This window comes from Microbispora bryophytorum, from assembly GCF_006874465.1.
Lineage (GTDB): Bacteria > Actinomycetota > Actinomycetes > Streptosporangiales > Streptosporangiaceae > Microbispora > Microbispora bryophytorum.
Genome location: NZ_VIRL01000017.1, coordinates 1 through 112876, shown reverse-complemented (window position 1 = coordinate 112876; position 112876 = coordinate 1). Strand labels below are relative to the sequence as shown.

Sequence of the window (112876 nt, the reverse complement as noted above, 5' to 3'; positions counted from 1 at the left end):
AGGTGCATGGTGCCCTCCGTGTGGTCTCGGTGACCGACCGCACGACCGGATGGAAGCCTCCCCGGGGCTGGGAACGGACCATGACCCGACATGCCCTTCGAGGGGTTCGATACCGTACGGGTGGCGATCATCGGGCTGGGCAACCGCGGATCAGGGCAGCTCCCGCTGTTCTTCCCGATCCCCGGGGCACGGATCACCGCGCTCTGCGACATCCGTCCTGAGAAGGTAGATCACACTGACGGGATGCAACATCGTGATCCCCAGTAGTCCCATGTAGGCCCGTGCAGGACTGAGGCGAACTCATCGGTCCGGCCTGCCGCTTGCGGTATTGACTGATCGCCGTAGCGCCGCTACGGACCGCAGGCCTCTGACCGGGCCGGTCAGCGGCGCTAACGGCTGGTGCAGACGCCGTTCTCCCAGGCCCAGGCGGCGATCTCGACGCGATTGCGGGCGGCGAGTTTGCGCTGCACGTTGGCGAGGTGGGTCTTCACGGTGGACAGCGTGACGTGCAACTCCGTGGCGAGCTCCTCGTTGGTCCGTCCGCGGGCGGCGAGGCGGACGACGTCGAGCTCCCGCTCGGTGAGCGGTTCGATCAACCCGCCCTGGCCGGCGCTCGCGGATGCCGCCGGTGTGTGCCCGGCCCGGCCGGTCGTGACGCGTGCGGGCGGGTTCATGTGCTGCAGGAGGCGGACCGTGATCGACGGAGAGATCAGGGAGTTTCCCGCCGCCGCCGCGCGTACGGCCTCGGCGAGCAGGACCGGAGAGCCGTCCTTGAGGAGGAAGCCGCAGGCGCCGTTGCGCAGGGCGCGGTAAACGTACTCGTCGAGGTCGAAGGTGGTGGCGATGAGGACGTGCAGGGGGTCGAGGACGTCGGGGCCAGCCAGCAGCCGGGTTGCCTCAAGCCCGTCGAGTACGGGCATGCGGATATCGAGCAGACAGACGTCGGGGCGCAGGGCGCGTGCCGTGCCGACGGCGGCGCCGCCGTCGGCCGCCTCGGCGATGACCTGGATGTCGGGTTGCGAGTCGAGGATCATACGGAACGCCGAGCGGATCATCTCCTGGTCATCGGCGATGAGCACCCGGATGGTCATATGTCCATGATGCCAGGCGGTGATTTGGGCGGATCCGCCCGGCGGGGAAGGGGAAGGTCGGCGACGACCTGCCAACCGGTCAGCTCATGTGGCCCGGCGGTGAGTCGGCCGCCGGCCGCTTCGATGCGCTCGGTGAGACCGGCCAGGCCGTAGCCGCTGGTCGTGGTCCTGCGGCGGCCGCGTCCGTCGTCGGTCACCGTGACTCGGAGCGTGTTCTGATCGCCGGTCTGGACGTCGACGGTGACGTACCGGACGGCGGTGGCGTGTTTGCGGATGTTGGTGAGGGACTCCTGGACCACCCGGTGCACCGTGGTGGTGATCTCGGGCGGCAGGCGGCGACCGGTGAGCCGAGGGTCGAGTGTCAGCTCGGCAGGCGGACCGGTGCGGGAGAACGTCGCGACCAGGTCGTGCAGCCGGGTGAGGTCCGCGCAGGGACTGGTGGCCGCCGGTGCGGCGGGATTGCGCAGGACGGAGACCATGGCCCGCATGGAGTCCATCGCCTGGGCTCCGACTTCCTCGATCCGGGCGAGCATCTGGTCCAGCTCCGCGGGGCTGGGCGGGTGCCCCGCGGAGGTGGCGAAGCGGATGGCCTTGGTCTGCGCGATCATCGCGGTGACGTGGTGCGCCACGAAGTCGTGGAGCTCCCGGGCGTACTCCATGCGCTGAGCCTGCCGATCGCCTTGAAGCCGGCGATCGCGGGCGTCGTCGAGCAGACGCAGGTACAGGCCGAGAACGACCGCGGGCACCACTGCCAGCAGGACGGCCGGCTCGGCGTACGTGATCACGTTCGGCCATTGGGACGGCTCGATCCGCAGGGGCAGCACGACGGCTGAGACGGCGGCCGCGGTCCCCAACGCCGCCGCCGTGATGAGCGGCTGGGTGCGGACGGCGCGTGCGATGAGCAGCAGGAGGGCGATCAGTTCTGTGACCCCGAACGTGTTCTCCGGCCGATGCGTCAGGTTCACGCTGACCGTGGTGAAGACACAGGAGGCGGCGATGGCGACGGCCGCCGCCAGGACGTATCGCCTCCTCGGCACGACGAGGGCGGTAACGCACAGCCCTCCGGTCAGGAAGGTGGCCACCGCGGTCGGCGGGTAGCCAGTGGCCTCGCCTTCGAGGACGAGCGCGGCGATCACCACGACGGCGGCCAGGACGAACAGCGTCTGATGGGCGAGGGGCCGGGCCCGGAACGCGGATAACACGTCGTCCCACGTTACGGCGTCGCCGCGGCCCACCACCTCAGCCTTTCGGCCGATGCGGGCAGTGGCGGGCCGGCGCCGTTTCGGCCGTCCGGTGGATCCGCCGCACCCGCCCTCACGTGGAGGATCGACCCTGCCCTCTGGCATCCGCTTTCCTGGAGTGATCCGCGATGAACCCCAGCCGTACGACGGCCTCCCACGCCTCTTCCGTGACGATGACGACCCGGCCAGCGGCCGTGGCCGACAAATTGACCAAGGTCTACGGGCAGGGCGAGACCCGGGTGGTCGCCCTGGACGGCGTCAGCGTCGAGTTCCGGCGCGGCGAGTTCACCGCCATCATGGGGCCCTCCGGCTCCGGCAAGTCCACCCTCATGCACTGCATGGCCGGCCTGGACGCGATCTCCGGTGGCTCGGCGCGGATCGGTGACCTCGAGCTGACCGGGCTGAGCGACAAGCAGCTCACCCGGCTGCGCCGGGACAGGATCGGGTTCGTCTTTCAGGCGTTCAATTTGCTGCCCACGCTGACCGCGGCCGAGAACATCACCCTCCCCCTGACCATCGCCGGCCGCAGGCCCGACAAGGCCTGGCTGGACGAGGTGATCGCCGCCGTCGGCCTCGCGGACCGTCTCGAGCACCGGCCCGCGCAGCTGTCCGGCGGGCAGCAGCAGCGGGTCGCGGTCGCCCGCGCGCTGGCCGGACGGCCGGAGATCATCTTCGCCGACGAGCCCACCGGCAACCTCGACTCCCGATCCGGCGCAGAGGTGCTGGGCTTCCTGCGCGATTCGGTGCGCGAGCTCGGCCAGACGGTCGCCATGGTCACCCACGACCCGGTCGCCGCCTCCTACGCGGATCGGGTCGTCTTCCTGGCCGACGGCCACGTCGTCGACGAGCTGCGCGAGCCGACCGCCGCGACCGTGCTCGACCGGATGAAGCGCCTCGACACCGGCGACCGCGCCGGCTGAACCGCGTCCCGAACCCGCCCCCGATCACTTCTCTCCAGGACCGATCTCGCATGTTCCGCACGACGCTGCGCAATGTCACCGCCCACAAGGGCCGGCTGCTGATGACCATGCTCGCCGTACTGCTCGGCGTGGCCTTCCTCTCCGCGACCCTCGTCTTCACCGACACCTTCGCCGAGGCGTACCGCAAGAGCTCCGAGCAGAGCTTCGCGTACGTCGACGTGGCAATCAGGCCCGGCCGGGCGCCCGAGGGCGGCCCTCCGGGAGCCCGGCCCGCCCTCACTCAGGATCTTCTTCACGACGTGGCCCGCCTGCCCGAGGCCCGCACGGTGATCGGTTCGGTCACCGGCTTCACCGCCATCGCCGGCAAGGACGGCGCCCTGGCGGGGCAAGGCTGGTCGACGCGCGGCGCCAACTACTACCCGGGCCCGGGCGGCGCGGACCCCCGCTACGCCGTGGCGCGGGGACGGGCGCCCCAGAACGCGGGCGAGATCATGCTCGACGCCAGGTCGGCGGAACGTACGGGTTACCAGGTGGGCGACACGGTGCGCCTCTCCGTCGACGGGCCGGTTCTGAAGGAGAAGCTGGTCGGCGTCTTCACCACCGACGACGGGGAGGTCGCCGCCGGCGGCACGCTCACCCTTTTCGACACCGCCACCGCGCAGCGGCTGTTCGCCGAGCCGGGCATATTCAGCGAGATCACCGCCAAGGCCTCACCCGGCGCGTCCCAGGTGGCGCTGCGGGCGGCCGTCGAGAAGGTCCTGCCCGAAGGCGCCGTCACCTTCACCGGCGACTCCCTCGCCCGCGACCAGGCCGTGCGGGTGGAGGGCACGATCAACGACCTGCGCTCCACTCTCCTGGTCTTCGCCGGCATCGCGCTGTTCGTCGGCGTCTTCCTGATCGCCAACACCTTCACGATGCTCACCGCCCAGCGCACCAGGGAGCTCGCGCTGCTGCGTGCCATCGGCGCGTCGCGCCGCCAGATCACCCGCTCCGTTCTCGTCGAGGCCCTCCTCATCGGGGCCGTCGCGGGCTGCGCCGGCATGGTGGCCGGGATCGGCGTCGCCGCCTGCCTACGCGGCCTGATCGGCTCGTTCGGCTCCGGCGGCCAGGTCCTCCCCGACGGACCGCTGGTGGTATCCCCGGCCGCCGTCGTGGTGTCCCTGGCCGTCGGCGTCCTGGTGACGATGGCCGCCGCCTGGCCGCCCGCGCGCCGTGCGGGGAGGATCCCGCCCGTCGCCGCGATGAGCGCCGTGCACGCGCCGGCCACCAGCAGGTCCCTGGTCGTGCGCAACACCGTCGGCGCCATCCTGGCCGCCGCCGGCGCCGCCACCGTGCTCGCCGGCACCGGCATGGACTTCGACGAGGGCCAGTACGTCATTGGGCTGGGCGCGAGCACGCTGCTCACCGGGGTGTTCGTCCTCACCCCGCTGCTGTCCCGCCCGTTCATCGCCGCCGTCACGCCGCTGCTGCGCCGCATGGGCGCCCCCGGGAAACTGGCGCGCGAGAACGCCCTGCGCAACCCCCGCCGTACAGCCGCCACGGCGTCCGCCCTGACCATCGGCCTGGCCGTCATCACCGGCCTCACCGTCATCGCCACCAGCAGCCGGGAGGCCACCGACGCCCGGGCGACCGCGACCCTGAGCGCCGACTACGTCGTCAGGATGGGCAACTACGACGACCTGTCCGTACAGGTCGAGGACGCGATCAAAGCGACCGACAGGGTCACCGGCGGGGTCACCGCCGTGAGCCCGCTGCGTGAGGTCCCGGCGCGCGTCGCCGGCTCCAACATGTTCCTGACCGGCGTGGACGCCGGCGTCATCGGTGACCTGCTCCGGCCTGAGTTCACCCGCGGATCGCTCTCCGGCCTCGGCACGGGCGGCGCCCTCGTCGACGCGGGCACGGCCGCCGAGCACGGCTGGACCACCGGCACCGCCCTCCCGGTCACCTTCCCCGACGGCGGCCACGGCCGGGTGACGATCAGCGGCGTCTACCAGGACACCGACCTGCTCCACGGCCTCGTGATCGACACTCACCTCCTCGACCCGCACCTGCGCACCCGCACCGCCGGGTCCGTCCTGGTCAAGACCGCGCACGGCCCGAGCCGGGCGGCCAAGGACGCGATCATCGATGCCCTCGGTGACAGCCCCGCGATCCTCGTGCAGAGCAAGCAGGACGTCTCCACCTCCATCGCCCACAGCATCACCGTGATGCTGAATCTGCTGTACGGGCTGCTCGCCATGGCCGTGATCGTCGCCGTCCTCGGCGTCGTCAACACCCTCGTCATGTCCGTCGTCGAACGCTCGGCCGAGATCGGCATGCTCCGCGCCATCGGCCTGGACCGTGGCGGCGTCAGGCGGATGGTGCGCCTGGAGTCGCTGGTCATCTCGTTGTTCGGCGCGACGCTGGGCGCCGGTCTCGGCGTCTTCTTCGGCTGGGCGGGCGTCCGCCTCCTGGCCGCCGACACGCCCGCCTACCGGCTCATCCTGCCCTGGGGTCAGATCGCGCTCGTCCTCGCCCTGGCCACGGTCATCGGCGTCGTGGCCGCCGTGTGGCCCGCCCGCAACGCGGCACGGCTCGACATGCTCACCGCGATCCAGTCCGGTTGACCTTCGCCGGTCAGCGGGCGCGGGAGAAGAATCCAGCGGCCTTCAAGGGGGGCTCGACCAGGCCGCCGGCTTCGCCGAGCCGACCGCCGCCGTCTGGTCCTGAGGCGACACGGTCATGAGAGGCGTCCGGCGCGGGAACGCCTCCCGCACCGGCCGCCCGATCCGCTCACGCCATCAAGCATGGCGCTCTGTCGACCACGTCCCGAAACGGCGTCGTGTCAACGTCGGGGCAGCACGGACGGCTCAGTCAGTTTCCGTAGCCGCCGACCGTTGTGGCGAGGACAGGGCCGCTGTGCGCTTCTGCCGAAGACAGTGCCTTCTCATCGGCGGCGGTTTTGGGCTGTAGGCGTGGTTTTCACCCTTGTGGCAGGCGACGTGCGCCCGGGCCTTCGCGGCCCAGCACATCGCGTGGATTGGTCAGATGACAGGACCGCAGCGACAGGCAGCCGCATCCGATGCACTCAGTGAGGTCGTCGCGGAGTGCCTGCAAGTGCGCGATGCGTGCGTCGAGCTCGGTTCGCCAGCTCGCGGACAGGCGAGCCCAGTCATCCGGGGTTGGGGTGCGCTCACTCGGTAGTTGATCCAAGGCCTCCCGGATCGCCGCGAGCGAGATGCCGACGTGTTGGGATGCCCGGATGAAGGCGACCCGGCGCAGCGTGTCGCGGCTGTATCGCCGCTGGTTGCTCAACGTCCGGGTACTGCGGATGAGGCCCTGGCGTTCGTAGAAGTGCAGCGCGGAGATCGCGACGCCGCTGCGGTGGGCGACCTGTCCGACGGTGAGTTCATGGAACGTGGTGCGAGCCCGAGGCATGGGCCGACTTTAGCAGTTGACCTCAACAGAGGTTGAGGTCAAAGGATAGGCGCGTCCGCGAGTCGCGATAAAGGAGCCCTTTCATGGCCACTGTTCTCGTCATCGGCGCCACCGGGAAGCAGGGCGGTGCCGTCGCCGAACTGCTGCTCGACCACGGCCACGACGTCACCGCCTACGTCCGATCACCCGAGGCGCCGTCCGCGCGGGCATTGTCCGCTGCTGGAGCCCGGCTCCTCCCCGGCGACCTGGCCGACCTGGAGGCCCTCGCCAGCGCCGCCCGGGGCGTCGATGCGATTTTCGGCCTCTCGATACCGTTCGGATCGGGCGGGAAGGACGAGGAGGTGGCCCAGGGCCGCCTCCTTATCGATGTCGCGATGCGCGCCGGCGCGCACCTGGTGTACTCCTCGCTCCGGGGCGCCGACCGGCTCTCGGCAACCGACATCGACCATGCCGACAGCAAGCAGCTTGTCGAAGCGTATCTGCGAGAGCAGGAGATCCGGGCGACCGTCCTGGGGCCCGTGTACTTCATGGAGAACGTCCTCAACGTCGGCTTCAGCCGCCTTGGCGATGGCGTCCTGGCCAACCCGCTGTCCGCCGCCAAGCCGCTGGACCAAGTGACCGTCCGAGACATCGCTGGCCTCGCCGTACACGCCATCGAGCACCCGGACCGGTTCGTCGGCGAGCGGATCGACGTCGCTTCCGACCGGGTGACCGGCGAGGAGGCGGCCCGGATCCTCAGTGACATCCTCGGCCGCGAGATCCCGTACTACCAACTGCCATTGGACCAGGTCCGCCAGTGGGCCGGCGACGAGATCGCGGACATGTTCCAACGGTTCGAGGAGAACACCGACTTCCTCGACGTCGATGGGCTACACGCCACGTACCCGGACGTGGCCTGGCACAGCTATGCCGATTGGGCCCGGACAGTCGACTGGGACGCCGTCCTACCAAGCCGGACGATGGCGAGATAACCCGCGATGACCAGACGACGCTCGCTCGAGCGCGGCATGACCCGAGCGGCGTCGTCTGTAAGTCGCCCAGCGTGGGTGTGCTGTTCAACGCCACCGCGCCGGAGCTGTGGCGGCGGTTCACCCTGGCGCTTCGCCGGCACCTGGCCAAGCTCGCCGGGCTTACCCAAGGTGAACATCACCGCCGCCCAGGTGAACACCTGGCCGACACCGGGGCCTTTTCTGATCGCAAGCTCTCAGCCAGACGCTCCCGTACGATCAGCTGATGTTCGAGAAGGCAGGGCGAGAGGGGGCCGGTCGCCGAGTGTGGGCGTAGATGGTCCTGGCGGTGCTTGCCTCGGCGGTGCCGTTCAAGTTGATGATCACGACCGTGAGTATCGGCATGGACCACCTGCCGATCGTCTCCTGGCGCTTCATCGGAGTCGACGCGCGATTCGGGCTCGATTTCCTCGTGGCGGGTGGTCTGCCGCTGCTCGCCCTTGCCGCAGCCGGCGCCTCCTCGCAATGGTGGCCTGCGGGGATGGCGGGCGCCACGCTCCTCGGCGCCCTGGCGACGGTCAACCTGGTGGTCTTCCTCGGAGAGTCCTTGCGGCCATCGACGCCTGCCGACATCAGCGCGGGTAGCCAGCCGGATTTCGCTACGGGCTTCGACGGTTCAAATGTGCCACCGCTGCTCGCGGCTGTCGCGTGCGCAGTCGGCGCCGCAGCCCTGTCCAGGCTCCCGGCGCCTGCGGGCGAACCGTCACCGATGAGGAACGGATGACCCCAGCGCCTGTGGCCTCCTGGCGTCGGCGGCATCAAGATGTCTACGAGGTGCGGAAACGGCGCCACGACTGGTTTGCCTATCGTTCGCGATCAATGGCCTAGAAGTGCATATCGCTGCTCTCGGCTTCCTCTGGCCTGCCGCCTGCTCCCGTCGATGAGGTTCCGCAACGATCGAAGTCAATGGGTGATATCGGTAGATAACGGGCACATGCGCCTTGGGCGCCGTTTCCAGATCAACTGACCCCGGCCGGTGGCTTGGCCGGGTGAGCAGAGAGTGAACCGACATGACCAGGTACACGGTGGGTTACATCGTCGGTAGCCTTGCGACCGCCTCCATCAACCGCACCCTGGCCAAGGCATTGGTCCGCATTGCCCCGCCGGACCTGGACTTCGTGGAGATCCCGATCAAGGACCTCCCGCTGTACAGCTACGACTACGACGTCGACTACCCGGCCGAGGGCAGGGCGCTCAAGGACGCCATCGCCGCCGTGGACGCAGTGTTGTTCGTGACCCCGGAGTACAACCGCTCCATTCCCGGCGCACTGAAGAACGCCATCGACTGGGCCAGTCGCCCTTGGGGGGACAACTCATTCGCGCACAAGCCCGCTGCCGTCATCGGCGCATCCCCGGGCGCTATCGGAACCGCCGTCGCTCAGCAGAACCTGCGCAGCGTTCTCAGCTACTGCAACTCCCCGCAGATGAACGCCCCGGAGGCGTACATCCAGTTCAAACCGGGCCTGATCACCGACGCCGGCGAAGTGACCGACGCCGGCACGGCGCGTTTCCTGCATAACTTCATGGAGGAATTCCGGGCGTTCATCGTCCGCGTGCTCACGGTGCTGCCACGGTCGGCAACGGTCGAAACGGAGCCGTCCCCGTCTGGAGCGGTCAAGCCGGACGCACTGGTCGTCGGTGCCGGGCCGGTCGGATTGATGGCCGCCCACGAGCTGCTGCGCCGAGGGGTCTCGGTGAGGCTGATCGACGCCGCGACCGGTCCGGCGACGACGAGTCGGGCCGCCGTCATCCATCCTCGAACGATGGAGACCCTCGACCAGGCAGGGCTCTACGAGGAGGTCAACGCTCGCGCGGTGCAAGGCAGGGGAACCGCCTTCCACGCCGACGGGAAGCAACTGGCTTCGATGGACTCCTACTTCACCGCCTACCCGACTCGATTCAACAAGCTGCTGCTGCTCGACCAGGTGATCACGGAGCAGTTGCTGCGCACGGCGGTCGAACGGCTCGGTGGCCGGGTGGAGTGGGGTGTGCGGCTTACCGCCGTCGAGCAGGACGCCGGGACGGTGCGTGCGACCCTGGATCGAAATGGCACTACGGAGATTGTCTCGATGCCGTGGCTGGTCGGCTGCGACGGCGGCCACAGCACCGTGCGCCACCAGATCGGGTTGGAGATGAAGGGGGAATCCACGGAAACGTGGTTGATCGCCGACGCCGACATCACCTTCGCCCAGCTGGTCGAGCACGACCGGATCCGGTGGATTCGGGCCGACGGCACGTCCATGATGCTTTTTCCGCTGGTCGGCGACCGGCGGTGGCGGCTGCTGGACACCGTGGACGTCGACTACGCCGGCGATGACGCCGCCGTCGCCGAGCGTTTCGGGCGCAAGCTCAGCCGCGGCCTGGGGATCCGATCGCATGTCGAACGCCCCACCTGGGTGTCGGTGTTCAACATCCAGCAGCGTGCGGCGCCCGTCATGCAGTCCGGGCACTGCTTCCTGGCCGGCGACGCCGCCCACGTGCACAGCCCGGCCAGCGGGCAGGGCCTGAACACCGGTGTCCAGGACGCCTTCAATCTGGCCTGGAAACTTGCCGCGGTGATCAACGGCCAGGCCTCCGCCGAGCTGCTCGACACCTACAGCGTCGAGCGGGAACCGGTCGCGAAGGCCCTGCTGAAGTCGACCCGGATGGCCACACAGCTTGTCGAGCTGCGCAGCGCGGTCGTCGACGAGTACCTCCCTGCCGTGTTCGAGATAGTCAACGCCTGGCCCCCGATCTTCGAGGCCCTCAACCAGGCTCTGTTCGGCTCGATGTCCGGCCTCGGCATCGCCTATCCGACCAGCCCGCTCACGGTCCCAGACACCGACACCCTGCGACCCGGACCCGCTCCCGGGCAGCGCCTGGTACAGGTCCGCCACCCCGAAGCCGACACCGCCGGCTGGAAGAAGCTGTTCGACGCATTGCGCGATCCCACCTGGCTGGTGATCACCTCGACCACAGGCCCGGCAACCGGCGGCTCGACACCATCCCTGCCGAGCCTGGCCCGCGGCTGCCAGGTCGAAAAACCTGCCGCTGACACCCTCGGATTGGACAACGACGGGTGGGTACTCGTGCGACCCGACGGCTACCTGGCCGCCCGCGGGTACGGCCAGGACCAACTCGACCACGCCTACCATCGCCTGCCGCTGTGAACACGATCTGCCGGAGGCCGAGACTCTCGGGAATTAACTGACATCGCGCAGGGCATCGGCGGCATTGCCCATGGGCAGGACGGGGTGGAGGAAGCGGAAAAAGCCAGGGAGCAGGTCGACGGGGACGCTGCAGCCACTGGAAGACACGCCGAGCAGGATGAACAGCGTGACGGCGGCCCCTGGGAAGAACGGGCCGAGAAAGGGCACGAACCCGTACGAGGTCGGTGCCACAGCCTGCGTCAGTAGGAACAGGTACAGCAGAGCGAGCGGATGCGGCGGGATCGCGTCCATCCCGTAAGCACTCGTGAAGTAACAGGCGAGGGCGGCGCCTCCGACCATTGTGGCCATATGTGCCCGACGGCTGAAGCCCACCGCGCGCTGCATGGCGATCACCAGGAAATAGACGGGGAGGGTGCAGCCCATCAGGAGGTACAGCGGGCTGATGCCCAGGCTGTCTCCCGGCCTGGTCGAGACCCGCTCGTTGAAGGCGACGGTGGCGCCGGGTTTCTGGGCCGCGGAGGTGAAGGCCTGGCGGATGATCGTCTCCATGGCGGCGCCGTCGGCCTTGGCGCCGTACAGCTGCGGATGGTGCGGGGACGGCACGAAGGCCGCCACCGCGTCCTGGTTCAGGACGGTCGAGCGCGCCTTCGGCCGGTCGACCGATCAGTCAGGCATCCTAAGGTTCACTTACTGACCGGCCCCAACTCGCAAGTTGGGGCCGAGCCATTCGACGTACCTTCATCGGAAGGAGGTACGGACTCCGCCCTGCGCTGCTTGAACTCCTCGTACTGCCTCGTGAACACGTACATGTAGTTCAGGACCGCCTCCGCGAGGGTCAGAGCGTCTTCGGCATCCTGGCGTGTGATCGGTTTGCCTCCGAAGTGGGCGCCGTCATTACCGAGAGCCCGCAATCCGTGTGCCCACTCCAGTAGTCGCTTGTCGATCAAGCCTCGCTCATAAAGATCATCAAGTGCCTTGAAGGGCGTCCCCGTCGCGTTATGGCTTCGGCATACTCCCTCTATCACTCGCCTGACCATCACCGCAGTAGCGGTGTACTGACCAGCCTTGAAGCACTGCGTCGCTTCAGACAATTCCTTCCGGATCTTAAAGGGGATCGCCTGGTTAAGAGCTTTGGTGGCGCTCGGCCACATCAGTTCCGGCTGTCCCCAGTGCTGTCCAGCGTAGAGTTCTTGTAGGACCACGAAGGCCTGCGGGCATGCGCTACAGCACATGAGCTTGAAGCGACAAGGCAGCCCCTCCCCGTCGTAGTACGACACCGAGCGATCTTCCATCGCGGCTACCGGCCGCTGACAGGTCGGACAGACGGCCATGAGGAACGGGAGGCTCACCGTGTTTCCTCTCCTGGATACGGCAAAGCCTTCCAGGGTAGATCCTCTCCAAGAGGGCCTACCACCGACTCCTCGACATCGTGGAGAGGTGACCGCTGTTAGCAGGACCGTTAGCAAGAGAGGCCCTCTCCGAAGCGGAGAGGGCCTCTGAGCTGGAGCCGCCTTGGGGAATCGAACCCCAGACCTTCTGTTTACAAGACAGATGCTCTGCCGATTGAGCTAAGGCGGCCTGCCACCCAGACGAGTTTAGTGGGCCGAGGGCCGTACCGTCACGGTGAAATCACCGGCGACGGTGCCGGGCGACCTCGTAGAGGGCGATCCCGGCGGCCACACCCGCGTTCAGCGACTCGGCGGCGGCGTTCATGGGGATGCGGGCGATCTGGTCGCACGCCTCCCTGACCAGGCGCGACAGGCCCCTGCCCTCCGAACCGACGACCACGACGAGCGGTTCTGACGCGAGTCCGACGTCGGCGATGTCCACCGTGGCGGCGCCGTCGAGGCCGACCACGAACAGGCCTTCCTCCCGGTACGCCTGGAGGGTCTGGGTGAGGTTCGACGCACGGGCGACGGGGAGGGTCGCGAGAGTGCCGGCCGAGGTCTTCCAGGCGCCGGCGGTGACGCCCGCCGAGCGGCGGGACGGGACGAGCAGCCCGTGCGCGCCGAAGGCCGCCGCCGAACGCGCGATGGCACCGAGGTTGCGCGGGTCGGTCACGCCGTCCAGGGCGACGATCAACGGCACCTCGGCGGTGTCCCTGGCCAGCTCCACGAGCTGCTCGGGATGCGCGTAGTCGTACGGCGGGACCTGCAGGCCGATGCCCTGGTGGACGGTGCTCTCGGTCAGCCGGTCGAGCTTGTCCCTGCTGACCTCCAGCAGCGCGATGCCACGATCAGCAGCGATCTTGATGGCCTCGCGGACGCGGTCGTCGTTCTCGACCCGCTGCGCCACGTACAGCGCGGTGGCGGGCACGTGGGCACGCAGCGCCTCGATCACGGGATTGCGGCCACCGATGACCTCCGGTGCGTCCTCCCGGCGCGTACGGCTCGGCGTACGCGAGGATGAACCCGCGCCGCCCCGGCCCTCGCGCTCGATCCGCTCGGCGCGGGCCTTGTCCTTGTACCAGTGCCGCATGTGCGCGGGTGGCGTCGCTCCCTTGCCCTCCAGGGAACGCCTGACCTTGCCACCCGAGCCCTTCGCCGGCCCCTGCCTCTTCGACGGCTTCCCTGAAGCCTTACCCGCCATGGTCTCTAGCGTAGGGCCACGCCTACTGTGCCAGCTCCCACCGCGGGCCCTGCGGGGTGTCCTCCACGACGATCCCGGCCGCAGCGAGCTGGTCGCGGATCGCATCGGCCGCCGCGTAGTCCTTGCGGGCGCGCGCGGCCTGCCGCTGCTCCAGCGCCACGGCCACGAGCGCGTCCACGACCTCGCGGAGCCCCGAGTCGCCGGTCGTACGCCACTGCGGCGACCTGGGGTCGAGGCCGAGCACGTCGAGCATGTTCTGCGTCTCGGCGAGCAGCCGGGCGACCTGCTCCTTGTTGCCCTGCGCCAGCGCGACGTTGCCCTCGCGGACCACCTCGTGGACCACGGCGAGCGCCTGTGAGACGTTCAGGTCGTCTTCCATCGCGTCGACGAACGCCTGGGGCAGCGGCGCGGCGGCGTCCACGTCGTGGATCACCTCGGCGGCCCGCGTGACGAACCCCTCGATCCGGCGGTATCCGGCCGCCGCCTCCTGGAGCGCCTCGTCGGAGTAGTCGATCGCCGAACGGTAGTGCGCCGCGACCAGGTAGTAGCGCAGCTCGACCGCGCGCACCTTGCGCAGCATGTCGGGGATCAGCAGCGAGTTGCCGAGCGACTTGCTCATCTTCTCGCCGCCGAGCTTGAGCATGCCGTTGTGCAGCCAGTAACGCGCGAAGCCGTCGCCCGCCGCCTGCGACTGGGCGATCTCGTTCTCGTGGTGCGGGAAGATCAGGTCGACGCCGCCGCCGTGGATGTCGAAGGTTCCGCCGAGATACTTGGTCGCCATGGCCGAGCACTCCAGGTGCCAGCCGGGGCGGCCTCGGCCCCACGGCGTCGGCCAGGTGGGCTCACCCGGCTTGGCGCCCTTCCACATCGCGAAGTCGCGCGGGTCGTGCTTGAGCGAGTCGGTGTCCGTGTCGGCGGCCGCCCGCATGTTCTCCAGCTTCTGGTTGGAGAGCTTGCCGTAACGATCCGCGTAGGACACCACGTCGAAGTAGACGTCGCCGCCCGACGCGTACGCGTGCCCCTTGTCGATCAGCCGCCGCATCAGCTCGACCATCTCGGGCACGTGCCCCATCGCACGCGGCTCGACGGTCGGCGGCAGGCAGCCGAGCTGGTCGTAAGCCCAGGTGAAGGCGCGCTGGTTGCGCTCGGACACGACGAACCAGGGAACGTCCTCCTGGGCGGCGACCCTGATGATCTTGTCGTCGAGATCGGTGACGTTGCGGCAGAAGGTGACGTCGTAGCCCTGTCGCATCAGCCACCGGCGGAGAACGTCGAAGTTCACCCCGGACCTGATGTGCCCGATATGCGGCGGAGCCTGAACGGTCGCACCACACAGATACATCGAAACCCGGCCGGGCTCGACCGGTACGAATTCACGGACCGTACGCGTGCTGGTGTCGTAGAGGTGCAGGCTCACGAAGGCAAGGCTAACGCCTGACGGCATGGCACAGGGCTACTTGGGCGCCTGTGAACGGCATAGTGTGGCCGATCATGGAAACTTTTGACACATAAGTCCCGATACAACCTGAAACAAAACCCGTAACGATCCGTACGGCAAACCGTGCGGGCTGCACCATGCCTCGCCAGGCGTGGGCGGACACGCAGCGTCGCCGGCCACCGTGGGCGCCGCGACTCACCGGGCCGGCCCGGACGGGGCCGGAGATTCCCGGCGGACTCCCCGGTTCCGACACGAAACAGGTGATCACGCGGGTAGTGATCGACCGTCACTCCGATTCTGTAGGCTCGAAACGCCATGGACGTGACTCCCCCCGGCGCGGCAGGCACGGCCTCCCGCCCGTCCCGAAACACCCCCTCCGGAATCCCGCTGGTGCTGCGCCGCCTGGCCATCGGCCTCGCGGGCGCCGCCCTCGCAGTGCTCGCGGGGGTCGCCTGCGCGCTGTCCTTCGACGACCTGCGGGCTCTGGCCGTCTTCGGGCGCGCCGAGCCGCGGCTCGACTACCTGTATCCCGCGGCGTTCGACATTCTGCTGGTCGTCGCCCTGGTCAGCGTGCCGTTGCTGCGGGCCGCGCGATTCCTGGTCCGGTTACAGGCGGGCTTCGTCCTGCTCCTGCTCCTGGCGTCGGCCGCCGCCGCGAACGCCGCGACCGCCGTCGGCCTCTCCTTCGACCCCGACGCCTCCGCTCTCGTCGTCGCGTTGTCGCCCTGGGTGATGCTCACCATGGGGCTGTGGTTGCTGCTGCTCCTGTTGAAGCACGTGCGCACCAATCGGGCCGACCTGGACGACGACTCCGATGATGGCTCCGGCGACGACCTGGTGCCCTTCGACGGCTCGCGCGAACCCCGGACCAGCGTCACCGCCCCCTATCCGGTGGCCGTGCGGGAGCGCCCCACGCCCGCGCACACCGTCATCGAGGAGCACGGCGCGCCGCCCCTGCAGCCGGTTCCCGAAGCCGTGGCACCCCCCGGCTACGTCCCCCCGCTGCCGGTCAGCCCGGTCTCCGAGACCGTCGCGCCACCCGAGTACGCCCCGCCGCTGCCCGTCACCCCTCTGCAGGCCGAGGGCGAGGCCGGACCGCGCGCCGTCACCCCCGACACCGACGAGGACGGCGTACGGCTATCGCCCGAGGCGATCCCGGAAATCGTCCCCGGGCCCGAGACCGAACCCGAGACCGAATCCGGGGCGAATCCGGACCAGGCGCCGGACGAGCCCGAGGCCCTGCCCGTCGTGACTCCCACGGCGGCGCCCGGCACCCCGCCCCTCGCGGAGCAGGCCGATCCGGTCGTGACGGAACCGGTCGTGACGGAACCGGCCGCTGAGACGGCCACGGACGAGCGCGCCCCCGACGCGGAGCCCGTCGCCGCCGCGACGCCCGCCGAGCCCGCTCCGCAGGCGCCTTCTCCCGCCGAAACGGGTGACCGCCCGCCGCAGCCCCGCCGCAACCGTCCCGTGCGCTGGGGCGACCTGGTACGGCCGCACACCGGTGACGTCCTCGTGCACCCCCGCCCCCAACCGGACGAACCCGCCGCGGCAGAGCCGGAGCGGCCCGATGACGAGGCGGGCATCGACACCCAGCCCCTCCGTCAGATCAGGGATGTGCCGGACCCCGCCCACACGCCGGACCCCGTCCACACGCCGGACCCCGTCCACGTGCCGGACCCCGCCCACGTGCCGGACCCCGCCCACCCTTCGGACTGCGCCGACCCGGTCGAGCAGGACGGAAGGCACGGGCCGCACGCCGCGGAAGACGGCCGTCACGGCGCGCCGGAAGCCGGTGCCACCGACGAGGGCACCGGGGAGGGCACCCGGGAGGCCGGCGGGGAGGGAACGGTGCCGATGGCGCCTCCGTCGGGCCGGATGCGCAGCACACCGCGCCCGCCCGCCTGAGCCGGGCCGTCCGTACACGCGCAAGCCCGCCCGGCTGGGAAGCCGGACGGGCCTGCGCGCTATTGGGGGGTGAGAGCGGGGGGCCGCCCCACCGAGCGAGTGCCTTACACCCGCGACCCTCGCCTGAGGCCGGCAACGATGCCGACACCCACGACGGCCAGTACGACCTGCATGACCAGTTCGATCCAGTCGATGCCATCCGTCGTGGACACGCCCATGACCTGGGCGATCGCGGTACCGATGAGCGCCGCCACGATACCGACGACGATCGTCAGGATCCAGCCGATCGGCTGCCGACCGGGCAGGAACAGACGGCCCAGAGCGCCGATGACCGCACCGATGACGATGGCGCCGAGAATGGACTCGATTGTCATATCGACCTCCCGATGAGGGTGACCCTTTCATCCTCGGACTGTGGGATACCCCACGGAAGGGAAATATGCGCCCCATGAAAGAAAAAAGAGGGCGGCGGCTCGATTCCGCGCCTTGGTTCGAGCCGCCGCCCACGTGCTAGTGAGACGCTCCGGGCCTCATCCAGGTTGGCATGTCCGATTGGAACGGAACATTCATGCCGGAAGGATCACGGCGGTCGCGATGGCCGCCACGCCCTCGCCCCGGCCGGTGAGCCCGAGACCGTCGGTCGTGGTGGCGCTGACGCTCACCGGCGCCCCAGCGGCGGCCCCGAGGGCCTTCTCCGCCTCCGCGCGGCGAGGTGCGACCTTCGGACGGTTCCCGATGATCTGGACGGCCAGGTTGCCAATCTCGAATCCGGCCGCCCGCACCTGGCGGGCCGCCTCCTCCAGGAGAGTGACGCCCGCGGCGCCCGCCCAGCGGGGATCGGAGGTGCCGAAGAGGGCGCCCACGTCACCGAGCCCGGCGGCCGACAGCAGCGCGTCACAGCACGCGTGCGCCGCCGCGTCGCCGTCGGAGTGACCGGCCAGCCCGGTCTCGTCCGGCCAGAACAGTCCGGCGAGGTGGAGCTCCCTACCGGACGCGAAAGGGTGGACATCGACCCCGATGCCCACCCTTGGCGATGTGATGTTCAGGAGTTCAGCACCTCGTCGAGCAAGGCCTCCGCCTTGTCCTCATTGGTCTTCTCGGCCAGCGCGAGCTCGCTGACGAGGATCTGGCGCGCCTTGGCGAGCATGCGCTTCTCACCGGCGGACAGGCCGCGCTCCTTGTCGCGCCGCCACAGGTCGCGCACCACCTCGGCCACCTTGTTGACGTCCCCCGACGCCAGCTTCTCAAGGTTGGCCTTGTAGCGGCGGGACCAGTTGGTGGGCTCCTCCGTGTGCGGCATGCGCAGAACGTCGAACACCCGCTCGAGTCCCTCTTGGCCGACGACGTCGCGCACCCCGACGAGCTCGGCATTTTCCGCTGGTACCTGTACGGTCAGGTCGCCCTTGTCGACCTTCAGCACCAGGTAGGTCTTTTCCTCACCCTTGATGGTTCGGGTCGTGATGGCCTCGATCCGAGCAGCCCCATGGTGGGGGTAGACGACAGTGTCGCCGACCTGGAAAGTCATGTGACGAGTACCCCTTCCGCTGTACTCCAGGGTACCACGCGGTTACCGCCTCCCGGAACAGTGAAAGAAACATAACTGCAGGTCAAAGCCCCGTTTTGGGGCTTGACAAGCCACTCACTCTGTGAATCGGCAGAGGAGACATGCGGGATGACCTGCGCTGCTGCGGCGCGTGGACCGGGAGCCGACGCCGGACCGGTGACCGGCGCGGATAAGGTGATTGCTGCCCATACACGTGCGTACCAAGGAGACCTCGAACCGTGACCAGCAGCAGCCGTCGCAGGGCGATCGCCGTTGCCGCGCTCCTCGCCGCCGCCATCCCTGCGCTGGCCGCGTGTGGCGCCGGTTTCGACGCCAACACCAATGTGCCGTACGCCCCGAACGAAGCGGGCGTCCTCTACGACGGCGACGGCCCCGGCAAGGCCTACGGCAAGAACGGCATCATGATCCCGCAGGCGTTCGTCCTCGGGCCGGACTCCGGCCAGCAGCTCGCCACCGGCGGGTCGGCGCCGGTCTACCTGACTCTCCTGAACAGCACGGGGACCGCCGACCAGCTCATCAGCATCGTCCCCGAGGAGCAGCTGGCCACGTCGGTCAAGGTGCAGAGCCCCATCAACCTTCAGCCGGGCACGCTCGCCGGCACCCCCGGTGTCACGATCGACGGTCTGAAGACGGCGCTGCGCGGCGGCGAGAGCATCAAGCTCACGCTCCAGTTCCAGAACGCCGGCGACGTCGCGCTCACCGTGCCGGTCGTCGCCCGCAGCCGCGAGTTCGCGACGCTGCCGCCCGCGCCGACGGCCCTTCCCGTGGCCTCGCCGCTCGCCACCGGCAGCCCGGCTCCGTCGGATGCCGCCAGCCCGGAGACCACCGAGGCCACTCCCTCCGAGTCGCCCGCCACGAACGCCGGTTGACGGCCGTGTAGACGCGTAGAAGCCCCTGTCCTGCCGGACAGGGGCTTCCTCGTTCGGGACGGGGCCCGCGGGCCGTACGGGCCCGTACGGGCTCACTCGTCGGCGGGGTCGAACTTGTAGCCGAGGCCGCGCACCGTGAGGATGCAGCGGGGGTTGGAGGGGTCGGCCTCGACCTTGGCCCGCAGCCGCTTCACGTGCACGTCGAGCGTCTTGGTGTCGCCCACATAGTCGGCGCCCCAGACCCGGTCGATGAGCTGGCCTCGGGTGAGCACCCGTCCGGCGTTTCGCAGCAGCACCTCGAGCAGCTCGAACTCCTTCAACGGGAGCTGCACCTGCTGGCCGCGTACGGCCACGATGTGCCGGTCGACGTCCATGCGGACCGGTCCCCCGGCCAGGACGGCCGACTCCATCTCCTCGATGTCGCCCTGCCTGCGCAGCACCGCGCGGATGCGCGCCACCAGCTCGCGGGACGAGAACGGCTTGGTCACATAGTCGTCGGCGCCCAGCTCCAGGCCGACGACCTTGTCGATCTCGCTGTCCTTCGCGGTCAGCATGATCACAGGCACCTTGGAACGCTGCCGCAGCGAGCGGCACACCTCGGTTCCGGGCAGGCCCGGGAGCATCAGGTCGAGCAGGACGAGGTCGGCGCCGTTGCGGTCGAACGCGTCCAGCGCGTCGGGGCCGGTGGTCGCCACCGCGACCTCATACCCCTCTTTCCTGAGCATGTACGACAAGGCATCCGAGAACGACTCCTCGTCCTCGACGACGAGTACCCGAGTCACTTAGCGGCCTCCTGGGGAATGGTCGTGCTTGGTACGGGGACCGCCTGACCGCCGAACGCGGGAAGGCGAAGAGTGAAGGTCGAACCGGAGCCCTCTTTGCTCCACACCGCGACCTCTCCGCCATGGGCGACGGCCACGTGTTTGACTATCGCGAGGCCGAGCCCGGTGCCGCCGGTGGCCCGGGACCTGGCCGGGTCGACGCGGAAGAACCGCTCGAAGATGCGCTCCTGGGCGCCTTCCGGGATGCCGATGCCCTGGTCGCTGACGCTCAGCTCGACGGCGTCCCCGGCCGGTCTGGCGCTGATCACGACGCGGGTGTGCTCGGGGCTGTAGGCCACGGCGTTGTCGATGAGGTTGCGCAACGCGGTGACGAGAAGCTCCTCGTCGCCCCAGACCTTCAGGCCCTCCGCGCCGCCCGCGACGAGCGTGATGTCCTTCGCCGACGCCTTCGTGTTGCACCGGTCGATCGCCTCGTGGACGGTCTCGTCCACGGGCACCTGCTCGGGCGCCGGGATGGGCTCACCACCCTGGATCCGCGACAGCGTGATCAGGTCCTGCACCAGGTAGGTCAGGCGCGCGGCCTCGTGCTGCATCCGGCCGGAGAACCGCTTCACGGCCTCGGGGTCGTCGGCCGCGTCCTGGACGGTCTCGGCGAGCAGGCTCAGCGCGCCGACCGGCGTCTTGAGCTCGTGGCTCACGTTGGCGACGAAGTCCCTGCGCACGGCCTCGACCCGCTGCCGCTCGGTCTGGTCCTCGGCGAGCACGAGCACCTGTCCGTGGGAGCCGAGCGGAGCGACCCGCACCGCGAACGACGTGGACTCCTGCCCGAACTTGCGGCCGGCGGTCTCGATCTCGCTCTCGCGGATCTCGCCGTCCCTGCGGACCTTCCTGGCCAGCGCGAGCAGTTCGGCGGCCATGAGGCTCTCCCCGCGTACGAGACCGAAGGCGCGTGCGGCCGAACTGGCACGCAGCACCCGGTCCTCGCGGTCGAGGACGACCGCCGAGGAGGGCAGCACGGCGAGCACCGACGCCACCCCCGGGGGAAGGCCGTCGTCCACCGATTCCTGTGCACGGGGCTTGTCCGCCTGCCGTCGGATCGCGAGCATGACGAAGGAGCCGAGGACGAATCCGCCCATCGCCGCCAGGCTCGCCAGCAACTCGTTCACGTTCAGCAGCCTAGGCGGCATTTCCGGTTCTTCCACCTGCCCGACCTGGCACGACGCCCTGTTTCCGGAAAAGTTCATCCGGCGGTCGGGATTCGTTCACGGACGCGCGCGTAGCGTGGCGGCCATGCGCGACGCCTATCACGAAGAGCTTGCGGCCCTGACCGACCGCCTGGTGGAGATGACCCGCCTGGTGCGGTCGGCCATGTCGAGGGGCACGACCGCCCTGCTCGACGCCGACCTGCAGCTGGCGGAGAGCGTCATCTCGCAGGACAACGAGGTCGACCGGCTGCACCAGGAGCTCGAGGCCTCGATCTTCGAGCTGATGGCCCTGCAGCAGCCGGTGGCGGTCGACCTGCGTGCCGTCATCACCGCCCTGCGGATGGCCGCCGACCTGGAGCGGATGGGCGACCTGGCCGAGCACATCGCCAAGCTCGCCCGGATGCGCCACCCCGAGTCCGCCATCCCGGCAGCGCTGCGGGACACGTTCGTCGAGATGGGCGCCATCGCCGAGAACCTGATCACCAAGGCGGGCAGCTGCATCGCCTCCCGCGACATCGAGCTCGCCAAGGAGCTTGAGGAGGACGACGACGCGATGGACCGCCGTCACCGCCGGCTGTTCCGCATCCTGCTCTCCAAGGACTGGGAACACGGCATCGAGGCCGCCATCGACATCACGCTGGCCGGCCGCTACTACGAGCGGTACGCCGACCACGCCGTACGCGTCGCCCGCGACGTCGTGTACCTCGTCACGGGTACGCGCGACGTGGACGCCATCCCCGGCTGACGCGGCGGCGTACAGGGGCGCGAAAGCCCCGGTCCTCGGGGGGCCGGGGCTTTCGTTTGCCCCTCGAGTCGCCGGACTGTGAGTTGTTTGTCGCACGTGCCGAATAGTCTTCGCTCCCGTGCCGAGACGATCATGGATGCTCTGGGTGGCGGCGACGCTGACCGCCGCGGCTCCTTCCCTCTTCTTCTGGGTCATATGGACCCTGACCGGCGACTACGGCAGCCGGAGCTACCTGTCGATGTCCTCGGGCTCCTGCCTCGGGTGGGACATCTACGTTCAGGTCTCCCCCTGGGCCTATCCCGTCAAGGCCTTTCCCCTCTTCTCGTACGGCGGTGCACCGCTGATCGTCCTGGGCTTCGCGGGCTGGTGTCTGAGCCTGCGAAGCGGGCGGACGGGACTGGGCAGGATGATCGGCCGTTGCGTGGCCGTCGTCCTGCTCGTCCTCAACCTCCCCGACCTCCTGCTTCCCACGCTGGACGCGGCGCTCGGCCCCGCGTGCACGCAGATCTGGGGGCCGCCCGAGCTGTTGTCCCAGCAGTTCGCGTGGGGGCTCTACGACTGCGTTCCGCCGATCCTCGTCCTGCTCGCCGTACGCGCTCCCCGGCGCGCGTTCGTGCGCCGGGGACCGGTCGTCCGTACGGCGGCGGGCGTCCTGGCGGTGACCGCGGTCGTCCTGCTCCCGGCGGCGTCGGCCCCGCCCGGGAAGGTGAGCGCGCAGTGGGAACTCGGTTGTCCCGGATTCGGCGACGACTCGGCCACGAGGTTGAACGCGGCGGAGAAGCGTTTCCTCTGCACGGTCCGCGGCTACGACCGCCCGTACGACTCGGGCGTGGAGGGGTGGGACGAGGTCTCCGACCAGGACGTCCTGGCCCAGGGACGCCACCTGTGCGCGCTGGCGACCCGGCATGGAGGCGATATCGCCGCACGCGCCGTCAGCGAGGCGCCACAGGCGTCCCTGGCGGGTGCGCTGCCGAGCCTGTGCCCGGCCGTGGCCCGCGCGCAGCAGGCGGAGGCCGACCGGCGGCAGGCGGAGTCGGAGGCGTACGTCGCCCAGAAGGAGCGGGCCTGCGCGGCGCATCCCCGGCACCGCCCGAAGATCGAGCCCGTACGGCAGCGCCGGGCCACGCTGTGGACGGAGTTCTGGACCATCGACGGGTGGGAGGACGGCTACGAGGGCAATCCTCCGGACCTGGTGGAAGAGCTGGTGGGAAGCGGCCGGGGCACGCTGGCGATCTGGGCCGCCGACGAGATCGGACACGCGTGTGTGACCGTCGAGTCCTACACGCGGCGCCCGCCACAGGAGACGAGAGGCTGGGAGGAGGTGGTCGAGGTGGGCTACGAGAGCCCGACCGGGTCCCTGGAACTGGTGGACGGCGAAGGCACGAGCCTGAAGGGGCTCACCACGCGCGGCCCGGGTTCCTACCGGGTCCGGGTCCACCTGCGCGGGCGCAAGCTCGTGACCCAGACGGTCGACGCTCCGGACGGCGCCGTCGAACTCCTGGTCCAGGTGTTCCCCGGCACCGCGAAGAAGCCGGTCGTCTACAAATGACCGAAGGCCGCGCCCCCGCAGCGGGACGCGGCCTTCGTGAGAAACGTGAGAAGTTACTTCTTGCCCTGGTTGGCGACGGCCTCGATGGCGGCCTTGGCGGCCTCCGGGTCGAGGTACTCGCCCTTGCCGACCGGGCGGAAGTCGGCGTCCAGCTCGTAGCGCAGCGGGATGCCGGTCGGGATGTTCAGGCCCGCGATGTCCGCGTCGCTGATGCCCTCCAGGTGCTTGACCAGCGCGCGCAGGGAGTTGCCGTGCGCCACCACCAGCACGTCGCGACCGGCCGCCAGGTCGGGGACGATCTCGTCGTACCAGTACGGCAGCATGCGCCCGACGACGTCCTTGAGGCACTCGGTGCGCGGCACCAGCTCCGAGGGCAGCAGGGAGTAGCGGCCGTCGCCGACCTGGGAGTACTCGTCGTCGTCGGCGATCGGCGGCGGCGGCACGTCGTAGGACCGGCGCCACAGCATGAACTGCTCGTCGCCGAACTCCGCGCGGGTCTGGGCCTTGTCCTTGCCCTGGAGCGCGCCGTAGTGGCGCTCGTTCAGCCGCCAGGAGCGCTTGACCGGGAGCCACAGCAGGCCGGCCGCCTCAAGCGCGATGTTGGCGGTCCTGATGGCCCGGGTGAGCACCGAGGTGTGCACCACGCCGGGCCGGATGCCGGCCTCCAGGAGCAGCTCACCGCCGCGCCGCGCCTCCTCCTCGCCGGTCGGCGAGAGGGTGACGTCCACCCAGCCGGTGAACAGGCCTTTGACATTCCATTCGCTCTCGCCGTGCCGCAGCAGCACCAAAGTCGCCATGCGGCCAATCCTATCGGCGTGCGGCAGACGTCCCGTTGGTCAGGACTCGACCACCCGCGCGAAGGCCTGGAGGTTGGCCAACGACTCGCCGCGCTTGACCCGCCACTCCCACTCGCGCCTGATGGACGTCGCGAAGCCCAGCTCGAGGGCGCGGTCGAACGACTCGTCCGAGTAGGTGAGGACGCAGCCGAGGACACGGTCGATCTCCTCCTCGGTCACCGCGTCCAGCGGCAGCCGGCCGACCAGGTGCACGTCGCCCGTGTCGTCGACGGCGAAGTGGACGCCGTACATGGAGCCGTTCTTGTGGAGCAGCCAGCGGTAGAACTCGGCGTGGTTCTCGTCGGGCTGCCGGCAGAAGAACGCCTCGACATTGAGCGCCTGGTCGCCGATGACGAGCCAGGTCAGCGTGGCGAGCTTGTGCTGGCCCGGCAGCCTGACCAGGAACGCGCCCGGCTTCGGCCGTTCGTAGGACAGCTCGGCGGACTCCAGCGCCGACGCGATGACGGCTTCCAGATCCGGTCTCATACCGCCCACCCTACGAGTTGACCGCGATGGGGGTCTGGTGGAGCTGGGCCATGGCGCCGGCGTACACGTCGGCCAGCCGGGCGGCGGTCGCCGACCAGCCGAACGCGGTGGCGTGCTGCACGGCGTTGGCGGCCAGCTCGGCGAGCCGGTCCGGGCGCCGGGCCAGCACGGCGAGCTCGCGCGCCCAGTCGTGCGGGTCGTGCCCCGCCACCAGCACGCCGGACACGCCGTCCTTGACGGCCGTGCGCAGACCGCCGACCGCCGCCGCGACGACGGGCGTGCCGCACGCCTGCGACTCCAGCGCGACCAGCCCGAACGACTCGTTGTAGGAGGGCACAACGGTCACGTCGGCGGCGCGATACCAGTCGGCCAGCTCCGGCTGCGGCGCGGGCGGCGCGAGCCGTACGACGTCGGCGATGCCCAGCTCGGCCGCGAGGTCGCTGAGCAGGGAGGGACGGGCGAGACCGTTGCCGCTGGGCCCGCCCACGCAGGCCACGACGAGCCGCGACCGCAGCGAGGGGTCCTCCACGAGCATCCGGGCGGCGGCCCTGAGCAGGACGTCGGGGGCCTTGAGCGGCTGGATGCGGCCCACGAACAGCAGCACGTGGGCGTCCTGCGGCAGGCCGAGGCGGCGGCGCGCGGCGCCCTTGGACCCGGGCTGGAAGACGGCGAGGTTCACGCCGGGGTTGACGACCGCCACCCGCTCGCGCGGCGCGCCGTACAGGCTGATCAGCTCCTCGGCCTCGGCGGCGGTGTTGGCGACCAGGCGGTCGGCGACCTCCACGACCTGCTCCTCGCCGAGCACGCGCATCGCCGGCTCGGGCTTGTCGCCCTCGGCGAGCAGCGCGTTCTTCACCTTGGCCATGGTGTGCATGGTGTGCACGAGTGGCACGCCCCAGCGTTCCTTGGCCAGCCAGCCCACCTGGCCCGACAGCCAGTAGTGCGAGTGGATGACGTCGTACCGGCCGGGGTCGTACATCGCCTCCGTGCGCAGCACACCGGACAGGAAGCCGCACAGCTGCCCCGGGAGATCGGCCCGGTCGAGCTCCTCGTACGGCCCCGCGGTCACGTGGCGCACGAGCACGCCCGGACTCAGCTCGGCGACCGGAGGCAGGTCGCGGGCGGTACGACGGGTGAAGATCTCCACCTCGATGCCCAGCGCCGCGAGACGTTTGGCCACCTCGAGGATGTAGACGTTCATGCCGCCCGCGTCCCCGGTGCCCGGTTGGTCCATCGGGGACGTGTGCACGCTGATGGTCGCGACGCGGTTGACCCGACGCCGTAACACCGACACCCGAACCACCTCCGAGAGGGTTATAACTACGGAAATCATCACTGGATTCCCCGACATAGGTGAGACCGGGGGCCCCTGAGAGGATGTCGCCTGCCGATCGAGGCGATGTGGAAGGACGATGGCGGTGACGATGACCAATCCCGCGGCGACCAATCCCGCGGCGACCAGCCCCGCGGTCAGGATCGCGGTGGTGACCGGCGCGAGCAGCGGCATCGGCGAGGCGACGGCCCGCCGGCTCGCCGCGGAGGGATACCGGGTCGTGGCGGCGGCGCGACGGCGGGACCGGCTCGACAAGCTCGCGGCCGAGGTGCCCGGCGTGCGCCCGGTGACGCTGGACGTGACCGACCAGGCGTCGGTGGACGCCCTGGCCGCCTCGCTGGAACGCTGCGACGTCCTGGTGAACAACGCGGGCGGCGCGTTCGGGCTCGAGTCGGTGGCCGAGGGCCGGGTGGACGACTGGCAGCGGATGTACGACGTGAACGTGCTCGGCTCCCTGCGCATGACCCGGGCCCTGCTGCCGAAGCTCATCGAGTCGGGAGACGGCGTGCTGGTGATGCTCACCTCGACGGCCGGGCTCGTGTCGTACGAGGGAGGCGGCGGCTACTGCGCGGCCAAGCACGCCCAGACCTCGATGACCGAGACCCTCCGCCTGGAGCTGTGCGGCGACCCGGTGAGGGTCGTCGAGATCGCGCCGGGCATGGTGCGGACCGAGGAGTTCGCCATCACCCGCTTCCGCGGCGACGCCGAGCGTGCCGCCAAGGTCTACGAGGGCGTCCCCGACCCGCTGAGCGCCGACGACGTCGCCGACGTGATCGCCTTCGCCGTGACCCGCCCCTCGCACGTGAACATCGACAGGCTGGTCGTCCGGCCGCGCGCGCAGGCCGCCCAGCACAAGGTGCACCGGGTCGCTCCGGCCACATGAGCGCCGGCCACATGAGCGCCGCGTGCGAGAACGCCGTGTGCATGAACGCGGGGACATGAGACCGGTCCGGCCCGGCCGTCCCGTGGGGACGGTCACGCGCGGCACCACCGGGCACAACCGGCTGCGCCGCTGCGACCGCTGGATCGCCGCCGTGCACGGCCCGCTGCTGCGCTCGGCCCCGGCGGGCGCGGCGCCGCTGGTGGTGGACCTCGGCTACGGCGCGTCCCACACCACGACGACCGAGCTGTTCACGCGGCTGCGCCGGGTCTGCCCCACGGTCGAGGTGGTGGGCCTGGAGATCGCCCCCGAGCGGGTCGCGGCGGCCAAGCCGTACGAGCGGGAGGGCCTGTCGTTCGTCAGGGGCGGCTTCGAGCTGCCGATCCCCCGCCCGCCGATGATCGTGCGGGCCTTCAACGTGCTGCGGCAGTACGGCGAGGCCGAGGCGTGGGAGCACTGGGACCGGCTACGGGCCGGTCTGCACCCCTCGGGCGTGCTCGTCGAGGGCACCTGCTCAGAGGTCGGCCACCGGGCGACCTGGGTGGCGCTCGGCGCCGAAGGGCCGCGCACGCTCACCTTCGCGGCCCGGTTCACCGGCTTCGAACGCCCTTCCGATCTGGCCGAGCGCCTGCCCAAGACGCTGATCCACCGCAACGTCCCGGGCGAGCGCGTCCACGCGTTGCTGGCGGACTGGGACCGCGCCTGGGCGACCTGCGCCTCCTTCGGCGCGTACGGCACGCGGCAGCGTTGGATCAGGGCGGCGGAGCTGCTGGCGCGCGACTGGCCGGTGGTGGTGACGCCGCCGACCGGCGGCCACGGCCGCTGGCGGCTCGGCGAGCTGACCCTGCCCTGGAGCAGCGTCTCCCCCCGCGATTGACGGCGGGGGCGGTTGATAGCGTCCCGGCATGCGCTTCGTCCTCGACCCGCAGATGACCCCCGAGCTCTTCGAGGAGCTCCTGAGCTGCTGGGCGGAGGTGACCAACGCGAACGGAGCGGTGGGTTTCGTGCCGCCCGTGACGCCGGACGACGTCAGGCCGACGGCCGACAGGGCGTTCGCCCGCACCCGCTCCGCCGCGGGGCCGCAGGCCCCCGACAGTCTCCTCGCCGGGTTCGGTGACGACGGCACCGTGGGCGCCTGGCTCATCCTGGGCGACAACGGCTCGGGCCTGCGGGCGCACTGGCGATGGCTGCTGCGGGTCATGGTCCACCCCAAGCACCAGGGCAAGGGGCTCGGCAGGGCGCTGCTGCTCGCCGCCGACGACGCCGCCAGGTCGCTCGGCCTGGAGGCGTTGCAGCTCACGTGCCGCGGCGGCACCGGGGTCGACCGCTTCTACGCGAGCGTGGGCTACCGGGAGGTCGGCCGGGTGCCCCGCTCGATCCGGGTGGCCCCCGGTGACGACCGCGACGAGATCTACATGCTCAAGTGGCTGTGAAAGTTTTGGCCTAATGCTTATCCGATGTCCTGTAGGGCCGATTCGAACACCGCATAGGCTGCGGTACTGAACAGCACGAAGCGCACCTCTTCCACCACGGTCGGGGCGGCCTGCCGTATCGCGCCGATCGCGATGCGGGCGGCGTCCTCGACCGGCCACCGGTAGATCCCCGTGGAGATCGCGGGGAACGCCACCGTGCCGGCGCCCAGCGTGTCGGCGACGACGAGCGACTCCCGATAGCAGGAGGCGAGCAGATGGGATCGGTCCTCGCTCCGCGAGTACACGGGCCCGACCGTATGGATCACCCATCGCGCGGGCAGGCGCCCCGCGGTGGTGGCGACGGCCTGACCGGTCGGCAGTCCCCTGCCGTACCGGGACGCGCGCAGCGCCCGGCACTCCTCAAGGATCTCCGGGCCGCCGCGCCGGTGGATGGCGCCGTCCACCCCTCCGCCGCCCATCAGGGACGAGTTGGCCGCGTTGACGATCGCGTCCACCCGCTGCTCGGTGATGTCGCCCTCGACCAGAACGATTTTCATGTCTCCTACCTCTCTACAGGACGTAGTACTACCCCGGGTAGGCTTAAAGACGTGAAGGGACTGGGAGAGCTCGAACGTAGCATCATGGACATCCTCTGGGCGGAGAACACCCCGCTGACGGCCCGCGAGGTGGGACGCCTCATCGAGGATCGCGACCTCGCGCCGACGACCGTGATGACCGTGCTCGACCGCCTGGCCCGCAAGGGCTTCCTCAACCGCACCCGCGACGGCCGCGCCTGGCGCTACCAGCCCGCCGCGAGCCGCGACGCGTACGTCGCCGAGCTCATGCTCGAAGCCCTGGACCTCACCGGCGACCGCGACGCGGCGCTGACCCGCTTCGCCCGCGCCGTCTCCGGGTCGGAGGCCGAGATCCTGCTGAAAGCCCTCACGGAGCTGGAGGAAGAGTGATCGCGGCGGCGGTCTTAGCGGCGCTCGCCATGATCTGCGCGGTGGCCGCGTGGCGGCTGACGTTCGCGCGCTGGACCTGGCGCGCCCCGCGCACGGCGATCCTGCTGTGGCAGTCGCTCGGGCTGACCTGGGGGCTCGCCTCCATCGGCGCCCTGCTCGCCTTCGCGCTCGACCCCTACCGTAAGGGCGTCGTGCACGGGCTCGCGGAGTTCCTGCTGAGCGTGGAGTTCGGCGCGCGCCAGCCGTACGACTACCTCCGGCTGGGCGCGCTGGTCGCGGGTCTGTCGCTGCTCGCGGTGCTGGTGGCCCTGCCCCTCGCGGCCGGGGCGCAGACGCTGCGTGCCCGCCGCCGGCACCGGCTCCTGCTCGCGCTGGTCGCCAGGGACGAGCCGGCCGTGCCGGGCGTGCGGGTGGTCGACTTCCCCGGGGCCGCCGCCTACTGCCTGCCGGGGCTCAAGTCGCAGGTCGTCATCAGCGATGGGACGCTGCACCTGCTGTCGTCCGCCGAGCTGGATGCCGTGCTGGCGCACGAGGCCGCCCACGTACGGGAGCGCCACGACCTGGTGCTGCTGCCGTTCGCCGCGCTGCGCCGCGCGCTGCCGTGGTCGAAGCTGGTCCGCGACGCGCAGGCGTCGGTCGAGCTGCTGGTCGAGATGGCCGCCGACGACCGTGCCCGGCAGCAGTGCTGCCCGCGCAGGCTGGCCACCGCTCTGCTGCGCTTCGGCACCTCGGCCGCGCTGCCCACGCCACAGGGCGCGCTCGGCGTGTCCGCGCCGTCCAGCGTGATGGCCCGGGTCGACCGGCTCGTACGGCCCGAGGTCGCGCTTCCCGCCACCCACCGCTTCCTCATCCTGGCCGGATCGGTGGCGCTCGCCATCAGCGCCCCGCTGCTTTGGCTGCTTCCTGGATAAGCCTTGGGTGCTAGCTGGAATTAACCACCGAGTTTGCAATTGCAAGCAGCGCGATGCAGACTGGGGACATGGAACTGCCCAAGGTCGCCTCGCTCGGTGAGTACATCCGCCAGCAGCGGCAGCAGGCGAAGATCTCGCTTCGTCAGCTCGCCGCGCAGGCCGGTGTGTCCAACCCTTACCTGAGCCAGGTGGAACGGGGCCTGCGCAAGCCGAGCGCGGAGATCCTGAACCAGATCGCGAAGGGTCTGCACATCTCCGCCCAGGCGCTCTACGTCCAGGCCGGTCTCATCGAGGACCGCGAGCCGCACAGTGACGTGCTGGCCGCCATCCGGGCCGACGTCACACTCACCGGTCGGCAACGTCAGGTGCTGATCGACATCTACGAGTCGTTCTGTAAGGAGAACCGGGCCGACACCGCCCAGCCGCCGCAATCGGCTGAGCATCTCGGGGACGGCCCGGTTAACCCACTGAACGGCATCACACCGGATTCGAGGGAAGGATAGCCCATGACCATCACGACCCAGGCCAAGAAGATCACGGAGTCCAAGCCGTTCTACGCGCTCACGGGCGCCGGCGACTTCGCCGTGGAGAAGGCCCGCTCCTACGCCTCCACCGTGCAGGACAAGGCGGAGGTCGTCGCGCGCGAGCTGCCGGAGAAGGCGAAGGGCTACGCCGACGCCGCGGCCACCCGGTTCAACCGGCTCTACGACGACCTGGCCAGCCGCGGCCGCAAGGTCGTCAGCCGGGTGAGCGGCGAGGCCGCGCTGGAGCTGACCGAGGTCTCGGAGACCGCCGAGCCGGCGATCGCCGCCGAGACCACGTCCAGGCGGACCGGTCGCGCCCGCGCCACCACGAGCCAGAGCTGATCGCGGCCCACGCGAGCGACACGGCGGCCCGCCTTCCCTCGGGGGAGGCGGGCCGCCGCCGTTCACGAGCTCCCGGGGTGATCCGAGGCGCGGCGCCCCGGGAAGTTCGCGGAGACCGGCCTTCCCGCCCGCGCCATCTGTCGGCGCCGCCCACTAGTGTGGGGGCGTCAGTGACTGTGACCGTGTGGGAGAGTCCATGTTCGGGCTGTACGGCATCCTCGACATCATCTTCTGGCTGCTTTCCGTCGGGGCCTTCGTTTTGTCCGGCTGGGCGCTGGTGCACGCCCTGCGGATCCCCGCACACGCCTTCCCGGCGGCCGGCAAGCAGACCAAGCGGCTCTGGCTGATCATCCTCGGCCTGGCGACGCTGTTCACCTTCGCCGCCGCGATCAACTACCTGGGCATGGGCATGGGGCTGCCCAACATCTTCACGATCGCCGCCGTCATCGGGGCGGGCATCTACCTCGCCGACGTGAAGCCCGCGGTCAACGGCTACCGGGGCGGCGGCAACCAGGGGCCGTACGGGCCATGGTGACCTGCCGTCAGAGCCAGTCGCGGGCCCGGAACACCCGGTAGAGCGCGGCCGAGGCGACGACGATCAGCACACTGGACGCCCAGAAGCCCCACGAGTGCCCGAAGCCGGGAAACGGGATGTTCTGGCCGTAGAAGCCGGTGATCAGCGTGGGCACCGCGATGATCGCGGCCCAGCTCGTCACCCGCTTCATGATGAGGTTCATCCGGTTGCTCTGCATGGTCAGGTGCGTCTCGCGGATGTTGCTGACCAGCTCGCGCAGCGACTCCGTCCACTCCGTGGCCCGCAGCACCTGGTCGTACACGTCCTGGAAGTACGGCGTCATCTCACCGTCGTCGCTCAGGCCGTTGCGGCGCAGCAGCGTGTTCACGGCCTCCCGCATGGGCATCACGATCCGGCGCAGCGTCACCAGGCTCTTGCGCAACTCGAACGTGCGCCGCTGGTCAGCAGGGCTGACCGGCCGGTCGCCGAACACCGTCCCCTCCAGGTCCTCGACCTGCTCGTCCATCCCCTCGACGGTCTCGAAGTGGCTGTCCACCACGTAGTCGAGCAGGCCGTGCAGCAGGAACGCGACGCCGTGCCGCGCCAGGGCCGCCCCCTCGTCCCAGCGCCGGACCACCTCCTCGATGGAGAAGTCGTCCGACTGGCGCACGGTGACCAGCGCGTTCTTCGTGATGAAGGCGGTGGCGGGGGCGGTCCGCACCTGCCCGGACGCGCTGTCGAAGGCCGCCGCGTAGACGCTGAGGAACATGTGGCTGTCGTAGACGTCGAGCTTGGGCCGCTGCCGGTGCTGCAGCGCGTCCTCCACCGCCAGGACGTGCAGCCCCAGCTCGTCGCTGATGGCGCGGAGGTCCTCCTCGGTGGGGGCGCACATGTCGAACCACACCACCGCTGACGGGTCCTTGACGTGCTCGGAGACGTCGGCGACGGGAAAGCCCTCGGCCTCCAGGGTTCCGTTCCGGTACAACCGGGTGAGTCCCATGGACGGTTACCCTACCCACCCGGCAGACCCGGCCACAGGGGGCGCTCTCCCGGAGTCACGCGGGAGGACGCCCCCGTCTCGCCCGGCGCCGACGCGTCAGCCCTTGCCGAGCTGCTGGAAGCGGATCATGTTGCCCGCCGGGTCGCGGAAGGCGCAGTCCCGGACGCCGTACGGCTGGTCGATCGGCTCCTGCAGGACCTCGGCGCCGGACTCGCGGATCTTCTCGAAGGTCGCGTCGCAGTCCGGGGTGGCGAAGACGACGGCGCGCAGCCTGCCCTTCGCGAGCAGGTCGCCGAGCGCGGCGCGGTCCTCCGGGGAGGCGGTCGGGTCGGCGTTGACGGTCTCCAGGACGATGTTGACGTCCGGCTGCGACGACGGGCCCATGGTCAGCCAGCGGGCTCCCTCGTAGCCGACGTCGTTGCGCAGTTCGAGGCCGAGCACGTCCCGGTAGAAGGCGAGCGCCGCGTCGCCGTCGTCGACCGTGATGTAGCAGTAGTGAAGAGTGAGTTCCATACCGATGACGCTACGGCCGGTGGTGTTCCCCATGCTTCTCGATTCCTGACCGGTCCGGCTGACCGCATTCGATCCCCAGTTGGAGCACCGGGACCGATAGGGTTGCGGCTCATGGTGGATCTCGCGCGCCGGCTCGGACTGGCGGCACTGCTCGCCGTCCTCGCCGCCTCCCCCGCGCATGCCGTCACCGCGTACGCCGACACCGCGTACGCCGACACCGCGGCTTCCGCGCCTCCGGCGAAGGACGAGGTGACGATGGAGCTGCGCGCGAACGGCGTGCTCCATGTGAAGGAGACGGTCACCCCGGCCGGCGAGACGGTCAGGCGCACGCCGCTCACCCGGACCCGCTTCGACGACGGCCACGACCGCGTCTACCGCATCTCAGGCGTCAAGGGCGGCTCGTACGACGGGGAGACCCTGACGTTCAAGGGCACGGTGGAATACGACGTGACCGGCGCCGTGACGCCCACGGCGTCGGGCGAGGAACTGCGGTGGTTCGCGGTCTCCGGCCCCGTGAAGGACGCGGTCGTCACCGTGACCGGCCCGGGCCGGGTGCAGAACCTGTCCTGCTTCGCCGGCGAGCTGAGCGCGGCCATCGCCTGCACCAGTGCCTCCGTCGAGGAGACCGGCACCACCTCCACCTTCGAACAGCAGGGCCTCGGGGAGGGCCAGACGCTCACGGTCGTGGTCGGCTACCCCAAGGGCGCGACGGGGGCCCGGCCGATCCTGGAGCGCAGGTTCGAGCTGTCCACCGCGTTCACTCTGAACACGGTGACCGGTGGCTCGCTGGCGGCGCTGCTGGTGCTGCTGCTGGGCGGCGTCGGGCTGCTCTACTGGACGCGGGGCCGCGACGCCCGCGTGGTCTGCAGCGAGTCCGGCCCGGTCAGCGGCCATCTCAACGGGCACTTCAGCCCGCCGGACGGCGTGCGCCCCGGGCAGATCGGCACGCTGTTCGACGAGCAGGCCGATGTGGTCGACGTGACCGCGACCATCGTGGACCTCGCCGTGCGCAACTACCTGCGGATCGACGAGCGGCCGCGCCAGACCTACGACACCCCCGACTGGTGCCTGGTCAAGCTGCCCGGCGCCCCGGTCGGCCAGCTGCTGCCGTACGAGCGCGCCCTCTACGACGCGATCTTCGACGGTCGCGACAGGGTGCTGCTGTCGGAGCTGCACGGGTCGTTCGCCGCACGCCTGTCCTCGGTGCGCGACGCGCTGTATCAGGACGTCGTGGCGCAGGGCTGGTTCGCACGGCGGCCCGACTCCATCCGGTCGCGCTGGACCACCATCGGCCTCGTCGTGGTCGCGCTCGGGGTGGTCGCCACCGTCCTGCTCGCGTGGTTCACGTCTTACGGCCTGCTGGGACTGGCCCTGATCATCGCCGGAGCCGCGCTGGCCTTCGGCGCCCAGTACATGCCGGCCAAGACGGCCCAGGGCGCCGCGGCCCTGGCGCACACGCTCGGGTTCCGGGAGTACCTCGCGGGGGCGAGCGTCGACGACGTCCCCACCGGCCGGCGCGTGGAACTGTTCTCCCGCTACCTGCCGTACGCGGTGATCTTCGACAGTGTGGACCGGTGGGCGCGGGTGGTCAGCGCGTTCGACGGCGACGGGCGGCAGACCGACCACCTGTACTGGTACCAGGGCCCGGCGGAGTGGGACCTGTCCAGGTTCGCCGACTCGATGCGGACGTTCGTCATGACCACCTCCGGGGCGATCTCGACCTCACGCCAGTTCCGCTCCCTATAAGCCGGATAAGCCGGAGCCGGCGGCGCGGTGACGCCGGTAGCGCCGGGCGACGCGAGCCCGGTTGCCGCACCGCGCCGCCTGTGACCCGCGACCGGTCAGGCGGGACGGACGCGGACCTCGCCGACCGGGACCCCGCCGCCGAACAGGGGGGCGGTGGCCAGCCCGGCCAGCTCCGGGGCGTCGATCCCGGCGGCGCGCAGGGCGGCGACGGTGACCGGCACGCGGGCCCGGCCGCCGCCGTCCACGATCTTCACCGTGCCGGCCCGGCCCTCGGCGTCGGCGAAGGCGTCGAACGCCTCCGCGCCCGACTTCACCAGCAGCCCGGGAACGGCCCGCATCAGCAGGTTCTCCGCCCGGGTCGTGCCGCTCGTCCACTCGGGATGCGCGCGCATCGCGTCGGCGACGCGCCGCTCCGGCGTGCCGGCCGGGGCGAGCGTGAGGGCGCGGAAGGCACGCGTCACCCCCGCCATCGAGACGAAGAACAGCGGCGCGCCGCAGCCGTCCACGCCGGTCGCCGCGACCCGCTCGCCGGTGAGCTCCTCCACCGTCGCGCGGATGGCCCGCTGCAGCGGGTGGCCGGGATGGCGGTAGTCGTCGACCGGCCAGCCGTTGACCGCGCAGGTCGCGAGCATCGCGGCGTGCTTGCCCGAGCAGTTCATCAGGATCCGGCGGGCGTCGCCGTGCTCCCGCAGGACCCGGCGGCGCTCCTCCTCGTCGAGGGGCAGGTCCTCCGGGCAGCGCAGCGACGTCTCGTCCAGCCCCGCGCCCGCGAGGATCTTCCGTACGCCGTCGATGTGGAAGGGCTCGCCGCTGTGGCTCGCGGCGGCGAGCGCGAGCAGTTCGTCTTCGAGCGGCAGGCCCGCCCGCACCATCGCGAGCGCCTGCAGCGGCTTCACAGCCGAACGCGGCGACGCCAGGCTCGACGTGTCCCCGCACACCAGGACCGGCGCGCCGTCCGCCCCGATCACGTGCACACGCGCACGGTGCACCGACTCGACGAACCCCGACCGGACCACCTCGACGACCATCTCCGACATGACGGGCAGTCTACGAAGCCCCAGGACGTGGCAGAATTCGGGGCCATGCGTGCGGTCGTACAGCGGGTCAGCTCCGCGTCCGTTGTGGTGGAGGGTCAGGTCGTCGGCGCCGTCGACGAACCCGGCCTGCTCGTGCTCGTGGGCGTCACCCACACCGACGGGCGCGCCGAGGCGGCCCGGCTCGCCGCCAAGCTGTGGGGACTGCGCATCCTGCACGGCGAGAAGTCCTGCTCCGACATCGGCGCGCCGCTGCTGGTGATCAGCCAGTTCACGCTGTACGGCGACGCCCGCAGGGGCCGCAGGCCCACCTGGCAGGCCGCCGCGCCCGGCCCGGTGGCCGAGCCTCTCGTGGAGGCCGTGGTGGCCGAGCTCCGGGCACTCGGCGCGCAGGTGGAGACGGGCGTCTTCGGCGCCGACATGAAGGTCACCCTCACCAACGACGGCCCGATCACCCTCGTCCTGGACGTCTGACCGTCCCGGTCTCCCCCGGCCTGCCATCATGATCGGATGCGGGAGGCGTGGAGCACCTGGTTATATGTCATCGTCACGACCGTCTGCGCCGTTCCCGTGGCCGCTCTCGCCGTCGTGCTCCTCACCCCCCACCGCGCCCGCCGTGGACATCCCGCTCCCCTCCGCACCGCCGTCGCCGACGTGGTCATGGTGACCGGGACCGCACCCTGGATCTGGATGATCCTCACGCCGGGAACGGAGGAGGGCGTGCACGTCGTTCCCCTGGTGGACCTGGCGGGCCAGGTCGCACGGTTGTCAACGGGAGCGGCGGTCGTGCAGATCGGCGGCAACCTCCTGGTCTTCGCCGCGCTCGGCGCGATGCTCCCGGTCCGCTCCGCGCGCTTCGCCTCGCCCGCGGCGGTGGCCGCCGTCGCGGCCACCGCCTCGCTCGCCGTCGAAATTCTCCAGTACGGCCTGCGGCTCGGGCGGGTGAGCTCCGTGGACGACGTGATCCTCAACACGGCGGGCGCCGTGCTCGCGGCCCTGTGCACCCGTAGGTGGTGGGCGAGCCCACCACCTGTGCACCCGTAGGTGGCGGGCCCGCCGCTGACAGATCCCTAGCGGATGCGGCGGCGGAGGGCGGGGTCGATCTTCACGTTGCGCCCGGCGTCCGGCGGCACCACGATCTCCTGGGTCGCCGCCACACCGCCGGCCAGCAGATCGATGTCCACCGGCACCGTACGCTTCACGATCGCGAGGGCGATCGGGCCCAGCTCGTAGTGACGGGCCGACGAGCCCACGAAGCCGATCTGCCCGGGCTGGGCGGAGCCCTCCACGGCGGCCTCCGGCTCGGCCTCGACCGGCGTGCCGACACCGAGGGTCACCGGCGCGCCGTGCGGGGGCAGCTCGTCCACGCTGCCGTCGAGGTGCAGGAAGACCAGGCGGCGGGGTGGGTGGCCGAGGTTGTGCACCCGGGCGACCGTCTCCTGGCCCCGGTAGCATCCCTTGGTCATGTGCACGGCCACGTCGATCCAGCCGATCTCGTGAGGGATCGCCTTGTGGTCGGTCTCGAACCCGAGCCTGGGCACGTGCGCGGCGATGCGCAGCGCCTCGTAGGCCCACAGACCGGCGGGGCGCAGGCCCAGCGCGTCCGGAAGGCCGCCCAGCCGCTCGCGCGGCACGAGCAGGTCGCCGCCGACCGCGACGGCTCCTTCCACGGTCGCGCCGAGCGCCTCGGCGCCCCCGTCCGGAGAAGGAGGGGCGAGGGAGACCACCGCGTAGTCCGAGGTGACGTCGGCGACCTCGACACGCAGCATGAACCGCATCTTCTCCAGGAAGGCGACCAGCTCGGCCGAGGTGCCCGGCTCCACGTGGGCCCACACGGCCTCGCCGTCGTCCACGAGCGCGAGGTGGTGCTCGACGCGGCCCTGCGGGTCGAGCAGCAGGGTCTGGGTGGGCGTGCCCGGCTGGAGCGTGTCGAGCTTCTGCGAGCTGAGGTCGTTGAGCCAGCTCAGCCGGTCGGGCCCGGTGATCCGCACGACCTCGCGGTTGCTCCGGTCGACCAGCGCCCGCCCGCCGGCCAGCGCACGCTGCTCGGCATAGGGATCGCCGTAGTGGGCCGCGACCGTCTCGTCCGGCGCCTGCGCGGCTACCGCGCCGGATGTGTCAAGCAAAGGGCTCCGCATGCCGTCAAGGCTATTCGGTCCCGCACGGCCGGCGTGGCGGCGGCAGGCGTACCTAAACAACGCCCGGCCTGTGGACAACGCCGGCCTGTGGACGATGCCCGGCCTGTGGACGACCTCAGAACGGCACGCGACGGACGGCGACCACCGCCACGTCGTCCTCGCGGGCGCCGAAGGTGGCGATCAGCCGGTCGCAGAAGCCCTCCAGGTCGTCGGTCACGTCCTCGGCCTGCTGCCGGGCGATCTCCAGACTCTCGTCGAGCAGTTTGTCGCGGTCCTCGATCAACCCGTCGGTGAACATCAGCACGGTGGCGTCCTCGGGCAGCCGGACCCGGTCCACCCGATAGACCTCGTGGGCCACCCCGAGCAGCAGGTTGCCGAACCGGTGGTAGGCCGCCCCCTTCCCGGCCAGCAGCGGCGGGATGTGCCCGGCGTTGACGATCTCGCTCTCCCCCGTCGCGGGATTTATCAGCATCAGGCAGACGGTCGCCGTCATGCCGGGGTGGTAGCGCCGCAGGACGGCGTTGAGCAGGCTCATCGAGCCGGCGGGGTCGACGACGTCGATCACCGACGCCCGCAGCGCGTAGCGCAGCTCCGCCATCACGGTGGCGGCGTAGAGCGAGTGGCCCTGCACGTCGCCGAGCGCGACCAGGACCCGATCGCCGAGGGGCAGGACCTCGTAGAAGTCGCCGCCCACCTCCACGTTGTCCACCGCCGGCTGGTAGCGCACACTGATCAGCAGGCCGGGAATCCGGGGAATCTCGGCGGGCAGCAGGCTGCGCTGCAACGTGAGCGCGATCGTGTGCTCCTCGGCGTAGGCGCGGGCCGCGTCGACCGCCAGCGCCAGCGCCTGGCCGAGCTGCCGCAGCAGGCTCACCTCCGCGCCGTCGAGCGGCGAGCCCGTCTCCACCCCGAGGAACACCGGCGGCCGGCCCGCCTTCGTACGGCACAGCATGCCGGACACGTGCGCGACGACGTCGCTGTCGGGGACCACACGGGCCCAGGTCGCGTTGTCGATCTCGAACGTCCTCACTCCGGGGGACTCCCCGATGGAGATGGTGCTCAGCCGCTCCAGGGTGTCGGGATGGACCGGCCGTGCCACCGCGTGCTCCCCCGGCCGGGCGGAGAACCTGCGCAGCCGTCCGTCCGGCGGGATCGCCAGCACCCGCGAGTAGCGCTCCAGCAGGCGGGAGCAGCCCTCGGCGGCCGCCGACAGGAGCCGTTCGAAGTCCTCCGCCTGGTTCATCTCCAGCGTGATCTCGGCCAGCTCGCTCAGCCTGGCCGCCATCCGCTCGGCACGCTGCCGCGCCCGGTAGTACCGCAGGGTCGCCCGCACCGTCGCGGCGAACTCGTCGGGCTGGATCGGCTCCGACAGGTATGCGTCGGCTCCGCGTTCCAGCCCCTCGGCGCGGTCGGCCGGGGTGACGGCGTTTCCGGACACCTGGATCACCGGAATCGAGGCGGTCTCCGGATTCGCCTTGATCTTCTCGCACACCTCGATGCCGCCCACGTCGGGCATCCGTACGTCGAGGATGACGAGGTCGGGTTTGAGCACGCCGACGACGGCCAGCGCCTCCTCGCCTCCTCCGGCCTCGACGACCCGATGCCCGCTACGGCGCAACCAGCTCGCCAGGACGTAGCGCTTGGTGGGGATGTCGTCCACGACCAGGACCGTCGCCGCGTCGTCAATCATGAGCCCCACCCCTGTCACCCTCCACGCTCCGTGCACACCGTACGGCCTTGTCGCGTCCGGCCCTGTCGCGTACGGCCTCCCTGAGCGCCTCCAGAAGCTGGTCCCTGCGCAGCCCGTGCTTCGGCAGCACCGGATGAGGCTCTCCCGGCTGCTCGGACACCACCGACACGACGACCGCCGGGATCCCGCACAGGACGTCGTCCTCGGCCATCCGGTGCAGCAGCGCCGTGCCGTCCAGGCGCGGCATGAGGAGGTCGACCAGGACCACCTCCGGCGGTCGCTCGCGCATCAGGTTGAGGGCCTCGACTCCGTCGGCCGCCTCGTCCACCGCGGCCGCGAACCCGAAGAGCATCCGCCGGGCCACCGCACGGAAGCCCGCGTCGTCGTCGGCCACGAGCACCCGGCCCACCTCTGGACTGACCATCCGGTGCGGCACCCGCAGCGTCGCCGTGGTGCCCTCGCCCGGCCTGCTCGCCAGTTCCAGCGTGCCGCCGATCGCCTCCGTCAGCCTCCGGGCGTACGGCAGGCCGAGGCCGGTGCCCTTCGTCTTGAGCTGGAGCGGCCCGGGCACCTGGAAGAACTCCTCGAAGACGCGCTCCAGGTGCTCGGGGGGAATGCCCACGCCGGTGTCGGCGACGGTGAAGACGACCTCGGCCATCGCGGGGTCCACGGCGGCCGTCAGGCGCACCTCCCCCTGCTCGGTGAACTTCAGCGCGTTCGACAGCAGGTTGCGCAGGATGGTGGTCAGCATGGTCTCGTCGACGAACATCTCGCCGATCTCGTCCGACACGTCGGCCGACACGTGGGCCGACAGCGTGACCCCGTCGGCCCGGCCGGCGGGCTGGAGCGTCATGCGCAGCCCCTCGGCCAGGGCGACCACGTCCACCATCGACGGCTGCGGGTCCAGCCGCCCGGACTCGGCCTTGGCCAGGTCGAGCAGCTCTCCCACGAGCGCCAGCAGGGTCTCCGCGGAAGCGCCGATGAGGGTGACCTGGTGGTGCTGCTCCCCGGTGAGCGGTTCCGCGCCCGAGCCGAGCAGCAGCCGGACCAGGCCGATGATCGAGTTCAGCGGCAGCCGCAGCTCGTGGCTCACGTTGGCCCAGAACCGCTGCCTGGCCTCGGCGGCCTGCCGGAGCTGGGACGACTTCTCGTCCAGCTCGGCGTAGAGCGCCACGACACCGCGGTTGGTCTCCTCCAGCTCGGCCGACAGCTGGTTGTACAGCGCCAGCACGCCCTGGTTGGTCTCGGTCAACTCCGCGTTGAGCCGGAGCACCTCCTCCAGGGTGCCGGCCAGCTCCCTGTTCTGCTCACGCAGCACGTCCAGGGCCGCCGTGGGAGGCGAGAGATGGGCCAGCTCCGCGCGGATGCCGTCGAGCGACCGCCGCCTGCGGTGCTCGGGCACCCGCTTCACCAGCGTGACGCGTCTGTCCCCGGCCGACAGCGCGATCTCGTCGACCAGACGACCGGCCAGCTTCACGCCCTCGCTCTCCCGCAGGTCGGCGCCGTCGAGACAGTCCACCGTGATGACCAGCCGATCCTCACGCAGGTCGAAGACGACGGTGCTCCCGGCGCCCCGCCCCAGCGCCTCACGGCCGATCTCGCTCAGCGCCGTCGCCACCCGGATCTGATCCTGGGATTCAAGCCCGACGATTTCGGCGATCCGGCGGCCCAGTTGCCGTACGGCGAAGACGTCCTGGTCGCTGCAGATCTCCGCGCGGGTGAGCACCTCGCCCATCACTGCCCCTGTTTGACGGTTACGACGCAGGCATCGTCCCTGCGGCTGCCCACGTCGCGCAGCAGGGTCGCGCCCACCACGGCCGGGGAATGGGCGAACAGCCCGGGGAAGGAGGCGGGGTGCCAGCGGTCGGTGAGACCGTCGGAGTGGAGCACCACCGTGGCATGCGGCGGCAGCGCGTACTCGTACTGCCGGGGACGCCTGCCCTTGTGCCCGGCGATGCCGGGCAGCGAGATCATTCCCTGGCGGCCTTCGGCGTGCGCGATCCAGCCCGAGATGTTGCCCAGCCCGGCGAACGTGACGCTCTCACGGCCGACCCGCACCACCGCGACCGCCCCGCCCCGCGTGTGGCCCAGCCCCCGGTGCACGCGTTCGAGAGCGGAGGCCGGAAGGGCGTGCGGATCCTCCATGAAGATCCGCACGGCCTCGCGGGAGGCGTGCGCGGCGAGGTCGCCGTGGCCGAGCCCGTCGCAGACCAGGACGCTGACCGCGTCGCCGTCGTCGGAGAAGGCGAAGGCGTCGCCGCACACGCTCTCCTCGCCGATGGGACGGCGCAGCCCGCTCACCCGCAGCGGCGGGCCGGGCAGGCCGTCCGCGGTGAAGTGCAGGACCAGCACGGTTCCCCTGCCGGGCACCGAGTAGACGTCCCAGCCCGTGGCCATGCGGGCGATCGCGCCGAGGCCGATGCCGAGCGTGCCCGAGGTGGAGTAGCCGTCCCGCAGGGCGCGGCCGAGGTCGGCGATTCCGGGGCCCCTGTCGACGGCCACGAGTTCGACCGTGCCCGGGCGCTCCAGGTGGTGGCGTACGAGCACGGCACCCCCCACCGCGTGCTTGACCAGGTTCGAGACCGCCTCGGTCACCGCCACCGCGACCTGACCGGTGCGGTTCTGGTCGAACCCGGAGGCCGTGGCCAGCGCGACCGCCGCCCTGCGCAGCGCGCCGATCACGCTCGGGTCGGCGGTGGAAACCCACACGTCCTCGTACCGGTGCGTCATCGTCATGTCACCGCGCCCACTCGATCACAGCTCTCACTCGATCACCGGGCCCATTTGGTCACCGTCACGCGGGTGCCCTCGCCGGGCGCGGAGACGAGGTCGAACTCGTCCACGAGCCGCCGCGATCCCGTCAGCCCGAGTCCCAGCCCTCCGGCGGTGCTCCAGCCCTCGGTCAGCGCCTGCTCGACGTCCGGGATGCCCGGCCCCTCGTCCGTGAAGACGAGCCGCAGGCCCGGCCGCCGCCCGCCCTCCAGCACCTCGATCAGCACCCGGCCTCCACCGGCGTGCACGAGGGCGTTCCTGGCGAGTTCGCTGGCGGCGGTCACGATCTTCGTCTGGTCGACCAGAGAGAGCCCCATCTCGGCCGCGAGCCCTCTGACCTGCTGACGTACGACCACGACGTCGCCGTTGGTGGCGATGGGCAGCTCCCGGGGCGCGCTCACCCCGCGGTGCCCCTGACGTGCTGCAGCATCGCGACGCCCTTCTCCAGGTTGAGGGCCGTGCGCACGCCGCCGAGCGACAGTCCCAGCTCGACCAGCGTGATCGCCACCGCGGGGCGCATGCCGACCACCACGGTCTCGGCGTCGAGCATGCGGGTCATCGCGGCGATCGTGGAGAACATGCGGCCGATGAACGAGTCGACGATCTCGACGGCCGTGATGTCGATGATGACGCCTCGCGCACCCGAGGAGACCACCGTGTCCGCCAGGTCCTCCTGCAGGGCCAGCACGCTCTGGTCGTCCAGGTCGACCTGGATCGAGACGATCAGGATGTCGCCGAGCTTGAGAATCGGCACACGTTCCATCAGGCGCGCTCCGCCCTGACCGCGACCCGCGTCGGCGCGCCGCGCGTGATCTCCACACCGCTCCGTCCGAGGGCGTACGCGAGGGCGTCGGCCAGCGATGCCTTGGTGACGATGTCGCCGAATTCGATGCCCAGCGTGACGATCGTGTGCGCGATCTGCGGGCGGATGCCGGAGATGACGCATTCCGCACCCATCAGGCGGGCCGCCACGACGGTCTTGAGCAGATGCTGGGCGACCTGCGTGTCCACGGCCGGCACACCGGTGATGTCGATGACCGCCTGCTCCGAGCCCGTGTCCACCAGGGTCTGGAGCAGCTTCTCCATGACGACCTGGGCGCGGGCCGAGTCGAGCGTGCCGACGAGCGGCACGGCGACGATGCCCTCCCACAGCTTCACCACCGGCGTCGACAACTCGAGCAGCTGCTCGGTTTGGTCGAAGATGATCCGCTCGCGGGCGGAGGTGTAGGTCTCGAAGGTGTACAGGCCGAGGTCGTCGACGAGCCGGGAGAACCATACGAACCCGCGCAACGCGTCCGGGCCGCCGTCGGCCTCGACCACCTCGTACAACGCCTCCTTGAGCGAGAACACGAGCCGTGCGGTGTCGGACGGCGTGTGCCCCTGCCGGACGCGGCCGCGGGAAAGCTCGGCGAGCAGCCCGCGTGCGTCGGCGAAGTCCGCTTCCTCGCCGCTGAGCGCGGCGTGCAACGCCTGATAGAGATCACGTAGTTCGTCGGAAGACGCTCCGGACAATTGCGTCCACCGCTGGAGCAGCCGCTCCTCGCTGGACAGAAAAAGGTCAACTATGCGCCGCCTGGCGGCCTCCGCGGGAACGGTCACCCTCATCTCCTGACGAATCGGCGTGGTGCGCCACTCGTCACGCTACCGGCCCCGAAGCACAAAACGAGCAATGATACTCAAACTCTGCATTTGTGACAATGCCCGAAGACGGTTAGATGGCGGACATCGGTGGCGAAACCCAGTTCCGCGTCGAGGGCCGAGACGAGGCCGTCCACCATTTGGGGGGCCACCTCGGTGACCTCGCCGCACCCCCGGCAGACGAGATGGACGTGGTCGGCCTCGGAGGCGAGGTGATAGGTGGGAGCGCCGTGGCCGAGATGGGTGTGCGTGACCAGCCCAAGCTCCTCCAGGAGCTCAAGGGTCCGGTAGACGGTCGAGATGTTGACTCCCCTGGCCGTCCGCTGCACGCGGGAGCAGATGTCCTCGGGCGTGGCATGCCCCAGCTCGGTGACCGCTTCCAGCACGAGCTGCCGCTGGGGAGTGATCCGGTAGCCGCGGGCCCGCAGCTCCTCGTGCCAAGTCTCGGCCATGCCCCCGAGTGTAAGTCGTGCCCGCCGGAACACGCCCTTAGTCGGCCCTTCCCCGTCGCCGCCGGGAGGCTCCCCGGCTGTCGCGGGAGGGGCGCGAAGTTCATCGCATTAATCGTTTGCCCGCGCGCGGGGTGCTCGCATAGCGTGAAGGCACGCAGAAGGGAGGTGGTCCAGACAATGGTTGATCATTCTTGGACTAGCGAGGTGGCTGTCCGCTAGGACTCGTCCATCTGGACCTTCCGTCTGGATGTCGTACGACGTCCCGGCGAATCCTCGACAGACACCGGAACCCCGGGCAGCCGGCGGCCGCGACTTGCGTCACGGCCATGGTCCAGCCGGCCCACCTCACAGGAGGCGGAGCGAGCCCGGGGTTCTTTCTTTTCTCCTACTCGTCGAAGTCGCCGGCCCGCTTGAGCTCCGCCGAGGCGTGCGACTGCAGCGGGTGCCCCATCGCCGCCATGTCGTAGGCGTACATGAGGTTGCCGTTGACCAGGCCGTAGAGCCGGTGACCCGCGTTGTAGTCCTTGGCCGTCGTGGTCCGCGCGACCACGTCCGTACGCAGCTCGATCTTGTGGAAGACGACCTCTCCCACGTAGATCTCCACGATGCCGGTCGGATGCGCGAGGCACACCTCGATCTGGCGCTCGGGCTGAATCCGCCAGAACCCCGTCTCCGTGGACAGAGGCCGGACCTTGGCGCCCTCGGCGTCGAGCAGCCACGTGCGGCTCTGATAGGTCAGGAACGGCTTCCCGTTGTGCCCGAAGACGATCTCCTGGCCGAAGTTGGCGCTCTCCATGGTCGGATAGCCGATCACCCCGGCCCCCTCCCAGCGGCCCAGGAGGAAGGCGATCGGCTCGAGGTCGGGATGTACGTCCATGGAGACGAGCTTAGAGGCGCGCGAGCGGCCCCTCGCACCATGCGCGGCATGCCCCGATTGTCCAACTTGTACGGCATGCGGCGGCACACCGGCGACCCCGGCGGACTAGGCTCGCAGCATGGCACGATCACTGGTCATCAAGGTCACGGCCGGGGCGGACGCCCCGGAGCGTTGCAACCAGGCCTTCACGGTCGCGGCGTCCGCACTGGCGAGCGGTGTCCCGGTCTCCCTGTGGCTGACCGGCGAATCCTCGTGGTTCGCGCTGCCGGGACGGGCCAAGGAGTTCGCCTTGGCCGAGGCCGCCCCGCTGGAGGACCTGCTCGACGCCGTGCTCGTCGCGGGCAGGGTCACGCTGTGCACCCAGTGCGCCGCCCGCCGGGGCATCACCGTGGACGACGTGATCGACGGCGTGCGCATCGCCGGGGCCCCCACGTTCGTCGAGGAGGCCCTGGGCGAGGGCGTGCAGGCGTTGATCTACTGACCGGCCGGGACCTACCGCCTGGTCAGCTCGGCAGCACCGCCCGCAGGCGCTCGTCGCGCAGCGCCTGATACCAGCCGTCGTCGATCGGGGGCAGCGGTCCGGTCACCCAGCTCAGCAGCAGGTCGGCCAGCGCGGGGTTGCGGGCGAGCGCCGGCCCGTGCAGGTAGGTGCCGATGACACGGCCCGCGTAGCAGCCCTCCGTGCCGTCGCCGTTGCCGATGCCGGTCAGGGTCCGCGACAGCGGGCGCACGCCGGGGCCGAGCCTGGTCACGCCCATGTGGTTCTCGAAGCCCGTCAGCGTGGGCAGCCCCAGCGCGGGGTCCACGTCGGCGGCCAGCTCGCCGACCGCGCGCCGCTCGCCCCGCCCCGAGCTGATGTCCAGCAGCCCGATGCCGGGCACCGGCTGCCCTTCCTCGCCGCCGAACACCGTGCCCATGATCTGGTAGCCGGCGCAGACCGCCAGAAGGGCCGCACCGCGCTGGATCGCGGCCTGCAGGCCGCCGTCCCGGCGCAGCCGCTCGGCCCCGAGGATCTGCGGCCGGTCCTCGCCGCCGCCGATCAGGTAGACGTCGCCCTGCTGCGGCACGGGGTCGGACGACCGTACGTGGACGGTCCTGGTCTGGATGCCCCGGGCCTGGGCCCGCTGCTCCAGCACCAGGACGTTGCCCTGGTCCCCGTACGTGCTGAGGAGGTCGGGATAGATCCAGACGATGGACAATTCAGACTGCACGGCCGAACTCCGCTCGGATCTGCTGGAACGCGGTGTAGTTGGCGATCACGTCGATCTTGCCGGGCGCGAGGAGGCCCACCGCCTGCTCGAACGAGTCGCAGAGCTGGAAGGGGACCCCGGCCACGGTCAGCCGCAGCGCGAGGTCGAGGCGGCGCTCGCCGGTGACGAGCACGGGCCTGCCCCGCAGGATGCGGTAGTCGACGTCCCACAGCCAGGAGGTGTCGCGGCCGTCCGGCCCCTGCGCGTTCACCGACAGGATGATCGGCAGCGCCGGGTCGGCGACGTCGAACGCCTCCAGCCAGCCGGCCGGGTTCTTGGCCAGCAGCAGCCGCAGCGACCGGCCGTCCCGCTCGACGGTCGTGTAGCGCCCGGCGACGGAGGTGACCGTACGCAGTCTGGGCAGCGCCCGGGCGGGGTCGAGGCCGAGGGTCTCGGCGACCGCCAGCGCCATGGCGGCGTTCGCCCGGTTGGCCTGGCCGGGAAGCTGGATGTCCAGGCGCCAGTGCTGGCCCCGGGGATCGGTCACGTACTCGCCGTCGAGCACCCAGTTGGGCTCGGGCCGGCGGAAGGTGCACTCGCGGCACGCCCAGTTGGTGTCGGCCATCTGGGCCGCGGTGAGGCCCTGACCGCCGTTGCCGAACCCGGAGCGGTCGAGCGGGCCGCCGCACTCGGGGCAGCACCAGGAGTCCTCGCGCCAGCGCTGGCCCGCCGCCACCCAGGTGACCCGGGCGGCGGTGGACGCGCCCCAGGTGACCAGCGGGTCGTCGCAGTTGGCGATCACGTGCACGGGCCGGCCGGCGAGGGCGCGGCGCCACTTCTGGGCTAGCAGCCAGATCTCGGCCGCCCGGTCCATCTGGTCGCGGCTCAGGTTCATGAGGCAGAGGATGCCGGCGTCGGTCGTGTCGAGGACCTCGGGGAGGTACTTCTCGTCGACCTCCAGCACGCCGTACGGCGCGTCCTTGTTGGAGGCGAGCGCCGACACGTGCCCGGCGGGCATGTTGGCGCCGAAGGCGTTCGTCGCCACGTCGCCGAACTCCTGCAGCGCCGAGGTGATCAGACGCGTCGTCGTGGTCTTGCCGTTCGTGGCGCTGACCAGGACGAGCTTGCGGTCGGCCGCGAGCTTGCGCAGCAGGTCGGGCTCCAACATGAGGCCGACCCTGCCGCCGATCACCGAGCCGTCGCCACGCCCGGTGGCCCTGGACAGCGTCGCGGCCGTGCGGCCCAGGGCGCTGGCGAGCTGCGCCCGCAACGGAAGCTGACTCATGCCGAGATCCTAACCGCGCCCGGAGCCTGCGCCGACGTAGCGGTGCCCGCCGTGGCCCCGCGCCGGTCGTCTCGCCGGCGACTTCCGGCCGCCCTATGCCGTTGCGTGAGAACCGGGCCGCTGGGCGCGGTAGAGGTCGCGGAGCAGCGCGACCTCGGCCCCGTGGTGGATGATTTCCCGGTTCACATGCAAGATCACGTCGGCGAAGGGGAAGCGGCCGTCGAGCGTCCCCGGTGGACCGTCGCTGCGCCGCCCCAGCATGCTGTCGTCCGCCGCGGCGAGGCCGTCCGTCCAGTCGGCGTACGCGCTGTCCAACCAGGCCAGCCCCTCGGCCGCGGTCGGCCCCGGCCACCGGATCCGATCCATCGTCAGCGTGCCGTCTCCGAAGTGGAAGTCGGCCCGCTGCGCCAGCGTCTGGCCGACGTGCGCCAGCCGCCAGGCGATGGTGGTCAGCGGCGCCGGGTCGGGCGCCGGAAACGCCCAGTCCAGTGCGAAGGCGCCGTCGGGCCGCGCGCGAATCGACCAGCATCCCTCCGCCGGCTCCCACAGGTATTCGGCGTCGGTGAGGCCGGACAGGCGTGGCCGTAGCTGGTGCTCCCAGTGCCAGGTGAGTTGGGAAGTGAGTCGCCGCAGACGGCTGTTCGGCATCGGCTCTCGGGCTCCCTTCCGGGGGGTGAGGGGGTGGGATCACGATCCGAAGGACAGCTCCGCGGGAGTGTCGCCGTCGAACGGCAGGACGAACCGGCGCGGCCAGGACAGCACGGTCTCCAGCCAGCCCGCGCTCATCGTCTGGGCCACGTATTTGACCCGTTCGCGCGGCTCGACCCCGATGGCGACCGTCGTCACGTCGCGCTGGATGCCCTCGTGCTCGTCGTCGCCCAGGATGACCCGCCAGGCCAGGGCCCGGTTGCGGTCCACCTCCATCGACAGCGGATGGTGGCGCAGCGCCTTGGCGCGGTGGCCGAGCAGCTCGGTGCGCACGCCGACCGCGACCCCGCCCTCGGCCGGCTCGGCGCCGTTGACCCCCTGATGCGGGTACGGCCGGCCGGCCGGGTCGGTGCCGAACAGCGGATACTCCATCGCCGGGGCCGGGCTGCGCAGGTTGGGCGCGGGATGGCCGAACGGGAACAGCCGGTCCACCTCGTGCAGCCAGCGGACCTGCGGGATCACCCAGGCCGCGCCCGGCCGCTCGCCCGCCCGCATCGGCGGCTCAGTCTCCCCGCCGTCCGCCTGGCCCGCCGCGAGCAGCCCGGCGGCGACCTCGGCGGCCTTCTCGGTGAGCAGCGCGGGGTCGAACCACGTCCGCAGCGACCAGGCGCGGCGCGCGACCGACCGCTCGGCCAGCGTGGCCAGCAGGCACTCGCGCCGCTTGGCCGGCAGCTCCGCCCAGATGTCGGCGAGCACGCGCGGCACGCCCGGCAGCGACCGGTTCGTCACGAACGCCAGGACGACCGTGTCGGTCCAGATCCGCAGCCACGCCCACTCCGGGGCCACCGCGAGCAGGTCGGCCTCGCGCAGCTCGACCAGCGTGCACGCCTTCCCCGTACGGCACTCGCGCCCGCAGGCGGCCGAACGGCGCCCGCAGATCGGCGGCACCGGGCCGAGCGTCTCGCGTTCGCGGTCCTCGCCCAGCGGCACCTGGACGCGCAACGGGCGGTCCATGCCGTCGGCGAACACCGCGGCGAAGCCCGGCTGGAGGGACACCACCTGGCGCGACTGGTCCTCGCTCAGGTTCATCGCCGCGCCGACGAGCGCGCGGTCGTCCTCGGCCGGAAGCCGGTGCACGACCTTCAGCGCGGTGTTCTTCACCACGTCGGAGACGAGCTTGGTGGGGATCTGCTCGGCCACGATGATGCCCTCGCCGTACGCCCTGATCTCGGCGAGCATCCCGGCCAGCAGCTCGACGGCGTGCGTGGAGGCCCGCTGGGAGCCCCTGTCGCGCAGCAGCCGGTGGGCCTCCTCGATGACGATGACGTGCCGCAGGCCGCCCGCGCCGTCCTCGCCCCGCGGTTCCGAGCGGGCGCGCATCCGCAGGTGCTCCACGATGCGGATGATGAGCGTGCCCATGAGGAACGCCTTGTCCTCGTCGTTGGCCACGTCCTCGATCGCGAGCACGACGTTGCGCTGGAGCAGGCCGCCGATGTCGGCCGGGTGGCCGCCCTCGAAGAACCGGCCCGCGCTGCCGACGCGCAGGCTGCGCAGGCGCAGGCTGATGAAGCCCTCGACGTCGGCCTGGACCTCGTTGCCGTACCCGATCTCCTGGATGACCTCCAGCGCGTGCTGCTGGAGCTGCTCCAGGGTCGGCACGGCCGGCTGCACGGCGGCCCCCGGGATGCCGCCCCCGGTGACCACGTCCCAGCCGTTGGCCTCGTAGACGCGCTGCAACGCCAGCGACATGATCTGCGGGAACGGTTCCTCGGCGTCGAACGCCGCCATGAACAGCGCCCTGACCATGTCGATGTGGGCCTGCACGGGGTAGCCGGGCTCGGGCGCGAGCGGGTTGATGCTGATCGGCACGTTGTCGGGCGCCGAGGGGTTGATGACGGTCAGCGGCGCCAGGTGCTCGACCCGGCCGGCCATCGCGGCGTACTCCGACTTGGCCGGCTCGATCGCCAGCCACGGGATGCCCGCCTTGGTGAGCTGCTCAAGCAGGTGACGCACGGTCTGCGACTTGCCCGAGCCGGTGGCGCCGGTGACGAAGGCGTGGCGGTTCAGCGTGGCCAGCGGCACCCGGAACATTCCGACGGCGCGGTCCTGCCCGTCTACGATCGCGCCGAGGTCGACGGTCTCCGCCGAGCCCTCGACCTCGGTCTCGCTCGTCACGTCGAAGAAGCCCGCGTCGAGCACCCGGACACCCGGCACCTCACGGCGCGGCAGCCCGGCGAGCGCGGCGAGCGCCCCGGCCGTCGCCGCGAACGGCGCCGCCGCGCCGTCAGCCGAATCCTGCAGGTTGACGGCCAGCGCCTCGTTGAAGCCGTACACCGACTCGCAGGTGCCGTCGCCGGTCAGGGCGGGCAGCGACATCGCGCTGCGCAGCCGGTAGGGGTGGTGGCTCATCTCCACCGAGCCGACCAGCACCGGAGCGATCTGGCGCAGCTCGTCGGGGCCGGCCGCGCCGGCGAGCACCCGGACGTTCCACAGGCCGGCCTCGCGGAAGGCGTCCAGCTCCTGCATCCTGCGCTCGGCCCGCTCGGCGTCGAAGCGCGAGCGCTCCGAGGCGTCGCCATACTGGCGCAGCACGTTGAGCTGGGTGCGCAGGTGGGCCACCTCGGCGTCGAGCAGGTCGGTCGGCTCGGCGACCACCACCCACGCGAACGGCCGGGACATGAGCGTGACCAGCGTCGACTCGAACAGCGTGGGCCGTTTGGTCTCGTCGGGCTCCGGCTCGCGCCTGCCGTAGAGCGGCGGGGCCTGCCGGCCGGGGCACGGCGTCCAGACGAGGTCGGCGAGGTCGGCCAGCCACTCGTCGCCGATCTCCACGCCGCGCGCGCCGCCGGGGAACAGCAGCGGCTGCGGGCCGGTGACCGGCGGCTCCGGCGTGGTGGCCGCGCGCTTCGGCGGCTTGGGCGGCGTGAGCGGTCCCGCGTTGGTGATGAGCTCCAGCGGCGCACCCGAACCCCGCGACAGCCAGCCGATGACGAACGGCCGGTTGCGCTGGGCGGCGGACAGGACCGCGGGCAGCACCGTGACGAAGTCCCACTCCGCGGACGAACTACGCGATGGGGCGGTGATCGCCTGGATCCGGTACCACGGCCCGCTCAGGGGAAACGGCTGCATCAGACCCCTCAGGTGACGACGAACAGGGGAGAGACTCCTTGAACGATCACGCTCGCACACCCCGGTTGACGATGCTCTTACCGACAGCGGACCGTGTCATGGTCGCATGTGACGTTTCGTGAGTGGTCATGACCGCTTGCGCCAGTCGAGCCGAGGCGGCGGCGGGCCCAGATTGGGGGGCAGGTTCGGCGGCACATCGGGCAGCACGGGCTCCTCCGGCTCCGGCTCCGGCTCGGGCTCCGGGGGCGCGAGGGCGGCCCTCCGGATCTCCTCGAACTCCCCCAGCGTCGTCTTGGGGAAGGTGAGTATCGCCGGATTCGCATCCGCGAGGCGCACCTGGCGTCCCTCCGCGGTCGAGTAGGTGACGATCACGGAGGTCGTGGGGAGCTGCTGGAGCTGGTGCGGCTCGACCAGGAACTCCCGCGACCGCTGCAGGACCCCGTCGGCGACCGTGGGGGCGCGCCGTCCCCACTCGGTCGACTCGGTGATGTCCTCCCGCAGGTCGCCGTCGCCCTTCTCCTCCCCCTCCGTACGGCTCTCGCCGACGGTGGAGGTGTAGAAGCCGCTCGGGCCGTTGACCGCCGAGCTGAACGTCTCGGTGAGCTGGGCGAGCTCCAGGCGGTGCTCGGTGCCGACGTGCTCGCTGGCCACCCGGGCGTCCTCGGCGTTGCCCAGGCGCATGAACGCGACCGCCGCGTGTCCGCGGCCGAGCCGCTCCCGCACGGTCGGGGTGAGGCTGCGGTAGGTCAGCACGAGCCCGGTGCGCGAGGTCTCGCAGGCGTCCATGAGCCGGTCGAGCACGTCGCCGCGCAGCTTGTCCGCGCCCGCCACGATGATCGTGTGATACCAGGGCCGCTCGCTGGCCGGCGACTGGCGCAGGATGTGCGTGAGCGCGGTCGCGACGTAGGTCCCGAGGACCCGGTTGCCGAAGACCCCCGCCTGCCGGTCCATGCTGACGACCCGCAGCCGCGCGGGCGGCAGCCGTACGGCCTGGGAGCCCAGCGTCTCCAGCTTGCGCAGCTGCGATTCCAGCGCCCAGGCACGCTCGATGACCACCCGGTCGGCCACGCCCCGGCCGAACAGCATGCCGATGCGTTCGAGCTGCGACGCCGTGAGCAGGCCGCCCTTCATGTCGTCGCGCGGGTCGCCCACCTGTGCGAGCGCCCGCAGGGCGGCGGTGACCTGGCTGATCGTCGCGTTCTCGCCCAGGACCTCGAGCACGCGCTCCAGGATCGCGTTGTCGAAGCCGATGTCCCTGCTGGTCTCCTCGCTGACGCTCACCACGTGGGCGAGCACGTCGGCGAACGCCTCGGGCTTGAGGGTCGCGCCGAGGTCGAGCCGGGGCAGGTCCACCGGGAGCACCCAGACGAGCGGGTCGTCCCCGCCCCTGCGCGCCAGCTCGATCAGGTCCTTGGCGATCGCGCCCTCCGACAGGTCGAGCACGGTCAGGTGGCCGCCGCTGTAGAGCCGGGTCGCGCCGATCAGCGTGAGCAGCGCCGACCAGCCGGTCAGCGTGCCCCCGGCCACGTCGACCCGGTCGATGTCGTCGGGCACCGCCACGGCGTACCAGTTGATCTGCTGGTCGAAGCGGTTCTTCTTCTCGGCCCAGTCGCGGTATTTCGCGGCGTGCTCCTCCTGGGCCGTGACGATCTCCTGCCGGCGGCGCTCCTGCTCCCGCAGCGCCTTACGGCGGCGCGCGTCGAGCCGCTCGTTGACCGTACGGTCGCCCTGTCTGATGGCGTAGGTGCAGATGGCGGCCACGCCGCCCGCGGCGACCAGGCCCAGCATCACGAACGACCAGTTCAGCAGGCCGGTCACGCCGAGGACGAGGATCCCCGCGGCCACCACGGCCATGAACGTACGGAAGATCTTGACCGGGCGGTTGAGCAGGTCCTTCTGGAGCCGCTCCCGGTGGATCCACTCGGTGTCGGCGTCCGCCGGAGGCTCGGTGACATCCTCCCTGGCCGGTCGCTTCGGCGGCGGCCCGGGATCCGGGTACAGCAGCGCATACTGCCAGCCCAGGTAGATCCGATCCGCCTGCAACTGGGCATGCTCGGGGTGCGGGTCGCCCACGGGCCCTCCATGTCCGCCTCGGTCACAGCGTAGGAGCTGGAAGCCCTGTCAGGGCGCGCTTCTCGCCATTCGGACGTATTTCCGCGCGGGGGGTCGAACCATTGCGGCCAATGGGGCAACTGTGGTCGTACTACCATCGCTTGCCATGACGTCATCCCCCAATGGCGCCCGCCGACGACGCCCGGTCATCGTCCCGGTCGCCCTCGCGCTGGCCGTGGTGGGCGTCGGCGTCACCGCCGCCTTCGGCGGCTTCAAGGACGCCCCGGACAAGCCCCCGGCGACGGTCTCGCCCGGAGACATGATCGACCAGGGGCTGTTCCACACCCAGTTCATCAAGGCGATCGACATCACCGAAAAGGGCGACTTCGGTACCGACAAGCGCTACCTGGAGCTCGTCCTCAAGGTCACCAACGTGGGCGACAGGACCGCCTCGGTCGGGGTCATGCCCGAGGCCGGGAGGTACTCGCCGTTCGGCTCCTTCGCCGGTTCCCTCCTGCGGACCCGTCCGGAGATCAAGACCGAGTACGGCCCCGAGGTCTCCGTGCTCAGTCTCGGCGTCGAGAGCCACCAACTGCATCCCGGCATCACCACCACAGTCGTGGTGAAGTACGAACTCGAGCCCACCGCGACCGCGCCCCCGGAGATCAGCCTCGACGTGGGCTCGTTCGCCTACGAGCAACTCGGACTGCTGAACCAGGGTTATGACTGGATGCTCGCAGGCGCGTACACGGACGAGAAGGGCACCTTCGAACCCGAGGTGGCCACGCGGATCACCCTTCCCGTACGGAAGGAGACCAGCTGATGGCGGCCACGCAGACGGACAACCGTGTCTCCCGCCGCGCGGTCCGCGCCAAGCCGCCGAGGCGCGGTGCGGGGCGGCGGATCGCCGCGGGAGTGGCCGGGATCGTGCTCGCGGCGGCCGCGGTCTACGCACAGCAGCACTTCTCGATGTCCTTCGAACAGCGCACCTCCTATCTGACCTACAACGGCCGGATCGGCGAGACGGTGGAGACCAAGCGCTTCACCGTCAAGGTCCTGTCGGTCACGGCCGCCCGCGCCGTGGACACCACGGACTACTCGAACAAGGTGACCAAGGTGGCCACGAGCAATCTGTTCCTCCTGGTCGACATCTCGGCGACGAGCGCGCGTGAGCCCTTCAGGCTGAGCAGACTCGGTCCCCCCGTCCTGCTGACCGCGGACGGCCGGCGCTACCAGCCGACGGACAAGGTCAACGACACGCTGACACTGTTCAACAAGTACATCCAGCCCGGGTTCTGGACCAGCGGGCTGCTCGTCTTCGAGGTGCCGGAAGACGCGGTGCCGGGCGCCGACCTCGTCTTCGTCCCTCCCGTCAGCCCGTTGGTGAGCGACAACTACGCGCCAGAGGCGCAGATCGATCTGAAGCTGTCCGGCGCCGCCGCCGCCCGGCTGATCTCCCAGGCGGAGGACAACCACTCTCTCGTGAGCGAGAGCCGATGACCGAGACGCCCATGGACGGAACCCCACCGAGGAACGGCCCGGACGCCCGCGACTGGTTCGCGCCCCCGGCCGAGCAGACCTCCGACATCACCTACAGCGGCGCGCTTCCCGCGCCGCGGCCGACGGCGCCGCTCTCCGTGCCCATCCCCGGCACGCTGAAGCCGCCGACGGACCTGCGGGTGTGGCCGCCTCTGGAGCCCGAAGCGGAGGACAGCTCCACACAGCCTTTTCCCGCGCTGCGGACGAACCGGCAGCCGCCGCCCATGGCGCTCGCTCCCGCTCTCCCGTCCGCGGAGGCGCCCGGGGAGACGCTCGGGGAGGCGCCCACGGGGCCGCCCGCCGAAGTGTCCGCACAGGAGCCCTCAGCCCCCGCACGGCGTACGGGCCTGCTCGTGGGGGGAGCCGTGCTGTCCGTCGTGCTCGCCGTCGGCGGCCCCACGGTGTTCGGCTACCAGACGTACAAGTACGCCCGCCCCGACTACACCGTCCATGTCGTGCCACCCGGCCAGGCGGGAGTCTGGCAGCACGTGTCGTGGCGGGTGACCGTGGAGAAGGTCAAGGACCCCACCGGCAAGCCGGAGCGGTCCGACCGCCAGTGGATGAAGGTCCTGGTGACCAGGACCGCGCTCGACGCCGAGGGCGCCATTCGCCACGGGGAGCCGGCGGAGATCACGTTCACCGACCGAGCCGGGCGCACGTGGCAGGTGGAGATGGTGAACAACGAGACGCCACCCGACACCAAGGACAACGTGATCGGCACGCCGTACCGGCTGGAGATGATGGCGGTGGTCCCGCCGCCCGTGGCCGACGAAGTCGAGGTCGCGCTGCGGCCGAGCACCTACCGTAGTGTGCCCGGTCAGTCCGCCGAGGATTTCGTGAAGGACGCCTTCAGTGCGACGGAGAAGGACGATCAGGTTCTGCGGTTCCGCCGGTGACGGACGCCGCGCCCTCCGCCCGCGCCCGTGTCGCGGCCAGGTCGAAGGTGGCGGCGATCAGGCACATCGACACCAGGGTGACGACCAGGTCCACGACATAGGAGAGCGGCTCGCCGGTCGCCATCCACTGGTACGGCTCCCCGCTCGCGGTGAGATAGCGGCCCGCTCTGAGGAGATAGTCGCCGCCGATGTGCAGGCCGACGTAGCAGAGGGCGAACAGCCCGAACAGCGCAGGGCCCCCGCGCGCCGTCAGGCGCAGGGAGTTGAGCAGCGGGATCCACCGCGAGGTCCAGCCGTCGCTCAGCTTCGCCAGGGCCAGACGCGTCCAGTCGTGCGTGCGCTCCAGGTGCACCGCCGCCTGCTCCAGGCGGGTCCCCCTGATCGTGGTCCGGGTGTCCTCCGCGTAGGCGCCGTAGACGAGGATGCCGACCGTCAGCCACGTGAGCGGGATGGCAAGGGCGTCGACGGCGTACGGCCAGACGCCGCCCAGCCACTCCGAGACCGACTTCCACCCCGGGACGCTCTCCTCGGCCCTGGCCGCGAGATCGTGCCAGGCCGCGACGGCGGACCGCTGGCCGATCCAGTCGGAGCGCGCCCCCACGGCTGCGGCGACCGCGTTGAGCCCGTAGAAGGCGAACGCGAGCTCCCCGAAGGTGGCGAGCATGCCGGAGATACGGCCCTCGCCCGCCTCGTGGCGGCGGCCGAAATACCACTTGACCGCGTAGGCGACGACCATCGTGGCCAGGGAGATCCTCGGGTCGAGGCTGATGAGCCCGCCCATCACTCCGCTGTCGTCGCCGCTGCCGGCATCGAGCACATACCGGTCCGGCTGCCGCATCACGTCGATGCTTGAGAACTCGCGGGCGTCGTCGGCGACGAACCCCCAGGTCGTGTAGAGGCCGGCGAAGACGAGCGCGGTCCGGTTGAGCGCGTTGAGCAGGCTCTCCTTGGCCTCGCCGGCCACACGCCGGGCCTGGGTCTCGAGCAGCGCCTCGCGGACGACGTACAGCATGCCGACGGTCGTGGCGAGCGACGTCATCACGACGAGCGTGAACAGGAACATCACCAGCACCAGCCGGGCCTGATACCACGAGCCGTGCGAGACGGTCGCGGCCAGAAGGAGCAGCGCCCAGCGCACGAGCCGTCCGGCCGAGAACCAGAAGATCAGCGGGAGGGCGCATTTCGCGATGATCCGCAGGGCGTTCAGCGGCAACGCGTACGGTGACAGCGTCCAGGAGGCCCGGCGCGGCGCGGCATCCTGGAGGGGGGCGGCAAGTGCGGACGTTCCGGACACCTGCCGCATGCTATCGGCTCTCGCTCCTCCCTACGGAGCGATGAGCTCGACTGTGGGGAAGTAGGTCCGATATCGGGTGGTGTCGCGGGTGAGTAACCGGTATTTCCGCACCGCAGCGTGCGCGCCGATGAAGAAGTCGGGCAGTGGTGACCTCTTCTCACCCCCACGCCTGCGATAGGCGAGGAATGCCTTGCCGGCGAGGAAAGCCGCCTCGAAGGGCACGTCCTCACGCTCGTAGTCCTCGGGCGGCAACGCCTCGTCGAGGCTCTCGATGCTCGAGAAGCCGACCGACACCTCGGAGTAGACGACCGGATTGAGGATCAGCCGTCCCTCGTCCAGCGTCCGGGCCAGGGCGTCGGCGGACCAGGCCCCCCATTTGGGGTCGTCGGTGGCGACGTCGAGCAGAACGCAGGAATCCACAAGGGTGACCTGCTCGCGGACGACGCGCAGAGTACTACTCGTCACGCAGCAGTCCCATGATCTCGTCAGTGGTCATGGACGTCGTCGCACTGCCACGGAGTCGCTGCGCGGCCCGCCGGCCCCGCGTGCTGCTGCTCTCCCGGCGCATGATCCGCAGGGTGTTGCCCACTTCGACGACGTCGACCTCGTCGCCGGGGTGCAGGCCGTACTTCTCGCGGATCTCGGCGGGAATGGTCACCTGTCCCTTGCTGTTCAGTCGCATCGCGCTCGTCCCCATTACGTATTACAAGTAGCACGTAATACTAGCCGTCCACAGGAAAACGCAGAAGGCCGGTGCGTTCGCGGGAACGCACCGGCCTTCTCGTCGAGCAGTGGATCAGACGGTGACCGCGAGCTGGGCGACCTCGCCGAGCTTGGCCTCGACGGGGACGTCCTTGGTGACGCCGCCGCCGGCGATGATGCGGACGGTCCACTGGCCGGGCGCGGCGAAGAACCGGAAGATGCCCTCGTCGGAGACGACGACCTCGCCGGTGAACTCGCCGCTGTGGTCCAGCAGACGGGCGTACGCCGTGCCGGCGCCGGTGACGACGCCCTGGATCACGGCCTGGTTGGACAGGTCGATGCCGGCCGGCAGCGCGACGGTCTGCTCAGGAGCAGCGCAACCCTGGATGGTCATCAGCGGGCCTCCCCCAGCTCGATCGGCACGCCCACGAGCGAGCCGTACTCGGTCCACGAACCGTCGTAGTTCTTGACGTTGGGCTGGTCGAGCAGCTCGTGCAGCACGAACCAGGTGTGCGCGGAGCGCTCGCCGATGCGGCAGTAGGCGATGGTGTCCTTGGAGAGGTCCACGCCGGCGCCCGAGTAGAGCTCGCGGAGCTCGTCGTCGGAGCGGAAGGTGCCGTCGTCGTTGGCCGCCTTCGACCACGGGATGTTGCGGGCGGTGGGCACGTGGCCGCCGCGCTGCGCCTGCTCCTGCGGCAGGTGGGCCGGGGCGAGCAGCTTGCCGGTGAACTCGTCGGGCGAGCGGACGTCGACCAGGTTCTGCTTGCCGATCGCGGAGACGACGTCGTCGCGGAAGGCGCGGATGTCGTTGTCGGGCTCCGAGGCCGCGTACTGCGTGGCCGGCCGCTCGACGACGTCCTTGACCAGCTCGCGGGACTCCAGCTCCCACTTCTTGCGCCCGCCGTCGAGCAGCTTGACGTTCCCGTGGCCGTAGACCTTGAAGTACCAGTAGGCGTAGGAGGCGAACCAGTTGTTGTTGCCGCCGTACAGGACGACGGTGTCGTCGTTGGCGATGCCGCGCGACGACAGCAGCGCCTCGAAGCCGGCCTTGTCGACGAAGTCGCGGCGGACCGGGTCCTGCAGGTCCGTCCTCCAGTCGATCTTCACGGCACCGCGGATGTGACCCTTGTCGTAGGCGCTGGTGTCCTCGTCGACCTCGACGAGCACGACACCGGGCGTGTCGAGGTTGGCCTCGACCCAGTCGGCGTCCACCAGAACGGCGGAGCGGCTCATTGGATTCTCCCAGGTTGTAGACGGCGAATGAGCAGGTACGTTTCGCAGCCCAGGCAGAAGCCGAACGCTGCGTTGAGGATGGCGGCCAGCAGTGCCGCTGCTGTCGCACCCAAGGCCAGTGGGGTGATCCCCGCCGCGAATCCGATCAGTCCCACCAGCGCGAACCCCAGCCCGACGGCCTGCGCGAACCGCGGCGGCGCCGCGTCCTCCATCTCGGCCGGCGGCCCCAGCCTCGGCCGTACGAACCGGCGGAAAACCAGCCCGTACGGCGACGCGCCGACGGCGCCGAGCGCGAAGACGACCGCCTGTGCGGCGAGCAGCCAGGGATTCTGCGCGACCAGTACGACCGCGAGTACCACGCTGGTTACGGCCGCTCCGAAACGCGGGCCACGAGGGTCGATCTGCATCGTGGGGATGCTCCTGAAGGATTCATGGAAAGCGACACGAAGTCGCAGGAATCACCCTCAGGCCATGCGACAGAGCGAGGTCGCGACGCGGCAGAAGTCCACCGCGCGGCGCTTCGTGAGCAGCTCTGTCGTGGGAGTCATGACCACGACAGTACCTTCCGTCTCGGCATCTGTCACACCTTGTCCGATGCTTGAGACGGTCCGTGAGACGTGCCGTCCACGGCCGCGCCGAGCGCGCCGATGACATCGGCCTTACGCGGCAGGCCGGACGCCCTCTTCACCACGTTGCCCGCCCCGTCGAGGACGAGCACGGTCGGGGTGCGCAGGACGCCGAATCGCCTGACCAGATCGAGGCGCGACTCCGCGTCGATCTCCACGTGGCGGACCCCGGGCACCATGGCGGCCACCTCGTCCAGGATCCGGCGCGTCGCCCGGCAGGGCTGGCAGAACGCGGTCGAGAACTGCACCAGCGTGGCACGCTCGCCGAGGTCGGCGGCGAGATCCGCGCTCGTCACCGGGGCGTGTTCCACGACCCGCATCCTTCCGTCGCGCCGTTTCAGGACCAGCCCGATGACCACGCCCAGCACGAGCGTGGTCACGACGGTCGCGATCCCTGCCATCACCGTCTGCAACCGTACGCCGGGTGCGGCTGATTCCCGCGCCGGATCACGGTGAAGTCACAGTGAGAGGTCACGGCTAGGGTCACGGCCTGGCGGCCACCAGGACGCGGCCACCCGTGTCGACGAGCTCGATCCGGTCGATCTGGCCGGGCCGCAACGCCGTCGAGCCTTCGAGGACCATCTTCTGACCGCGATATTCGCCTCTGCCCACGGTCCAGCTGCCGAGGGTCGAGACCGTGCCGTCCTTGGCGACCGCGCGCCACGTACCGACCGTGCCCGCGGGGACTCCGGCGACCCTGGCGACGACCTGCGTCCCGCCGTCGTGCGGCGCAAACCGCACGACGATGCGCGCGTCGCCGCTGCTTCCGCGCGCCTCGGACGGTGTGGCCGGCGCGGTGGCGGTCGCCTCAGCGCGCGACGGATCGGCCTTCCTCGCCATGACTCCGTCGGATGGCGCGGCCGAGGGCGCGGAGGAGGACACGGGCCCGGACGATGACAAGGGCGCGGGCGACTCCTGGGCGGCGAAGGGCTCTCCGAATGCCTCCGCCGACTTGTCGGCCCGGCCCGCCAGGTCCTGCGCCGTCTGGTCCTGGGCCGCACGGTCCTGGGCTGCCCGGTCCTGCGCTGCCTGATCCGGTGCAGCCTGGCCTTTCGCCGCACGGCTCGCCTGGTCCGGGGCCGCGGCGACCGACCCCGCTGCAGTGCCCTCCGAGCCCCTCTGCGCCGCCGACACCCACGCCGTGCCTCCCACGGCCGCGACGACGACGGACGCGGCGAGCGCCAGCAGCACGCGGGACCGGCGCCCGCGCCGGGCGGACGCCGCGACCGCCGGCGCCGTGCCGGGACCTGCGCCCGCACGCGGATTGGAACCCGCATCCGCGAGAGCATTTGCCAGAACATCAGCGAAGACACCGTCGAGCACGCTGCGCGGCGGCGCGGCGGCGCGCTCGATGTCCTCGGCCGACACGCGGGCGAGCAACGGCGGCAGCCCGGACAGCTCGGCCAGCTCCGCCCGGCAGGCCGCGCAGGTGTCCAGGTGGGCCTCGACCTCGGCGGTCTCCTCGGCGTCGAGCGCCCCCAGCACGTACGCGCCGAGCGAGATCCGCACCTCCTCGCAGGTCATGGTGCCAGCCCCCGTTCCTCCAGGGCGAGCTTCAGCGCCCGGAGGGCGTAGTAGGTCCGCGACTTCACCGTTCCCGGTGGGATGCCGAGGACCTCCGACGCCTCCTTCACCGATCTCCCCCGGTAGTACGTCTCCAGGAGCACCTCGCGGTGCTCCGCTCTGAGAGAGGCCAGCGCCTCCGCCACTCCCCACGACTCGACGGCCCGTTCCAGCTCGTCGGCGGCGGGCAGCACGGCGAGCGCCTCGTCCCCCGTCTCCTGCGGCCTGGACTTGCGGGCCCGGTGCTGGTCGACGACGAGATTGCGGGCGACGGTGAACAGCCACGCGCGAACCGGGCGTCCCTGGAGCCCGGAGGGATGCCGCCAGGCCCGAAGCAGCGTCTCCTGCACCACGTCCTCCGCCCTGCCCCGATCACCGGTCAACCGCAGCACGTAGCCGTACAGCGGCCCTCCGTGATCTTCCCAAAGTGCGCGTATGAGCTCCTCGTCGGCCGTTCCGGCTGGACTCACACCCTCATCACGTACGCCGGGGCGCGATGGTTCGGCGGTGTGACGACCGTCACGCGAGCCTTCATCGGAGGGGGACATCGGACGCGGTGCCCTGCACCGCGAGCCCTTCGCTGGTCGACTTCACGCGGGTGATCCTGAGGTTGAGCGGCAGATTCTTCACGGGCACGGTGAACGAGATGTACCGCTCGGGGTTCGGCACGGGGATACCGCCGGCGATCTTCACGTTCGTGGGCGTGAGCCGTATCCCGCCCTGGACCACCTGGATCTTCATGTCGGCGGTGACCGGCACCTGGTTCCCGAACGCGGTCACGTTGCCGGAGACGCGGAGCTCGTCACCGTCGGTGCCCTCGACCTTCATGCCGCGCGGCGCGCGGGCCGAGAGGGTCTGCCGGGAGATGACCACGGTCCCCGTCACGCGGTCGGCCCTGATCTCGGCGGCCGAGGCGTTCTGGATCAGGTCGGAGAGCGGGGCGGTGACGCCGTAGAGCGTGGCGTCGATGCGTTCGAGCTGCACGCCCTCCCGCTCCGTCTTCCCGATGCCGATGCTGATCTCCTCGTACCGGCCCGATATGGCCTGGGTGAGGAACGGTATGCCCTTGACCTGCACCGACGGGGTCTCCGTCAGGTCGTACTTCGCCTCGATCTGGCGGGCGATCTCACGCTGCACCCCGACCACGGCGACCCGGTCGAGCACGACGAGCACGATGGCCAGCAGGGCCACGGCAACGACCAACTTGCGCATCCGACCCCTCCGAAGGCGCCATTGTGATCAGAGTAGTCGCTCATCCCCCGGCGAAGGGGGGTAAAACCTCGACCACGGCACCGTCGGGAAGGTCGATCGTCGCCGGATCGCGCGTGCCCGCGGGTGCGCCGTCGACGAGGAAGGAGCACCGGCGCAGCACGCGCTCGACGGCCGGATCGCGGGAGATCCCCGCGAGCAGGTCTCCCAGCGTCTCGGCGTCGAACGGCTCCTCCGGCACGCCTGCGGCCTCCTTGGCCGCCGCCCAGTAGCGGATCGTTCCCCTGGCCATAGCGTGCCGCTCCCCTCACTCTCACGTCACCTCGTGGAAGCTCACCGTCACCGTCACGTTACGGCGCTAAACCACGTGACGTGTTGTTCACACGGGTGACGCACATTGGACCCAAACTTCGTGTGAGCTACCCTACGAATTAATGGACTCGGGCGATGTGGCCCCCGGGTCCTTACGTGTTTGTACGGCTGTCGCGGTTTCCAGTGCTGCAAACGGCGCCGAGCCGACATGGTGCGAGGAGGCTCATGTGAGCAATCTGCTCCTGCTGACCAACGCTCTGGAGCCATCGGCGGAGACACTCCCGGCACTCGGACTACTGCTGCACTCGGTGCGGGTCGCACCCGCCGAGGCCTCCGCACTGATCGACACGCCCCCGGCGGACGCCATCCTGGTGGACGCGCGCCGCGAGCTCGTGCAGGCCAAAAGCCTGTGCCGGCTGCTGCGCACGACCGGCGTCACCTGCCCGCTGATGGCGATCGTGACCGAGGGCGGCCTCGCGGCGATGACGGCGGAGTGGGGCGTGGACGACGTGATCCTCGACACCGCGGGCCCGGCGGAGGTCGAGGCCCGGCTGCGGATGGCGGTCGGGCGGCTGTCGCTGGCATCCGCCGACGAGGTCCCCGACGAGATCCGCAGCGGTGACCTGTCGATCGACGAGGCCACCTACACGGCCCGGCTGCGCGGGCGCGCGCTGGACCTCACCTTCAAGGAGTTCGAGCTGCTGAAGTACCTCGCCCAGCACCCGGGCCGGGTCTTCACCCGCGCCCAGCTGCTGCAGGAGGTCTGGGGCTACGACTACTTCGGCGGCACCCGCACCGTGGACGTGCACGTACGGCGCCTGCGCGCCAAGCTGGGCGCCGAATACGAGGCGCTCATCGGAACCGTCCGCAACGTGGGCTACCGCTTCGTCCCCGATCGCGGCGAACAGAACGAGGCCGAACCCGCCAGACGCTGATGGCCCACCCCTGACGGGGGCGGGCCATCGCTTTTCAACCGATCATTACTTTTCGGCGATCATCGCCTTTCGGCCGATCACCGGATGAGGTTGATCCGGCCGGTGGCCGGCGGGGCGATCGGCGAGTGCGCGCCCATGTAGGCGACGAACGCGTCGATGTCCAGCGGGCCGCTCCACAGGTTCGTGCCCTGGGTGAAGACGCCGAAGCCGTCGCCGCCGCCGACGAGGAAGTTGTTGGCGGCCACCCGGATCTGCTGGGTGTCGGTCACCGCAGTGCCGTTGATCTTGATGTCGGAGACCCGCGAGCCCACAGGCTTCGTCGTGTCGAAGGTGTAGGTCAGCGACGAGGACGGCTGGAGGATCCGCTGGGTGATCCCGCCCGTCGCGGGGTCGACCGTCCAGATCTGCTGCTCCAGCAGCGCCTTGAGCTGGGCCCCGGTGAGCGTGACGACCTGCATGAGGTTGTTGAACGGCTGCACCTGGAAGGCCTCGCCGTACGTCACGACGCCGTCGCCCTCGGAGCCGCTCTGGGCGTAGGTCAGGTCGGTGCGGACGCCGCCCGGGTTCATCAGCGCGATCTCCGCGTCGCCGCCGTCCTTGGTCGCCTCAAGCTGCGCGTCGGCGATGAGGTCGCCGAGCGGTGTCTCGCCCACGTTGCTGCCGCGCCCGATGTTGGCCGTGATCTTGCCGATCGGCTTGTCTGCGACGGTCGAGACCCGCTCCTGCCAGGTCTTGATGTACGCCTCGGTGTCGGCGTCCGGGGTGACGGTGCGGGTCACCACGTTGTTCTTGGCGACGACGCTGGAGCGGATGACGTCCTTGGTCTTGTGGTCGACGCGGAAGTCGATCTGCGTGATCGCGCGGCCGAACGACGAGCCCTGGGTGTAGACGCGGTCCTGACCGGCCGGGTCCTTCACCTTGCAGACGTACGCCTGGTGGCTGTGGCCGCTGATGACCATGTCGATCTGCGGGTCGAGGCCCGTGGCGATCCGCGAGCCGTTGCCGGGGACGACCGGACACGAGCTGGGGTCCTGGTTCGGGTTGATGTTGTCACCCTCGTGGACCAGCACGACCTGCGCCTTGACCCCGTGCTGGGCGAGGTACTTCGACGCCTTGTTGGCCGCCGCGACCTCCTCGGTGAACTGCAGGCCCTTGATGCCGGCGGCGGTGACGATGTTCGGAGTGGTCTGGGTCACCAGGCCGATGAAGCCGATGTCCACCCCCTTGATCTTCTTGACGTAGAAGGGCGGCAGGGCGTAGTCGCCGTTGCCCTCCTTGAGCACGTTCGCCCCGAGATAGTCGAACTTCGTGCCCTTCCACTCACCCGCCGGGGAGCAGCCGTCGACCGGGTGGCAGCCGCCGTTCGTGATGCGGTTGAGCTCGTCGATGCCCTCGTCGAACTCGTGGTTGCCGGCCGAGGAGGTGACCAGGCCGAGCTTGTCGAGCAGGGCGACGGTCGGCTCGTCGTGGTAGGCGGCCGACAGCAGCGGCGACGCGCCGATGAGGTCGCCCGCGGCCACCAGGAGGGTGTTGGGGTCGCGTAGCTGCTTGAGGTGGGCGGCCAGGTAGGACGCGCCGCCCGCGATCGAGTATTTCGCACCGGCGATGCCGGTGAGCGAGCCGTCGGTGTCGGTGTTCGCGCCGTTCGGGTCGAGGATCCGGGAGCTGGACCCGGTCGGGGGCTCCAGGTTGCCGTGGAGGTCGTTGATGGTCAGCAACCGGATGGGAACGGAGGGGCCGGGCTTGTCAGGCTTGGGGGGCTTGGGACCGGGAGATGCGGCTGCCGTGCCCATCGTGAGGGCCGCGACGCCGACCATAGCGGCGCCGGCGATGGCCAGTCGCGTCAGGGATGCTCGGGTCATGACCTCCGACAGTAGGGCCGGGATCTAAGCAGGAAATGGCGCAAAGATAACGATTCAGGGGGTAAACCCATGGCGTCTATTGCCGAAGCCCGGTAGGGAGATCGCCGGGCCTTCACTTATCGTGCCAGACATGGACGTACGCGTGGAGATCACGGAACGGCTCGATGACGAGCAGGTGGCGGCGGTGCTCGCCCTGGTGGAGGCGGCCGCCGAGGCCGATGGTGTCGGTCCGCTCAACGAGCACGTGATGCTCCAGGTGCGCCACGGCGCCGAGCCGGGCGCGAGAGCCGTGCTGCTGTACGAGGACGGAAAGGTCGCGGGCTTCGCCCACCTGGATCCGGCGGACCCGGCGGAGGGGCCGAGCGGCGAACTCGTGGTGCATCCCGCCTTCCGCGGGCGCGGTCTGGGCCGGCGACTGCTGGGCGACGCGCTGGAGGCGAGCGGGGGCAGGCTGCGCCTGTGGGCGCACGGCGACCTGCCCGGCGCCGCCCGTCTCGCCGCGAGCGCGGGCCTGGCCCGGGCGCGCTCCCTGTGGCAGATGCGCCGCCCGCTGTCCGAACCCCTGCCCGCCGCCGCCCTCCCCGAGGGCGTACGGCTGCGCACGTTCGAGCCGGGACGCGACGAGAAGGCATGGCTGACGCTCAACGCGCTGGCCTTCGCCACCCACCCCGAGCAGGGCTCCTGGACGCCTGCCGACCTCGAACTACGGGAGCGGGAGTCGTGGTTCGACCCCGCCGGCTTCTTTCTCGCCGTACGGGGGGAGGCATTGGCGGGCTTCCACTGGACCAAGGTGCACGGCGGCGACGAGCCGATCGGGGAGGTCTACGTGGTGGGGGTCGCGCCCGGCGAGCGCGGCACGGGTCTCGGCCGGGCGCTGACGCTCGCCGGGCTCGCGCACCTGCGCGCGCTCGGCCTCGCCCAGGTCATGCTCTACGTGGACGAGGAGAACGCCGCGGCGGTCCGGTTGTACGAGTCGCTCGGGTTCACGCGGTGGAATACCGATGTGATGTACCGGCGCTGAACGCGGACGGGCCGGTCCCCTTCGGGGGCCGGCCCGTTTCCTGTGCGATCTATCCGAGGATGAGGTTGAGGAGGAAGTAGCCGAGCGCCGCGACGACGGCCGCGGCGGGGATCGTCAGGATCCACCCGGTCACGATGTTGCCGGCTATGCCCCACCGTACGGCCGACAGCCGCCGTGTGGCGCCCACACCCATGATCGCGGAGGTCATGGTGTGCGTGGTCGAGATCGGGGCGCCGAACCCGATGGCGGCGGTGTAGAGGACCGACGACGCCGCCGTCTCGGCCGCGAAACCGCTCGGCGGGTCCAGGTGGATGATCCGCCTGCCCATCGTCCGCATGATGCGCCAGCCACCGGAGTACGTGCCGAGAGAGATCGCCGTGGCCGAGGCCGTGATGACCCACTCGGGAATGCCGCTCTGCGGGGAGGCGTATCCGCCGACGACGAGCGCCAGGAAGATCACGCCCATCGTCTTCTGCGCGTCCTGCAGTCCGTGGCCGAGCGCGATGGCGGCCGCCGACACGGGCTGCACGTACCGGAATCCCCGGCTGGTGCGGTGGGGGTTGGACTTGCGGAAGATCCAGAGAAGAATGGTCATGATGATGCCGCCCAGGACGAACCCGATGACAGGCGACAAGATCATGGGGATGACGACCTTCTCCAGCACCCCGGACCAGTGCACGGTCGCGCTGGCGGCGATGGCGGAGCCGCACAGTCCGCCGATCAGGGCGTGGCTGCTCGACGAGGGCAGGCCGAAGTACCAGGTGATGAGGTTCCAGACGATCGCCCCGATGAGTGCGCCGCCCACGATGAGCAGCCCATGGGTGCCGTCCGGAGCATCGATGATCCCCTTGCCCACGGTCTGGGCCACCTCGGTGCCGAGATGGGCGCCGATGAAGTTCATGACCGCGGCGAGGAGGAGTGCGATGCGCGGCGTCAGCGCGCGGGTGGAGACAGAGGTGGCGATGGCGTTCGCCGCGTCATGGAAACCGTTCGTGTAGTCGAACGCCAGCGCGATGACGATCACGCCGATGACAAGCGCAAGCTCCACTTAGCTTTCCTTGACTGCGATCGTCTCGATCGTGTTCGCGACGTGCTCGAAGGCGTCCGCGGCGAGCTCAAGCTGCTCGATGACCTCACGCATCTTCATGACGGTGAGGGCGTCGTACTCGCCGCTGAACAACTTCGCCAGCAGCCTGCGGTAGACCTGGTCGGCCTGGTTCTCGAGCCGGTTGATCTCGATCCAGTATTCGTTGAGGTGCTGCATCGACCGCAGACGCGGCATCGCGTCCGCCGTCAGCTCGGCGGCCCGTTCGAGGACCTCCACCTGGCGTACGACCTCCTTGGGCAGGTGGTCGATCTGGTAGAGGACGATCAGGTCGGCCGCAGCCTCCATGTAGTCCATCACGTCGTCGAGATTCGACGCGAGGCGGTAGATGTCCTCGCGGTCGAAGGGCGTGATGAAGCTCTCGTTGAGCCGGTTCATGATCGCGTGAGTGCGCTCGTCGCCTGCGTGTTCGCAGGCGCGCATCTTCTCGGCCAGACCCTCCCGGTCCGAACCGTCGCTGATGATCTCGACCAGCAGACGCGATGCGGTGACGAGGTTGTTCGCCGAGTCGGCGAACAAGTCGTAGTAGCTGTCCTCACGGGGCGTGAGACGCAGGCGCACGTCGTTTCTCCAGATGTGCGGGGACGGTCCGCAGAGAAGAGTACGGGTTACCAGTGGAAATGCGAAGTTCAGGCCATACAAGCCCGCTTGTAACCTACTCTTCCCCTTCCCGCTGCCCAGAACGTCCCCCGTAACACACTTGTTGCCTGAGCCACTTCAGATCTTGGTGCGGTGGAAGTTCAGGAACGACCTGCTCGGGGTCGGGCCCCGCTGCCCCTGGTAGCGCGAGCCGTACCGGTCCGAGCCGTAGGGGAACTCCGCGGGCGAGCTGAGCCGGAACATGCAGAGCTGACCGATCTTCATACCCGGCCACAGCTTGATCGGCAGCGTGGCGACGTTGGACAGTTCGAGCGTGACATGCCCGTCGAAGCCGGGGTCGATGAAGCCGGCCGTCGAGTGCGTCAGCAGGCCCAGCCGGCCCAGGCTCGACTTGCCCTCCAGCCGTGAGGCGACGTCGTCGGGCAGACTGATCACTTCGTACGTACTGGCCAGCACGAACTCCCCCGGGTGCAGGATGAACGGCTCGTCGCCGTCCGGCTCCACCCGCCGGGTGAGGTCCGGCTGCTCCATCGCGGGGTCGATATGCGGATAGCGATGGTTCTCGAACACCCGGAAGTAGCGGTCCAACCGCACATCGATACTGGACGGCTGAATCATCGCCGGGTCGTACGGGTCGAGCTTCACCCTGCCCGACTCGATCTCGGCGCGGAGGTCACGATCGGAAAGCAGCACGGGTGCAAGGCTAGTGGGCCCCCTGACCGGGGGGTATCGGGGATCTTCGCGTCGGGACTGCAGGAGCACGCCCCGAATCCGCTACAGTAGGGGCAGCGGCGGGCTTAGCAGCCGGTCACGCGGGTGTAGTTCAATGGCAGAACATCAGCTTCCCAAGCTGACAGCGCGGGTTCGATTCCCGTCACCCGCTCCACGAGCGAAGGCCCAGGTCAGGACAGGAACCCAGACCCGGGCCTTGATTGTTTCTGAGGTCATCTCGATCTTCCGTGCAATTAGCGTGCAATTAGCCCACGGGGACCGGGACGCCTGCCGAGCCATCCCCGCCCTCGTCACCGGCCCCGCCGATGTGCTTGTCGATCGCGTCCGTGATCGTTCTGTCGGCACCTCGTACAGCGTGCTGATGGATCATGGCCGCCCGGACGTTGTCGTGCCCCATCCGGGCCATCAGGTCCTTGAGGCCGGGTGATCGCCAAGGGCATGCTCACCGTCACTCGGCCGTAGGTGGTTGAGGTAGGGCCTGATCACCCCGCCCGCCATCGACCCGGGACGAGCCGAGCAGACCAAGACCGCCGGGTCCAGGTCGTTCGTCCGCGGGGCGCTCCACCTGGACCCGGCGGTCTTGGCCCGCTTCCCCTTCGGGCGGGTCGACGGCATACGGGGTGATCAGGGTGGCGAGGCGTGCGCGCCACGCAGGAGACGTCACGAGCTGATCGTTGTCTAATGAGGCTGCGCTGCCAGTCTTCCGCCACTCCGTTCCTGCTTCTCCAGCGGTTGGTCAGTGGTGGATCTGGATCTCAACACGGTGGCGGATGTACTCGTCGGGATGCGATCGGGCGATCGCCACCGCGGTGTCGATGAGGGTGTGAAGTTCCGGCGGGTACGCCTTTGGAAAGAGCGGCAGACCAGGAAGGATGCAACGCCGGACGTCCACGTGCTCATTGCGGATGAACTCGCGCAGCGCGGACTCGTGCCAGATGGCCTCGGCCGTCTCTTCGGCGTTGGCCGGCATCTCTGCGCTCAAGTGCAGAAGCCGAAGAGGGAGGGCCGACCAGTACCACGCCCGTGCCGAGCCCGCGCGCTCCTGGTCGGTGCCTGTTCGCAGATAGTCGAGCAGCGCCAACTGGACACGGCGACGCCCGAAGGCATTCAGAGCCGACTCGACGAACACGCGGTTGAAACTCGGGTTCGGGTCGTAGACCGCCGCCTCGATCAGCGCGTCGAAGCACTCCCCCGGCAGTCCCGATCGCGTGGCGAATCCTTGCGAATCGCTACTCGCGCCTGCGATACCCACGTGCGCGCACCCGGCACGGGAGTGACCTCGATCCCGAACAGCCGGATCAATTCGGCCACGCACCTGTGGAAGGGCTCCGATCCGTCCTCCGTCTGCTTCGGCAGCGCAGAGAAGGTCCGCGTTTCACTCGCAGAGTCCTTGCCCGCAGCCGTTCCGTTCTCAGGCATATGGCCTCCCCTTGCTCGTGTTCCCTGCAATTCCCAAGCTGACCGCATGGGCCTGATTCCCGTCACGCGCTCACTCGGGGATCAGGCGAGCCAGGTCCTGTTCCTAGAGGGCAGCGATGGCCACCTCCATGTGATCACGCGTTACCTTCTCGATCACGATGAGGTTGGGTTCCCGGAAGTAGGAGCCGCCGGCGAGCTCATCCGAGATCTCTTGGTTCAGCCGTACCGGATCGTAGAACACAGGTCGGATACGCGCCCCGTTCCACTCCACCGTGACGCCTTCGAACCAGCCCTTGGCCTCAACCTCCCAGGCATAGTCACCGAAGTCATCGGGCCACTGCACGGTCAACACGACAGGAGCGTACTGGCTGCACCACAGCAAGATCACCGTGCAACTAGCGTGCAATTAGACAGGGTGACGAAGGGTCAACCACGGTCACTCACGACCGGCCCGAATCCCAGCTCAGCGGCCCTACGAGCCCTGATCCATACACTTCCCAAGCTGACAGCGCAGGTTCGATTCCATCGCCAGATTCCGGCTGCTCATGAGGTCATGCCCACCTCGTGCATGCTACTGACCGTGATTCCACTCCGATCGGCGTAAGCGGACACTACGCTCAAGCGTATGGGTCGCATCCCTTATGAAGTTACAGGCGTGAGCCTGCCGGGCTTCGGCATTCAATGGCAGAAGACAAGCACAGACCGAAAGATCGCTAACGAGGTGATCGTCTTCCTGGAAGACCGTAGGCTCCTCTTCGGCGATCGGCATGTTGACGACGAAGGCGACTGCGTTCACTCGGCCCTCCAGATCAGGACCTTCCTCACGGAACAGCTCAGACGGGACGGAGTAGGTCGAGAACTCCGCCACATCCTCAAGGCCATGCGGGCCACATGCCGCAACTTTGTTGATGCCGCTGGACCGGGAGGCAGGAACTTCGGATTCCAGATGGGTCCGACTGGAGCCAACCGGTTCGGCCTTGCACTGGGTGATCTGCGGTCTCGCATGGGCTTTTACATTGCCGCGATAGCTACGCAATACAAGATCGAAATAGATGAGGATCTGTCTACGATCCTCCCACCGCCCCCTGAGGAGAGGGATGATGATGTTTCCTGGTTTCCCGGCTTCGAGGAGCAGGCGGGCTCTTGATTAGGGACCTTCCACGGCACTCCTGTCGACCGCCCGTGCCCGTTGCGTGCCCGTTCGGCTGGCGACCAGCGGGAACTATCGGGAACTCACGGTGACTCGACCGCCGTAGGCGCAGGTCAGCGTTTACCCAGCTCAGGGCGCGTGATCTCGGAAGGCTTCCCAAGCTGACAGCGCGGGTTCGATTCCCGTCACCCGCTCCAACCTCAAAGGCCCAGCTCAAGAATGCGGTCTAGAGCTGAGCCTTCCTCGCTTCCCTGATGCTGACCGCTCCCGAGTAAGCCTGTCGCGGCTGAAGACCGCTACCGCGGAAGGCGCAGCGGAAGCCTACGAACGCAGCCTCGAAGTGGTCATCTGCAACTTATGCGGTCGCGAGCTGCCGGTGATGCAACCTCAGAGGCTCGACTTCGGTGGTGTCGTCATCGACGACGAGCTCGACGCGGAACCGAACCCCCATTGCCGCACCGAGGCGCAGCAGTGTCGCTATATCCGGAATGCCGCCACCGCCCTCGATGCGAGACAGGGCGGGTTGAGACATGCCAGAGCGCTCCGCTACGACCTTCTGAGACAAGCCTCGGCGCTTACGGATCTCACGCAACTGGTCTCCGAGCTCCAAGTCACGGCCCGCCTGCTCGTATTCGGAGTGGGGCTGCGCATCCGCTTCCATCGCGCGCAGACGCTTCGCCTTGTAGGTCTCCCAACGGCTGTGACTCATCATGCGCTCCTCTCGAACACGTGCGTGGTGGTTAGGTCGTGCTCTGCCTCACACCGCTTCTTAGCAGTGATCGCTCGGTCGATGTCGGCGGTCTGCGTCCCATCCTGTGTCTTGCGAAAGACGGTCAGGATCACGATCACCTTGTTGGACGGCTTCCAGAAGGTCAACCGCCAGGTCGTGCGGTCGAGAGCAACACGCAGCTCGTGCACACCTTCGGCATCCTTCAGCTTCTTTACGTGATCCCCATCAGGGATGCCACCAGTGACGAGGTAGTCGTCTACGTTCCGCATGACCCGCTGGTAGAGCGGAAAGGAAAGTCCGTCCAGCCAAGACTCCACCTCCGGCTCTAGGTCAATCTCCCACTGCGGCATACCGTCAATGGTATATGCACTCCATGGTAACCCGCGGCGGGAACGGATGCCAGTCCTACCCCCGCGCCCACTTCTCGATCGTGCTTGCTCGCCAAGATCGCCCCGGCGACGTTAATCACGTGCCAGATGCGTGCCAGAACGGACGGCGATCAGCAGTCAACCACGGGGACTCGCGGTGACTCGACCGCCATAGGCCCAGGTCAACGGTTTCCCAGCTGGGACGGCTTGATCTTGAAAGACTTCCCAAGCTGACAGCGCGGGTTCGATTCCCGCCATTCGGCCAGAGCTGAGATGCGGTGGTGGACACCTCCGGGGAGCAGCCGAGCGACGTACTGCTCTCCGCCGGGCTCCTACGCGAGCGCGCCGGCCACTACACGTTCGTCTCCTCCATCCACGCGTTCTCGGACTGGGGTGAGCGCCCCATGAACGAGGACTCCCTCACGTGCCCCTGTCCTGCCGACACCCCGCCCGGCCAGCCCGCAGGCAACCACTTGAAGGCCGGGTGCGAACGCGCGGTGCTGGAGCGGTTCGGCGCGGACCGCTCGCTGATCCTCAACTGCGGCCTGCTCGTCGGCCCGTACGAGAACGTGGGCCGCCTGCTGTGGTGGCTGGACCGGATGGCGCGGGGCGGCAAAGTGCTGGCCCCCGGCGACCCGGACCGCGCCCTCCAGATGATCGACGCGCGCGACTTCGCCGCCGGCCGCACCCCCCGCGCACATGCAGGTGATCAGGAAGGCCCTGCGGAAGATCGTGCGCGCTCTCGGAGCCGTCCCCTGTTTCGCATACGACAGGAGACGTAGTCGCGGGACCGCCGACGAGACGACGCGGAACAACCCGGAAGCCGAAAGTCTGGCCGCATGCGTAGAAAGCCGCTGTTGCTTGTCCTCGCCGCCGTCCTGATGGTTCCGCTGGGCGGAGGCGTGGCCCACGCACGGGTGGCAGGCGATCACGATCCGGCCCTCGTGCGAACCGCCCAGGGCGCCGTGCACGGTCTTCCCGGCTCCGACCACCGGACGTTCTCTGGGATCCCGTACGCGGCGCCGCCGACCGGCGATCGGCGGTGGCGGGCGCCGGGCCCCGCGCCGACGTGGGCAGGCGTGCGTGACGCCACCAAACCCGGCAGTCCCTGCCCCCAGCTTGACGGAGGCGGCCCCGATCGGCCACCGCAGCCGCTCGGCGATGAGGACTGCCTGTTCCTCAACGTCACCACGCCTGCCTCCCGGCCGGCCGAGCGGCTTCCCGTCATGGTCTGGATCCACGGCGGCGGGTTCGTGGCGGGCGCGGGCAGCGAGTACGACCTGAGCCGGATGGCCACCCAGGGGAAGGTCGTCACGGTGACACTCAACTACCGGCTGGGAGCCCTGGGCTACCTGGACCATCCGGCCATGAGCGACCCGTACGAGGGCAACTACGCGCTCGCCGACCAGCAGGCGGCACTGCGCTGGGTGCGGCGCAACATCGCGGCCTTCGGGGGCGATCCCGCCAACGTGACGATCTTCGGCCAATCGGCGGGCGGTTTCAGCGTGTGCGCCCATCTGGCAGCGCCTGGATCGCGCGGCCTGTTCCAGAAGGCGATCGTGGAGAGCGGCCCCTGCGGCGACGCCTTCGTCACCCGGGCGGCGGCGCGGGCGCGGGCCACGAAGATCGCCGCCGACCTCGGGTGCGCCACCCGGACTGCGGCGTGCCTGCGGGCCAAGCCCGTGGCCGAACTGCTCCCCATCGGCTCCGATCAGGTCTTCACCGCGACCGCCCGCATCGGTGACATGCCCTGGATCTTCACGGCGGGCACGCCTGCGCTGCCGACGCAGCCGCTGGAGGCGTTGCGCCGCGGCCTGGCCGCGCCGGTCCCCCTCCTCCAAGGGGCTACCCATGACGAGATGCGGCCTTTCGTGGCAGTGCAGTTCGACGCGCAGGGCCGACCCGTGACGGCACAGCAGTATCCGGAGATACTCGCCGACCTCTTCGGGGACGACGCCGACGCCGTGCTCGATCGTTATCCGGTCGCCGGCTTCCCCACACCGAGCCTCGCACTGGCCACCGTGCTGACCGACTGGGGCGCGAAACTGGGCGCCTGCTCGCAACTTCCGGCGGACGACGCGGCGGCCTGGCGTGCCCCCGTCTATGCCTTCGAGTTCGCCGAGAGCTCGGGGCAGGAAATCGTCGGCCTCCCGCTCGGAGCCGGGCACGCGGCCGAGCTGCCGTACCTCATGGAGGGCCCTAACCCGCCTCTGGCGCTCTCTCCCGCACAGGAGAGGCTGTCGCGCGACATGATCGCTTACTGGACGCGTTTCGCCGCGACCGGCGATCCCAACCTGCCGGGGCTACCCCACTGGGCGGCCTACCACTCCGGCGGTACGGTCCTCTCGCTCGCGTCCGGTCCGCAAGGTGTGCATCCGGTGAACTTCGTGAGCAGTCACCAGTGCGCCTTCTGGCGCCACCCGCAGCACGCGTCGTAACCGACCAGGAAGGGACCTCCAGTGAACAGCACCGCCGACCCCCGGTTCCCAGAGCGGGCGGGAGGACGGCCGGCAGGCAGGCGTGAGCCCCACGGCCGGCCCAGGATGCGGTTGTCACCGCCTTGGCGCAAGGCACTGCGGATCGTGCATGTGGTCGCCTCGCTGGGACTGCTGGGTGCCGACGCCGCCGTACTCGCTCTGGCCGTCGCGGGGTGGCAGGGGTCGAACCCGCTGACCGTCTATCCGGCCGGATACATGCTCGGCGAGTTCCTCGTCCTGCCCCTGGCGCTGCTCGCCCTCTCCACCGGCGTCGCCTTGGGGTTGCTCACCCCGTGGGGGCTGCTGCGCTACTGGTGGGTGCTCATCTCGCTGGTCCTCACCGCGGGCGGCACGCTGCTGGCCGTGTTCGTTCTCGTGCCCACGCTCTCCGCGGCCGCCGGTGTGGCACTGGCCGGAGGAGTTCCCTCAGACACGTACGGGCTGGTCAAGGACTCCGGGGGAGCTTCCGGGGTGCTGCTCGTGACCATCCTGCTCAGCTACTACAAGCCCCTCGGCCGGACGGTGCCATCGTCCTGGCGCCGCGGCGGGCCGGAGCGGTGAGAACCTACCGTGGTTGCTTTTTGACAAGTCGACCGACAGACCTCAGGCACCGGGACCGCTGACGAGGGGTCGGCCACGATTACTCACGACCGGCCCCACCCAGGTCAGCGCACGTAGATCCTGCGCGCGGCCCCCCGCGTCTCCACGATGGCCAGGATCGGGGGCGCTGACGGTCAACAGTTCAGCGAGCAGGCCCGAACTGGACCTCAGTTCCGTCTCTGTTCCGGCGGTGAATCGCGGGGACTCACGGTCGCTCGGCCGGCCTTGACCTGCACCGCCGTAGCCCGGCGGCTTAATCGACCAGGCGGTGTTCCCACGCCCAGGCCGCGATCTCCACCCGGTTGCGGGCGCCCAGCTTCATATGCACGCTGCCCAGATGCGTCTTGACGGTGCCGACGGCGATGAACAGGTGCTCGGCGATTTCCGCGTTGGTCAGGCCTCGGGCGATCAACTTCACCACGTCGAGTTCCCGCGGCGACAGGCCCGCGTCGTCGTGCGCCCGGGCCGGGGGACTGAGGTGCTTCAGCAGCCGCACCGTGATCGAAGGGCTGATCATGGCATCGCCCGACACCGCCGCCCGGACCGCCTCCACCAGCAGTGCCGGCCCCGAGTCCTTGAGCAGGAACCCGCACGCGCCGGTGCTCAGCGCCGTGTGCACGTATTCGTCGAGATCGAAGGTGGTCACCACGACCACTTTGATCGGGTCGGCGACACCCTTGCCCGCCAGCAGCCGGAGCGCCTCCAGGCCGTCCATCCGGGGCATCCGGATGTCCAGCAACACCACATCGGGCCGGAGCCGCCGGGCCAGGTCGACCGCGGCCACGCCGTCCGCCGCCTCGCCCACCACTTCCATGTCCGGCTGGCTGTCGATGATCATGCTGAAGCCGGTCCGGACCATGGCCTGGTCGTCGGCGATCACCACTCGAATCACCGCGCCGCCTCGTGATCGAGCGGCAGCGCCGCGTCGACCACCCAGCCACCGACGGCACCCGGCCCGGCGGAGAACCGTCCGCCGAGGGCATGGACCCGCTCGGTGAGGCCCATGAGACCGTACCGGTGCTGTCGCCGGGGCCCGGCGGCGCGCGGGGTGGCGCCATCGTCTGTCACCCGGACGAAGAGCGACTCCGGGTCGCGGAAGATCTGCACGTCGACCGATCGGGCGCCGGCCGCGTGTCTGCGGATGTTCGTCAACGCCTCCATCACCACCCGGTAGGCCGTGGTGGAGACCTCGACGGGGATCCCGTCCAGATCTCCGTCAACGTGCAGGTGGGCCACCGGCGCACCTGAACCGTTGAAGCCCGCCAGCAACGGGTTGAGCTCCGTCAGCCCGGCCAGCGGCGTCAACGGCGCGTCCGGTGCGGCGTGCGGGTCGCGCAGCACGCCCACCATCCGCCGCATCGAGTTCATCGTCTCCGCGCCGGCCTGCTCGATCTGTTCCAGGGCGAGGATCACCCGCTGCGGATCCTGTTCGGCGATGAACCGCGCGCCCTGCGCCTGAACCACGATTCCCGTGACGTGGTGGGCGATGAAGTCATGCAGTTCCCGGGCGAACTCGGCGCGCTGCTCGGCCCGCATCGTGACGAGAACCTGCTCCCGCCCACGGTCCAGGAACCGCAGGTAGGCCCCACCCGCGGTCGCGCCGGCCACGCCGAGGGCGACGAGGAGCGCGGCTATGACGTACGTGTCGTCGGCGGCACCGCGCAACGGCAGCAGGATGCCGGCCAGCCCGAGGGCCAGAACCGCGGCGACCGACGACCTGGGCGCCCCCCGGCGCGCCACCACGTAAATGCTCGCGAGCAGGCCGCACGTCTCGGCGAGACCCCACACGCCCGTCAGGCCGAACCCGGCGGTCAGCGTGGCGACGGTGACGGCGATCGACGCGGCGGCGAGCAGCAGAGCCAGCGACGGCAGGCGCCGGGAGTTCTGCGGGTGTTCGGGAAGCCAGACCCTCACGGTGGCCACGGCCAGCCCCACCCGTACCAGGGACAGCACAAGGCCATCTAGGGAGAGCTGGAGCATGCCGTAGCGGACGTCGATGATCCCGAGGATCGCCATCACGGTCAGCCCGGCCACCTGGCCCAGGCGTAACCACAAGCGTCGGATCTGCGGCGTCGTCATCGTGACCAGCGTAGTCAGAGTGCGGGATGCCGATATCGGCCGAAAGGCAGAGCCGGTGCCGGGCAGATCCCTGCCCAGGGGCCGATGCGCCGTCCCGGGCCCGGCAGCGAAGCTTCTCCAGAGCCGACAGCCGCCTTCGGGAGGCCCCCCGGTCCGCTCAGCGGAACCTCCCACCCCCGCGCGCCCTGGCCCTGACAGGCCGCTGCCCCCTGAAACAGGAAACCCGGCCGGAAACCGAATCAGCCGCCCGGGGGCTCCGGCGCGCCCTTCCTCACGCTGACCAAGGAGAATCGTGACGACCGTTCGGATTCACGCCGGGAACGCCCCGACCGCGCCCGGCGCCGATGCGTCCCGGCAACGGGCACAGTGGGCGGACGTCGCCAAGGGCGCATGCATCATCCTCGTGGTGTTGTGGCACGTCATCGTCAAGGACTATCTGCAGATCAGCTGGCACGCCGGCTCTCCCGTCCCCAGTGCCTGGGGAACCCTGGGCGAGCAGTTCCTGCCGCTCCGGATGCCGCTGTTCTTCACCATCTCAGGGGTTTTCGCAGCAAACGCCGTAAATCGCCCGTGGCGCGTGCTGGGCAGATCCCGGGTCGCCAAATTCCTGTACTTGTACGCCGTCTGGCTGCTCATCCACACCGCGATCCTGGCCGCGGTCCCGGATTTCCCCACCGCCCACGCCGATTCCGTGCTCGGGCTGGTGGAACAGCTCACCATCACCCCCTCCAACCTCTGGTACCTGTACGCCCTCGCGCTCTATTTCGCGTTCGCGAAAGCCGTACGACGGGCGCCGCGGCCGGTGATCCTCGCAGCCGCCGCGGCCCTGTCCGTCATCACGGCCGCCGGCGTGCTCGCCACCCCGGGCGACCGCGGCGGCGTCTACCAGAACCTGGTGTTCTTCCTCGGCGGTCTGTACTTCAAGCCGTACGTCGAACGGTGGGCGGCGACCGCCACGAACCGCCGCCTGGCCCTGACCTTCGCCGTGTACGCCGCGGCGCTGACGGTCATGGCCGTGGCCGGCAGTCAGCGCTGGGTGGGGGTGTGGCCGGCGGTGTCCGTCGCGGCGGTGGCCTTCGGCGTCACCGCAGCTGAGCGAGTGAGCAGGTGGCGGCCGGTGGGTGACGCGCTCGCCGCCCTTGGACGACGAACGCTGCCGATCTACGTCATCCACATGCCCCTGCTCGCCCTGCTGCACGGGTTCCTCGTCGGTCCGATGTCCGGGCTGGGCGGCGGCGGACAGGCGCTTACGGTGGCGGAGTATCCGATTCTGCTGACCGCCGTGGTGATCGGCCTGAGCCTGGCGATCCACCGCGGGCTGCTCGCAGTGCGCGCGACGTGGCTGTTCGAAGTTCCCCGACGGTGGCGACCGGCCGCACCACGGCGGACATGAGCGCGCGTCCACGCCCGCGCGCCGACCGGCCCCAAGGGCTCGACCGGCCTTGACCTGCACCCTTGTTTCCCAGCTCAGCACAGTAAGATCAGTAGCCTGTTCCCAAGCTGACAGCGCGGGTTCGATTCCCGTCACCCGCTCCAACACTCACGGTCCAGGCCCGGCACCGTGTGTACGTCCGGAACTCAAACGCAGGCAGCGACAGTGCCGCGAGGATTTTCTATTCCGTGGAGGTCACTCGGGTCACGTACTTGCCGTTGCCGCGGCCGTCGGCGAGCAGCTGGTGCACGGCGGGCACGTCGGCGAGTGAGTCGACCTTGGTGACGGCAACGTCGAGCCGACCGGTCGCGATCATGTCCAGGACGCGGCGCAGGGCTGCGGCGACACGCTCGGGAGCGGAAGCGCCCAGACTGCTGATGCTGAACCCGCCGATCGCGACGTTGCCACCAATGAGTTTGCCCGCGGGCGGAAGCGGAGCGGGCTGCCCTCCGCCGGCATTGCCGAACAGCACGATCCGTCCGCCGGGCGCCGTGACCGCCAGATCGACATCGAGCATGCTGGTGCCCAGCGGGTCCAGGACGACATCGACGCCGCCCCCTCCGGTGGCCGCACGTACCGCCTCGATCAGACCATCGCCACGAGCAATCACGACGTCGTAGCCGCTCTTCTGCGCCGAGGCGACCTTGTCAGGGCGACCGACGGTGCCGATGAGCAGTCCCCCGCCTATCGCGGGCACCAACTGCGCGAGAGCACTGCCCACACCACCGCTGGCCGAATGCACCAGCACATTGTCACCGGGGCCGAGCCTGGCGGAGTCGGTCAGCAGTAGCAAGGCGGTTGAGAACATCATCGGGGTGCCTGCTGCCGTGAGCAACGAGATCTGGTCTGGTATCGGTACGGTGAGCACCGCACGCGTGAGTGCGACCTCGGACAGGCCACCTCCTGGAGTGAACGCGGCCACCCGCTGTCCAGCGGTGAGATCGCTGACGCCCGCGCCAACCTCGCGTACAGTGCCGGCTACCTCAAGTCCCGGAACATACGGCCAGGCAGGCACGTATCCAACGTCGCCGCGGCGCGCCATCACGTCGAGGAAGTTCACCCCTGCGTAGGCGACATCGATGGTCACTTCTCCTGGGCCCGGACGGGGTGTGTCGATCTCTTGGATCTGTGTGCGGTCCGATCCCTGTGACGGTGCTGTCATCACCAAAGCGCGCATCCCGAACTCCTATTTCGACGTTCGTAGTACTACGAAAGTCTTATCACCCTGTACGATGTTTGTCGAAAGAGAGGTGCGAGATGCCCCGATCACACAGCCGTCGCGCGACGCTGATCCACCCGGACGTCGACGAGTTCGACGTGCTAGACGTGCTGCACGCCCTCGCCGACCCCACCCGCATGACCATCGTGCGGACCCTGCGCGCCGATCCCGAACGAGCCTGCGGCACCTTCCCGGTCGACGTCGCGCCTTCCACACTCACTCACCACTTCCGGGTGCTCCGAGAGGCCGGCATCATCCGCCAGCGCGAGGACGGCAACCGTCGCTGGACCGCACTTCGCTTTGAAGATCTCGAGGACCGCTTCCCAGGTCTCCTGGACACCATCGTCAGCGCGTACGGCCAGCAGACCGACTCAGTCACCACCTGACGCAAGAATCTGAGCCAGCCCAGGAGCTCACGAACAAAAGTGAAGCGCCCGGCTTCGATGGAGAGCTCAGGGGTTGATGCCGACGATCTCACCATTCCGTCTGCCTAGCTCCGCACCAGCGGGCCAGGTCGCCGGTGTCGGCTCCCCCTCGAGCGTGCCTGCTGCCGGTGCCTGCCAAGGACTCCAGTCTCAACTCCGCCCTCCGCGTACTGGCAACGTCGAGCTCCATCCCGCTCTCCATCCTTCGGTGGTGCCGCTCCACCCCACCCTCTCCCTACCTTCCAGGCATGGACAAACGCTTCGGACGGTCGGGCATCTGGCTCGACCTGTTGCACCGGCTCCTGGACGCCAACGGGGGAAAGATGAACGGCAAGCTCCTGCTCGCGATCGTGGTCGTGGCCCTGCTGGTGATCGCCGGCTTCGTGGCCTTCCGGGTTATCTTGGTGGACATGATTCTGACCTTGAAGGACTCGCGCTAGGCGATGCGGGAGGTGCGGGAGCGGGTCGTGCGGCTACTGGCGGCCGACGACCCCGAAACCGGCCGCCTGGTCAGGCTGCTGATGAGCCTGGTCTTCGCCTGGTCGCTCGCGACCGCCTCGCCCGATCGCGCTCCCGCGCTGGTGTGGTCGGCGCTCGGCGCATCTATGGCGTGCTGGCTGACTTTCGTCCTGCTCGACGGCCGATTTCCGCGCGTAGCCATGGCCTTGCTCGCGGCCGGTTCGGCGATCGCCGCGTCGGTCTCAGGATCGGCCGAGGCGGCGCCCACGGTCCTGCTGTTCGCGACACTGCTGCTGTTCGTGGCGCACGTGACGCCGAGCATGGGAGCGATCGTCGCGGTTACCGCGGGCGACCTGGCTCTCATGGTCGGCAGCATGCTGTGGTGGGAGCAGCCGCGATCGGCGATCGTGGTTCGCGGGGCGGTCATGATGTGCGCCGTGCTCTTCGCGTTGCATCGGCGCCACTACCGCCGTGCCCAGCAGGACCGGGTCAGGGCCATGGCGCTCGACGAGCGGGCTCGCATCGCCAGGGAGCTCCACGACGTGCTCGCGCACTCCCTCGGCGCCTTGGGGGTGCAGCTGGAGGTCGCCGAGGCCCTGCTCTCCGAGCGAGGCGATGTGGAAGGAGCGCTGACGCGCATCCACAGGGCACGGGCTCTGGCTAGGGAGGGGCTGGTCGAGGCACGCTCGGCGGTGGCGGCCCTGCGCGAGGACGTACCGCCGCTGCCCGACGCGCTCAATCTGCTGGTCGCCGAGCACCGCAGGGACCATGACGTGCCCGCCGAGCTGCGCACGACGGGCACGCGGCGGCCGATCCCCCCGGCGGCGGAGGTCTGCCTACTGCGTACGGCACGCGAGGCGCTGACCAACGCCGCCAAGCATGCCCCGGGCGAGCCGATCACGATCAAGCTCGGCTACGGCGAGGACGCCGTTCGGCTGGTGGTGCGCAACCCGTGCGCGGCCGGACGCGCGGCGGCCTCATCCGGGCACGGCCTGCAAGGCATGGGTGAGCGGCTGGCGCTCGCGGGCGGGACCTTGATCGCTGGACCGGCGGGTGGCCTGTGGGAAGTGCGAGCGGAGGTGCCAGAGTGAGGGTTGTGGTCGTAGACGACCAGCAGCTCATGCGCGAGGGCCTGGTGGCGTTGCTGGACCTGGTTGACGACGTGGAGGTGGTGGGCGACGCCAGGGACGGCGAAAAGGCCCTGAGGCTGGTGGCCGAGCTGCGTCCCGACATCGTGCTCATGGACCTGCGCATGCCCGTGATGGACGGCGTCGAGGCCACACGGCGGATCACCCGCGAGTACCCAGAGGTGGTCGTCGTGGTGTTGACCACCTACGACGATGACCAGTCCGTGGACTCCGCCCTGCTGGCCGGGGCCTGCGGCTATCTCACCAAGGATGCCGGACGCGTTGAAATCGCCGCCGCCCTCCGCTCCGCCGCCACTGGGCAGTCGACGTTCTCGGCCGCGGTGTCCCGCCGGCTGGTCGACGCGCTGTCTCGCGCCACACCACCGCCGGTCACGGCCTGTCCCGACGGGCTGACGGTGCGGGAGGTCGAGGTGCTGAGGCTCGTCGCCAGGGGCCTGAGCAACGCGGAGATCGGTTCGGCCCTCTTCATCGCGGAGACGACCGTCAAGACGCACATCAACAACGCCTTCGCCAAGATCGGCGTTCGCAACCGCACGGAAGCCGCCGCCTACGCGCGCGACAAACTACTTTAGGTGTCGGGGGGTTCACGGACGTGCCCCGGCTTGATCTCGCTCATGGGGCAGTCGCCGAAAGCCGGAACAGCCCGATGACCAGTTCACCCGTGGAGCGCTCGCCGAAGGCCGCCCGAGTCCGGAAGACCTCGAAGTGCGTACGCGTCTCCCCGTGCCGCTGGAAACGGAGCCGGTACGCCCCGTTCTTGAGCGTGCGGACCTTGCCGACACGACGACGGCCCACGAGGTCGGCCGGCTCGAAGATCAGAGCCACGGTGAGGACCGGCCATTCCTACACGTGCTCGTCGCCGGCCCTGCGGATCCGGCATGGGTTGCGCGGAATATGTGGTCCTCTTCGACCGCCGTCATCAGCACCGCCCGCAGCAGCCCGTACGCCGCTGCCCGTACGCCGCTGCCCGTCCGGCCCCAGCCATCGACCCGGGACAAGCCGAGCAGACCAAGGCCGCCGGGTCCGCTCCCTTTTCGGGCGGGCGACGGCATACGGGGTGGCTGGCGCCCAGGGCTGAGTCCGCAACTCACACTCCCTATCCCGACCAAAGATCGGGTGGACCGCGGTAGGAGCCCGGGCGGTCTACCGGGTGGTCGGCGAGGCTGCGACGTCTTGATATGTCAGGATGCCGACATGCAGCTTGATCAAAACCTTGTCGACGCGGCCATCGCACAGATGGATCGGCGATGGCCCCCTGGTGAGCAGGGCGGTGCCGCGGCCCTTTACTTGAACGACGGGCAGATCCTCACCAGCGTCGGCCTGGACAACCTCAACGGCGGAGTGTCCCTATGCCACGAGACCGGCGCCATCTGCCAGGCCTACACACTCGATAAGAAGATCACCGCCTCCGTGTGCGTATATCGGGACCCCGAACGTGAACGCGTCCTCGTCCTGCCTCCGTGTGGCATCTGCCAGGAGCGCCTGGCCCTGTGGGGACCTGACGTCCAGGTCGGCGTGCCCGACGACTCCAGCGCGACGGGATGGAGGGCTCGCACTCTTCGCGAGGTGAACCCGTTTTACTGGGGATCGCAGTTCACCGAAGACGGGACCTGGCCGGCCCCTGAAGTCCACTTCTCCTGACCGACGCAAGTACGCGCAACTCGGGCCTCGACCGTTTCCACGGCCCTTTGCTCGTCACGGACAACCAGCCTTCGGCCATGGTTCTGTCCGGCGGCGCTTACTGGCCGACGCGGCCGTCGATGCGCTCGCGAAGGACCACATCGTGTAGCACTCGGCCTCCGGACGCCACCGAATATTCAGCGGCGGTCATCCGAAGAAGTGCACGGTGGATGATGCTGAAACACGTGCCTGACGCGTGCCAGAACGAACGGTAATCAGCGGTGTTTCACGAGAACTCACGGTCACTCGGCCACCGCTGAGCCAAATCCTCGTTTCCGATCACAAGGGGCAGTTCCCCAACCGATCGCCAGGCTGACAGCGCGGATTGATTCCCGTCACCGCGCTCCGCGCCGCCTCGCAGCACTCGCCCGCTCGACGGCCGGGCATGCGGTCTGGGGCCGGTCCCGGCCACCGGCGGCTCGGGCCGCAAGACCGAGCACTGGCACCGCCTTGTCTAAAGGAACCCGCCGGTGGATCACGAGCACTACGCGCTGAGCCTCTGGCGCGCATACCGCCGATCAGGGTCTTTGAACTCCATGCCGTTCTCATCGAGAGCGTTGTAAATCGTCACTCTGCCGTGCGGGAAGAGGAATCCGACAGCCACCATTCCTTGGGCCATGTCCTCCCCCATCCACGTCAGAAGCTCCACTGCCTGCAGCCTCTGCCCCTGCAATCGCGCCAGATCGTCAGGCACGCCCCCTCGCCACGCCAGGCGGAATCCCTCCCCCGCCCAATCCAGCGGCCGAGCCGGATCGACCATGTTCCACGTGATCGAGATCTCATCGAACTTCTGATGGACGATCTCGACCTGCTCGCCCTCGAAGTCCAACAGGACCAGGCCATCGGAGAACCAAACGTCCTCGTCGGGATCCCACACCAGCAGAGCGCGCGTCAGCCTCCGCCCCTCCAGCATGGCCAGCCTCCGACCATGCGCGGCAGCGATCGCCGAACTCCCGCTCAACCATGCGGGCCTGTATCCACTGATCCCGAAGTCGAACATCTGATGATCATGGCGGGAGTGGACGTGAGGACGTCAAGTCCATTACGAGCACGCTGTGACACCGACAGCGCGGGTTCGATTCCCGTCACCCGCTTCACTGCTAAGGCCCGGGTCGGGAAAGTGGCCCCGACTCGGGCCTTGATCTTTTTCTGAGCCTGCTGCAAGGGCTCAGCGGAGAGTAGCCGCGGACGCGCGTACCCGTGAGGTCAGTCCGGCCAGGTCTCCTCGGAGCAGAGCACCCGGGCGGCCTCATGAGGTTCGGCGTCGCGGACGAGGCAACGCCCGTCGTCCATACCGAGCATCGTCACGATGCCCGAGGCGAAGACCCGGCGGCTGAGGGAGTCACGGACGTGCACGATCCTGCCTGTCAGAAGGTTGCCGTCCTCCGGATTACCGTCCGCGGTCTGCCTCTCCCAGCGCCACATCCGGTAGGTGCCGCCCGGCTCCTTGGTGCGGAGGTCAGGCACATGCTGCTCCTGATAGGGGATCAGGAAGGTGGGCGCATTATCGGGGTTCAACGCGTCGGCGACCGGATCCGCCCAGGGAAGTCCCGGCGGCATGGCCACCCACCGCACGCCGCCTTCCGAACGTCGGAACTTGTCCGGCCGCATGGCCGCCCACTGTCCGGCTGTCGTGACGGGGACGGGAACCGGGCGGGGTTCCAGCGGTGAAGTGGATCCGATCGGCTCCCTCGGCTTCATATGGACGAGCGGGTCGAAGACATCGCGGATCGGCCAGAATCGGAACAACCACCGGCCATCGTCCGGGACGTCTACGTGCACGGTCAGGCCGTACTCGAAGAGAGGAGGGCCGATCAGGAATTCACGGCCGCTGTCCTCCACCACGCCAATCTGGATCACCCCCGTCTCGGCCGTGAAGTTTCGCTGCTCGATCAGCCTCCAGGAGGTCCCCGGGGCCGGCGGTTCGGCGTCCCATGCCTGCAGGTGGAGGGCGGCGGTGTAGTGGAGAGCCTCTGACTCCTCGTCACGTAATTCTGGGACGTCGGGAGTGCCGTAGATGCAGAGCGCGCCGTATTGCACGTAGAGCTCGTCGTCGAGGTGGCGGAGCAGGCGGGCCAACGGTGTCCTTCGCGTCGTCGGGGTACCAGGGGCAGCATGCCCTACGGCACCGACAGAACTCCGTCCACGCAGGGTCTGCAGCCGCTCCGTCGCAGAGGACCGCCGATGGCGCGGCGTCCATGTACTTCACAAGAAACTTCGGCAGGTCGGTCCTTCCGGGCACGGGACGCGCTCATCCCCGAGAAGACCCACTTGTCATCACAAATAGTTATCCCCGGCCGACGGGAACGATGTCCTTGCCCAGCGGCATCAGCGAGATCGGGATCATTTTGAGGTTCGCGATCCCCAGCGGAATGCCAATGATCGAGATGAACAGCGGGATCGCGGTGACGACGTGCCCGATCGCCAGCCAGATCCCGGCGACGAGCAGCCAGATGACGTTGCCGAGCACCGACCACACGCCGGCGGACGGCTTGTCGGCGACGGTACGGCCGAACGGCCACAGCGCGTACCCCGCGATCCGGAACGACGCGATACCGAACGGGATGGTGACGATGAGGACGCAGCAGATGATCCCCGCCGCGACGTAACCTAATGCGAGCCACAGGCCGGCGAAGATCAGCCAGATGACATTAAGGACGGTGTTCATAGTGCTCACTGTCCCACCCGGCCGAGTGGGCCGCGATCAACGTCGTCGCCGCCAGGCACACACGGAGGTGTCCCGGACGGTGACGACCGGTCCGATGTGACCGTCGCACCACCCGGGACAGCTCCCCCAGTGGTCAGTGTGAGTGGCGGGGCGGGGGGCTGCCGCTGCCGCCGACGAGGAAGTCCAGATCCGCGCCCTCGTCGGCCTGCAGGACGTGCTCGCTGTACAGCCGTGCCCAGCCCCGGGTGGCGGCCGGCTGCGGGGGCTTCCAGGCGGCGCGGCGGCGCTCGAGCTCCGCGTCGTCGACCAGCAGGTCCAAAGACCGCGCCGGAACGTCGACCCGGACCAGATCGCCGGTACGCACGAATGCGAGGGGGCCGCCCACCGACGCCTCCGGCGCCACGTGCAGGACGCAGGTGCCGTACCCCGTGCCGCTCATGCGGGCGTCGGAGATCCGGACCATGTCGGTAACCCCCTCGGTGAGCAGCCGCCGCGGCATGGGCATGTTGCCCACCTCCGGGAAGCCCGGGTAGCCGCGTGGTCCGGCGTTCTGCACCACGATGACCGTGTCGGCGGTGACGTCCATGTCCGGGTCGTCGGCCGCGGCGACGTAGTCCTCGATCCGGTCGAACACGAGCGCCGGTCCGGTGTGCTGGAGCAGATGGGGCGAAGCGGCGGAGACCTTCAGCACGGCCCCGGACGGCGCGAGCGACCCCCGCAGCACGACGGTTCCCGAGCCGGCGGCCTGGAACGGCTTCTCCATGGTGCCGATGACCTCGCGGTTCCAGCACTGGACGCCGCTGATGTTGTCGGCCACGCTCTTTCCGCTGACGGTGACATGGTCCATGTGCAGCAGGGAGGCGATCTCCTGCATCACCGCCGGGAGTCCGCCCGCGTACGCGAAGTCCTCCATCAGGTACGTGCCTGAGGGCATCAGGTTGACCAGCATGGGCACCTCGGCGGTGAGCGTGTCGAAGTCCTCCAGCGACAGGGGAACGCCGAGGCGCCCGGCGATGGCGAGCAGGTGCACGACGGCGTTGGTGGAGCCGCCGATCGCGGCGTTGACCCGGATGGCGTTCTCGAAGGCGTCGCGGGTGAGCACGGTGGACAGCCGCTGGTCCTCCTCGACCATGGCCACGATCCGGCGCCCGGCGGCCTGCGCGAGCGCGTACCGCCGGGAGTCGACGGCCGGTATGGCGGCGGCCCCGGGCAGCTGCACGCCCAGCGCCTCCGCCACGCAGGCCATCGTGGAGGCGGTCCCCATGGTCATACAGTGCCCCCGGCTGCGGGACATGCAGACTTCCGCCTCGGCGCAGTCGGCCGCCGTCATCCGGCCGGCCCGCATTTCCTCGGTGAAACGCCACACGTCGGTGCCCGACCCGATGTCCCGGCCGCGGAACTTGCCGTTGAGCATCGGACCACCGGTGACCATGAGACTCGGCAGGTCGACGCTGGCCGCGCCCATCAGCAGGCCGGGTGTGGTCTTGTCGCAACCCGACAGCAGCACCACCCCGTCGAGCGGGTTGGCCCGGATCAGTTCCTCCGCCTCCATCGCCAGCAGATTCCGGTAGAGCATGGTCGTCGGCCGCATCAGCGGCTCCCCCAGGCTCATCGCCGGAAACTCCAGCGGCAGGCCGCCGCTCTCCCACACGCCACGCTTCACCGACTCGGCCAGGTCGCGCAGGTGGGCGTTGCACGGCGTCAGCTCCGACCATGTCGTGGCGATGCCGATCACGGGCCGGCCGTCGAAGACGTCGTCCGCGAACCCCTGGTTGCGCATCCACGACCGATGGATGAACCCGTTACGGCCCTCCGCCCCGAACCACTCCTGGCTGCGCAGGGGGCGATCACTCATCGACATCGGCACACCTCTTCCTGTCATTTCTATCGACTGCTGAACGACCGGCCGCGACTATCTCAGACCTCCGACGGACAGTCCGCCGCGCCAGTGCCGCTGGAGGGTGAAGAAGGCGATGACGAGCGGGATCACCGACACGAGCGCGCCCAGGATGATGAGGCTCCAGAGGGAGGTACTACCCGAGTTGTTCGCCGAGGCGATGCCCTGCCAGAGGCCGAGCCCGACGGTGACGGGGAAAAGGCGGTTGTCGGAGAGCATGGCGAGCGGCAGGAAGTAGTTGTTCCAGGACGCCACGGCGGACAGGAGCAGCACCGTGACCACCGCCGGCCGCATCAGCGGGAAGGCGACCTGGAGGAACGTCCGCAGTTCACCCGCGCCGTCGACCCGCGCCGCGTCCAGGATCTCGTCGGGAACCGCGTCGCGCGCGTACACGTGCATCAGATAGACGCCGAACGGGTTGAGCAGCGACGGGAGGATCACCGCCCAGATCGTGTTCGTCAGGCCGAGCCCGGAGAACATCATGAAGGTGGGGATCACCAGGGCGGTCGCGGGCACCATCAACGCGCCGAGCAGGATCGAGAAACTGAAGCGCCTGCCGGCGAACCGGTATTTGGCGAATCCGTAGCCGGCCATCACGGCCAGGATCGTGGCGCCGATCCCGCCCGCGAACGCGTACAGCGTGGAGTTGAGGATCCACCTGCCGTAGATGCCGCCGTCGTAGGTGAACAGTCGCTGGATGTTGCCGAAGTAGTCGACCTGGTCGGCGAACCACAGGGTGTTGCTGCCGCCGAACAGGCCGGGGGCGTCCTTGGAGCTGTTGACGATGACCCACCAGAACGGCACCAGGAAATACACGACCAGGAAGCCGAGGAAGATCTGCAAAGGGAGGTGGCGCTGGGGACGGCGGCGTGCGCCGGCGCTGGAGCTGCCGGTCATCAGAAGAAGCTCCTCCGCTTACGGGTGAAGAACAGGAAGGCGTAGACGCAGACGAACACGATCCCGCCGAGGGCGAAGGAGATCGCCGACCCGTAGTTGAAGTTCGCGAGCCCGAACGCCTGCTGGTACGCGTACATGTTGGGAGTGAATCCCGGTGCGATCGTGCCGGCCGCCAGGTAACGCAGAATCTGTGGTTCGTTGAAGAACTGCAGGGTGCCGATGAGCGAGAAGACCAGGATCAGGAGCAGCGCGGGGGCGATCAGCGGGATTTTGATCCGAAGCGCGATCTGCCATTTCCCGGCGCCGTCCATGCGGGCGGCCTCGTAGAGCGACGGGTCGATGCCCTGGAGCGCCGCGTACAGAATGATCATGTAGTAACCGGCCCACTGCCAGGTGACCACGTTGATCAGGCCGTAGAAGATCAGGTTCTTGCTGAAGAAGTCGGGCGCGGGGGCGCCGAACAGTCCGAAGATGTCGGTGAGCGGCCCGAAGCTCTTGCTGTACAGGAATCCCCACATGACCGCCCCGATGACCGTGGGAATGGCATAGGGGAGGAAGACCATGAGGCGGGAGAACCGGGTGAACAGCGAGGTCACGGCGTCCACGATGAGGGCCATCGCGAGCGCGATGAGGATCTGCAGCGGGATGGCGACCAGGGAGAAGCGGACGACGAACCACACCCCCGAGAGGAAGGTCGGGTCGGTGAACGCCTTCACGTAGTTGCCGAGGAAGACGAAACTGGTGCCGCCGATCAGCTTCTTCTGCCAGAGGCTGAGATACAGCGCGTACCCGAGCGGCGCGATGAGCATCGCCAGGAAGACGATCCCGAATGGCCCGACGAAGAGCCACCCCATCAGGTGCTCACGGAGGCGCACCTTTCCGCGGGCCTTGTGCGCTTTCTCTTGAGTGCTCGATGCACTCTCCTCGATCAGCAGGGTCATTGTGGGCTCCGAGGGGTCGATGCTGGGGAGGGGCGGGTGGGCCGGCCGGTCGAGGACGGCGTGGCCCACCCGTGATGCCTACTGGACGGTGAAGCCTTGCTCCTTGGCGTAGTTCGCCACGTCCTCCTGGACGCGGTCGGCCGCCTGCGCACCGGTGACGGAGCCGTCGATGACCGCACTGATCTGCTTCGTCATGGAGTCGAAGTAGTACTGGCCGAACGGGCTGTAGGTCATGCCCGTGTAGGCGTTCGCCGCGGGGACGTAGACCTCCTTGTTCGCCTGCTGACCGTCGAAGAAGTTCACCTTCAGGTCCACGAACTCGGGACTGTTGAGCGCCTTGAGGTTCAGCGGGAAGATGATCTGGTTGGTCCAGCCGTCCTTGAGCGACTCGTCGTCGGCGTAGAGGCCGTACGCCGCCTTCGCCGCCAGTTCGGGGTTCTTCGCCTGGCTCGTCACCGAGAAGGCCGACCCGCCCCAGTTCACCTGCACCGGATTGCCGGCATCCCACTGCGGGAGCGGCGCCACCGCCCACTTGCCGGTGTCCTTGCCCTTGCCGACGCCCGCGCCGGTGAGGTATCCGGGCGCCCACGCCGCCGAGATGTACGTCGCGTACTTACCGTTGACGACACCGGAGATGTACTCCGGCGTGAACTGGTCCTGCGTCCCGACCAGGCCCTTCTTGGCGAGGCTCCCCCAGTAGTCCAGCACGTCCTTGGACGCCTGGTCGTTCAGCGCGATGCCGATCGACTCGGGCTGCGCCGGGTCGTAGGTGTACGGAGTGGCGCCCTTCTGGATCTGCAGCGCCATCATGACGGCCGGCACGTTCGCGCCCAGGTCGCCGAACAGCGGGCCCCCGGCGTCCTTCACCTTCTGCGCCGCCTGCTCGTACTCGGCCCACGTCTTCGGCGGCGTGATCTTGTACTTGTCGAAGACGTCCTTGCGGTAGATCATCGCCATCGGGCCGCCGTCGACCGGCACGCCGTAGACCGCACCGCCGATCGAGACGTCCTTCCACGCGCCGTCGCTGTAGTTCGCCTTCACCGCGTCGAAGCCGTAGTTCTTGATGTCGACGAGCGCCTTCTGGATCTGGAAGGTCGGGATCCGGTCCGCCTCGATCATGATGACGTCTGGCGCGCCGGTGCCCGCCGAGATCGCGGTCTGGAACTTGTCGTACTCGTCACCGCCCTGGCCGACATTGGTCCAGCAGACCTGTACCTCGTTGTTCTGCTTGTTGAAGTTGTCGACGACGAGTTGCATGTTGGGGTACCAGCCCCAGAACGTCACAACCGGCAGGTCCTTCTTGGTGATCGTGTTCGTGCAGTTGCTCGCCTTGTTTCCGGTCGTGTCGTTTCCGCCGTTGCTCGCACTCGCGTTGCTTTGGCTACCCGCATCGGGGGAGCAGGCGGCAAGCACGCCCGCGGCGGCGAGCATGGCTGCGGTGGCAAACAGTCTTTTCGTCTTCATTGACATAATTTCCCCTCCGGGATCACTGCGCACAAGGGTCATGCGCCGCCGCTGTGGCCGAATGTCTCGGCCGGGACGGGGCGCGGAGAGCTGATCCGCGCCCTGTCCTTCGTGCCGGCCCCGATATGGTGCGGCCACCGCCGGGGCAGGAACGCCCTTGCCCCGGCGGTGTCGCATCGACGGGCTTACCTAGCGCTTGAACAGGCGCGGCGCCAGGTCGATGAGGTTCTTCTGCCACACGTCCCAGCCGTGCGGCCCAGGGGTGACCCCGTCGAACTCGTAGTGGACTCCGAGGTCGTTCATCGTGGTCAGTCCCGCCATGAACGACGGGTACACGAAGTCGGTCACGTCGCCGACGTACACACGGAACAGCTTGGTCCCGCTGTTGATCGCCGCCACGTCGACACCGGTGCCGCCGCCGAACCCTGCCGAGAACGCCGCGATGTAGGCGAACCGGCCCGGGTAGGCCTTGAGCACCCCGATCGTCTGTCCACCGCCCATCGAAAGACCCGCGAGGGCCTGCTGCGACGGGTCGCTGGAGACGTTGTAGTGAGCGCGGGCCGCCGGAACGATGTTGTCCAGCAACTCCTTGTTGAAGTTGGACACGTTGCCGTTGCCCATCACGACCACCATCGGCACCAGGTCGCCGTCGAGGAACTGGTGGTCGAGGATCTGCTTGGCACGGCCCATCTCCACCCAGTCCGTGTAGCTCTGACCGCTGCCGTGCTGGAGGTAGAAGACGGGATACGGCTCCGCGCGATCGGGGTCGTAACCGGGCGGGGTCCACACCAGCGCGGTCCGGTCCTGGTTGGCCACATCGCTGTGGTAGGTCAGGCTCTCGACCTTTCCGCCCTTGCCCTCGGGAACGTCCGAGAGCAGACGCGACCTCTCACCGGGGACGAGGAAGGTGCTCCAGGTCGGCTCGGAGGTCACCTTCGTCGGGTTCGAGGCATCCTTGACCGCGACCCGATCGACGATCACCCGGTAGTAGTAGAACCACGGGTCCAGCGGACCCACGGTCACCCGCCACCGGTCGCCGTCACGGGACATCGGAAGGCGCAGCCAGCTTCCGCCGGGAGCCACGTTGGCCCACACGGTGACGTGCTTGGCGTCCTTGAAGTCGGTCGTGGTCTCGAAGGTGACGAAGCCGCCCTCGGACACGAACGGCGTCGGAGTCGTGCCCGCCGGCGGCGGGGTGAACTCGCCCTTCAGCGGCCCGTGACCGGCACTCGGACCGTGATCCGACACGTTGCGGAACAGCCGCGGCACGAAATCGATCAGGTTCTCCTGCCAGGCGTTCCAGTTCGCCCCGCCGTCGGGGTTGACCCCGTCGAACTCGTACCTGATACCGGCCTGCTTGAGCGCCTTGGTCAGGCGGTTGGTCGCGTTGTACGCCGGGTCGGTCACGTTCCCGGTGTACAGACGCACCAGCTTGAGATCGCGGTTGATCGCCTTCGCGTCCACCCGGCCGGCGCTCTCCTCCAGAAGCCCGGAGAACGAGCCGGCGTAGGCGAACTGCCCCGGCGTGGTCAGCGCGGCACGCAGCGCCTGCGACCCGCCCTCGGACACCCCGGCGATCGCCTGGTGCGCCGGATCGCGCAGGACGTTGTAGGTGTCCCCGACCGCCTTGCGCAGGTCCTTCAGATCCTTGTCGCCGGCCGGCCCGTCACCATCGCTGATCACGACCACCATCGGCTCCACGGAGCCCTGGATCGACAGGTTGTCGAGGATCTGCTTGGCACGACCGAGGTCGAGCCAGTCGGTGGCGCTCCTGTCGTCGCCGGACTGCAGGAACAGCACCGGATAACCCTTCGGCCCCGGGCCCTCGGAACCCGGGCCCTGGGGACCCGGACCCTTGGGACCGGGAGCCTTGGCCTGGTAGCCCGGCGGCGTCCACACCAGCGCCGACCGCTCCTGCTTCTTCACCTCATAGGTCAGGGTCTCGACCTTGCCGCCCTGTCCCTCCGGCGCGTCCGCCAGCAGACGCGCCGAATCGCCCGCGACGAGGAATGTGCTCCGCAGGGGCGTGGACGCCACGCCGGCGGCATTCGTCGGATCCTTGAGACTCTTGGTGTCGTCGCCCGTGACCTGGTAGGAGTACAGCCCCGGTTTGAGCGGGCCGAGGACTCCGGACCAGACGTCGCCCCGGCGGGTCAACCCGAACTCCGCCCAACCGAAGGAGGGACCGAAGTTCCCCTCGATGACCACCTGCGACACCTGGCCCGCGTTGGCCTGAACGTAGGCCGCCGGCACGCTGAACGACGCGTAGCCGTCCTCGGAGACGTCCAGCCACGGGGTGTCCGCCGCCGCCGGACGCGGTGCGAGCGACACCGCCGCGATCGCCATGGCCCCGGCGACGACAACCGCCGAGAGCCGGCGCACGCCCATGGGGCGCACGCTGCCGTGATACGATAAACTCATACTGAGCACTCCTAAGATGACTGGCAGCGGATGGGGTCCGCTAGCCAGTCTGAATCGTCTTGTGGATGTGCAGTGGTTTAAGTAGTGGTGTGTGTTTCTCTACCTCCGTTCATGGGGGTGCCTTTTCATCTGCCACGTCAGCTGCAACTGGCGTCGCAGATGAGGGTCTGTGTCATGCTCTCGCCGTCATGATCTTGTCGTCACGATCCCGTCGTCATGATCTCGTCGTGACGCTCACCGGCGCGGTGGAGTCGCGGACCAGCAGGCGGGTCGGGAGCATTATCTGACGACGGCCCTCCCAATCACCGGTCACCAGCGACTTGAGCATGTGCGCCGCCTCGTGTCCGAGCCGGTACATCGACTGGTCCACAGTGGTCAGCCTCGGCTCCGCCAACGCCGACTCCGGGATGTTGTCGAATCCGACCACCGACAGGTCGCCGGGAACGTCGAGCCCCATCTCCTTCGCGACCTCCAGAACCTTCAGCGCCATCCCGTCGCTGGCCGCGAAGATCGCCGTCGGCCGGTCCGGCCTTTCCAGCAAGGCGCGCGCCAGCGGGACCGCGGACTCGGGGTTGAAGTCGCCTCTTCCGATCAACGCCGGATCGACCGGAACGCCGGCCTCGGCAAGCGCCTTGCGGTAGCCCTCCTCACGCGACCACGCCGCCGCCAGGCTGGAACGGCCCGCGATGAACCCGATACGCCGATGGCCCAGGCCAAGCAGGTGCTCGACCACCGTGGTGGCGCCCGTGAGGTTGTCCGCCGTCACCGACGGCACGGCCGAGTCCCTCACCGGATCGATGACCACGACGGGAGTGCTGCTCCGCACCTCGCCCCAGGGCGTGACCACGATGCAGCCATCCGTGAGGGTGCCCGACAGGCGACTCAGATGCCGCCGCTCCCAGCCCTCCGAGTAGGTGCCGTAGAGATCGCTGTTGGCATAGACGATCAGGTCGAAGCCCGACTGGGTCAGCGCGTCCATCACGCCCTTGAGCACCTCAGCCGTGTAGGACTGGAAGCTGTGGGTCACCAATCCCAGAACGTTGGTGCGGGTGCGCCGCAGGCTCGCCGCCACGAGGCTCGACTCGTAGCCCAGTCGCTCGATGGCCGAACGGACCTGCGCGGTGGTGCTGGCGCTGACGCCGTAACGTCCGTTGACCACCCGCGACACGGTCGCAGTGGAGACGCCCGCCAGGCGCGCGACATCACTCATCGTCACCGGCGCACCGCCCTCGACCATGCCGCTCTCTCCGCATTGCAATCGTTATCGGTTACGTTTCCGGCCTTTAACGTAAGCGACACCGATAGCAAACACAAGGCCTTTCGGCTTCTCGTTACGACGACCGTACTCCCTTTAGGGCGTGCCCCAAATAGGCATGACAGTGGGGCAGCCGCGGAGCCGCGGCTGCCCGTCTCGCCTCACGCCGTCGTCTCACTCGGCCGGTGACGTGACCGCGCCCGTGTAGGCCTTGCGGACCTCCGACCGGTCCGCGTCGCCCGTGATGGTGAACGTGCCCGCGTGGGTGTGGGCGTCAGCGGAGAATCCGACATACACCTCGATATTGCCGGTTTCTACCGCATAGTTCATGTTCCGGTCGTAGAAGCCGAGCTGGCCCGTGGGCAGGTGGAAGCGGATGACCGTTCGCTCCCCGGCGCCGGCGGACACGCGGGCGAAGCTCTTCAGTTCGAGCACCGGCCGGGTGACCGTCGCCTGCGGGTCCCGTATGTAGAGCTGGACGACCTCCTCGCCGGCCCGGTCGCCGGTGTTGGCCACCGCGACCTCCACCGCGACGCCGTCCCCGGCGATCACCTCGGTGCGGTCCAGCGTGGCCCGTTCGATGACGAACGGGGCGTATCCGAGTCCGTGACCGAAGCGGTAGCGCGGGCTGACGGGCGAGTCGACGTAGTCACCGTGCCAGTGCGAGCGCCCCCCGGACACCTTGTGCCCGTAGAAGACGGGTATCTGGCCCACGGTGCGCGGATAGGAGATGGGCAGCTTCCCGCTGGGGTTCACCTCGCCGAGCAGAACCTCGGCGATCGCCCTCGCCCCGGTCTGCCCCGGCAACCAGGCCATCAGCACCGCGGCGCAACTGTCGTGCAGGAAGTCGCCGCCGACGGGCCGGCCGGCGACGAGCACCGCCACCACCGGGGTGCCGGTGGCGACGACGGCGCGAACCAGATCCTCCTGGACACCGGGCAGTTCCAAGCTGGACCGATCACGCGACTCCCCCGTGGTCGCCCTGGTGGTCAACCCCGAACGATCTCCCAGGACCAGCACCGCGACGTCGGCCGCCGCGGCCGCCGCGACCGCCTCGTCGAAACCGTCCCTCGACGTGTCGATCACATCGCACCCACGCGCGTAGCGCAGCCGGTCGCCCAGGCGGGCCGCGAGCTCGTCGCGCACCGTCGGCATCCCGTCCGTGCTCTCCTCGATCTCGAGGTCGTCCGGGATCGTCATCATCTGGCCGAGCAGGCCCTGCCGCTCGCGCGCCTGCATCAACGACTCGACATGCGCCGCGAAGGAGTAGTCGCCGAGCAGGTGGCGGGCGTCGTCGGCGTTCGGCCCGATGAGCGCCACCGTTCCCGCGTCCGGCCGCAACGGCAGCATGCCGTCGTTCTTGAGCAGGACGAGGCTGTGGCGAGCGATCTCGAGCGCCACCTCGCGGTGCCCCTCGGCGTTCACCGCCACCCCGACCGCGGCCTCGTCGACGTAGGGGTTCTCGAACAGGCCCAGCTCGAACTTGTGCCGCAGAACCCGTGCGACCGCCTCGTCCAGTTCCGCTTCGCCGACCTCGCCGGCGTCCAGGGCCTGTGCCAGCGCGCCCGCGTACGCGTCCGTCGCCGGAAGCTCGACGTCGGTGCCCGCGGTGAGCGCCAGAGCCGCCGCCTGCGGCTTGTCCCCGGCGAAGTGGTGATACGAGTGGAGATCGTCCACGGCGAAGTAGTCCGACACGACGGTCCCCTCGAAGCCCCACTCCTCGCGGAGGACGTCGCCGAGGAGCTCACGGTTGGCGTGGCAGGGAATGCCGTCCAGCTCGTGGTAACCGGCCATCACCGACTGGAGGCCCGCCTCACGGACCGCCGCCTCGAACGGGTACAGATACACCTCCCGCAGCAGACGAGGCGGCAGGTGCGCCGGCGCCCAGTTCAACCCGCCCTCGGACGCCCCGTAACCGACGAAGTGCTTGGCCGTCGCGATGACGCCCTCCGTCAGCGAGGCGCCCTGGAGGCCCCGGATGAAGGCCACGCCCATGCGGGCCACCAGGTATGGATCCTCCCCGTAGGTCTCCTCGGTCCGGCCCCACCGCGGGTCCCGCACCACGTCCAGCACCGGTGAGAGCCCCTGGTGGCTTCCCGTCGCGCGCATCTGCGCGCGGACGGCGTCCGCCAGCCGCCGGTTGAGCTCCGGTTCCCAGGTGCTCGCGACACCGATCGCCTGGGGGAAGACGGTCGCCTCCCGCGCCATCAATCCGGAGCACACCTCCTCGTGCACGATCGCCGGGATCCCCAGCCGGGTCTCCGTCGCCAGAAATCGCTGGATCTCGTTGGCGACCCGCGCGACCTGCGCCGCCTTGAGATTGGTGGCTCCCGCGACCCGGGTCACGTGCCCCAGCCCGTGCCGGAGGACCGCACGCGCCCGCTCCGGTGAGTATCGGCCCGCCTCGATCAGGGAGAACGCCCAGACGCTCCCCAGTTGCGCGAGCTTCTCCGCCCGGGTCATCCGGCCCATCAGATCCGCCACGCGCTCGCCCACCGGCACGCCCGGATCGGTGTACGCCGCTCCCGATTCCCGCCTCACAGTGGTCACCCGGTCACTCCAATCACTGCTCGATCCCATTCCCTCGCAAACGTAATCGATAACGTTTACAATGCCACCGTTACCGATCTTGTGCGTTTTGTCCAGATCTCGAACCGCGGATTCCGCCATCCGCCGGCCCTGACGTCAGCCATTCACGGCAGAAGGGAAAGACCCGAATGCACATCGTTCGATACAGGAGTGACAGCGACCCCCGCCCACGCATCGCCGTAATCGATGAGGGCGTGCTGTCCACCCTCCCGGTCGCCGGCATGTTCGAGCTTCTGAACCACCGGATCGAGGACATCGAGCGGATGTGCGCCGACGCCGTCCCCGACCGCGTGCTCGGCGAGGTACGTCTGCTCGCCCCCGTGGACGGCGCCACGGAGGTGTGGGCCGCGGGCGTGACCTACCTGCGCTCCCGGGACGCGCGGGTGGAGGAAAGCGACCTCAAATCGGTCTACGAGCTGGTCTATGACGCCGAGCGTCCCGAACTGTTCTTCAAGTCGCCCGCCTGGCGCGTGGTCGTCGACGGCGAACCCGTCGGCATCCGCTCCGACTCCGAGCTCAACGTTCCCGAGCCCGAGCTGGCTCTCGTGGTGAACCGCTTCGAGGAGATCGTCGGCTACCTCGTCTGCAACGACATGAGCTCGCGATCGGTGGAGGGCGAAAACCCGCTCTACCTACCGCAGGCCAAGATGTACGCCGGAGCATGCGCCCTGTCCTCCGGCATCAGACCCGCGTGGGAGGTCGACCCCTCCGACCTCGCCATCCGCCTGACGGTCACTCGCGAGGGCGCTGTCATCTGGGACGGCACGACCTCCACAAGGCAGATCCGGCGCCCGCTCACCGAGCTGACCGCCTATCTCTTCCACTCCGAGAACCATCCCCACGGGGCCGTTCTCTCCACGGGGACCGGCATCGTGCCCGAGCTCGACTTCCTGTTGCATGTGGGCGACCTGATCACCGTGTCGATCGACGAGGTCGGCGAACTCCGTAATCCGGTTGTCGCGGGCAAGGATCATTTCCGCTTTCTGTCGACCCCGTGACGCCAGCCTAGACTTGCGCCATGCCGATCGATCTGACCCTGCTCGACCGTGTGCGGTGGCGGGGGCAGCCGGTGGTCGGCGAGAGGGCCCAGGCACTGCTCGCGGCCCTCGCGCTCGCCTGCCGGACCGTGAACGCGGACCAGCTCGTCGCGGAGGTGTGGGGGGACAGCGAACCGGCCAATCCGGCGAAGGCGCTGCAGGTCCTGGTGTCCCGGACCAGGTCGGTCGTGGGGGCGGAGACGCTGGTCACGGAGGGGGGCGGCTACCGGCTCGAGGTCCCGCCCGAGCGGGTCGACGCCGGCCGGCTGCACCGTCTGTCGGACCGCGCGCGGGCGCTGCTCGCCGAGGATCCGGCCGCGGCGGTCACGGCGGCGCAGGAGGCGCTCGCGCTGGGCGTCGGAGCGCTGCCGCCCGAGGGCGGCGGCCCGCTGGCCGAGGCGCGCCAGCGCGCGGAACGCGATCTGGCGGCCGCGCGGGTCGTGCTCGCCCGGGCCCGCAGCCGCAGCGGCGACCACGACCTCGCCCTGCCCGAGATCGAGGAGGCGGTGCGGCTCCACCCCGAGGACGAGGGACTGCTCGCCGACCTCCTGCACAGCGAGGCGGCGGTGCGCGGAACGGGCGCCGCGCTGGACCGCTTCGAGCGTTACCGGTCCGGCCTGCGCGACCGGATCGGCGCCGACGTCGGCCCTGAGCTGCGACGCATCCATCGTGAGCTGCTGGCACTCGACAGCCCCGTACGCGCCGGCGTGCGGTTCGAGACCACCCCGCTGCTCGGCCGCGACGACGACCTCCGGCAGGTGCGGGCGCTACTCGCCACCTCACGGGTGGTCTCGATCCTCGGTCCTGGCGGGCTCGGCAAGACCCGGCTCGCCCATGCCGTCGCCCGCGAGGCCTCGCAGCCGGTGGTGCACTTCGTCGAGCTGGTCGGCGTGACCGCACCCGAGGACCTGGTCGGCGAGGTCGGGTCCGCGCTCGGCGTCCGCGACTCGGTGACAGGGCGCCGCACGCTCACCCCGCAGCAGCGCGCCGACATCAGGGCCCGGATCGCCCAGCAGCTCGATCTGGCCCCCACGCTGCTGGTCCTCGACAACTGCGAGCATCTGGTGGAGGCGGTCGCCGACCTGGTCGCCTATCTGACCGCGACCACCCGGGAGCTGCGCGTCCTCACCACGACCCGCTCGCCGCTGGCGATCGCCGCCGAACGTGCCTATCCGCTGCCCCAGTTGGGAACCGCCGACGCCGTCGAGCTGTTCGGCGACCGCGCGACCGCGGCCCGGCCCGGTGTGCACCTCGACGAGGACGACGTACGCGCCGTCGTGTCCCGCTTGGACGGCCTGCCGCTCGCGATCGAACTGGCCGCCGCCAAGGTGAGGGTGATGTCACCGGCCGAGATCGCCCGGCGGCTGGCGGACCGGTTCGCGCTGCTGCGCGGCGGCGATCGGAGCGCCCCCTTCCGGCACCAGACGCTGCTGGCGGTGATCGACTGGTCCTGGAACCTTCTCGGCGAGCGGGAGCGCCGGGCCCTGCGCCGCCTCTCGGCCTTCCCGGACGGCTTCACCCTGGACGCGGCGGAGGAGGTGCTCGGCGACGACGCTCTCGGCGACGTCGAGGAGCTCGTGGAGCAGTCCCTCCTCACCGTCGTGGAGACAGCCGACGGGGTCCGATATCGCATGCTGGAGACGGTGCGCGAGTTCGGCCGTATGCGGCTGGACTCGGCCGGCGAGACCGCCGACGCACGGGCCGCCGTACGCGCCTGGGCCGTCGGTTACGCCGACCGGCACGGCGCACGGCTGTACTCGCCGGAGCAGGTCGACGCGATGGACCGGCTGCGTGCCGAGGAGACGAACCTCGCCGACGTCCTGCGCGAGGCCCTCGCCGATCCCGCTCCGGAGACGGTCGTGGTGCTGTTCTCCGCTCTGGGCGCCTACTGGACGATCTGCGGGAACCATACGCGCACCGTCGTCCTCACCCCGGCCATCGCCGCCGCCCTGAGCGACTGGACGCCTCCGCCCCGGCTCCTCGACCGGACCCGGCTGGCCCTGAGCATCGCGCTGTTCACCACCAGCGTCATCTCCCTCGAAGAGACCGGGACACTGACGCGGCTGCTGTCCGAGCTGGGCGCCGACTCGGCGAACCCGGCCGTGCGGGCGCTGGTGACCGCACTGCTCACCATGCTGTCGGACCAGGAGCGCGGCCTGGAAAAGCTGGCCGCCGACCCCGACCCGCTGACTCGCCGGATCGCGCTGCACTGGCTGAGCCACGGCCGGGAGAACACCGGCGACCCGGTCGGCGCCGTCGAAGCGGCCCAGGCCGCCCTCGCACTCGTCGGCGACGACGACGGTCCCTGGCACCGGGCGGTGCTGCGCATCCACCTCGCCGCTCTGTACGCGCACCTCGGTGACTCCGCGTCGGCCTCCCTGCATGCCACCGAGGCAATCCCCGTGCTCGAACGCCTCGGGGCGGTGGAGGACGCCGTACAGATCCGCGCCACCCTCGCCATGTCGGCGCTCGCCGAGGGCCGCCGAGACGACGCCGCGAGGATGCTCGACGAACTGGAGACGGTCGCCTCCCAGGGCACCTACGGCGAGGTCCTGGCGGTCGCCTCCGGCATAGCCCAGTTGGCCCTCGTCGACGGCGACATCGCCGAGGGACTGCGGCAGCACCGCGAGACCGCCGAGGCGCTCCGGAACCTGCGTATGCCGGGCGTGCCGGAGGGTTCGACGATGTGGGCCATCGTCGGCGAGGTCGTCGCGGTCTCGGCGTTCGCGGAGTACGGCGGGGGCGACGACGGCGCGGACCTCTTCGCGTCGCTGCGGGCCAAGGTCCTGATCGCGTTCGACTCCGACCACGCCTTCAGGGACTACCCGCTGGTGGGGATGGTGCTCGCCGGGCTGGGCATCTGGGGCCTGCGAAGGGGGGCGCTGCCGGTCGAGGAGGCGGTGCGGCTGCTCGTGCTCGCCGACCGGTTCGCCTACAACCGGTTCGTCCCGACGATGCAGTGGTCGGTGCTGTCCGCGCACGCCGAACGGATCGCCCCCGGCGCCATCTCCCGGATCGAGACCGAATACGGCGAACGGCGCGGCCCGGCCCTGCTGGCCGAGGCTCGCGCCGTTTTGGAGCGGGTGGTCTGACACCGGCTACATCTTGCGGGAGTACGACCGGACCGCCAGCGGAGCGAAGATCGCCACGACGACCGCGCAGCCGAAGACCGCCCAGCCGACCTCGCCCGTCACGGCCCCGTCGTTGAGCAGGTCCCGCACCGCGGAGACGACGTGCGACACCGGGTTGACCTTCACGAACGCCTCCAGCCAGTCGGGCAGCGTGTCGGCGGGGACGAAGGCGTTGGACAGGAAGGTGAGCGGGAACATGATCATCATTGAGATGCCCTGGACGCTCTGCGCCGAGCGCGCGATCGTGCCCAGCCAGGTGAAGATCCACGCCAGCGACCAGCCCGCGACCACGGTGAGTGCGACGCCGCCGACGCAGCCGAGCACACCACCGCCGGGACGGTAGCCGATGGCCAGGCCGGTGGCGACCGTCAGCACCGACGCGATGCCGTAACGGATCAGGTCGGCGATCATCGGGCCGGCCAGGGGGGCGATCCTCGCGATCGGCAGGGACTTGAAGCGGTCGAACACCCCCTTGTCCATGTCTTCGCGCAGTTGCACGCCCGTCGCCATGCAGACGGTCATGGCCGTCTGGGCGAGGATGCCGGGGATCAGCACCGGAAGGTAGTCCGACACACTGCCGGAGATCGCGCCGCCGAAGATGAACGCGAACATCGCCGTGAACAGCAAGGGCTGGATGAGAACGTCGAAGAACTGCTCGGGCTTGCGGCGCATCTTCTTCAGGCCCCGCCACGCCATCGCCAGGGTCTGGACCCAGGTTTCCTGGAACGAGGGGTGGGACGTGGTGCGGGCCACCGCGGCGGACGGGTCGACGCGCCGGGAGCCGAGCGGGGTCGCGGTGGTCGTGGTGGTCATCGAGTCGCCTCCATCTGGGATTCGCGGGCCTGGGATTCGTGGGCGCCGTGGCCGGTCAGCGCCAGGAAGACCTCGTCCAGCGTCGGCTTGGCGACGCTCACCGAGGAGATGCCGAGGCCTGCTTCGCGCAGGCCGATCAGGACGTCCGCGGCCCGATCGGGGTCGGGGAGGGGGATGTTCATGCGTCCCGACTCCGGGGTCAGGACCGGCTCCTCGCCCAGCAACCGGCGTACGACGTCGGCGGCCAGGGCGGTGTCGGAGGCGTCCGCGAGCCTGAGCTGCAGGGTCGAGTCGCCGACCTGGGTCTTCAGGGCGTCGGGGATGTCCTCGGCGACCTTCCGGCCTCGGTCGATCACGGCGATGCGATCGGCCAGCTGGTCGGCCTCGTCCAGGTATTGGGTGGTCAGGAGGATCGTGGAGCCATCGGTGACCAGCTCGCGGATGGTGCCCCACATCTGGCCTCGGGTTCTCGGGTCGAGGCCGGTCGTGGGTTCGTCCAGGAAGATCAGGGGTGGGCGGGTGATGAGGCTCGACGCCAGGTCCAGGCGACGGCGCATGCCGCCGCTGAACTGGGACAGGGGACGGTCGGCCGCCTCCTGGAGGTCGAAGCGTTCGAGCAGGTCACCGGCGATGCTCTTGGCTCGGGTGCTCGCCAGGCCCTGCAGGCGGGCGAACAGCCAGAGGTTCTCCCGGGCGGTCAGGTCCTCGTCCACCGAGGCGTACTGGCCGGTGACGCCCACCAGCTGCCGGATGCGGTGGGGTTCCCGCCGCACGTCGACGCCGAAGATCTCCGCGTGGCCGCCGTCGATGGGAAGCAGGGTCGCGAGCATCCGGAGCATCGTGGTCTTACCCGCTCCGTTCGGGCCCAGGACCCCGAAGATCTCGCCTTGCCGTACGTCGAGGTCGATGCCGTCCACGGCCCGGAAGTCCCCGAAGTTCTTGACCAGGCCTTCGGCCCGGACGGCACTGAGGTCCGCCATGACGCGTCTCCTCTCTCCGCCGGGTACCTCCCGGCGTCCGAGATGAGCTTCCGCGTTGCCGGCTTCATCGCGGCTTCATGCCGGTTTCACCTCTGACCTGGCGGTTTCGTCGGCTCCGGCGGCAGTATCTGCCGGTACGGTCGAACCGGCCCGACGAACAATGGAGCAGGCGAATTGCGCTATGTGATGGGTTTCGAGCACATCGACTCGACGAATGTCGCGGACGTCGGCGGAAAGGGGGCGCACCTTGGCGAGCTCTCGCGAATCGACGGCATCCGCGTGCCGGACGGCTTCTGCGTCACGACGGACGCCTTCCGGCGGGTCGTGGCCGATGTCCCGTCGATCGACGCTCAGCTTGACCTGCTGTCGCGGGTGGAACCGGACGACCGCGCGGCGATCCGCGCCCTGAGCGCGGACATCCGCCGGGCCGTCGAGGGCGTCGTGTTGCCCGACGACCTCGTGGCGGCGATCGGCGAATCACTCACCCGGCTCGGGGAGCAGGACTCCTACGCGGTGCGTTCCAGCGCGACGGCCGAGGACCTGCCGACCGCGTCCTTCGCCGGCCAGCAGGACTCCTACCTGAACGTCGTGGGCCTGACGGAGATCCTTCGGCACGTCCGGCGGTGCTGGGCCTCGCTGTTCACCGAGCGGGCGGTGACCTACCGGCGCCGTAACGGCTTCGACGACCGGAAGGTGCGGATGGCCGTGGTCGTGCAGCGGATGGTGTTCCCCGACGCGGCCGGGATCCTGTTCACCGCCGACCCCGTGACCTCGAATCGGAAGATCGCCACCGTGGAGGCCGGTTGGGGGCTCGGCGACGCGCTTGTCTCCGGTCTGGTCTCCGGAGACGCCTACGCGGTGCGCGACGACCAGGTCGTCTCCAGGAGGGCCGCCACAGCCGTCGCCACCAAGCCGGGGCCGGCTCTGACGGATGCGCAGGTCGTGCGCCTGGTGCGGCTGGGCCGGCGGATCGAGGCGCACTTCGGCCGGCCCCAGGACATCGAATGGTGCCTGGCCGGCGACGACTTCCACTTCGTCCAGAGCCGGGCGATCACCACCCTGTTTCCCATCCCCACGACCGACGACCAGGACCATCACGTCTACGTCTCCGTCGGTCACCAGCAGATGATGACCGACGCGATGAAGCCGCTGGGACTGTCCCTGTGGCAGCTCACGACCCCGCGGCCCATGCATGAGGCGGGCGGACGGTTGTTCGTCGACGTGGCCCCCGTCCTGGCGACACCCGCGGGCCGCGCGCGCCTCCTCGGGACCTTCGGGAGTTCCGACCCGCTGGTCCGGGACGCGCTGCAGGCCGTACTCGACCGCGGTTTTGTCCGCTCACTCCCGGACGAGGCGTCCGGCCCCACATCCGCCGGCCCCGCGCCCGCCGGTGCCGCGCCCGCCCCGATCGAGACCGATCCGGCCGTCGTCACCCGGCTGATCCGACACAGCGAGGCGTCCGTCGCCACCCTGCGGCGCGAGATCCAGGGTCTGTCCGGGCCGGCGCTGCTCGACTTCATCCTGACCGACATCGCGGAGCTGAAGCGCGTCCTGTTCGATCCGCTGAGCTCTCGGGTGATCATGGCGGGGATGGAGGCGACCTGGTGGCTCAACGACCACCTCGACGAGTGGCTGGGCGAGAAGAACGCGGCGGACGCGCTCACGCAATCCGTGCCCCACAACGTCACGTCGGAGATGGGGCTGGCGCTCCTCGACGTCGCGGACACGATCCGGCCGTACGCGGACGTCGTGGCGTTCCTGCAGCGCGTCGTGGACGAAGGCCGCGAGGGCGACGGCTTCCTCGACGAGCTGGCCGGGCTGCCCGGCGGACGGGAGGCGCGTGACGCCGTCCGGGGCTACCTCGACCAGTACGGCATGCGCTGCGCGGGCGAGATCGACATCACCAGAACGCGCTGGAGCGAGCGACCCGCCATGCTCGTGCCCGCCATCCTCGGCAACGTCAAGAACTTCGAGCCGGGCGCGGGCAAGCGACGCTTCGAACAAGGACGCCGGGAGTCGCGGCGCAAAGAGCAGGAGTTGCTCACGCGCTTGCGCGCCCTGCCCGGCGGGGAGCAGAAGGCCGAGGAGGCCAAGCGGATGATCGACCGCGTCCGCACCTTCGCCGGATACCGGGAGTACCCCAAATACGGCATGGTCAGCCGCTACTTCGCCTACAAGCAGGCGTTGCTGGGAGAAGCCGATCGCCTTGTCCGGTCCGGCGTCCTGCGCGAGAAGGACGACATCTTCTTCCTCCGTTTCGAGGAGTTGCGGGAGGTCGTGCGCACCGGCGACGTGGACGCCCAGCTCATCGGGGAAAGGCGGGAGGCGTTCCGGTCGTACGAGGCGCTCACACCGCCCCGGGTCCTCACCTCGGACGGCGAGGCCGTCACCGGCGGGTATCGGCGCGACGACGCCCCACCCGGCGCGCTTGCCGGGCTCCCGGTCTCGGCCGGGACCGTCGAGGGCCGCGCCCGTGTGATCCTGGACATGGCTCAGGCCGACCTTGAGGCGGGCGACATCCTGGTCACCGCCTACACCGACCCCAGCTGGACTCCCCTGTTCGTCTCCGTCGCCGGACTGGTGACGGAGGTGGGCGGCCTCATGACGCACGGCGCGGTCATCGCGCGGGAGTACGGCCTGCCGGCCGTCGTGGGGGTGGAGCAGGCCACCCGGCTGATCCGGGACGGGCAGCGGATCCGCGTTCACGGAACCGGCGGGTACGTCGAGATCCTCGCCTGAGCCGTCGGCAGCGGCAGCTATCTCACGAACTCCCGCGCGCCGCGCAGCCGCTGCCGCCCACGATGAGGATCCTCATGGGCTGTGACCGTAGTTCAACGAGGTCACGTCGCTCCGGAAACGCGTCATCCCGCGGAGGAACACGGTGGCCAGCGGCACGGCGAATCCGGCCACCGCGCCGATCGCCAGAAGCGCCGGGCGGCCGATCGCAGCGACGGCCGGACCGGTGAGCGTCAGGCCGAGGGGCGTCATGACCGAGGCGGCCAGCCAGTCGACGGAGGTGACCCGGGCGAGCCGCTCCGGAGGGATCTCCCGCTGGAGGTTCACCACCCACTGCACGGCGAAGATCTCCAGCCCCAGGCCCGCGGTGATGTAGCACGCGTACACGAGTCCCGGTGACACCGGCCACACGAGCGCGAGCGGCACGACGCCGTAAACGGCGAGCCCGGCGATGGCGGCCAGCCCCGGCCGGCCGGGCTTCCACCTCATGCTGACGAGCCCTCCCACCAGGCCGCCGACCGACAGAAGAGCGAGGGCTGTTCCGTACACGGCGTCGCCGCCGAAGGTCTCGCGAGAGACGAGAGGCAGCAGGACCTGCGCCGGCGCGATCGTGAGCATCTGCTGGAACGCGACGGCGACGATGATCCCCAGGACCCACCGCCGCCGGACGACCTCGAAGACGCCGTCGGCGATCTCCCGCACGGCGGACGCCCGCCGCCCCGGTGTGACGACGGGTTCGCGCAACGGCAGGAGAAGGACGAGGCCGAGCAGATAGGCCGTCAGCACAGCGAGGAATCCGATCCTGGGGGACCACACCGTCACGACGTACGCACCGAGACCGGGCCCGATCATGGCGCCGAGCCGCCAGGAGACAGCGGTCAGCGCAGCGCCGGCCGGACGCTGTTCGGGGGTGAGGACCGAGGACAAGCAGGCCTGGTACGCGGGCCGGTGGAAGGCCTCCGCCCCTCCGACGAGGAAGACCAGGAGCGCGAGAAGCCACGGTGAGGCGGCGCCGCATAACCCGACGGCGGCCACGCAGCATTGGAAACCCATCGAGGCGACCATCACCGCACGGCGGGGCAGCCGGTCCGCCCACAGCCCGCCGAGCAACGCGAACACGATCAACGCGATCCACCGGCAGGTGAAGATCGCGCCGACGGTCGACGCGGTGCCGCCCGCGTTGAGGGCCGCGATGGTGACCGTGACCGGGAATATCTGGTCGGCCGCCACCGACATCGTGAAGCTGAGCCACAGCAGGCGGAATTCGCGATTGCGCGCCAGAGATCCACCCGCCGAACCAGTCAGACCTCTGAGCTTCCCCAAGCGACTGCGCATGCTACGAAATGCCTCGCCCGGTCCCTCACCTCATCGGTCGTGCCATGACCGCTTTCAACCGGGTGAGGTCGGCCTGGACGAGGCCCGCGTCGCGGGCGAAGTCCTCGTCGCTCACCCCCGGAAGGCGGCGCAGGGTGAAGACCACCTCGCAGACGTCGCCGTCGGGGATGACCCGCATCGGGTTGTAGACGACCTGCCCGGAGGGCAGCGTGACGTCGTGGTCGAGAATGCCGTAGTCGTTGCGCTCGGCGAAGGCCAGGCCGACCCGGCCCGACGGGGTCTCCACGTACCACCGTCCTTCGACGTTCTCCACCGAGCTGCCCAGCCCCGGGGCCCATTGCGGGAGGTTGGCCGGGTTCGACGCGTATTCGTAGACGTCGGCCGCGTGCCGGTCGATCCACACGCTGATGTGCCGGGATTCCGAAGCCATGCATGCCATCATGCCGGAGAGCGCCGGGGTGCACACCGGTGTGCCTGGCGACAGGGGGAATACTCGCAGGATAAACCGGTTTTACGAAAACTTTCGTGGGCGGCATCAGGATGAACTCGCCGACCGACTGAAACAATTCGGCTAATCGCCGAAACATTCAGGGTTTTCCCCGTGTCCCGACGTTAGACTGCGCCTTGTGACCGTTGTCGACGAGCCGCCCGCATCCGACTCCGAACCGCTGACTCTCGCGCAGCTCGCCGAACTCGCGGGAGTGTCGAAGGCGACGGTCTCCAAAGTGGTGAACGGCAGGTCCGCGGTGGCGCCGGAGACCCGCGCCCTCATCGAGGGCCTCATCCGCGAGCACGGCTTCCGCAGGCAGCGGCGGCGCTCCAGTCCCGCCGCCGTGCTGGAGCTGGTCTTCCACGAACTGGCGGGCGACTACCCGACGGAGATCGCCCGGGGGGTGGGGCAGGTCGCGCGCGACCATCACATGGCCGTGGCGATCTCCGAGTTACAGGGCAACCACGTCCCCGGTGCCGACTGGCTCGAAGACGTGCTCGGCCGCCGCCCCGCCGGCGTCATCGCGGTCTTCTCCAGCCTGACCGACGTCCAGCGTGAGCGGCTCGCCACTCACAAGATCCCCCTCGTCCTCCTCGACCCGACCGGCGATCCGGGACACCGCGTCCCCTCCGTGGGCGCGGGCAACTGGAACGGCGGGCTCACCGCCACACGCCACCTGCTGGAGCTGGGCCACCAGCGGATCGCCATCATCACCGGGCCGCCGCACGCGTTGTCCAGCCGGGCCCGTCTCGACGGCTACCGCGCCGCGCTCGACACGGCCGGAGCGCCCGTCGACCCGGATCTGATCTGCCAGGGCGACTACCAGATCGAGGACGGCCTGACGCACACCCACAGGCTGCTGCGCCTGTCCGACCCTCCCACGGCCGTCTTCGCCTCCAACGACGGCCAGGCCATCGGGGTCTACCACGCGGCCCACCAGCTGGGGCTGCGCATCCCCGAGGACCTCAGCGTCGTCGGCTTCGACGACATGCCCCCGACGCGGTGGGCCATTCCGCCGCTGACCACGGTCCATCAGCCGCTGACCGAGATGGCGGGGGCGGCGGCCTCCATGCTGGTGACGCTCTCCAGGGGAGAGCCCCTCCCCCATCACCGCAAGGAGTTCGCCACGACCCTCGTCGTACGCGAGAGCACCGCTCCTCCGAAGCACTGAAGGCGGATCTCCGGTGCGACGGGGGTCCGCCGCACCGGAGATCCGCTTCCCCCGGATGTCGTCAGGGGCTGGTGCAGGTGAGGGTGGGAGTGGCCGCACTGCCGTTGGCGGTGAAGCCGAAGGTGGTGGACGAGCCGGCCGCGATCGAGCCGTTGTAGGCGGCGTTGCCGACGGTCACCGAGGAGCCGGACACGCTCTGCGTGCCGTTCCACAGGCTGCTGATGGTCTGCCCGCCCGGCCAGGTCCACTTCACGGTCCAGCCGTCGACCGCCGAGCCGCCCGCCCGTACGGTGACCTCCGACTGGAACCCGCCCGGCCAGCTGTTGACCGTCGTCAGGGTCGCCGAGCACGCACCCGTCACCGGAGACGGTGTCGAGGACGGGCTGGTACGCGGGGACGGGCTGGTGTTCGGGCTGGTGTTCGGGCTGGGCGTCGGACTGGGTGTCGGACTGATCGTCGGCGACGGGCTGGTGTTCGGCGTCGCCGCGTTGAGGGCGTCGAGGACGGCCGTGTACGCCTGCTTCTTGTTGAAGTTGCCGTCGAACAGCAGCGGGTTGTCGCCGCTGCGCCAGGAGTACTTGTCGGTGATGCCCCACACGGTCATGCCGGTGCAGCGGGGCACTGCCGTGCACGCCTGGGTGACCCGGCGGTAGGCGTCGGCCTGCGCGGAGCCCGAGCCGCCGATGTCGAGCTCGGTGATCTGGACGTCGACGCCGAGCGCGGCGAACTGGGCGATGTTCTGCTGGTAGTTGGACGGCACCGATCCCTGGGACAGGTGCGACTGCAGTCCGACGCAGTCGATCGGCACGCCGCGGGCCTTGAAGTCCTTGACCATGTTGTAGACGCCGCGGGTCTTGTTCGCGTTGGCGTCGTCGATGTTGTAGTCGTTGTAGCAGAGCTTGGCGTTGGGGTCGGCCGCGCGCGCGGCGCGGAAGGCCTCTTCGATGAAGCCGTTGCCGAGTTTCTGGGTGAAGATCGAGCTGCGCAGGGAGCCGACCGAGCCGCCGTCGGCGAAGGCCTCGTTGACCACGTCCCAGGCGTAGATCTTGCCCTTGTAGTGGCCCATCACGTTGTTGATGTGGTTGACCATGGCCGAGCGCAGGTCGTTGGTGGACAGGCCGCCGACCCAGCTGGGCAGCTGGCCGTGCCAGACGAGCGTGTGGCCGCGGATCTTCATGCCCTTGCTCTGGGCGTGGCTGACGATCTGGTCGGCGGAGGTGAAGCGGAACGAGCCGCGTGAGGGCTCGGTGGCGTCCCACTTCATCTCGTTTTCGGGGGTGACGGCGTTGTACTCCCGGTCCCAGGTGGCCACGTAGGTCGAGTCGTTCATGTGCCCGGCCGCGATCGCGGCGCCGTAGTAGCGGCCGCTCTGGGCGGCGGCCGCGCCCAGTGTGCCTGCGGCGGCGCCGGCGGGAACGGACGCCGCGAGTGCGGTGACCGTGCCGAGTACGCCGAGGGCGCCGGCGACCAGCAGCCGGCGGGTGCCGGCGCGTGGCCGCCGTCCTCCGCCGGCGGATAAGGGGTTTTCGCCCATGCCTGAGCCTCCACTGCGAAATCAATGAGGGAACGCGGACAGACGGCCGCGGAAACGGCACGCGCTCGTCGTCGCGTCGGAACTGCGGCTCCTGCCGCTCACCACCGACCCCGGCAGGAGGAGCCGCCTCGGGGGTCAGTCTGGGAATCAGACTCGAAACGTGTCAAGGGTGTCACCAGAACGTTTCGCTGCCCAAAGGGGCCCGAAGCGGTCCGAGAGGCCATCATGCTGCATCGATGTCACTGACATGCCGATGTAATTTTCCTGTCGCTCCCGAGACCGGCCGTCGCGATGCCGGTCGTGATGAACGTTTCACCCCCGCGACCGTCCCGGCGGAGCGTTCGCGTCCCATCCCGCCAGTTGAAACGCGCGGGCCGGACGGAGGGGCGGAACAGGGCGCGGGCGCGCACTTGACGGGCACTCCTCACGTCGTATTTGCTCCGGCGCACCACCACCCCGGCCATCCGAGGAGAGGAGCGAACGACTCGCAGCACCGATGTTAACGCTAACAAGACTGCCGCCGAGCGCTACCGGAGCCCGGCCCCCGGCGGCGTGCGGGTCGGCCACGGCGGGGACCCGCCCACCCACCTCACCGTCACGGAAGGGTTGACCAACCAGCGATGTTAACGCTCACAAACCAGCGCGGACAGAGCCGGTGGAGACGCCGGCTGACCACCGCGCTTCTGACCGTGACCGTCCTGGCGATCGCGCCCGCCGTAGCCCGCGCCGAGTCCAACGGCGGGGTGCGGGTGATGCCGCTGGGCGACTCGATCACCGAGGGCACGCAGGTGCCCGGCGGCTACCGGATCGGGCTGTGGCAGCGCCTGGCCGCGGGCCGCTACACGACCGACTTCGTCGGAT

At 69.6% G+C, this 112876-nt stretch carries 113 protein-coding genes, 2 tRNA genes and 1 pseudogene; 43 read left to right on the top strand and 73 right to left on the bottom strand.

Annotation, left to right across the window (positions count from 1 at the left end):
• Positions 1-389 precede the first annotated feature (389 nt).
• A complete protein-coding gene (locus tag FLX07_RS26705) occupies positions 390-1091 on the bottom strand; it encodes a response regulator transcription factor (RefSeq protein ID WP_142574424.1) in 702 nt (233 codons plus the stop codon).
• Positions 1088-2293 (bottom strand): sensor histidine kinase, encoded by a 1206-nt coding sequence (locus tag FLX07_RS26700; protein ID WP_208762407.1) that lies wholly within the window; start codon positions 2291-2293, stop codon positions 1088-1090. Before FLX07_RS26700 ends, FLX07_RS26705 begins: the two co-directional genes overlap by 4 nt.
• A 212-nt stretch (positions 2294-2505) precedes the next feature.
• Between FLX07_RS26700 and FLX07_RS26695 the strand changes: the two genes are divergently transcribed.
• Positions 2506-3252, top strand: coding sequence for an ABC transporter ATP-binding protein (locus FLX07_RS26695; protein ID WP_142574422.1), 747 nt, complete (start codon positions 2506-2508; stop codon positions 3250-3252).
• A gap of 50 nt (positions 3253-3302) precedes the next feature.
• The gene (locus FLX07_RS26690) at positions 3303-5858 is read left to right on the top strand and encodes an ABC transporter permease (protein WP_142574421.1); all 2556 of its coding nucleotides are present in this window, start codon (positions 3303-3305) and stop codon (positions 5856-5858) included.
• Positions 5859-6213: 355 nt separating this feature from the next.
• On the opposite strand, the gene soxR is transcribed toward FLX07_RS26690, so the two are convergent.
• Entirely contained in the window at positions 6214-6669 is a 456-nt protein-coding gene (gene soxR, locus FLX07_RS26685) for a redox-sensitive transcriptional activator SoxR (RefSeq protein ID WP_142574420.1), read from the bottom strand.
• Between the two features lie 83 nt (positions 6670-6752).
• Between soxR and FLX07_RS26680 the strand changes: the two genes are divergently transcribed.
• From FLX07_RS26680 to FLX07_RS26665, 4 genes are all read left to right on the top strand, one after another.
• Complete coding sequence (locus FLX07_RS26680; protein ID WP_142574419.1) at positions 6753-7640, top strand: NmrA/HSCARG family protein; 888 nt, start codon at positions 6753-6755, stop codon at positions 7638-7640.
• 71 nt (positions 7641-7711) lie between these two features.
• Complete coding sequence (locus tag FLX07_RS26675; protein ID WP_142574418.1) at positions 7712-7903, top strand: hypothetical protein; 192 nt, start codon at positions 7712-7714, stop codon at positions 7901-7903.
• A 50-nt stretch (positions 7904-7953) separates the two neighbouring features.
• Positions 7954-8400 (top strand): hypothetical protein, encoded by a 447-nt coding sequence (locus tag FLX07_RS26670; protein WP_142574417.1) that lies wholly within the window; start codon positions 7954-7956, stop codon positions 8398-8400.
• A gap of 286 nt (positions 8401-8686) precedes the next feature.
• Positions 8687-10825, top strand: a complete 2139-nt coding sequence (locus FLX07_RS26665; protein WP_142574416.1) for an FAD-dependent oxidoreductase — start codon at positions 8687-8689, stop codon at positions 10823-10825.
• A 33-nt stretch (positions 10826-10858) separates the two neighbouring features.
• Here FLX07_RS26665 and FLX07_RS26660 read toward each other — a convergent pair whose 3' ends face one another.
• The 5 genes from FLX07_RS26660 to cysS all read right to left on the bottom strand — a co-directional run bounded on the left by FLX07_RS26660 (position 10859) and on the right by cysS (position 14831).
• Positions 10859-11440 (bottom strand): ABC-2 transporter permease, encoded by a 582-nt coding sequence (locus FLX07_RS26660; protein WP_142574415.1) that lies wholly within the window; start codon positions 11438-11440, stop codon positions 10859-10861.
• 68 nt (positions 11441-11508) lie between these two features.
• Positions 11509-12174 (bottom strand): DUF4145 domain-containing protein, encoded by a 666-nt coding sequence (locus FLX07_RS26655; protein WP_142574414.1) that lies wholly within the window; start codon positions 12172-12174, stop codon positions 11509-11511.
• Between the two features lie 153 nt (positions 12175-12327).
• Positions 12328-12403, bottom strand: a tRNA-Thr gene (locus tag FLX07_RS26650).
• Positions 12404-12454: 51 nt separating this feature from the next.
• Positions 12455-13414, bottom strand: coding sequence for a 23S rRNA (guanosine(2251)-2'-O)-methyltransferase RlmB (gene rlmB / locus FLX07_RS26645; RefSeq protein ID WP_142574413.1), 960 nt, complete (start codon positions 13412-13414; stop codon positions 12455-12457).
• Between the two features lie 22 nt (positions 13415-13436).
• Positions 13437-14831 carry a cysteine--tRNA ligase gene (gene cysS / locus FLX07_RS26640; protein WP_142574412.1) on the bottom strand — a complete coding sequence of 465 codons (1395 nt, stop codon included), beginning with the start codon at positions 14829-14831 and terminating at the stop codon, positions 13437-13439.
• Between the two features lie 336 nt (positions 14832-15167).
• Here cysS and FLX07_RS26635 point away from each other — a divergent pair, with 336 nt between their 5' ends.
• On the top strand, positions 15168-16760 hold the full coding sequence (locus FLX07_RS26635) for a hypothetical protein (RefSeq protein WP_142574411.1): 1593 nt from the start codon (positions 15168-15170) through the stop codon (positions 16758-16760).
• 104 nt (positions 16761-16864) lie between these two features.
• Here the strand turns inward: FLX07_RS26635 and FLX07_RS26630 are convergent, their stop codons facing one another.
• The 3 genes from FLX07_RS26630 to FLX07_RS26620 form a co-directional block, all read right to left on the bottom strand.
• On the bottom strand, positions 16865-17134 hold the full coding sequence (locus FLX07_RS26630; RefSeq protein WP_142574410.1) for a GlsB/YeaQ/YmgE family stress response membrane protein: 270 nt from the start codon (positions 17132-17134) through the stop codon (positions 16865-16867).
• Between the two features lie 192 nt (positions 17135-17326).
• Positions 17327-17785, bottom strand: coding sequence for a 2-C-methyl-D-erythritol 2,4-cyclodiphosphate synthase (gene ispF / locus FLX07_RS26625; protein WP_142574409.1), 459 nt, complete (start codon positions 17783-17785; stop codon positions 17327-17329).
• 17 nt (positions 17786-17802) lie between these two features.
• Positions 17803-18285, bottom strand: coding sequence for a CarD family transcriptional regulator (locus FLX07_RS26620; protein WP_030510364.1), 483 nt, complete (start codon positions 18283-18285; stop codon positions 17803-17805).
• A 257-nt stretch (positions 18286-18542) separates the two neighbouring features.
• Here FLX07_RS26620 and FLX07_RS26615 point away from each other — a divergent pair, with 257 nt between their 5' ends.
• Positions 18543-19193 carry a copper chaperone PCu(A)C gene (locus tag FLX07_RS26615; protein ID WP_229689517.1) on the top strand — a complete coding sequence of 217 codons (651 nt, stop codon included), beginning with the start codon at positions 18543-18545 and terminating at the stop codon, positions 19191-19193.
• 92 nt (positions 19194-19285) lie between these two features.
• Here the strand turns inward: FLX07_RS26615 and FLX07_RS26610 are convergent, their stop codons facing one another.
• Together FLX07_RS26610 and FLX07_RS26605 are read right to left on the bottom strand one after the other, a co-directional pair.
• Positions 19286-19975 (bottom strand): response regulator transcription factor, encoded by a 690-nt coding sequence (locus tag FLX07_RS26610; RefSeq protein ID WP_142574408.1) that lies wholly within the window; start codon positions 19973-19975, stop codon positions 19286-19288.
• Positions 19972-21162, bottom strand: a complete 1191-nt coding sequence (locus FLX07_RS26605; protein WP_373292452.1) for a sensor histidine kinase — start codon at positions 21160-21162, stop codon at positions 19972-19974. The genes FLX07_RS26610 and FLX07_RS26605 overlap by 4 nt, the downstream gene beginning before the upstream one ends.
• A gap of 103 nt (positions 21163-21265) precedes the next feature.
• Between FLX07_RS26605 and phoU the strand changes: the two genes are divergently transcribed.
• Together phoU and FLX07_RS26595 are read left to right on the top strand one after the other, a co-directional pair.
• Positions 21266-21925, top strand: coding sequence for a phosphate signaling complex protein PhoU (gene phoU, locus FLX07_RS26600; protein ID WP_142574407.1), 660 nt, complete (start codon positions 21266-21268; stop codon positions 21923-21925).
• Positions 21926-22043: 118 nt separating this feature from the next.
• Positions 22044-23474, top strand: coding sequence for a hypothetical protein (locus tag FLX07_RS26595; protein WP_142574406.1), 1431 nt, complete (start codon positions 22044-22046; stop codon positions 23472-23474).
• A 53-nt stretch (positions 23475-23527) separates the two neighbouring features.
• Here FLX07_RS26595 and FLX07_RS26590 read toward each other — a convergent pair whose 3' ends face one another.
• The 3 genes from FLX07_RS26590 to mshA are packed head-to-tail and all read right to left on the bottom strand — an operon-like array spanning position 23528 to position 26090.
• Positions 23528-24271: a phosphoglyceromutase gene (locus FLX07_RS26590; RefSeq protein WP_142574405.1), complete on the bottom strand. Its 744-nt coding sequence runs from the start codon at positions 24269-24271 to the stop codon at positions 23528-23530.
• Between the two features lie 39 nt (positions 24272-24310).
• A complete protein-coding gene (locus FLX07_RS26585) occupies positions 24311-24796 on the bottom strand; it encodes a type III secretion system chaperone family protein (RefSeq protein ID WP_142574404.1) in 486 nt (161 codons plus the stop codon).
• Positions 24797-24806: 10 nt separating this feature from the next.
• Positions 24807-26090, bottom strand: a complete 1284-nt coding sequence (mshA, locus tag FLX07_RS26580; protein WP_268239444.1) for a D-inositol-3-phosphate glycosyltransferase — start codon at positions 26088-26090, stop codon at positions 24807-24809.
• Between the two features lie 130 nt (positions 26091-26220).
• Here mshA and FLX07_RS26575 point away from each other — a divergent pair, with 130 nt between their 5' ends.
• Genes FLX07_RS26575 through FLX07_RS26565 form a run of 3 tightly spaced genes read left to right on the top strand, consistent with a single transcriptional unit; the run spans position 26221 to position 28442 of the window.
• Positions 26221-27012: an SDR family NAD(P)-dependent oxidoreductase gene (locus FLX07_RS26575; protein ID WP_142574504.1), complete on the top strand. Its 792-nt coding sequence runs from the start codon at positions 26221-26223 to the stop codon at positions 27010-27012.
• Between the two features lie 55 nt (positions 27013-27067).
• Positions 27068-27886 (top strand): class I SAM-dependent methyltransferase, encoded by an 819-nt coding sequence (locus FLX07_RS26570; RefSeq protein ID WP_142574402.1) that lies wholly within the window; start codon positions 27068-27070, stop codon positions 27884-27886.
• 28 nt (positions 27887-27914) lie between these two features.
• On the top strand, positions 27915-28442 hold the full coding sequence (locus FLX07_RS26565) for a GNAT family N-acetyltransferase (protein WP_142574401.1): 528 nt from the start codon (positions 27915-27917) through the stop codon (positions 28440-28442).
• A gap of 17 nt (positions 28443-28459) precedes the next feature.
• On the opposite strand, the gene FLX07_RS26560 is transcribed toward FLX07_RS26565, so the two are convergent.
• Complete coding sequence (locus FLX07_RS26560; RefSeq protein ID WP_142574400.1) at positions 28460-28978, bottom strand: O-acetyl-ADP-ribose deacetylase; 519 nt, start codon at positions 28976-28978, stop codon at positions 28460-28462.
• A 51-nt stretch (positions 28979-29029) separates the two neighbouring features.
• Here FLX07_RS26560 and FLX07_RS26555 point away from each other — a divergent pair, with 51 nt between their 5' ends.
• The 5 genes from FLX07_RS26555 to FLX07_RS26535 all read left to right on the top strand — a co-directional run bounded on the left by FLX07_RS26555 (position 29030) and on the right by FLX07_RS26535 (position 31698).
• Positions 29030-29386: a BlaI/MecI/CopY family transcriptional regulator gene (locus FLX07_RS26555; protein WP_079316189.1), complete on the top strand. Its 357-nt coding sequence runs from the start codon at positions 29030-29032 to the stop codon at positions 29384-29386.
• Positions 29383-30297 carry a M56 family metallopeptidase gene (locus tag FLX07_RS26550; RefSeq protein WP_142574399.1) on the top strand — a complete coding sequence of 305 codons (915 nt, stop codon included), beginning with the start codon at positions 29383-29385 and terminating at the stop codon, positions 30295-30297. Before FLX07_RS26555 ends, FLX07_RS26550 begins: the two co-directional genes overlap by 4 nt.
• 68 nt (positions 30298-30365) lie before the next feature.
• On the top strand, positions 30366-30800 hold the full coding sequence (locus FLX07_RS26545) for a helix-turn-helix domain-containing protein (protein WP_142574398.1): 435 nt from the start codon (positions 30366-30368) through the stop codon (positions 30798-30800).
• 3 nt (positions 30801-30803) lie between these two features.
• Positions 30804-31163 carry a hypothetical protein gene (locus FLX07_RS26540; protein WP_142574397.1) on the top strand — a complete coding sequence of 120 codons (360 nt, stop codon included), beginning with the start codon at positions 30804-30806 and terminating at the stop codon, positions 31161-31163.
• Between the two features lie 184 nt (positions 31164-31347).
• Positions 31348-31698: a DUF2516 family protein gene (locus tag FLX07_RS26535; RefSeq protein ID WP_229689516.1), complete on the top strand. Its 351-nt coding sequence runs from the start codon at positions 31348-31350 to the stop codon at positions 31696-31698.
• Between the two features lie 7 nt (positions 31699-31705).
• Here the strand turns inward: FLX07_RS26535 and FLX07_RS26530 are convergent, their stop codons facing one another.
• Together FLX07_RS26530 and FLX07_RS26525 are read right to left on the bottom strand one after the other, a co-directional pair.
• Positions 31706-32677: a magnesium transporter CorA family protein gene (locus FLX07_RS26530; RefSeq protein WP_142574396.1), complete on the bottom strand. Its 972-nt coding sequence runs from the start codon at positions 32675-32677 to the stop codon at positions 31706-31708.
• 96 nt (positions 32678-32773) lie between these two features.
• On the bottom strand, positions 32774-33190 hold the full coding sequence (locus FLX07_RS26525; RefSeq protein ID WP_142574395.1) for a VOC family protein: 417 nt from the start codon (positions 33188-33190) through the stop codon (positions 32774-32776).
• A gap of 111 nt (positions 33191-33301) precedes the next feature.
• Between FLX07_RS26525 and FLX07_RS26520 the strand changes: the two genes are divergently transcribed.
• Positions 33302-34936, top strand: a complete 1635-nt coding sequence (locus FLX07_RS26520; RefSeq protein ID WP_223853959.1) for a DUF2207 domain-containing protein — start codon at positions 33302-33304, stop codon at positions 34934-34936.
• A 95-nt stretch (positions 34937-35031) separates the two neighbouring features.
• On the opposite strand, the gene FLX07_RS26515 is transcribed toward FLX07_RS26520, so the two are convergent.
• On the bottom strand, positions 35032-35973 hold the full coding sequence (locus FLX07_RS26515) for an asparaginase (RefSeq protein ID WP_142574394.1): 942 nt from the start codon (positions 35971-35973) through the stop codon (positions 35032-35034).
• Between the two features lie 45 nt (positions 35974-36018).
• Between FLX07_RS26515 and dtd the strand changes: the two genes are divergently transcribed.
• Together dtd and FLX07_RS26505 are read left to right on the top strand one after the other, a co-directional pair.
• On the top strand, positions 36019-36444 hold the full coding sequence (gene dtd, locus FLX07_RS26510) for a D-aminoacyl-tRNA deacylase (RefSeq protein WP_142574393.1): 426 nt from the start codon (positions 36019-36021) through the stop codon (positions 36442-36444).
• Positions 36445-36480: 36 nt separating this feature from the next.
• Positions 36481-37014: a VanZ family protein gene (locus FLX07_RS26505; RefSeq protein WP_142574392.1), complete on the top strand. Its 534-nt coding sequence runs from the start codon at positions 36481-36483 to the stop codon at positions 37012-37014.
• 26 nt (positions 37015-37040) lie between these two features.
• Here FLX07_RS26505 and ygfZ read toward each other — a convergent pair whose 3' ends face one another.
• From ygfZ to FLX07_RS26460, 9 genes are all read right to left on the bottom strand, one after another.
• Entirely contained in the window at positions 37041-38108 is a 1068-nt protein-coding gene (gene ygfZ, locus FLX07_RS26500; protein WP_142574391.1) for a CAF17-like 4Fe-4S cluster assembly/insertion protein YgfZ, read from the bottom strand.
• Positions 38109-38223: 115 nt separating this feature from the next.
• Positions 38224-39798 carry a fused response regulator/phosphatase gene (locus FLX07_RS26495; RefSeq protein ID WP_142574390.1) on the bottom strand — a complete coding sequence of 525 codons (1575 nt, stop codon included), beginning with the start codon at positions 39796-39798 and terminating at the stop codon, positions 38224-38226.
• Positions 39791-41533, bottom strand: a complete 1743-nt coding sequence (locus FLX07_RS26490) for an ATP-binding response regulator (protein WP_142574389.1) — start codon at positions 41531-41533, stop codon at positions 39791-39793. The genes FLX07_RS26495 and FLX07_RS26490 overlap by 8 nt, the downstream gene beginning before the upstream one ends.
• Positions 41533-42534 carry an ATP-binding protein gene (locus tag FLX07_RS26485; RefSeq protein ID WP_208762405.1) on the bottom strand — a complete coding sequence of 334 codons (1002 nt, stop codon included), beginning with the start codon at positions 42532-42534 and terminating at the stop codon, positions 41533-41535. The genes FLX07_RS26490 and FLX07_RS26485 overlap by 1 nt, the downstream gene beginning before the upstream one ends.
• Positions 42535-42569: 35 nt before the next feature.
• Positions 42570-42971 carry an anti-sigma regulatory factor gene (locus FLX07_RS26480; RefSeq protein WP_142574388.1) on the bottom strand — a complete coding sequence of 134 codons (402 nt, stop codon included), beginning with the start codon at positions 42969-42971 and terminating at the stop codon, positions 42570-42572.
• Complete coding sequence (locus FLX07_RS26475) at positions 42968-43333, bottom strand: STAS domain-containing protein (protein ID WP_189104891.1); 366 nt, start codon at positions 43331-43333, stop codon at positions 42968-42970. The genes FLX07_RS26480 and FLX07_RS26475 overlap by 4 nt, the downstream gene beginning before the upstream one ends.
• On the bottom strand, positions 43333-44169 hold the full coding sequence (locus tag FLX07_RS26470; protein WP_229689515.1) for an STAS domain-containing protein: 837 nt from the start codon (positions 44167-44169) through the stop codon (positions 43333-43335). Before FLX07_RS26470 ends, FLX07_RS26475 begins: the two co-directional genes overlap by 1 nt.
• A 77-nt stretch (positions 44170-44246) precedes the next feature.
• A complete protein-coding gene (locus tag FLX07_RS26465; protein ID WP_142574386.1) occupies positions 44247-44660 on the bottom strand; it encodes a Fur family transcriptional regulator in 414 nt (137 codons plus the stop codon).
• 385 nt (positions 44661-45045) lie between these two features.
• Positions 45046-45537, bottom strand: coding sequence for a heme-binding beta-barrel domain-containing protein (locus FLX07_RS26460; RefSeq protein ID WP_142574385.1), 492 nt, complete (start codon positions 45535-45537; stop codon positions 45046-45048).
• Between the two features lie 118 nt (positions 45538-45655).
• Here FLX07_RS26460 and FLX07_RS26455 point away from each other — a divergent pair, with 118 nt between their 5' ends.
• Positions 45656-46018 carry a DsrE family protein gene (locus tag FLX07_RS26455; RefSeq protein WP_142574384.1) on the top strand — a complete coding sequence of 121 codons (363 nt, stop codon included), beginning with the start codon at positions 45656-45658 and terminating at the stop codon, positions 46016-46018.
• 22 nt (positions 46019-46040) lie between these two features.
• Here the strand turns inward: FLX07_RS26455 and FLX07_RS26450 are convergent, their stop codons facing one another.
• The 5 genes from FLX07_RS26450 to FLX07_RS26430 form a co-directional block, all read right to left on the bottom strand.
• On the bottom strand, positions 46041-46748 hold the full coding sequence (locus FLX07_RS26450; RefSeq protein ID WP_142574383.1) for a type 1 glutamine amidotransferase: 708 nt from the start codon (positions 46746-46748) through the stop codon (positions 46041-46043).
• Positions 46738-48012, bottom strand: coding sequence for a MurT ligase domain-containing protein (locus tag FLX07_RS26445; RefSeq protein ID WP_142574382.1), 1275 nt, complete (start codon positions 48010-48012; stop codon positions 46738-46740). Before FLX07_RS26445 ends, FLX07_RS26450 begins: the two co-directional genes overlap by 11 nt.
• Positions 48013-48105: 93 nt before the next feature.
• On the bottom strand, positions 48106-48660 hold the full coding sequence (locus tag FLX07_RS26440) for a DinB family protein (RefSeq protein ID WP_142574381.1): 555 nt from the start codon (positions 48658-48660) through the stop codon (positions 48106-48108).
• 39 nt (positions 48661-48699) lie between these two features.
• Positions 48700-51789, bottom strand: coding sequence for an ATP-binding protein (locus FLX07_RS26435; RefSeq protein WP_142574380.1), 3090 nt, complete (start codon positions 51787-51789; stop codon positions 48700-48702).
• A 126-nt stretch (positions 51790-51915) separates the two neighbouring features.
• On the bottom strand, positions 51916-53862 hold the full coding sequence (locus tag FLX07_RS26430) for a hypothetical protein (protein WP_142574379.1): 1947 nt from the start codon (positions 53860-53862) through the stop codon (positions 51916-51918).
• A gap of 145 nt (positions 53863-54007) precedes the next feature.
• Here FLX07_RS26430 and FLX07_RS26425 point away from each other — a divergent pair, with 145 nt between their 5' ends.
• The 3 genes from FLX07_RS26425 to FLX07_RS26415 are packed head-to-tail and all read left to right on the top strand — an operon-like array spanning position 54008 to position 56276.
• The gene (locus FLX07_RS26425) at positions 54008-54664 is read left to right on the top strand and encodes a hypothetical protein (protein ID WP_142574378.1); all 657 of its coding nucleotides are present in this window, start codon (positions 54008-54010) and stop codon (positions 54662-54664) included.
• Positions 54664-55341, top strand: coding sequence for a DUF4352 domain-containing protein (locus tag FLX07_RS26420; RefSeq protein WP_142574377.1), 678 nt, complete (start codon positions 54664-54666; stop codon positions 55339-55341). The genes FLX07_RS26425 and FLX07_RS26420 overlap by 1 nt, the downstream gene beginning before the upstream one ends.
• Positions 55338-56276 carry a hypothetical protein gene (locus FLX07_RS26415; protein ID WP_142574376.1) on the top strand — a complete coding sequence of 313 codons (939 nt, stop codon included), beginning with the start codon at positions 55338-55340 and terminating at the stop codon, positions 56274-56276. Before FLX07_RS26420 ends, FLX07_RS26415 begins: the two co-directional genes overlap by 4 nt.
• Here FLX07_RS26415 and FLX07_RS26410 read toward each other — a convergent pair.
• From FLX07_RS26410 to FLX07_RS26360, 12 genes are all read right to left on the bottom strand, one after another.
• A complete protein-coding gene (locus FLX07_RS26410; RefSeq protein ID WP_142574375.1) occupies positions 56230-57570 on the bottom strand; it encodes a hypothetical protein in 1341 nt (446 codons plus the stop codon). The genes FLX07_RS26415 and FLX07_RS26410 overlap by 47 nt on opposite strands.
• Before the next feature lie 30 nt (positions 57571-57600).
• Positions 57601-58035, bottom strand: a complete 435-nt coding sequence (locus tag FLX07_RS26405; protein ID WP_142574374.1) for a type II toxin-antitoxin system VapC family toxin — start codon at positions 58033-58035, stop codon at positions 57601-57603.
• Positions 58025-58252: an AbrB/MazE/SpoVT family DNA-binding domain-containing protein gene (locus FLX07_RS26400; RefSeq protein WP_142574373.1), complete on the bottom strand. Its 228-nt coding sequence runs from the start codon at positions 58250-58252 to the stop codon at positions 58025-58027. The genes FLX07_RS26405 and FLX07_RS26400 overlap by 11 nt, the downstream gene beginning before the upstream one ends.
• Positions 58253-58366: 114 nt before the next feature.
• Positions 58367-58666, bottom strand: coding sequence for a DUF1416 domain-containing protein (locus tag FLX07_RS26395; RefSeq protein ID WP_142574372.1), 300 nt, complete (start codon positions 58664-58666; stop codon positions 58367-58369).
• Positions 58666-59505, bottom strand: a complete 840-nt coding sequence (locus FLX07_RS26390) for a sulfurtransferase (protein WP_142574371.1) — start codon at positions 59503-59505, stop codon at positions 58666-58668. The genes FLX07_RS26395 and FLX07_RS26390 overlap by 1 nt, the downstream gene beginning before the upstream one ends.
• On the bottom strand, positions 59502-59912 hold the full coding sequence (locus tag FLX07_RS26385) for a DUF4395 domain-containing protein (RefSeq protein WP_142574370.1): 411 nt from the start codon (positions 59910-59912) through the stop codon (positions 59502-59504). The genes FLX07_RS26390 and FLX07_RS26385 overlap by 4 nt, the downstream gene beginning before the upstream one ends.
• A 57-nt stretch (positions 59913-59969) precedes the next feature.
• The gene (locus FLX07_RS38895) at positions 59970-60053 is read right to left on the bottom strand and encodes a putative leader peptide (protein ID WP_372446775.1); all 84 of its coding nucleotides are present in this window, start codon (positions 60051-60053) and stop codon (positions 59970-59972) included.
• 32 nt (positions 60054-60085) lie between these two features.
• A complete protein-coding gene (locus tag FLX07_RS26380; RefSeq protein WP_223853970.1) occupies positions 60086-60451 on the bottom strand; it encodes a thioredoxin family protein in 366 nt (121 codons plus the stop codon).
• A gap of 163 nt (positions 60452-60614) precedes the next feature.
• Complete coding sequence (locus FLX07_RS37185) at positions 60615-61655, bottom strand: zf-HC2 domain-containing protein (RefSeq protein WP_142574369.1); 1041 nt, start codon at positions 61653-61655, stop codon at positions 60615-60617.
• Positions 61652-62164, bottom strand: coding sequence for a sigma-70 family RNA polymerase sigma factor (locus tag FLX07_RS26370; protein ID WP_244311171.1), 513 nt, complete (start codon positions 62162-62164; stop codon positions 61652-61654). Before FLX07_RS26370 ends, FLX07_RS37185 begins: the two co-directional genes overlap by 4 nt.
• Before the next feature lie 61 nt (positions 62165-62225).
• The gene (locus tag FLX07_RS26365; protein WP_142574367.1) at positions 62226-62906 is read right to left on the bottom strand and encodes an LmeA family phospholipid-binding protein; all 681 of its coding nucleotides are present in this window, start codon (positions 62904-62906) and stop codon (positions 62226-62228) included.
• Between the two features lie 40 nt (positions 62907-62946).
• Positions 62947-63195 carry a MoaD/ThiS family protein gene (locus tag FLX07_RS26360; protein ID WP_142574366.1) on the bottom strand — a complete coding sequence of 83 codons (249 nt, stop codon included), beginning with the start codon at positions 63193-63195 and terminating at the stop codon, positions 62947-62949.
• Positions 63196-63442: 247 nt separating this feature from the next.
• On the opposite strand from FLX07_RS26360, the gene FLX07_RS26355 reads away from it, so the two are divergent.
• Positions 63443-64150, top strand: a complete 708-nt coding sequence (locus FLX07_RS26355; RefSeq protein WP_142574365.1) for a winged helix-turn-helix transcriptional regulator — start codon at positions 63443-63445, stop codon at positions 64148-64150.
• A gap of 77 nt (positions 64151-64227) precedes the next feature.
• On the opposite strand, the gene FLX07_RS26350 is transcribed toward FLX07_RS26355, so the two are convergent.
• Complete coding sequence (locus tag FLX07_RS26350) at positions 64228-66012, bottom strand: bifunctional metallophosphatase/5'-nucleotidase (RefSeq protein WP_142574364.1); 1785 nt, start codon at positions 66010-66012, stop codon at positions 64228-64230.
• A 130-nt stretch (positions 66013-66142) separates the two neighbouring features.
• On the opposite strand from FLX07_RS26350, the gene mshD reads away from it, so the two are divergent.
• A complete protein-coding gene (mshD, locus tag FLX07_RS26345; protein WP_142574363.1) occupies positions 66143-67033 on the top strand; it encodes a mycothiol synthase in 891 nt (296 codons plus the stop codon).
• 49 nt (positions 67034-67082) lie between these two features.
• Here mshD and FLX07_RS26340 read toward each other — a convergent pair whose 3' ends face one another.
• From FLX07_RS26340 to dcd, 3 genes are all read right to left on the bottom strand, one after another.
• Positions 67083-68081, bottom strand: a complete 999-nt coding sequence (locus FLX07_RS26340; protein WP_142574362.1) for an inorganic phosphate transporter — start codon at positions 68079-68081, stop codon at positions 67083-67085.
• Positions 68082-68699 carry a DUF47 domain-containing protein gene (locus FLX07_RS26335; RefSeq protein WP_030510423.1) on the bottom strand — a complete coding sequence of 206 codons (618 nt, stop codon included), beginning with the start codon at positions 68697-68699 and terminating at the stop codon, positions 68082-68084.
• Positions 68700-68855: 156 nt separating this feature from the next.
• Positions 68856-69431, bottom strand: coding sequence for a dCTP deaminase (gene dcd / locus FLX07_RS26330; protein WP_142574361.1), 576 nt, complete (start codon positions 69429-69431; stop codon positions 68856-68858).
• Between the two features lie 119 nt (positions 69432-69550).
• On the opposite strand from dcd, the gene FLX07_RS26325 reads away from it, so the two are divergent.
• Positions 69551-69624: transfer RNA gene (locus FLX07_RS26325), tRNA-Gly, on the top strand.
• A gap of 582 nt (positions 69625-70206) precedes the next feature.
• Here FLX07_RS26325 and FLX07_RS26320 read toward each other — a convergent pair.
• Both FLX07_RS26320 and FLX07_RS26315 read right to left on the bottom strand, forming a co-directional pair.
• Positions 70207-70722, bottom strand: coding sequence for a hypothetical protein (locus tag FLX07_RS26320; RefSeq protein WP_208762404.1), 516 nt, complete (start codon positions 70720-70722; stop codon positions 70207-70209).
• 270 nt (positions 70723-70992) lie between these two features.
• On the bottom strand, positions 70993-71241 hold the full coding sequence (locus FLX07_RS26315) for a hypothetical protein (RefSeq protein ID WP_142574360.1): 249 nt from the start codon (positions 71239-71241) through the stop codon (positions 70993-70995).
• A 303-nt stretch (positions 71242-71544) separates the two neighbouring features.
• Between FLX07_RS26315 and FLX07_RS26310 the strand changes: the two genes are divergently transcribed.
• The gene (locus FLX07_RS26310; protein WP_142574359.1) at positions 71545-72036 is read left to right on the top strand and encodes a DUF6650 family protein; all 492 of its coding nucleotides are present in this window, start codon (positions 71545-71547) and stop codon (positions 72034-72036) included.
• 358 nt (positions 72037-72394) lie between these two features.
• Here the strand turns inward: FLX07_RS26310 and FLX07_RS26305 are convergent, their stop codons facing one another.
• Both FLX07_RS26305 and FLX07_RS26300 read right to left on the bottom strand, forming a co-directional pair.
• Entirely contained in the window at positions 72395-72751 is a 357-nt protein-coding gene (locus FLX07_RS26305) for a helix-turn-helix domain-containing protein (RefSeq protein WP_223853958.1), read from the bottom strand.
• Positions 72748-73119 (bottom strand): type II toxin-antitoxin system RelE/ParE family toxin, encoded by a 372-nt coding sequence (locus FLX07_RS26300; RefSeq protein WP_142574358.1) that lies wholly within the window; start codon positions 73117-73119, stop codon positions 72748-72750. Before FLX07_RS26300 ends, FLX07_RS26305 begins: the two co-directional genes overlap by 4 nt.
• A gap of 299 nt (positions 73120-73418) precedes the next feature.
• Between FLX07_RS26300 and FLX07_RS26295 the strand changes: the two genes are divergently transcribed.
• The 3 genes from FLX07_RS26295 to FLX07_RS26285 all read left to right on the top strand — a co-directional run bounded on the left by FLX07_RS26295 (position 73419) and on the right by FLX07_RS26285 (position 76175).
• Positions 73419-73919 (top strand): Rossmann-fold NAD(P)-binding domain-containing protein, encoded by a 501-nt coding sequence (locus FLX07_RS26295; protein ID WP_142574357.1) that lies wholly within the window; start codon positions 73419-73421, stop codon positions 73917-73919.
• Between the two features lie 57 nt (positions 73920-73976).
• Positions 73977-75575 (top strand): carboxylesterase/lipase family protein, encoded by a 1599-nt coding sequence (locus FLX07_RS26290; RefSeq protein WP_208762403.1) that lies wholly within the window; start codon positions 73977-73979, stop codon positions 75573-75575.
• Positions 75576-75686: 111 nt separating this feature from the next.
• On the top strand, positions 75687-76175 hold the full coding sequence (locus FLX07_RS26285; RefSeq protein ID WP_223853957.1) for a hypothetical protein: 489 nt from the start codon (positions 75687-75689) through the stop codon (positions 76173-76175).
• A 292-nt stretch (positions 76176-76467) separates the two neighbouring features.
• Here FLX07_RS26285 and FLX07_RS26280 read toward each other — a convergent pair whose 3' ends face one another.
• Both FLX07_RS26280 and FLX07_RS26275 read right to left on the bottom strand, forming a co-directional pair.
• Positions 76468-77106 (bottom strand): response regulator, encoded by a 639-nt coding sequence (locus FLX07_RS26280; RefSeq protein ID WP_142574356.1) that lies wholly within the window; start codon positions 77104-77106, stop codon positions 76468-76470.
• Positions 77103-78293, bottom strand: a complete 1191-nt coding sequence (locus tag FLX07_RS26275; RefSeq protein WP_142574355.1) for a sensor histidine kinase — start codon at positions 78291-78293, stop codon at positions 77103-77105. The genes FLX07_RS26280 and FLX07_RS26275 overlap by 4 nt, the downstream gene beginning before the upstream one ends.
• Before the next feature lie 292 nt (positions 78294-78585).
• Between FLX07_RS26275 and FLX07_RS26270 the strand changes: the two genes are divergently transcribed.
• Positions 78586-79686: an acyltransferase family protein gene (locus FLX07_RS26270; protein WP_208762402.1), complete on the top strand. Its 1101-nt coding sequence runs from the start codon at positions 78586-78588 to the stop codon at positions 79684-79686.
• Positions 79687-79906: 220 nt separating this feature from the next.
• Here FLX07_RS26270 and FLX07_RS26265 read toward each other — a convergent pair whose 3' ends face one another.
• On the bottom strand, positions 79907-80812 hold the full coding sequence (locus FLX07_RS26265; RefSeq protein WP_208762401.1) for a quinone oxidoreductase family protein: 906 nt from the start codon (positions 80810-80812) through the stop codon (positions 79907-79909).
• 170 nt (positions 80813-80982) lie between these two features.
• On the opposite strand from FLX07_RS26265, the gene FLX07_RS26260 reads away from it, so the two are divergent.
• From FLX07_RS26260 to FLX07_RS26245, 4 genes are all read left to right on the top strand, one after another.
• Complete coding sequence (locus tag FLX07_RS26260) at positions 80983-81330, top strand: ArsR/SmtB family transcription factor (protein WP_142574353.1); 348 nt, start codon at positions 80983-80985, stop codon at positions 81328-81330.
• Positions 81331-81617: 287 nt separating this feature from the next.
• Positions 81618-81809 (top strand): hypothetical protein, encoded by a 192-nt coding sequence (locus FLX07_RS26255; protein WP_142574352.1) that lies wholly within the window; start codon positions 81618-81620, stop codon positions 81807-81809.
• Positions 81810-81812: 3 nt separating this feature from the next.
• Positions 81813-82919: a sensor histidine kinase gene (locus FLX07_RS26250; RefSeq protein WP_142574351.1), complete on the top strand. Its 1107-nt coding sequence runs from the start codon at positions 81813-81815 to the stop codon at positions 82917-82919.
• Positions 82916-83548: a response regulator gene (locus FLX07_RS26245; protein WP_229689514.1), complete on the top strand. Its 633-nt coding sequence runs from the start codon at positions 82916-82918 to the stop codon at positions 83546-83548. The genes FLX07_RS26250 and FLX07_RS26245 overlap by 4 nt, the downstream gene beginning before the upstream one ends.
• A gap of 40 nt (positions 83549-83588) precedes the next feature.
• Here FLX07_RS26245 and FLX07_RS26240 read toward each other — a convergent pair whose 3' ends face one another.
• Complete coding sequence (locus FLX07_RS26240; protein ID WP_142574350.1) at positions 83589-83801, bottom strand: hypothetical protein; 213 nt, start codon at positions 83799-83801, stop codon at positions 83589-83591.
• Between the two features lie 369 nt (positions 83802-84170).
• Here FLX07_RS26240 and FLX07_RS26235 point away from each other — a divergent pair, with 369 nt between their 5' ends.
• On the top strand, positions 84171-84617 hold the full coding sequence (locus FLX07_RS26235) for a cytidine deaminase (protein ID WP_142574349.1): 447 nt from the start codon (positions 84171-84173) through the stop codon (positions 84615-84617).
• 523 nt (positions 84618-85140) lie between these two features.
• Here the strand turns inward: FLX07_RS26235 and FLX07_RS26230 are convergent.
• The 10 genes from FLX07_RS26230 to FLX07_RS26185 all read right to left on the bottom strand — a co-directional run bounded on the left by FLX07_RS26230 (position 85141) and on the right by FLX07_RS26185 (position 98749).
• Positions 85141-85656 (bottom strand): hypothetical protein, encoded by a 516-nt coding sequence (locus FLX07_RS26230; RefSeq protein ID WP_142574348.1) that lies wholly within the window; start codon positions 85654-85656, stop codon positions 85141-85143.
• Between the two features lie 206 nt (positions 85657-85862).
• Positions 85863-86735, bottom strand: a complete 873-nt coding sequence (locus tag FLX07_RS26225) for a hypothetical protein (protein ID WP_142574347.1) — start codon at positions 86733-86735, stop codon at positions 85863-85865.
• Between the two features lie 208 nt (positions 86736-86943).
• Positions 86944-87324 (bottom strand): YccF domain-containing protein, encoded by a 381-nt coding sequence (locus FLX07_RS26220; protein WP_142574346.1) that lies wholly within the window; start codon positions 87322-87324, stop codon positions 86944-86946.
• Between the two features lie 133 nt (positions 87325-87457).
• Positions 87458-89179, bottom strand: coding sequence for an IlvD/Edd family dehydratase (locus FLX07_RS26215; protein ID WP_142574345.1), 1722 nt, complete (start codon positions 89177-89179; stop codon positions 87458-87460).
• Positions 89180-89236: 57 nt separating this feature from the next.
• The gene (locus FLX07_RS26210) at positions 89237-90118 is read right to left on the bottom strand and encodes a carbohydrate ABC transporter permease (RefSeq protein ID WP_142574344.1); all 882 of its coding nucleotides are present in this window, start codon (positions 90116-90118) and stop codon (positions 89237-89239) included.
• Positions 90118-91059 carry a carbohydrate ABC transporter permease gene (locus FLX07_RS26205; RefSeq protein WP_142574343.1) on the bottom strand — a complete coding sequence of 314 codons (942 nt, stop codon included), beginning with the start codon at positions 91057-91059 and terminating at the stop codon, positions 90118-90120. The genes FLX07_RS26210 and FLX07_RS26205 overlap by 1 nt, the downstream gene beginning before the upstream one ends.
• 78 nt (positions 91060-91137) lie before the next feature.
• The gene (locus FLX07_RS26200) at positions 91138-92523 is read right to left on the bottom strand and encodes an ABC transporter substrate-binding protein (protein WP_142574342.1); all 1386 of its coding nucleotides are present in this window, start codon (positions 92521-92523) and stop codon (positions 91138-91140) included.
• A 189-nt stretch (positions 92524-92712) separates the two neighbouring features.
• Positions 92713-94944, bottom strand: coding sequence for an alpha/beta hydrolase (locus tag FLX07_RS26195; protein ID WP_142574341.1), 2232 nt, complete (start codon positions 94942-94944; stop codon positions 92713-92715).
• A gap of 214 nt (positions 94945-95158) precedes the next feature.
• Entirely contained in the window at positions 95159-96154 is a 996-nt protein-coding gene (locus FLX07_RS26190) for a LacI family DNA-binding transcriptional regulator (RefSeq protein ID WP_208762399.1), read from the bottom strand.
• A 219-nt stretch (positions 96155-96373) separates the two neighbouring features.
• Positions 96374-98749 carry a glycoside hydrolase family 3 N-terminal domain-containing protein gene (locus FLX07_RS26185; protein ID WP_208762398.1) on the bottom strand — a complete coding sequence of 792 codons (2376 nt, stop codon included), beginning with the start codon at positions 98747-98749 and terminating at the stop codon, positions 96374-96376.
• A gap of 233 nt (positions 98750-98982) precedes the next feature.
• Between FLX07_RS26185 and FLX07_RS26180 the strand changes: the two genes are divergently transcribed.
• Positions 98983-99786: a fumarylacetoacetate hydrolase family protein gene (locus FLX07_RS26180; protein ID WP_229689512.1), complete on the top strand. Its 804-nt coding sequence runs from the start codon at positions 98983-98985 to the stop codon at positions 99784-99786.
• Between the two features lie 20 nt (positions 99787-99806).
• Positions 99807-102917, top strand: coding sequence for an ATP-binding protein (locus FLX07_RS26175; RefSeq protein WP_142574337.1), 3111 nt, complete (start codon positions 99807-99809; stop codon positions 102915-102917).
• A 6-nt stretch (positions 102918-102923) separates the two neighbouring features.
• On the opposite strand, the gene FLX07_RS26170 is transcribed toward FLX07_RS26175, so the two are convergent.
• Both FLX07_RS26170 and FLX07_RS26165 read right to left on the bottom strand, forming a co-directional pair.
• Entirely contained in the window at positions 102924-103769 is an 846-nt protein-coding gene (locus FLX07_RS26170) for an ABC transporter permease (RefSeq protein ID WP_142574336.1), read from the bottom strand.
• On the bottom strand, positions 103766-104749 hold the full coding sequence (locus FLX07_RS26165) for an ATP-binding cassette domain-containing protein (RefSeq protein ID WP_142574335.1): 984 nt from the start codon (positions 104747-104749) through the stop codon (positions 103766-103768). The genes FLX07_RS26170 and FLX07_RS26165 overlap by 4 nt, the downstream gene beginning before the upstream one ends.
• A 183-nt stretch (positions 104750-104932) precedes the next feature.
• Between FLX07_RS26165 and rph the strand changes: the two genes are divergently transcribed.
• The gene (gene rph / locus FLX07_RS26160; RefSeq protein WP_229689559.1) at positions 104933-107488 is read left to right on the top strand and encodes a rifamycin-inactivating phosphotransferase; all 2556 of its coding nucleotides are present in this window, start codon (positions 104933-104935) and stop codon (positions 107486-107488) included.
• Between the two features lie 72 nt (positions 107489-107560).
• Here rph and FLX07_RS26155 read toward each other — a convergent pair whose 3' ends face one another.
• The gene (locus FLX07_RS26155; protein WP_167748390.1) at positions 107561-108808 is read right to left on the bottom strand and encodes an MFS transporter; all 1248 of its coding nucleotides are present in this window, start codon (positions 108806-108808) and stop codon (positions 107561-107563) included.
• A 37-nt stretch (positions 108809-108845) separates the two neighbouring features.
• On the bottom strand, positions 108846-109250 hold the full coding sequence (locus tag FLX07_RS26150) for an SRPBCC family protein (protein ID WP_189104889.1): 405 nt from the start codon (positions 109248-109250) through the stop codon (positions 108846-108848).
• Positions 109251-109446: 196 nt separating this feature from the next.
• Between FLX07_RS26150 and FLX07_RS26145 the strand changes: the two genes are divergently transcribed.
• On the top strand, positions 109447-110481 hold the full coding sequence (locus FLX07_RS26145) for a LacI family DNA-binding transcriptional regulator (RefSeq protein WP_142574332.1): 1035 nt from the start codon (positions 109447-109449) through the stop codon (positions 110479-110481).
• A gap of 61 nt (positions 110482-110542) precedes the next feature.
• On the opposite strand, the gene FLX07_RS26140 is transcribed toward FLX07_RS26145, so the two are convergent.
• Positions 110543-112015 carry a glycoside hydrolase family 10 protein gene (locus tag FLX07_RS26140; protein ID WP_142574331.1) on the bottom strand — a complete coding sequence of 491 codons (1473 nt, stop codon included), beginning with the start codon at positions 112013-112015 and terminating at the stop codon, positions 110543-110545.
• Between the two features lie 620 nt (positions 112016-112635).
• On the opposite strand from FLX07_RS26140, the pseudogene FLX07_RS26135 reads away from it, so the two are divergent.
• Positions 112636-112876: pseudogene (locus FLX07_RS26135) on the top strand (hypothetical protein); the annotation flags it as partial.

Coding starts and splice junctions, on each gene's coding strand:
- FLX07_RS26705 (WP_142574424.1), bottom strand. CDS start 1,091: ATGACCATCCGGGTGCTCATCGCCGATGACCAGGAGATGATCCGCTCG.
- FLX07_RS26695 (WP_142574422.1), top strand. CDS start 2,506: ATGACGACCCGGCCAGCGGCCGTGGCCGACAAATTGACCAAGGTCTAC.
- FLX07_RS26690 (WP_142574421.1), top strand. CDS start 3,303: ATGTTCCGCACGACGCTGCGCAATGTCACCGCCCACAAGGGCCGGCTG.
- soxR (WP_142574420.1), bottom strand. CDS start 6,669: ATGCCTCGGGCTCGCACCACGTTCCATGAACTCACCGTCGGACAGGTC.
- FLX07_RS26680 (WP_142574419.1), top strand. CDS start 6,753: ATGGCCACTGTTCTCGTCATCGGCGCCACCGGGAAGCAGGGCGGTGCC.
- FLX07_RS26670 (WP_142574417.1), top strand. CDS start 7,954: ATGGTCCTGGCGGTGCTTGCCTCGGCGGTGCCGTTCAAGTTGATGATC.
- FLX07_RS26665 (WP_142574416.1), top strand. CDS start 8,687: ATGACCAGGTACACGGTGGGTTACATCGTCGGTAGCCTTGCGACCGCC.
- rlmB (WP_142574413.1), bottom strand. CDS start 13,414: ATGGCGGGTAAGGCTTCAGGGAAGCCGTCGAAGAGGCAGGGGCCGGCG.
- FLX07_RS26635 (WP_142574411.1), top strand. CDS start 15,168: ATGGACGTGACTCCCCCCGGCGCGGCAGGCACGGCCTCCCGCCCGTCC.
- FLX07_RS26630 (WP_142574410.1), bottom strand. CDS start 17,134: ATGACAATCGAGTCCATTCTCGGCGCCATCGTCATCGGTGCGGTCATC.
- FLX07_RS26620 (WP_030510364.1), bottom strand. CDS start 18,285: ATGACTTTCCAGGTCGGCGACACTGTCGTCTACCCCCACCATGGGGCT.
- FLX07_RS26605 (WP_373292452.1), bottom strand. CDS start 21,162: ATGCCGCCTAGGCTGCTGAACGTGAACGAGTTGCTGGCGAGCCTGGCG.
- phoU (WP_142574407.1), top strand. CDS start 21,266: ATGCGCGACGCCTATCACGAAGAGCTTGCGGCCCTGACCGACCGCCTG.
- FLX07_RS26590 (WP_142574405.1), bottom strand. CDS start 24,271: ATGGCGACTTTGGTGCTGCTGCGGCACGGCGAGAGCGAATGGAATGTC.
- FLX07_RS26585 (WP_142574404.1), bottom strand. CDS start 24,796: ATGAGACCGGATCTGGAAGCCGTCATCGCGTCGGCGCTGGAGTCCGCC.
- FLX07_RS26575 (WP_142574504.1), top strand. CDS start 26,221: ATGACCAATCCCGCGGCGACCAATCCCGCGGCGACCAGCCCCGCGGTC.
- FLX07_RS26570 (WP_142574402.1), top strand. CDS start 27,068: ATGAGACCGGTCCGGCCCGGCCGTCCCGTGGGGACGGTCACGCGCGGC.
- FLX07_RS26565 (WP_142574401.1), top strand. CDS start 27,915: ATGCGCTTCGTCCTCGACCCGCAGATGACCCCCGAGCTCTTCGAGGAG.
- FLX07_RS26560 (WP_142574400.1), bottom strand. CDS start 28,978: ATGAAAATCGTTCTGGTCGAGGGCGACATCACCGAGCAGCGGGTGGAC.
- FLX07_RS26545 (WP_142574398.1), top strand. CDS start 30,366: ATGGAACTGCCCAAGGTCGCCTCGCTCGGTGAGTACATCCGCCAGCAG.
- FLX07_RS26540 (WP_142574397.1), top strand. CDS start 30,804: ATGACCATCACGACCCAGGCCAAGAAGATCACGGAGTCCAAGCCGTTC.
- FLX07_RS26530 (WP_142574396.1), bottom strand. CDS start 32,677: ATGGGACTCACCCGGTTGTACCGGAACGGAACCCTGGAGGCCGAGGGC.
- FLX07_RS26525 (WP_142574395.1), bottom strand. CDS start 33,190: ATGGAACTCACTCTTCACTACTGCTACATCACGGTCGACGACGGCGAC.
- FLX07_RS26520 (WP_223853959.1), top strand. CDS start 33,302: ATGGTGGATCTCGCGCGCCGGCTCGGACTGGCGGCACTGCTCGCCGTC.
- FLX07_RS26515 (WP_142574394.1), bottom strand. CDS start 35,973: ATGTCGGAGATGGTCGTCGAGGTGGTCCGGTCGGGGTTCGTCGAGTCG.
- dtd (WP_142574393.1), top strand. CDS start 36,019: ATGCGTGCGGTCGTACAGCGGGTCAGCTCCGCGTCCGTTGTGGTGGAG.
- FLX07_RS26505 (WP_142574392.1), top strand. CDS start 36,481: ATGCGGGAGGCGTGGAGCACCTGGTTATATGTCATCGTCACGACCGTC.
- ygfZ (WP_142574391.1), bottom strand. CDS start 38,108: ATGCGGAGCCCTTTGCTTGACACATCCGGCGCGGTAGCCGCGCAGGCG.
- FLX07_RS26495 (WP_142574390.1), bottom strand. CDS start 39,798: ATGATTGACGACGCGGCGACGGTCCTGGTCGTGGACGACATCCCCACC.
- FLX07_RS26490 (WP_142574389.1), bottom strand. CDS start 41,533: ATGGGCGAGGTGCTCACCCGCGCGGAGATCTGCAGCGACCAGGACGTC.
- FLX07_RS26485 (WP_208762405.1), bottom strand. CDS start 42,534: ATGACGATGACGCACCGGTACGAGGACGTGTGGGTTTCCACCGCCGAC.
- FLX07_RS26475 (WP_189104891.1), bottom strand. CDS start 43,333: ATGGAACGTGTGCCGATTCTCAAGCTCGGCGACATCCTGATCGTCTCG.
- FLX07_RS26465 (WP_142574386.1), bottom strand. CDS start 44,660: ATGGCCGAGACTTGGCACGAGGAGCTGCGGGCCCGCGGCTACCGGATC.
- FLX07_RS26460 (WP_142574385.1), bottom strand. CDS start 45,537: ATGGACGTACATCCCGACCTCGAGCCGATCGCCTTCCTCCTGGGCCGC.
- FLX07_RS26455 (WP_142574384.1), top strand. CDS start 45,656: ATGGCACGATCACTGGTCATCAAGGTCACGGCCGGGGCGGACGCCCCG.
- FLX07_RS26445 (WP_142574382.1), bottom strand. CDS start 48,012: ATGAGTCAGCTTCCGTTGCGGGCGCAGCTCGCCAGCGCCCTGGGCCGC.
- FLX07_RS26440 (WP_142574381.1), bottom strand. CDS start 48,660: ATGCCGAACAGCCGTCTGCGGCGACTCACTTCCCAACTCACCTGGCAC.
- FLX07_RS26435 (WP_142574380.1), bottom strand. CDS start 51,789: ATGCAGCCGTTTCCCCTGAGCGGGCCGTGGTACCGGATCCAGGCGATC.
- FLX07_RS26425 (WP_142574378.1), top strand. CDS start 54,008: ATGACGTCATCCCCCAATGGCGCCCGCCGACGACGCCCGGTCATCGTC.
- FLX07_RS26420 (WP_142574377.1), top strand. CDS start 54,664: ATGGCGGCCACGCAGACGGACAACCGTGTCTCCCGCCGCGCGGTCCGC.
- FLX07_RS26415 (WP_142574376.1), top strand. CDS start 55,338: ATGACCGAGACGCCCATGGACGGAACCCCACCGAGGAACGGCCCGGAC.
- FLX07_RS26400 (WP_142574373.1), bottom strand. CDS start 58,252: ATGCGACTGAACAGCAAGGGACAGGTGACCATTCCCGCCGAGATCCGC.
- FLX07_RS26395 (WP_142574372.1), bottom strand. CDS start 58,666: ATGACCATCCAGGGTTGCGCTGCTCCTGAGCAGACCGTCGCGCTGCCG.
- FLX07_RS26390 (WP_142574371.1), bottom strand. CDS start 59,505: ATGAGCCGCTCCGCCGTTCTGGTGGACGCCGACTGGGTCGAGGCCAAC.
- FLX07_RS26385 (WP_142574370.1), bottom strand. CDS start 59,912: ATGCAGATCGACCCTCGTGGCCCGCGTTTCGGAGCGGCCGTAACCAGC.
- FLX07_RS38895 (WP_372446775.1), bottom strand. CDS start 60,053: ATGACTCCCACGACAGAGCTGCTCACGAAGCGCCGCGCGGTGGACTTC.
- FLX07_RS26380 (WP_223853970.1), bottom strand. CDS start 60,451: ATGCGGGTCGTGGAACACGCCCCGGTGACGAGCGCGGATCTCGCCGCC.
- FLX07_RS37185 (WP_142574369.1), bottom strand. CDS start 61,655: ATGACCTGCGAGGAGGTGCGGATCTCGCTCGGCGCGTACGTGCTGGGG.
- FLX07_RS26365 (WP_142574367.1), bottom strand. CDS start 62,906: ATGCGCAAGTTGGTCGTTGCCGTGGCCCTGCTGGCCATCGTGCTCGTC.
- FLX07_RS26360 (WP_142574366.1), bottom strand. CDS start 63,195: ATGGCCAGGGGAACGATCCGCTACTGGGCGGCGGCCAAGGAGGCCGCA.
- FLX07_RS26350 (WP_142574364.1), bottom strand. CDS start 66,012: ATGACCCGAGCATCCCTGACGCGACTGGCCATCGCCGGCGCCGCTATG.
- mshD (WP_142574363.1), top strand. CDS start 66,143: ATGGACGTACGCGTGGAGATCACGGAACGGCTCGATGACGAGCAGGTG.
- FLX07_RS26305 (WP_223853958.1), bottom strand. CDS start 72,751: ATGATGAGTCACAGCCGTTGGGAGACCTACAAGGCGAAGCGTCTGCGC.
- FLX07_RS26300 (WP_142574358.1), bottom strand. CDS start 73,119: ATGCCGCAGTGGGAGATTGACCTAGAGCCGGAGGTGGAGTCTTGGCTG.
- FLX07_RS26290 (WP_208762403.1), top strand. CDS start 73,977: ATGCGTAGAAAGCCGCTGTTGCTTGTCCTCGCCGCCGTCCTGATGGTT.
- FLX07_RS26275 (WP_142574355.1), bottom strand. CDS start 78,293: ATGACGACGCCGCAGATCCGACGCTTGTGGTTACGCCTGGGCCAGGTG.
- FLX07_RS26260 (WP_142574353.1), top strand. CDS start 80,983: ATGCCCCGATCACACAGCCGTCGCGCGACGCTGATCCACCCGGACGTC.
- FLX07_RS26255 (WP_142574352.1), top strand. CDS start 81,618: ATGGACAAACGCTTCGGACGGTCGGGCATCTGGCTCGACCTGTTGCAC.
- FLX07_RS26250 (WP_142574351.1), top strand. CDS start 81,813: ATGCGGGAGGTGCGGGAGCGGGTCGTGCGGCTACTGGCGGCCGACGAC.
- FLX07_RS26235 (WP_142574349.1), top strand. CDS start 84,171: ATGCAGCTTGATCAAAACCTTGTCGACGCGGCCATCGCACAGATGGAT.
- FLX07_RS26230 (WP_142574348.1), bottom strand. CDS start 85,656: ATGTTCGACTTCGGGATCAGTGGATACAGGCCCGCATGGTTGAGCGGG.
- FLX07_RS26220 (WP_142574346.1), bottom strand. CDS start 87,324: ATGAACACCGTCCTTAATGTCATCTGGCTGATCTTCGCCGGCCTGTGG.
- FLX07_RS26215 (WP_142574345.1), bottom strand. CDS start 89,179: ATGAGTGATCGCCCCCTGCGCAGCCAGGAGTGGTTCGGGGCGGAGGGC.
- FLX07_RS26210 (WP_142574344.1), bottom strand. CDS start 90,118: ATGACCGGCAGCTCCAGCGCCGGCGCACGCCGCCGTCCCCAGCGCCAC.
- FLX07_RS26205 (WP_142574343.1), bottom strand. CDS start 91,059: ATGACCCTGCTGATCGAGGAGAGTGCATCGAGCACTCAAGAGAAAGCG.
- FLX07_RS26200 (WP_142574342.1), bottom strand. CDS start 92,523: ATGAAGACGAAAAGACTGTTTGCCACCGCAGCCATGCTCGCCGCCGCG.
- FLX07_RS26195 (WP_142574341.1), bottom strand. CDS start 94,944: ATGAGTTTATCGTATCACGGCAGCGTGCGCCCCATGGGCGTGCGCCGG.
- FLX07_RS26190 (WP_208762399.1), bottom strand. CDS start 96,154: ATGAGTGATGTCGCGCGCCTGGCGGGCGTCTCCACTGCGACCGTGTCG.
- FLX07_RS26175 (WP_142574337.1), top strand. CDS start 99,807: ATGCCGATCGATCTGACCCTGCTCGACCGTGTGCGGTGGCGGGGGCAG.
- FLX07_RS26170 (WP_142574336.1), bottom strand. CDS start 103,769: ATGACCACCACGACCACCGCGACCCCGCTCGGCTCCCGGCGCGTCGAC.
- FLX07_RS26165 (WP_142574335.1), bottom strand. CDS start 104,749: ATGGCGGACCTCAGTGCCGTCCGGGCCGAAGGCCTGGTCAAGAACTTC.
- FLX07_RS26150 (WP_189104889.1), bottom strand. CDS start 109,250: ATGGCTTCGGAATCCCGGCACATCAGCGTGTGGATCGACCGGCACGCG.
- FLX07_RS26140 (WP_142574331.1), bottom strand. CDS start 112,015: ATGGGCGAAAACCCCTTATCCGCCGGCGGAGGACGGCGGCCACGCGCC.